Source organism: Acinetobacter sp. AC1-2 (assembly GCF_016124155.1).
Lineage (GTDB): Bacteria > Pseudomonadota > Gammaproteobacteria > Pseudomonadales > Moraxellaceae > Acinetobacter > Acinetobacter calcoaceticus.
In genome coordinates this window covers 115,343-230,685 of record NZ_JABFFO010000002.1, presented here as the reverse complement: position 1 = coordinate 230,685, position 115,343 = coordinate 115,343, and the positions used below count along the sequence as shown (strand labels likewise).

Below are 115,343 nucleotides of genomic sequence, written 5' to 3'. Positions count from 1 at the left end.
GAGTACACCAGCTTCAGCATCAATCACCAACATATCTCCCGTTTGCACTTTAGCAATCGGACCGTTCAGCAAAGCCTCTGGAGATAAATGAATCACTGCTGGAACTTTACCTGAAGCACCAGACATGCGGCCATCGGTGACTAATGCCACATGGAAACCTTGATCTTGTAAAACACCTAATACAGGGGTTAAACGGTGTAGTTCTGGCATACCATTCGCACGTGCGCCTTGGAAGCGAACAACAGCAATAAAGTCTCGGTGTAACTCGCCACGATCAAACGCTGCTTGTACTGCTTCTTGAGAATCAAACACAATTGCCGGAGCTTTAACTTTTCGATGTTCTGGAGCAACGGCAGAAATCTTGATGACGCCACGTCCTAAACGCCCTTGCATTAAACGTAAACCACCATCTGGTTGGAATGGCTCATCGAAACTACGCAGAACTTTGTCATCAAGGCTTTGAACCACGCCATCAACCCAAGTGAGCTTACCATCGATCAGTTTTGGTTCTTTGGTGTAATGGTATAAACCCTTACCTGCAACAGTAGTCACATCGTTATGTAGCAAACCAGCTTCAAGCAAATTACGAATGAGGAAGGCCACCCCACCCGCAGCCTGAAAATGGTTTACATCGGCTTTACCATTTGGATAAATTTTTGCGAGCAATGGAACAACGGCAGACAATTCATCAAAGTCATCCCAGTCAATCAAGATGCCAGCCGCGCGAGCAATCGCAATAAGATGCAAAGTGTGGTTAGTTGATCCACCAGTAGCGAGCAATGCCACAATGCCGTTTATAATTGCTTTTTCATCAACAACATGACCAATAGGCGTGTAGTTCCCGCGCTCAACGGTTAAGTCAAGTACACGAATCGCAGCTTCTGCGGTGAGTGCGTCACGCAATGGTGTGTGAGGATGAACAAATGCAGCACTTGGAAGGTGTAAACCCATCACTTCCATCAGCATTTGATTACTGTTAGCCGTACCGTAAAACGTACAGGTACCTTGTCCGTGATAGGCTGCTGACTCAGCTTCAAGCAAAGCATCGCGCCCAACTTCACCTGTTGCGAATTGTTGACGGATTTTGGCTTTATCGTCATTAGATAACCCACTTGTCATTGGGCCCGCAGGCACAAAAATGGTAGGTAAATAACCAAACTGCAAAGCACCAATTAACAACCCTGGCACAATCTTGTCGCAGACACCTAAACATAACGCTGCGTCAAACATGTTATGAGACAGTGCAATCGCAGTGCTCATTGCAATGGTTTCACGAGAGAACAATGATAGTTCCATGCCAGCATTACCTTGAGTAATACCGTCACACATCGCTGGTACACCGCCAGCAAATTGCGCTACACCACCATTTTCACGAGCGGCTGTTTTAATTAGATCTGGAAATGTTTTATAGGGTGCATGTGCCGAGAGCATTTCGTTATATGAAGATACAATGCCAATATTTGGCTCACGGCCTACTTTAATAATTAATTTTTCATTATCTTCCATGCTGGCAAAACCATGGGCCAGATTGGCACATGAGAGTGCACCACGAGCAGGAAATTTGCCTTGTGCATGTTCAATACGTTGTAAATATGCAGAACGAGTTTTTTGACTACGCGCAATTACGCGCTCGGTAACTTTTGCCAGTATGGGATTCGGCAAGTCCATGCAGGACGCTCCTGTACAACCGGATAAGCCGGGAAAAAATAAACCAAATGATATATTTTCTTATCATTTGAAAAAGGATGAATAATATTATTCAGGCGAAAAGCGACATGCAACCCCAGTCAATGCTGCTGTAATGACCTCAGCACAAGCCTTAGAGGCATAGTAAGCTTAGGTTTTAGACCAAAAACCTATTTAAAATCTCGATTATTTATGCTTAAACTAAACTTCAGAAATTATGGTAAAATTATTGTAATATCAATATTATGAAACACATTGAACAACATCTAGATAATAAGCTTTTCATACTATTTTTTAGTTCTAATAAGCCTATGTTTTATGCTTTATAATTCTCATTCCTACTATTAATTCTTACTTTCAATTACGTATATTATTTGTAATATATTTTTCAAATTTAATTAAAGAGACTTCTGCCTTCTTAAAAAAGAATCAATACCCAACATTTAAAAATGAAATTTGATTCAAGCTTACTTTTCATAAATGTATACAAAAAACTCGTTTGCATCCTTATAAAAAAACAAGGAATACAGTGATTAAGCTTTATACTGAACAAATATTAGTTACAAATAATTTGATGGTCGATAGTGCTTAAGTCTAATGGGCTAAAGTCTATCTTGGACAGAAAAACAACACATGTTAAAACATGACAACCAGTTCAACGTGTAGCCGAAAATAATACATTTTGAACAGGAAGTTAGGAAAACTATTTTAAATCAGGACGTGGGTATTTCAACGTGGCTACATCAGTATTAGTTATCAATTGCGGCTCTTCATCTATTAAATATGCTCTAGTTTCAGAACGTCGTGAAGATCGTATTTACGGTTTAGCAGAAAACTTGGGGGCAGCCGATGCTCGTATTAAGGGAGTGACTGTTGGTGGTGAACCACTTGAACTTGCTATCCCCTATGCTGACCATGCCAAAGCTTTAGAAACTTTACTTGCGCGTCTTGCCAACTACAAACCACAGGCAATCGGCCATCGTGTTGTACACGGCGGTAGTTTAACCAAAGCAGAATTACTCACCCCTGAAATTATTGAACGTATTCGTGCTGCGACGCCTTTAGCTCCTCTTCACAACCCAGCACATTTAATTGGTATTGACGCAACCGTACGCCTATTTCCTGAATTGCCTCAAGTTGCAGTATTCGACACCGCATTTCATCAAACCATGCCACCACATGCCTACCGTTATGCAATTCCTAAGTTCTTATATACCGAACATAACGTCCGTCGTTATGGCTTCCATGGTACAAGCCATGCCTATGTGTCTGACCGAGCAAGTGAACTTGCAGGCAATCTGAAAAAAGGTGGTTGGTTAACAGCACATCTAGGAAACGGCAGTTCAACTTGTGCAGTATGGAACGGACAAAGTGTTGATACCTCTATGGGCCTTACTCCACTTGAAGGTGTGGTGATGGGAACCCGTAGTGGTGATGTCGACCCAAGCTTACATAGCTTCCTTGCGAAAAACCTTGGTTGGGACCTTGCTAAAATTGATAAAGTTTTAAATAACGAAAGTGGCTTACTTGGCTTGTCGCAATTGTCTAATGACATGCGTACAGTCATTGAAGCAGCAGAAATTGGCAATGAAGATGCTTGCCTTGCAATTGAAGTGTTTAGTTATCGCCTTGCAAAATCACTTGCTGCCTTAAGCTGTGGTTTACCAACTTTAGACGGCCTCATTTTCACAGGTGGTATTGGTGAAAACTCGGCATATATTCGTGAAAAAACTTTAGCGTATTTACCTCATTTTGGTTTGCAGCTCGACAAAGATCAAAACAACAACTTAAAACGTGGCACTGAAGGCCGAATCGACAATGGAACAGGTCCGCAAATTTGGGTCATTCCTACAGATGAAGAAGGCCGCATTGCCAAAGAAACCCGTCAAGTTGTTGAAGCGGCAGGAACTACAGCATCTGTAGCGAGCCTTGCTTAATCAGATCTTAGCGAAAACTCGATATTCATTTATTTATAGGTTTATATGAATACAATTTTATTGATTCCTACAGGTGAAGGGGTTGGTTTAACCTCTGCCTGCCTAGGCATGATTTACGCACTTGATTGCAACGGGATTAAAGCAGGCTTTTTAAAACCATTTTCTCAAGAAGACCAAGAGCATCTTGATCGAACAACTTCATTATTCGGTCATTTATTTCAAGGTAAAACAGTTCAATCTATTTCGCATGAAAAATTAACTCAGCTTATTGCCGCTGGGGAAGTGGATGAATTACTTGAAGAAGCTGTGAGTCTACATCGCAGTGTTGCAGCAGACCATGATGTCATTATTGTGGAAGGCTTATTACCAAACGGACAAGACCACTTCGCAAGTGAACTTAACGCGAGTCTTGCACAAGCACTTGATGCAGAAGTCGTATTGGTCAGTACAGCAGATATTCAAAACCCTAAAAAAGCCGCAGAAAAAGTAGATGCTCATTTACGTCAGTTTGGCGGTGCAGCTTCAAATCGTACTGCGGGTGTACTCTTTATGCGTACCCGTGGATTAACCGAAGAAACAGCACAAATTCCTGTTGCGTTTGATCCATCGTTACGTCCGACTGAAGACATCGCAAAATTTACGACCGAATTGCAAAAATATAATCGCTATTTTGGTTCTAGCGATTTACCGATTATTGGTTTAGTTCCATTTAGTAATACGCTGAGCGTACCGAGAACCCTAGATATTGCGAATGTGATTGATGGGCAATGGGTACATCAAGGTGAAGCTAAAACACGCCGTATTTTGCATTCAAGTTTAATTGCGTCAAGTATTGAATATGAACTCAATAAATTTATTGCAGGCGAACTAATTATTAGTGCGTCTGAGCGTACAGACGTATTACTAGCAAGTAGTTTGGCGACCAGTAATGGTATTCCACTCGCTGGTTTGGTTCTTACTGAACGTGAAGCACCAGCTCCTGAGCTTTTAGAGTTTTGCCAAAATGCGATCAAGCAAGGCTTACCAATTTTACATACACGTCTCAATACATTAGAAACTGCTCAGCGTTTATCTGACTTTGGTAATGAAATTCCCGTCGATGATACTGAACGTGCGGAACAAGTGACTCGTTTTGTTTCAAGTCATATTGATGTCGAATGGCTTAAGCAGCACAGCAACAATGCAGCTACCCCTCGTCTGTCGCCATCGGCTTTCCGTCACGAACTGGTGCAAAAATCGATTGCAGCGAAAAAACGAATTGTACTACCTGAAGGCGATGAGCCACGCACCATTCAAGCTGCGGCAATTTGTCAGGCACGTGGCATTGCTGACTGTATTTTACTGGCAAAACCAGAGGCTGTTCAGGATGTTGCAAAAGCCCGTGGTATTGAATTACCAGCCGGATTAGCAATTGTTGATCCAGATAGCATTCGCGACCAATATGTAGCGCCAATGGTCGAGCTGCGTAAAGGTAAGCTCAACGAGCTTCAGGCCAAAGAACAACTTCAAGACACCGTAGTACTCGGTACGATGATGTTAGCTTTAGACGAAGTAGATGGCCTAGTTTCTGGCGCAGTACACACCACAGCAAATACGGTCCGCCCAGCATTCCAGCTCATCAAAACAGCGCCAGATTATTCACTGGTTTCATCCATCTTCTTCATGCTTTTACCAGATGAAGTTTATGTGTATGGCGACTGTGCGATTAATCCAGACCCGACAGCCGAACAACTGGCTGAAATTGCGATTCAGTCTGCTGACTCGGCTAAAGCTTTTGGAATTGATCCACGTATTGCCATGATCAGCTACTCAACTGGAACATCTGGCACAGGTGCTGATGTTGAGAAGGTACAACAAGCAACTCAAATTGCTCAGCAACGTCGTCCTGATTTACTTATTGATGGGCCACTTCAGTACGATGCAGCTTCAGTTGAAAGTGTTGGACGCCAAAAAGCACCAGACTCGCGAGTTGCAGGTCGTGCCAATGTATTTATTTTCCCAGATTTAAATACGGGTAACACCACGTACAAAGCAGTACAACGTGCTGCGAATGTTGTGAGCGTTGGACCAATGTTGCAAGGTCTAAACAAACCTGTAAATGACTTGTCTCGCGGAGCATTGGTAGATGACATCGTGTTTACCATTGCATTAACGGCAATTCAGGCTGAACAGCAAGCTGCTGCTAAATAATTAATAATTTGATCCGCTTCTACCTCTCGCCATTTGATGTCCGCTCAAATGGCTTTTTTTATTTTAATCGTTTCAAAATAAATAATTTTCCTATCTCTGACGTTTAAATGCGCTCTATATAGTCTTATGCGACTTTCGGTCAAAAGATCAACCAATCTCCCACAAAACTATCTTTTTGTCATATAATTTAGCCCGCTAGCTAACAGCCCGCTCAAGAGATTTTTTGGTATGACAACGATTATCAAACAAGATGACTTGATTACATCAATCAAGGACGCCCTACAGTTTATTTCGTACTATCACCCGCAAGACTTCATCCAAGCGATGAGTCGCGCTTATGATCGCGAAGAAAACCAAGCTGCAAAGGATGCAATTGCACAGATTTTAATTAACTCTCGCATGTGTGCGGAAGGTCATCGTCCAATTTGCCAAGATACTGGTATTGTTAACGTTTTCCTTGAAGTGGGCTTAGATGTTAAATTTGATTTAACAATGAGCTTAGACGATGCAGTGAATGAAGGTGTTCGCCAAGGTTACCTTGAAAATAGCAACGTTCTTCGTGCATCTGTACTTGCTGACCCTGCATTTGGTCGCAAAAACACAAAAGATAATACCCCTGCTGTAATTCACTACAAACTCGTTCCGGGTAACAAAGTAGATATTACTGTTGCTGCTAAAGGTGGCGGTTCAGAAAACAAATCTAAACTTGCGATGCTTAACCCATCTGACTCGATTGTTGATTGGGTACTTAAAACTGTACCAACAATGGGTGCAGGCTGGTGTCCTCCAGGTATGCTCGGTATTGGTATTGGTGGTACTGCTGAAAAAGCCATGATGCTTGCTAAAGAAGCGCTCATGGAAGAAATCAACATGGACGAATTACTTCGTCGTGGACCAGAAAACAAAATCGAAGAACTTCGTATCGAAATCTTTGAAAAAGTAAACGCACTTGGTATTGGTGCACAAGGTCTTGGCGGTTTAACAACTGTTCTTGATATTAAAATTAAAGATTACCCATGTCACGCTGCTGGTAAACCAGTAGGTATGATTCCTAACTGTGCTGCTACTCGTCATGCTCACTTCCAGCTTGATGGTTCAGGTGTAGCTCATATTCAGGCACCAAAACTTGAAGATTACCCATCTGTAACTTGGGATTCTTCAAAATCTAAACGTGTAAACCTTGATACCATTACTCAAGCAGAAATGGATTCTTGGAAACCAGGTGACACATTACTCCTTAGCGGAACAATGTACACAGGTCGTGACGCTGCGCACAAACGTATGGTTGAAATGATCGACAACGGTGAAGAATTACCAGTTGATCTTAAAGGTAAGTTTATTTACTACGTTGGCCCAGTTGATCCAGTGGGTGACGAAGTTGTTGGTCCTGCTGGTCCTACAACTGCAACACGTATGGATAAATTCACACGTAAAGTACTTGAGCATACTGGCTTGTTTGGCATGATCGGTAAGGCTGATCGTGGTCCTACAGCGATTGAAGCAATCAAAGACAACAAAGCAACTTACTTAATGGCAGTTGGTGGTGCAGCTTACCTTGTATCTAAAGCTGTTCGCGAAGCTGAAGTTGTTGCGTTTGCAGACTTAGGTATGGAAGCAATCTACAAATTCGTAGTTGAAGATATGCCTGTTTCTGTTGCGGTTGACGTAAACGGTACATCAATTCATGCAATTGCTCCAAAAATCTGGCAAGCGAAAATTGGGAAAATTCCAGTAGTCGATGCTGCAGCAGGCTAATCAAGAAAAGCACCGAATTCGGTGCTTTTTTTATACCTTCTTTTTTTATTTTAAAATCTGAAAAGAATTGTAACAATTACTTCTTCAATCTGTGCTATTAATAAATGCACTCTCTCGCCATATATTGAATATAGGTCATTTCATGACTATTCGCCCTATTCTTAAAAATCTTTCAATCAGCCTCTGCCTAAGCTGTATTACGACAAGCTTATTTGCCTCTCCTGCCAAATTAAGTTCAGTAAAAGAACTCATGCAAATGAGCCAAATTGATTACCTACTTAAAGAATCAATTAATGAATTAACGCCTTATTATGATCAACAGGCAGAACAGATCGTTAGTAATATCACGGGTATCAAAACTTTAGGTCCAAAAGAAAAAGAAGCTGCAAAAAAGCTCGGTTTACTATTGAAAGATTCAAGCAATCAACTCATCAGCAACCCAAAAACCACTCAAGCCTTACAAGATATTTATTTAAAGACATATTCTGAAGAAGAGATTCAAGCGAATCTTAAGTTTTTAAAAACCCCAGAAGGCCAATCGATTACACGTAAAAACGTGCAGATTATGGGGCAAATTTCAGAATATATGATGGAGTTAGGACAACAGACCTTTAATGACCCTAAAGCAAGGGATCATATGCAAGAAGAGATGCTTAAAATTATTGCGCCATTGATGAAAGATAAAGAAAAGTCTTAACTTTTCTTTATCTTTTTCAGGCCATTACCAAGTTAAAGGATTCCATAATTTAAAAGGCTTAATCAGATGTACATCTGATTTTTCATCATATTTGGCAGGTTTTAATTCTTGTGGTTTATGTCGAATCTTGCCTGAAGCATCTTCTGCTACAAAGTTGTAGCTTGAAGATTTCAACTCAGTAAAAGCAATTTCTCTACGGCCAATATTATCTTGCATTAACATAAATGGGCCAGTGTGTTCATCTCGGTCCATTTTATTTTCTTCATCATATTTCAAATAATAAGACGTTCCAGCTTCAACAGTTATATCCATATATTTTGGCTCTTGAAAATGAATACCCAATAAAGGGCGGCTCGCAGAAAGACGATAAGTTCCTGCTGGCAATTCAATCCAATAATAATGGTTATGTAGTAGGCTCGGAATTCGCTTGCCATTTACAAACAGGTTAATCGCAGCAATTTCCTGACGATTCCATTTTGTATCTGGTCGATAGAGATAAACAACAGCAGCTTGTGCGTTTTGTGGTTTGATCGGAACAAATGTCTGACCCAATTTTTGATTAACCCAACCACCTACCGCAAAACCACCTACGTGATATTGATCTAATAGTCCGGGTTCTTTTTCAACATCGACTTTAGGTAAGGTTGCAGTCAATTCACCCGTATTTTTTTCTAAATGAGATGAACTTTGACAGCCCACAAACAGTCCGGCACAGCACAAAGATACGATTAAATAACGCATGGCATCCCTCAAAGCGTTTTGTTTTTGATTTATTTTTTACACCGCAAAACTATGCGTATTTTGTATTTTTAAGATTAACACCACCCACATAAATTGAAAACAAAAAAAGCACGAATCACTCACGCGATTCATGCTTTTTAGATGAATGAAATCTATGCAGACTTCGAATCAATAACCTTTAAATCTGCCTTAGCAACACTTTCATGCGTTGCAGCTTCTTTAGGTTGACGCTCTGCTTGATAAACAGGTTCTGCTTCACCATTAATGACTGCTTCATTAATGATGACTGTTCCGACATCAGTACGACTTGGTAAATCATACATGGTTTCAAGCAGTACGTTCTCCATAATAGAGCGTAGACCACGCGCGCCTGTATTACGTTCAAGTGCTTTCTTCGCAATAGCGCGCAATGCAGAATCTTCAAAGATCAGATCAACATTTTCCATAGTGAAAAGATATTGATACTGGCGAGTTAATGCATTTTTTGGCTCAGTCAAAATTTGCATTAATGCTTCTTCATCCAACTCTTCAAGTGTAGCAATCACTGGTAAACGACCAATGAATTCTGGAATTAAACCAAATTTCACTAAGTCGGTTGGCTCAACCTGACGGAACAATTCAGCAAGTTTTTTGGTTTCATCTTTGTTTTTAACATCAGCTGTAAAACCAATACCGCCTTTCTCTTGACGCTGCTGTACAATTTTTTCCAAACCAGAAAATGCACCACCACAAATAAACAAGATATTCGAGGTGTCAATTTGGATAAACTCTTGCTGCGGATGCTTACGCCCACCTTGCGGAGGAATAGAAGCCACTGTACCTTCAATCATTTTTAACAATGCTTGTTGTACACCTTCACCTGAAACATCACGCGTAATTGACGGGTTTTCAGATTTACGAGTAATCTTGTCAATTTCATCAATATAGATAATGCCCTTCTGAGCTTTTTCTACATCGTAGTCCGCTTTTTGCAAAAGTTTTTGTACAATATTTTCAACATCTTCGCCCACATAACCAGCTTCGGTTAATGTCGTTGCATCTGCCATTGCAAATGGAACATCTAAAAGGCGAGCTAATGTTTGCGCAAGTAAAGTTTTACCCGAACCTGTAGGTCCAATAAGTAGAATGTTACTTTTAGCAATTTCTACTTCTTTAGACACATGGCCATTATGACCAACTTTTAGGCGTTTATAATGATTATAAACCGCAACAGATAACGTCTTTTTGGCAAGATCTTGACCAATCACATATTGATCAAGCGCAGCACGTATTTCATGTGGTTTTGGCAATGCCTTACTTGCCCAGTCCCCTGCTTCAACCTGTTGGCTGGTTTGTACAAGGTCTAAGCAGACATCCACACATTCATTACAAATATATGCGTCCTCACCTGCAATCAGTTTCCCGACTTCAGACTGCGTTTTACCGCAAAATGAACAATGTTTTTGTCCTTGAGGATGTTCGGACATATTCACTCCACAAATAGAATCTTAAATATTAGGGCAAGATGCACTGCATAAATAACTAAATGGAGATCTTTTTCAACATCTCAAGTTATTTACATCAGAAGGTCCTTATGGACGCTTACTTAACACCTGATCAACCAAACCATATTCTTTAGCAGACTGTGCTGTCATAAAGTTATCACGGTCAGTATCACGAGCAACGGTTTCGTAGTCTTGACCACTGTGCTCTGCCATTAAGCGGTTTAAACGTTCTTTAATAAATAGAATTTCACGCGCATGAATTTCAATATCCGATGCTTGACCGCGGAAACCACCCAATGGTTGATGAATCATGACACGGGCATTTTCTAGACAATAGCGTTTGCCTTTAGCACCAGCATTTAACAAGAATGCACCCATTGAAGCAGCTTGACCCATACAATATGTCACGACATCAGGTTTAATAAACTGCATCGTGTCATAAATAGCCATGCCCGCTGTCACAGAACCACCTGGAGAGTTGATATAAAGGTGGATATCTTTATCAGGGTTTTCAGCTTCTAAAAACAACATTTGGGCAACAATCAGATTTGCCATGTTGTCTTCAACTTCACCTGTTAAGAAAATGACGCGCTCACGTAAAAGTCGTGAATAAATATCAAAAGAACGTTCGCCGCGAGAAGATTGTTCAACCACAACAGGAACTAAAGCATTTTCAATTGTTGGAACATACATACGTTATTTATTCCTAAATTTTTTGTGACTTAACCTATGGCAACAATATGCGGGATAATTTCTCAAATTGCAAAAGGTTCGCACTGAAATATTATATTATTTATACCTAAGTACTTAATGTCGCACTCAAATTAACCACATAGTGAAAAACAAAAAAGGCGCCTAAAGCGCCTTTTTCTGACTTCTTAAAAGATTAGCCCATACGGCGAGCTTGTTGTTCTTTTAACAAATCATCATAAGATACTGGTTTGTCAGTCACTTTAGCAGCAGCTAAGATGTGATCAACAACTTGATCTTCTAATACAACTGCTTCGATTTGAGCACGTTGTTGAGCATCATTTTTGAAGTATTCAATCACTTCAGTTGGATCTTCGTAAGAAGAAGCCATGTCGTCAATGTAAGCATCAACGCGAGTTTGATCAACTTCAAGTTTAGCGTCAGCTAAAACTTTGCTCACCAATACGCCAAGCTTAACAGAACGCTCTGCTTGCTCTTTGAACAATTCGTCAGGAAGCATGCTCTTGTCAAAAGATTGCGCGCCTGCACCACCGAACTGTTGAGTGAATTGTTGAACCATTTGTTGACGTTGACGGTCAATTTCTTGAGCAACCATTGCAGTTGGAACTTCAACTTCGTTCGCAGCAACAAGTGCATCAAAAGCAGCTTGTTTAACTTGGTTACGTAAACCATTGCGAACTTCACGTTCCATATTCTTACGAACGTCAGCTTTTAACTTCTCAACGCCTTCTTCTTCAGTTACACCGAAGATTTTCAAGAATTCAGCATCAATTTCTGGAAGTTTTGATTTTTCAACTTGCTTCACAGTGATTTTGAACTGAGCTGCTTTACCAGCCAAGTTTTCAGCTTGGTAATCTTCTGGGAAAGTAACATCGATTACTTTCTCTTCGCCAGCTTTCATGCCAATGATGCCGTCTTCGAAGCCAGGAATCATACGACCTGAACCTAACACAAGTTTAAAGTCTTCAGCAGAACCGCCTTCAAACTTCTCACCATCGATAGTGCCTTCAAAGTCAAAAGTCACTTGCATGTCTTTTTTCGCCATGCCCTTGGTAACAGCCCAAGTTTGACGTTGTTTTTGCAAGTTTTCGATCATAGCGTCAACGTCAGCATCTTTAATTTCAGCTGTTTTACGTTCAACTTCTAAACCGTCAAATGCTTGTACTGTAACTTCTGGATAAACTTCTACAGTCGCTTCAAAAACTAAAGCATCTTCTTTATGTTCAACTTTATCAATGTTCGGCATTCCTACCGCATTGATTTTTTCTTGTTGAATTGCTTCAAAAACGCTATCACGAATGATGTCATTTACAACTTCTTGATAAATGCCCGCACCGTATTCGCGACGAACAACGTTTTCAGGTACTTTACCTGGACGGAAGCCGTTGATCTTCACAGTTTTGGCAGTGCGCTTCAAACGAGCTTCAAATTGCTCGTTAATACGGCTCGTCGGTACAGAAACATTTAAACGACGGGCAACGCCCGAAACCGCTTCAGTCGTTACTTGCATGGCTTCCTCGATAAAAATTAGTGAGTAGGAACAGTTTTTTTAAAAGTGCTGTATTATATGACAACTTTCAAGATATACAAAATTAACCGACCACTTCATTTAAGTGAAGGTCATTATTCTCGTAAATTTCACAGTAATTTTATGATTCTTTAAATATTTTTCATAAAGTCTTAAGTAAAACTAATTTTTTAGTTATTCTTCATAAATCTAAAATTACAATCAAAGTTAAAGTTTAATCGTTTTTACAAACAATTACTAAGAATCAGTAGATTAGCTGCATAAATGCACATTCAACCATTCAATTATTCATATTTTCTTCACAATTCAATTGGCAAATCCAATTAACACAAACTGTACATATAAATAAGAATTATTATTATTCGCATAACCTTTTAGTTTTAGAGTCCTGAAGTCATGTCTTTGATTAGAACACGTAAAAAAATTGTTTCTTCTGCGATAGCTTCTTCGCTATCAATGATTGCAACAACAGCCATGGCACAAGAAGCAATTTCACAATTACCAACGATTCATACTCAAGCGACTCAAGAAGAATCTTTAAAAGTAGACCAGTCTGCAAACTCTAAATTCGTGGCTCCCCTCAAAGACACGCCAAAATCGGTCTCTATTCTTTCTCAAAAATTAATTAAAGATACGAACTCTAATACCCTACTCGAAGCTTTACGTTATGAACCAGGCATTACTTTAGGTGCAGGTGAAGGCGGTACACCATTTACAGATATGCCTTACATTCGTGGTTATAGCGGACAGTCTTCTATTTATGTTGATGGTGTTCGCAATACAACGTCACAAAGCCGCGATATGTTTGCCATTGAACAAGTTGAAGTGATTAAGGGCTCTTCTTCTGCTCTTGGTGGCGGTGGTAGCGTTGGTGGAAGTATCAACTTAATCCCTAAAGTTGCTCATGAAGGTGACGTTTACCAAGGTAGTGTTCAAGGTGGTACTGACAACTATCGCCATATCCAACTTGATGCCAACAAAGACTTTGGTAACGGAATTGCTGGTCGTGTTGTTATCATGGGCCATGAAAATGAAAAAGCTGGTCAGAGTAACGGCGCTGAATATGCTCGTGCAGGTATTGCCTCAAGCCTTGCATTTGGCCTAGATACAGCAACTCGTGGAACACTTAGCTACTACTATTTACGCAGTAATGATGAACCAGATGCGGGTATTCCATTTAACAATGCAAACCCGACTACTCCTCCGGCTGGAGTTACTGTGACTCCTGGTAACGGTAAGCCTGTTGATGTAAAAGCGGGTACTTACTATGGCTGGAAAGCTCGTGACTTTGATAAACGTGAAAACCATATTGGTACGTTTAAATTAGAACATGACTTTAATGAAAATCTTACCTTGTCTAATGTAGCGACTTACAACAAATCTAAATCTGACTATGTTTACACCAATGCTGATGACTCGAAGGGTAACATTTACAGAGGTACAATCGCTCGCCGTGCTTTAAGCCGTATCTTAGATAGCGATGCTTATAGTGATCAACTTTCTTTGAGAGGTAAATTCAATACTGGTTCATTAAAACATTCTTTTAATGTCGGTACTGAATGGAGCTTCCAAGAAACTGACCAAGGCGTATATACCTTTACCAATGCTGCTGGTGAAACTACATCGACTATTTTAGACAGCAATATTCAAAACTGTACTTCAGCTGCTGCTGTAGCAAATGGCTGGTGTACGAGTTTAAATAATCCAGGAAACGGCGCATTCACAGATAAACGTGGATCTATTACAGCACAATCGACCACTCGTAGTCATAATGTAGGAGTCTACGCTTTAGACAGTATTGAATTTAATCCACAATGGTTACTTAACCTAGGTGTTCGTTGGGATAAATTTGAAACTGAGAAAAAATACAATAAGGATGTAGGTGGACGTACACCTCATAAAGCTGGTGATAAATTAGAAAGTGATACAGATTACTTCTCTTACCAAGCTGGTTTAGTTTTTAAACCAACAGAAGATGGTAGTATTTATTTAAGCTACGCAACGTCAGCGAACCCTGTAGGTGTGCTAGCTGAAGGTGATACAGGTTCAGATTCTATTAGCGACTCAGGGACCGCAAGTGCGAGTGCAAATGAACTAAAACCTGAAGAAGCTCGTACTTTTGAACTTGGAACAAAATGGGACCTGTTTAATAATCGTGCGAACTTAACAGCAGCAGTTTTCCGTACTGAGAAGCAAAATACTCGCATCCAAATCGACCCGAACACGACTACCAATGCAGGTAAAAGTAAAGTTGATGGATTTGAAATTAGTCTGAACGGGAAAATTACCGACAAATGGGATGTTTCTACAGGTTATAGCTATTTAGATAGTGAAATCACGGAAGCAGCTTACAACGCAGTTGCTCAAGAAGGTAAACCTCTTCCATTCGTAGCTAAAAACAGCGCGACTTTATGGTCTACTTACAGAGTAATGCCTCAATTAACTTTAGGAGCTGGTGTTGAATACCGCGATCAAGTTTTTGTGAACACGACTGCACCTAAATACTTGCCAACTTATACTATTTACAATGCGATGGCTAAATACGACGTTAACAAGAACGTAAATTTACAGCTTAATATTAATAATATTTCTGATAAGCGCTATTTCACGAGTGCACATGCAGCCCACTATGCATTTGAAGGTAATGGCCGTAACGCAGTGTTAGCAATTAACTTTAAGTACTAAGTTTAAATTCCATAATTTATTTATGGAATTAATTAAAGTTCATATAAGATAGCCTCATCACGAGGCTATTTTTTATAAATGAAATATCTATTTAAAGGTGTTTGCTGTGATTCATCATATCCCTAATGTTTTAAGCAAAGAGCAAGTTGCCGAGTTTCGTAAACTCATGAAAGAAGCGAATTGGGTGGGAGGGAAAGTTACTGCTGGCACTCTATCGGCTTCAGTTAAAAGAAATCAGCAACTCTCTGAACAAGATCCACTTACACATCATTTAAGTGATATTGTGATCAAAGCAATTTGGCAAAATCCTGTGTTTCAGGCCTCAGCCCTACCTCACAAAATTATTCCACCACTTTTTAATCGATATGATGAACATGAAAGCTTTGGCTTCCATGTAGATAACTCAATTCGTCTTATCCGTGGTACTTCTGAACAAATTCGTACCGATTTATCTTGTACATTATTTTTAAGTGAACCTGATGAATATGAAGGTGGTGATCTGGTTATTGAAGATACTTATGGTTATCACGAAGTCAAATTACCAGCAGGTGATGTCGTACTCTATCCCTCTACTAGCTTACATGAGGTAAGTAGTATTACATCAGGTACTCGATTTGCTTCTTTTTTCTGGGTTCAAAGTCTGGTGCGCGATGATAGTAAGCGACACCTTCTATTTAATTTAGATGAAAGTATCAGAGCACTACGTAAGACACACGGTGATAGTTATTCTGAAGTTATGAAACTCACCAACATTTACCACAACTTAATTCGCATGTGGTCAGAACTGTAACTACATTTATTTTTGCCTTATTGAGACGATGTAATCTTTTTTCCCTTAATAAGGCGAAATATCGAAAAATATTTCCCACAAATTAGAAAGTAGCGCAAAATTAGAAAATTATTTTCTAATTTCCGAGATTAAAATTATTATAAGAATTTTGCACAACGTGTAATCATTGTTTAGATGTGATATATCTAAATGATAAACATATTAGCAAACCACCAAACTTATTATTTCACGGTCTAGAGATGAAAACGAATTACTTGTTTGCCCAGCCTACTCAAGCAAGACATCATCTGCAACTCCTGATGCTGCGCCACGCGCGCGTATAAATATTTTGTCTGCTTTTTAAAGCAGCACTTCGAAATTACCTTTAATTTTTCTCAATTAGATACCATATATAACCGTAGAGACGTTGCCTTTTAAATATATTCAGAGCAACCGCGCTACGAGACAAGGAGTTTTCTCATGATGTTGGCTGACCCAAGCAAAAAATACCGCCGTATGTACCAACGAGTGGATTTACCAGATCGCCAATGGCCAAATAACGAAATTACAAAAGCGCCAATCTGGATGAGCACCGATTTACGTGACGGTAACCAAGCAATTTTTGAACCAATGGACATGGAACAAAAATTCAAAATGTTCAAAATGCTTGTAAAAATCGGTTTTAAGCATATTGAAATCGGCTTCCCTTCTGCATCTCAAATCGACTTCGATTTTACCCGTATGTTGATCGAAGAAAATCATATTCCTGATGACGTATACATTGAAGTTTTGGTTCAGGCACGTGATCATTTAATTGAACGTACTTTTGAGTCTTTAGCAGGTGCTAAACGTGCGATTGTGCATATTTATAACTCTAATTCTCCAACCTTCCGTCAAAAAGTGTTGAATGTAGATGTTAACGGCGCAAAACAATTAGCAATTAATGCTGCTCAAAAAGTTAAAGAATATGCGGCGCAGTATCCTCAAACTGACTGGATTTTCCAGTACAGTCCAGAGTGTTTCTCTGCAACAGAATTAGAAGTCGCTAAAGATGTCTGTGATGCCGTCACAGAAATCTGGGATGCACGTCCTGACCATAAAGTTATTTTAAACTTACCTGCGACTGTAGAAGTTTCTACGCCAAATGTTTATGCAGACCAAATTGAATGGATGCATCGTAATTTGGCACGTCGTGATGGCGTAATCATTTCTGTTCACTGCCACAATGACCGCGGCTGTGGTATTGCTGCATCAGAACTTGCAATTATGGCAGGTGCTGACCGTGTTGAAGGATGTGTGTTCGGTAACGGCGAACGTACAGGTAACGTTGACGTTGCAGCGATTGCATTGAACATGTATACCCAAGGTGTAGCGCCAGAGTTAGATTTCTCTAACATTAATGAAGTGATTGCAACGGTTGAAGAATGTACTGGTTTACCTGTACACCCTCGCCATCCATATGCAGGTGACTTAGTATTTACTGCATTCTCTGGTTCACATCAGGATGCAATCAAAAAAGGCTTCGAGTACCAGAAAAACGAAGAAATCTGGGATATGCCTTACTTGCCAATCGATCCGAAAGATTTGGGCCGCGACTACGATGCAGTTATTCGTGTAAACAGCCAGTCTGGTAAAGGCGGTATCGCTTACTTATTAGAAGCGAACTACAACGTTGTGTTGCCTCGCCGTTTACAAATCGAATTCAGTCAGGTTGTTCAACAATATGCTGATGATAATGGTACAGAAATTAATGCAAAAGAAATCTGGACCTTATTTAAAGACACTTATGTTGATGTGAAAAACCATCATTACACAGTCAAAAACTACAGATTATCTGACATTAATGGTACTCAAATCATCGAACTTGATGTTGATGTCGAAGGTGAAACACAACAACTTCGTGGTGAAGGTAACGGACCGATTTCTGCATTCTTAAATGCGCTTCAGTTACCAATTGACGTATTGAACTATGAAGAACGTAGTATCAGTTCAGGTGCAAATGCGAAGGCGTTAACCTTAATTGAACTTCAAGTCAAAGGTACAGGCAGAGGTTCATTTGGTGCAGGTGTTCATGACAATACAGTCACCTCATCAATTGAAGCAATTATTGCATGTACTAACCGTTTGATTGATCAAGGCGTTTTAAGTACAGATCAGGTTGTTGCCGCCGCTGTTTAATTAAAAAAAGACTTTGGAAAGGATACCTAGCTTGGTATCCTTTCTTTTTATTCCTGAAAGATTTAAAAGGCGAAATGTTCCCGTGTCTTTTCCAGCTGATTCAGTGGGGTTAGTCACTCCGCAAAAGTTCCAATTTGAAGAACCATTACATCTTGAATGTGACCGTGTTTTGCCACGTTTTGAATTAATGGTCGAAACTTACGGCACTTTAAATGCAGATAAATCAAATGCCATTTTAATCTGTCATGCCTTATCTGGACATCATCATGCAGCGGGTTATCACCATGAAGATGATAAAAAAGCTGGCTGGTGGGATAGTTGTATTGGCCCGGGTAAAGCAATCGACACGAATAAGTTTTTTGTAGTTTCGCTAAATAATATTGGTGGGTGTAATGGCTCAACTGGCCCAACATCACCAAATCCTGAAAATGATAATCGCCCTTATGGACCAGATTTCCCATTAGTTACAGTACGTGACTGGGTCAAAACGCAAGCCATGCTTTCTGACCGGTTGGGTGTAAATATTTGGTATGCCGTTATTGGTGGCTCTTTAGGGGGCATGCAGGCACTACAATGGTCGGTAGACTATCCTGACCGCTTACAAAAATGTGTCATCATTGCCAGTGCGCCAAAGCTTTCAGCACAAAATATTGCCTTTAATGAGGTTGCACGCCAGTCTATCTTGTCTGATCCAGACTTCCATCATGGTCGTTATTTGGAAAATGATAGCTATCCTAAGCGTGGCCTGATTTTGGCTCGCATGGTAGGTCATATCACCTATCTTTCCGAAGAAGCCATGAAACAAAAATTTGGTCGTGATTTAAAATCAGGCAAATTTATGTATGGTTTTGATGTCGAGTTTCAGGTCGAAAGCTACCTTCGTTACCAAGGCGAACAGTTTAGCCGTAACTTTGATGCCAATACTTATCTCATTATGACCAAAGCATTGGATTATTTTGATCCATCACGTGAATACAACCACTCGTTAACAGACGCGATGGGTAAAACAAAATGTCAGTTCCTGATCGTTTCTTTTACAACAGACTGGCGTTTTACACCAAGTCGCTCTCAAGAGATTGTTGATGCACTCATTACCAATCATAAGCCAGTAAGTTACCTCGATATTGATGCGGAACAAGGACATGACTCGTTCTTATTCCCGATTCCATTGTATGTAAAAACAATGCGCGCTTTCTTAGGCGGTGAAGAACTCTTAAAATCGACGTCACTGGAGGCAAGCTAATGCGTATTGATCAACAACTGGCAGAAAAGTGGATTAAACCAGGCTCAAGCGTACTCGACTTGGGGTGCGGTGATGGTGAATTACTCGCTCATATGAGCCAAAAGCATCAAATTCGTGCTTATGGCTTAGAAATTGATCAAGAAAAGATTGCAATTGCCGTCAGTCGCGGGTTAAATATTATTCAACAAGATTTGAATCTCGGTTTGAGCCGTTTTGCTGACCAGTCTTTTGACTATGTGGTTATGGCACAGGCTTTGCAAGCTGTAGATGCACCGGATGTTTTATTAAGAGACATGGTGCGTGTGGGTAAACAGGCAATTATTACTTTTCCAAACTTTGCGCATTGGAAGACTCGTTCTTTTCTTGCATTAAAAGGTATGATGCCTGTATCGGATGCTCTACCATATATGTGGTATAACACCCCCAATATTCATTTATGTACATTTAAAGATTTCGAAGCACTTTGTGCGGAAAATCAGATACAAATTATTAATCGACTCGCCGTCAATGGAAATCAGCAGGGAAGCCTGTTAAGCAAACATGTTCCTAATTTGTTTGGTGAAGTCGCTATTTATCGAGTGAGTGCACTATGAAAAAGACATTATTTAGCACACTATTTGCAGGACTGCTAAGTATGCAGGCTCATGCAGATTATATCGCCCAGCCACAATCGGTTGCGAGTCAGGCTGCACGCTTTTCAACAATGGGGGTTAATGACCTTCAGAAAGCTGCAAAAGCTGGTCAAGCAGGCGCACAATTTTACCTTGGTACACACTACCAATATGGTAAAGATGTAGAAAAAGATGAAAAGCAAGCTTTCACATGGTTTAAAGCAGCAGCTGATCAAGGTTTATCGCCAGCACAATTAAACGTAGGCCGTATGTATGCCGACGGTATTGGTGTTAGAAAAGATGAGTCAATGGCTCGTAAATACTTTGAGAAAGCAGCAAGCAATGGTGATAACCGTGCAAGCTATAACCTCGCGATGATGGAAGAGCAAAAGAAAAACTACGTAGGTGCTTACCAGTGGTATGAGCTTTCAACTCGTGATGGCATGCTCGACAATAAAGTAATTAGCCTATCAGAAGGTAAGAAAACTGCTCTTGCAGCTAACTTGACTCAAGAACAAATCCGTACAGCACGTGACCGTGCAGACAAATGGATTCAAGCACAATAATAACGGTTCATCCGTAAAAAAACCTTACTCGACTAAAACCACCTTGTATGCTCTACAAGGTGGTTTTAGTTTAGATCATGCCATTTTATATTCTATTTATTTCCCTCTATATCCCCTCTTAAAAAACACGTAACATAACTCACGTTCGATATTAGCTATAAAGTTTGGTTTTATTATGTCTACCCCACATTGGTTTGATCAGGGCAGTTTAGTTCTTGCCAGCAATAACAAAGGTAAAGTCGCAGAGTTTGAAAAACTTTTTGAACAGCTTAAATTACCTGTAGAAATTATTCCTCAAGGTCGCCTTAATATTCCTGATACAATTGAAGATGGTTTAAGCTTTATTGAAAATGCCATTATTAAAGCTCGTCATGCCTCTCAAATTTCAGGCAAACCTGCTATGGCTGACGACTCTGGTATTTGTGTTCCTGTATTAGGTGGCGCACCCGGTATTTACTCAGCACGCTATGCTGGAGAACATGGTGACGATGCTGCCAACAATGCAAAATTATTAAATGATCTTTTACCATTTCGTAAAAATGGTGAAGTGATTGAAGGTATGTTTGTGTGTGTACTTGCTTTAGTGACTCATGCAGAAGACCCTTTGCCACAAATTTTCCAAGGCATCTGGTACGGCGAAATTTTAGAAGCTGCACGTGGTGAAAATGGCTTTGGCTATGACCCACTGTTCTGGTTGCCTGAATTGCAAGTTTCTAGTGCTGAGCTGTCTAAAGAAGACAAAAATAAGATTAGTCATCGTGGACAAGCGATGCAGTTATTTAGAGAAAGCTTGCAGAAGTAAAACTTTATATAGCATTTATTTAGTTTAATTTTAAAGCCATTTGCCATCGTGCTAGGCGACATGGATGTCGCCACGTCACTGCCTTGCGCAGATTCCCAAAGCAGTGCTTCGGAAATCGCTCAGGATGTGTCGTCAGTTCGACAAATGGTTTTGTTACTTTTGACGAAACAAAAGTAAATATTGCCTATATACACAAAATAAGCATATAACCACTATTCAAAGGCAGTCTGATCTAATCATCTTACTTAGAAATAAAGATGCAAAAACACTGCATAAATGGCAATACACACACAACTCACAATCGTCCCTGAAGCAATATAAGCCGCGGATCTTCCTGTTCCTTGGTAATGTGTTTCTAGCGCTACAATATTGGCTGCTGGTGGCAGACAGAACATTAAAAACATCACTCCAATTTGCTGACTCATATTGGGAATTGGTAGAAATCTATAAGTAAGTCCACAAAGAATAATCCCACATACCACCTTAAAAGCTTGAGCTTTTGTACTGTAGATTAAGTCTTTTAAATGCACACGTGTACGGCGCAGCCACATTCCCAATACACACATCCCAGCAAAAGTCATTGCGAACTTGGCAACTTCATAAACCCAGTGTATGGCAGGATGTTCAATATGTTGAGCACCAAGAAGTCTAAGTAGAAGCGCAACGAATATTGAAATACATGGTGGAGAAGACAAAACTTTTTTTAATATATTGAGCTTACTTTGCGGTGCAGTCGTTACTGCTGTAACTGCCCATGCATTTCCGAACAGCGACATACCAATATATAACGCCACAATAGGCGCTGTAGCTTGGGGACCAAATAAAGCCATGGCAAAAGGAAAACCGAGCCACCCCATGTTGGTATAACTTGCACAAAGTGCTAATAATCTGTCTTTAAATAAAGCTAAATAAGCAAAGAAAATAAGAAATGCTGAACCAAAGCTAAAGAGCATTAAACTCAAACTACCCGGTTGATAAAATACCATGTTGTAAATAATAACAACGGGAATAAGTAAGCGTGCGAGCCAAGCTGAAAGGATAGGTTTTATCGTTTCTGAAAGAGAAGTCTGGGCAAGTAAAAGTCCAGTGATGAACGCCAATATTGGCAGTAATAACGCCACGTTTGCTCCTCTCACCCCTCAAAATCAGTTTGTTATCCTACACCTTTTCAAAATGAAATGTACTCTCCTTTTCAAGTAATTTAAGCTTCTCTTTTTAACCCTTTCTAAAATAAAAAAACCAAATACACCCTTTATAAAACTACCTTTTAGATTTTGACTAACGGCTATTGTCTTAAAAATGACATATAAATGTCACATTGTTGTCATGGCAACCTGTTGATATAAAGCGAACTGAAAAGAGGTATAAGATCATGGCCGGTTTATCTATTTGGCACGTCGTTATTTTTGCAATTGTCGTTATTTTATTATTCGGTACATCTAAATTAAAAAATATCGGTAAAGACGTAGGCGGTGCAGTAAAAGACTTTAAAAAATCAGTTCGTGAAGAAGACGAAACTGCTGCTCTTAATACTCCACGTACAATTGATGCCCAAGTCAAAACCCCTGACAGCACATCAGTGAAAAGCTAAAGGTTTTCCACCATGCTTGATGTAGGAATGACAGAGCTACTCTGTTTTGCAATTATTGCAATTTTAGTTTTAGGTCCGGATAAACTTCCAGAAGCTGCACGCTTTGCTGGTCGTTGGTATGTCCGTCTAAAACGTTATATTACCAATTTGCAAAATGAGATTGATCAAGAGTTGCGTCTTTCTGAATTTCGAAAAGAAATGCAAGAAGAACTCAACCGCATTGAAGCACTTGAACGTAAAGTACAGCAACAACTTGAAGAAATACAAAAACAGACTACTTCAGACAACTCAGAAAAAGCTGAGGTAGCTGAAACTATATCTCAATCTATAATGTACTCCCCTGTGTCGGGCCATTATGAAGTGCCCTTTCTTGCCAAATTTACACCTTTGGCATCTCAAAGCGACACTTTAGAAACACCCCCCGTTAAATTGAAGATTGCCGTATGAACCAACTGCCTTCAACGACTGTAAATACGCAAGAAAATTTAGACCAAATGCCAATCATGAACCATTTGGTCGTTTTAAGACGTCATTTATTTAGGATTGTCGGGGTAACATTATTTTTATTCTTTTGCTTATTGCCCTTTAGAAATAACACTTACCAATTATTATCTGAACCTTTAAGGCTGCAACTTCCAGCATCATCCTCAATGATTGCAACAGATGTAACTGCAACCTTTATGGCGCCTTTTAAGCTCAATTTATTTGTCGCGCTTGTGCTGGCAATGCCATTTATTCTTTATGAAATCTGGACTTTTGTCCGCCCAGCGTTATATCAAAAAGAACGTCATTTAGCACTGCCTTTACTCATCGGTAGTATTGTCTTGTTCTATGCCGGCGTTGCTTTTGCATATTACATTACACTTCCTGCAATTTTGCATTTCTTTATTAGTGTATCGCCTGAAACTGTTGCACCTATGACGGATATTAATAGCTATCTAAGCTTTTGCTTAAAGCTGTTTTTAGTTTTTGGTGTAACTTTTGAAATTCCAATCGCGACGCTTCTACTGATTTTAATAGGTGTGGTAAATACAAAAAGTCTTGCTGAAAAAAGACGTTTTATTATTGTGGGATGTTTTTTTGTAGCCATGTTCATTACCCCACCAGATGCAATTTCTATGGTGATGTTAGCCATTCCAATGTGGTTGCTTTTTGAACTTGGATTATTGTTCGGTAAAATTCTTGAGAAAAGAAAAGCTCAATCTGCTGAATAAAAAATCATGTTTTTAAAAAGCCTGAAATACAAATTTCAGGCTTTTCCATATAGACCACTTTTTAATCTACAAACCCATAAACTGTCTTCAAAGTGACTTAAAAGTGTAAGAAAAGTGTCATTTCTAGTCCATAGAATCAACTCAACAAATATACTCACAAAAGTTACGGATTTATTATGACAACTGCTTCTAACCACCCAACACGTCGCGATATTTTAAAATGGTTTACGGGGATTCCTTTTCTTCCATTAGGTGCGATGGCTACGGCAGCAACGTTAGCAGGATGTAACGATAGTAATGATGATTCAGATATCACTACTCCGTCAAAACCAATTAACTTTAAAAATGCAACGTTCACTTCAATGCCAGCTCCTTCTGCTGTAGCAGAGATGGCAACGACAGCATGTGCATCAAAGCTTGCGATTTCATGGGAAGATGGCAGTAAAACCGAATACCAACTCGCTTACAAACCATTCTTCTTAACAGGTACAGAAGTTCCTGATGGTAAAGGTGGAAAGATTATCGCGGGTGGTTATTACGATATTAATAATAAGCCAATTATCGATAAATCAGTTGCGGGTAAAGAGCGTCAGTTCTTCTCTGACTGTCCAGACGGTAGTTCTCTGATTAGCTTCAAACAAGCGACTGGCAAAGATTTCACAGATGCAGACAAGAAAGCATTAGGTGTAACTGGTAACCCAGTATTCCATGTAGTCCAGTTTGAATATTTATCGAAGGACCAAAATGGTGGTGATACTTACGGTAAATTATCATCTCCGATTGCTGTTCTTACTTTAGACCAAGACCCGAAAACTGGTCATTTGACTTTAATTAAATATCACAATGTAGATACTTCAAATGCGCATGGTTTATGGATTACTTGTGGTGCAAGCTTGTCACCATGGGGAACTCATTTATCGAGTGAAGAATATGAGCCAGATGCTTTCAACCAAAAGTTAGGTCAATCACTTTCAACACTTAAAGCATTCAGTAAAAATGTGTATGGTGATGAAAATGCGGCTAATCCATATAACTACGGTCATTTACCAGAAATTACTGTAAATGCAGATGGTACGGGTCACGTGACAAAGCACTACTGTTTAGGTCGTATTTCACACGAACTCGTACAAGTTTTTCCAGACAATCGTACAGTCTTGATGGGCGATGACTATACCAACGGCGGCCTCTTCATGTTCGTTGCAGATAAAGAGAAAGACTTATCTGCGGGTACACTCTACGTTGCAAAATATACAACAGTGCTTACAGATACAACGACTGGTCAGATCTCATGGATCAAGCTTGGTCATGCAACAAGTGTAGAGATTGAAAACCTAATCAAGAGCGGTATTAAAGGAACTGATATTTTTGAATCAGTTCTACAAATTGCTAAATATCCAAGCGATGCAACAACAGCAGAGAAAGATGCTATTGATGCAGGTGACAAAGGTAATCCTGAACAACAAGCTTTAGCAAAAGCTGCGAAAGATCGTTTAAAACTTCAACAAGCTGCTCAAAAAGCAGAATTGGAAGCACAAGGTTTCAAATTTACTTATTTGAGCAAAACTGGTGTTTATCTCAAGCTTAAAGATAACAGTGACAAAACTAAACTTGCCGCTGCTTTCCTTGAAACACACCGCTATGCTGCTTACGTCGGTGCTTCAATGGCATTGACTAAGAACGAAGGTACGACTGTAAATATTGCAGATAAACGAGCATATTCGGCTTTAGCTAACATTGTTGATTCAATGGTTGAAGGTGGTAGCGGTTATCTTGCTGAGCACAACGTTAAATTCCCGAAAATCACGGCTGGTGGTATTTTGGAGCATAAGCTTACAGGCGGCCAAAAAGACAGCTTAAATGTCGCAATCAATAGTGAATGGGTGCCTAGCCAATCTAGCCTTCTCATTAAAGGTAAAGATATTAGCTTTGACAGTTTAGGTAATACTGCTGACCCAGAGCAGATTGCTAGCCCTGATAACTTGAAGTTCTCTGAAAAGCTACGTACGTTATTTATTGGTGAAGACTCTGGTAACCATTTGAATAACTTCTTATGGGCTTACAATGTCGACACTAAACAGCTCATCCGTATCTTGTCTACACCAGCAGGTGCCGAATCGACTGGTCTACATGCGGTCGATGAAGTGAACGGTTGGACTTACATCATGAGTAACTTCCAACATCCTGGTGATGAATGGAACCGTTTCTACAAAGAAACTAACGGTGTTCGTACTGGTATCAGTGCAGATTTACTTGCGCAAATTGATACAGCAATTAATACAAACTACAGCAACAAATTTGCAGCAGCAGTTGGCTATATCACTGCCGACCCAATTGCTCCATCTGTTGTGAAGAAATAATTTCTTTCACCGAAATAAAAGAAACCTGCTTTGTGCAGGTTTCTTTTATTTTTGACTAAACGATCAAATATTTCACTAAGTTATCATCAAAACGTCAAAGCCACGTCATATTCACAACCTAAGCTAATGGAGACTTTTAGAACAATCTCTTTATTTACTTACTTAGGAATTTCCCATGACAGAGCTGACGCCATATCATGAAGACCAAGAATTGGATAATAATACTTCTGACAATATCCACTTTCGTGACATTTTAGAACAACATGTAAGTCGCCGTAGTTTAATTACTAAAGCAGCAAGCGGTGCCGTAGCTCTGACTTTAGCCTCTACTTTAACAGGCTGTAATGATAGTAATGATGACTCAGGTTCTAATAACGGTGGAATCCCGCCTGTAGACCCAAATAAAAGACCAGAAAAATTAACATTCACAGCTGTTGCGAAAAACCACAACGATATCGTGACTGTACCTGAAGGCTATGAAGCCAATGTCATTTACGCTTTAGGTGATTCAATCAACCCTGCGTTTGGGGACTGGGATGATAATAATATTCCATCAGGTCCAAGCTTCCAGTTCCGTTCTGGTGACTGCCATGACGGCATGCATTTCTTTGGTTTAAATACATCGACAAGCCGCTTTGATGAAAGTGTTTCAGCTGAAGGTTTGTTAGTGATGAATCACGAATATATTAATCAGACCTTCCTTCACTCTAAAGGCCCAACAAAAGTTGATGGATGTCGCCCTGAAGATGAAGTGATTCGTGAAACCAATGCACACGGCGTATCTGTCGTTCATATCAAAAAAGATGCAGCAACTCAAAAAGTAGAAATTGTTAAAAAATCAATTTTTAACCGACGTATTACAGCATCAACAGAGATGGTTTTTGCGGGTGCAGCAGCTGGTTCTAGCCTACTTGCAACTCGTTTCTCGCCTGCTGGCCGTCAAACTCGAGGCACACATAATAACTGCGGTAACGGTTATACGCCTTGGGGCACATACTTAACTACCGAAGAAAACTTTATTGGTTATTTCCAACGTTCAGGTAGCGATGAATATGCACGTACAGATGCAGAAAAAATTGCATTAAAACGTTACGGTTTAGGCGTTAAAAAAGATGAACTCTATCTTTATGAGAAAGATGAAAAAGGTGCGCCTAAAAAAGATAAAGATGGCAAGGTTATTTATTTAAAAGATAAAAATGGTGAGTTAATCCCTAACGTTGATGAACAAGGGCGACAAATTTATTTAGGCACAAGTTCGCGTTATGGCTGGGAAACGGCAATTGGTCAAGTTGAATCACAAGACTTATATGACCGTTGGAATGCTGATGTAAAAGCTGCACAGCCGACACAAGACTACCGCAATGGACCTAATACATTCGGCTGGATGGTCGAGATTGACCCGTTTGATGTTCGCCAAAATCCAGTTAAACGTACATCATTAGGTCGCTTTGCACATGAAGATAGTGCTTGCCGTGCCGTTGTAGGTCAACCATTAGCGTTTTATATGGGTGATGATTCTCGCGGTGAATATATCTATAAATTTGTCTCTACCGCTGTATGGGATGCCAAAGATGTAAACGGCGGATATACGGCCGGTGACAAATATATGAACGCGGGTAAATTGTATGTTGCCAAATTTAATAACGATGGTTCAGGTCAATGGATTGAACTTGCCTATGGCAAAAACGGCTTAAATGAAAGCAACACCACTTACCCATTCAAATCTCAAGCGGACGTTGTTACATTTGCACGTTTAGCTGGTGACTCAGTCGGTGCTACAAAAATGGACCGCCCAGAATGGTGTACGGTCAACCCAGTCAACGGCGAAATTTATGTAACCCTAACCAACAACTCGAACCGTGGTAAAGATTATGCAACTGATGCCGCTAACCCACGTAACTATACCGACCTTAAAGATGGAACAACCACCCAAAAAGGTAATGTGAACGGTCATATTATCCGTTTTAAAGAAACCGATGATAAAACGACTGCTGAAACCTTCAAATGGGATATCTATCTTTTTGGTGCAGAAGCATCTATGGCTTCAAACATTAACCTATCGGGTCTGACAGACAACAATGATTTGTCATCTCCAGACGGTATGTGGTTTGACTCACGCGGTGTGCTTTGGATTCAAACAGATGATGGTGCTTACACCGATGTAACCAACTGTATGATGCTTGCTGCGTTACCGGGCCAGATTGGTGATGGCGCTACTGCAACCACTTCAAATGGCCAACAAACGCTAGTCGGTGCTAAAGTTACAGACTCAACATTACGCCGTTTCTTGGTTGGACCAAAGCAGTGTGAAATTACAGGCATTGCCATGACACCAGACCACAAAGCTATTTTTATTAATGTTCAACATCCCGGTGAAGATTCTAAGAGTTATGCCACACCAGACAGTAACTGGCCTGCAACTCAAAAAGATCCAAGCAATAAAACTGCACGTCCACGTTCAGCAACTGTTGTGATTACCCGTAAAGATGGCGGTGTGATCGCAGGCTAATTCGTAGAAGATTAAAAATGCCGATCAATTGACCGGCATTTTTATTGCTATCGATTTAAGAGAACCTGCTGCTGAACAAGTTGACCGCTGTGTTCACCCTGTTGAGTCTTTTCCAACCAAAGCCATTCATTATTGGTCATTCTTAGAAAGTTCGAACAGCGTGTTCCATACACGGGACTTTGAATAAAGGTGGATGATAATAACTCTTCCATTTCTGCTTGAATGCCAGTATTGGGTAATAAAGCAGTTGTGACTTTACGCTCATCTTCCAGAATATCCCACGCTGCATGTTGCAATGTTAATTCTTCTGTCTCGTGTTGAAGCATAGGCAAAAATTCTTGCGTAAACCGTGTTCGTAAATGTCTGGTTTTTTCCCAATGATCAGACATGAGGCCATTAGAAACCACATAGACTCCATTGGCTAATACTTGAGGAGCTTCACCACGGTTACTCATATAGACAGCCTGATCAGCATTGCCCATAAACAAGTTAAAGCCAGCAAAATTTTGTTGTTGCTGTTCTAATTGTTGTGCAAAACGAATAGGTAATAAATCAGATTCTAAAAAAGCCTGAACTAAATGCCCCCGAGAAGTTTCATAAGTTTTTTGGTCTCGCCCATCACGAAAATTGGTCAAAACAGCCCATCGGCCTTGAGGCGTAACCCCCATCCAAGTACCACCGGACTGTAAGTCCTGCCCTGCAACAATTGGCGTATGTTCCCACTGATGCAACAAAGCTGTGGGGCGATGATAAAACTCGTCTCGATTTGACATAAGACACAAGGGCAGATCATCCAGAACATGCCATGCTAAAGCCACAATACACATTAATTCTTGTTCCCTATCTTTACACATTGAATGTACAACATTTTTCACATCATTCCGCTACAATCTGTCAAAACGTAAGATCAAGGAGCAGCAATGCTGACCTATCCTAATATCGATCCGGTCGCAATACACTTAGGACCTCTTCAAGTCCATTGGTATGGACTCATGTATTTATTAGCATTTTTATGTGCTTGGGGGCTTGCTTCCTACCGTGCCAAACAGCGTGATGGCTGGACATCGGACATGGTTTCCGATCTGGTATTTTACGGTGCTCTAGGTGTCGTTCTGGGCGGTCGTGTCGGCTATGTCCTTTTCTATGAGTTTGATAAATTCCTCGAAAATCCAATCTGGCTATTTCAAGTCTGGACAGGCGGTATGAGCTTCCATGGCGGCTTTTTAGGCGTCATGATTGCTATGCTATTTTGGTGTAAAAAATACCAAAAAACATGGTTTCAAACCCTCGACTTTATTGCCCCTTGTGTACCGACTGGTTTAATGTTCGGACGCATTGGTAACTTTATTGGTGGAGAGTTATATGGTCGTGCGGTAACTGACCCAAATTATCCATTTGGTATGATTTTCCCGACAGATCCGTTACACCTGGTTCGCCATCCATCACAAATCTATCAAGCGCTTTGTGAAGGTTTAATTCTATTCATTATCTTGTGGTGGTTTAGTTCAAAACCGCGTCCACGTATGGCTGTTTCTGCTCTATTTTTAATGGGATATGGCGTTGCCCGCTTTGTTATGGAATTCTTCCGTCAGCCTGATGCCGACCAAGGTTTTATTCTGTTTGGCTGGATGACGAAAGGACAGATTCTAACAATTCCAATGTTGCTGATTGGCCTTTGGATGATGTGGTATGCCTATCAAAAGAAAATTTACGACTGGGGTCCACAAAAGAATAGTTAATATCTAAATTAGAGGAGTTTCGGCTCCTCTTTTCTTTTTTATGCTACAGTTTTTACTCTCCCAAAATGAAGATATACCATGCTGGAATTCTGGTTTAACACGCAAGTCCCAACATTTAAAAAACTAGTGATTTTAATTATTACGCTGCTTATTTGTATTGCGCTATATCAATACCAACCGCTGCCTTTAGATACGATTCTGATGTTTACTGGAACTGGGGTAATTTTTTTAATCTGCCGTTACTTTAAATTGCACTTTGCTCAAAAAAATCCGACCGGTTTACTTTATCGTCTGCTGACTTGGGTGCCTATCGCGCTTTTATTCGCACTGATTTTTGTTAAGGCCTTACCTAACTTACTAATCTGGGGCGTTCAGGGAATCGCTTTTATGGCACTTGCAGCTTTTATTTTTTCACCTCAATCGCTTTTTAATAAATAGGTTTAGTTTTCATGTTGGCTTATTGGTACAACGCTCCGCGCCATATCAAACTCATCTTCATTGTTGCCGTTTGTGTGGCAGTTTACGTAGCTAATCAAGTTCAGCCCTTGCCTCCTATTCATACTGTACTCGGCCTTATTTTCGGTTTTGGTTTACATGTTGGACATTACTTAAATACCAAAATTTCAAATAACAAATCATATAAATCGAGCTTTAGACTTTTAAGCAGCATCTATCCTATTTTTATCGTTATTATTTTGATGTATCTGCTTCCTGATCAGCATAAATGGATTCTTGCGATACAAGCTTTAGGCTTTGTACTGGTTGGCTTTTTTCTTGTTTCGATTTATCAAAATCGCGCCAAGCGATTTGACTAATTACATTCATTGAAATGCTATAGAACCATTTTTAGATTTTCATCTTGAGCTACAACGGGTATCATCTTCAGTGGTTCATGATGAAGCAGCTCTATTGCGTAATTATTTATCGTTGAGCTATCTCCCCCTTTATTTTATGGAATTAATCCGAACTCGAGAGTGTTATGCGTGCATATTTAGACCTTCTACAACATATCCTTGATAATGGCGGTGACAAAGGCGACCGTACAGGCACAGGAACCCGTTCTGTATTTGGTCATCAAATGCGTTTTGATCTCTCTAAAGGTTTTCCTTTACTCACCACAAAAAAAGTTCACTTCCGTTCTATTGTGATTGAGTTACTTTGGTTTTTAAAAGGCGACACCAACGTCCAATATCTAAAAGACAATAAAGTATCGATTTGGGATGAATGGGCTACAGCAGAACAAACTGCCCGTTTTGGCCGCCCAGAACATGAACTTGGACCGGTATATGGTCATCAATGGCGTAATTTCGGCGCAACCAAAAATGCCGATGGTACTTATAACCAAGATGGTTTTGACCAAATTAAATGGTTAATTAATGAAATCAAAACCAATCCGAATTCACGCCGTTTAATTATTTCAGGCTGGAATCCAAATGAAGCTGGACAAGTGGCTTTACCACCTTGCCACACACTTTTTCAATTTTTCGTACAAGATAACAAATTGTCATGCCAGCTTTATCAACGTAGTGCAGACGTGTTTTTAGGCGTGCCTTTTAACATTGCCAGTTATGCTCTACTCACCCATATGATTGCTCAAGTGTGCGGTTTAGGAGTCGGTGACTTTGTTTGGACAGGCGGTGATACGCATCTTTATGTCAATCATTTTGAACAAGCACAACTTCAATTGACACGTGAACCTTTACCACTATGCCAATTGAAACTGAATCCAGAAGTAAAAGACTTATTTGATTTCAAATTTGAAGATGTTGAAATTGTAGGTTATGAGTCGCATCCTGCTATTAAAGCACCAGTTGCAGTATAACGACGACTCAAATTTCATTAGATTACGGTTTAGAGAATAAGATTATGGCATGGCAAAATGTAGAAGTTGTTCACGTTGTGGCAATGGACAAAAACCACTGTATTGGTAAAGGCAATGCGTTGCCATGGCATATTTCTGCCGACTTAAAGCATTTTAAAGAAATCACACAAGGCGGCGTGGTCGTGATGGGCCGTAAAACCCTTGAGTCTATGGGGCGTGCGCTACCAAACCGTGTGAACTGGGTCATTACCCGTGACATTAACTGGCAATTTGACGGTGTTAAAGTTGCTTATTCAATTGAAGATGCTTTAAACGCAGCTTTAGAAGATGTGAAAAATACTGAAAAGCAGGCATTGTTCATTATTGGTGGCGGTGAGATATTTAAGCAAACTTTGTCAATTGCAGACCGTCTTGAACTCACTCATGTTGACTTAGATGTGCAAGGTGATGCACATTATCCAACAATACCGAGTGAATTTCATAAAACTGCGAGTGAACAGCAAGTTGATGAAAAATCAGGAACTTCATTCGAGTTTGCTACTTATAAAAAATAATTCTATGGATGCCTATGCACAATATCGGAACACGTGAATTTATTACTGCCCTACTTTTGGGGCTATTACATAGTCTATTCACGCTGTTTATTGTGCTCTCTAGCATTTGGGTATGTGTAGCGCTCTGGGTTCAACAACCTTTTGGCTGGTTAGGCAGCCGCATACTTATTGGTATCTGGATTGCTTTTGCACTCAGTATGGCTGGCTTATATGTGGAAGGCCATATTATTAGCCGCCGTACAGACATCCTGATCTATCTTCTCGCGTTTGCTTGCTCTCTCGTTTGGTATTTTTCGATTACTGCACGCCAAGACCGCGACTGGAACCCTGAAGTTGCCAATATGCTGAGCTACGAAAAGCATGGCGATGTGATTACCCTGCATAATGTTCGTAACTTCAACTGGCATCCCGATGGAACCTATGATGTTCGCTGGGAAACTCGAACTTTTGATCTTAACCAGTTGAATGGCATAAACATCATTGCCTCTTACTGGATGGGACCACAAATTGCCCATACATTGGTCAGCTTTGAATTTACCAATCAACAACCTTTAGTCTTCTCAATCGAGATTCGTAAAGAAAAAACCGAAGAGTTTTCGGCAATCGGTGGTTTTTTTAGAAAATATGAACTTAGCTTAATTGCTTCTGATGAAAAAGATATTGTCTATACGCGTAGTAACATCCGCAAAGAGCAAGTTTATAATTTTCCTATCAACATGCCACGTCGCGAGCAAAAGGCTTTATTTTTAGAATATCTAAAGAAATCCGATGAGCTTCGTGCAGAACCAAAGTGGTACAACACCCTCACCAGTAACTGTACCACTCTAATTTTTGATATGGTTCAAGCGATTAATCCCTATCAACTTCCTAAAGATTATCGCCTAATCGCTTCAGGTTACTTACCTAATTATTTATATGATCTTAAAGCACTTAATCAAACTATCAGTTTAAAACAGTGGTATCAAATTGCACACATCAACCCACGTACTGAAAATTTTGAACAGCTTTCAGATCAGAGTAGCGAACATTTCTCTCAAATCGTTCGACAAGGTTTACCAAAACCGAAATAAGTAATGCACTTTTCTTTACTTTTTTATACATGCTTTACTTTGTATTTTAAATACATAACCCCTATTGTAATAGGCAGGAAATAGAGGAAAAAACAATGCAACAGGCCTTATTTGGCGGCGGCTGCTTTTGGTGCGTCGAAGCCGTTTTTTTACAAATTCGTGGTGTAGAAAAAGTAACTAGTGGTTATGCGGGTGGGCATACAACTCATCCAACTTATGAGCAAGTCTGCCAAGGAGATACTCAGCATGCTGAAGTTATCTTAGTAGATTTTGATGAAGAGCAAGTAACATACTCCCAGTTACTCGATGTATTCTTCGCGACTCATGATCCAACGACTTTAAATCGCCAAGGTAATGATATCGGCACGCAATACCGCTCTGTTATTTACTATTATAATGAAGAGCAAAAGCAGGCAGCAGAACATACGATTCAAACTCTAAAAGATGATGATCTTGATATTGTGACTGAGTTGTCTCCTGTCCCGACGTTCTATCCAGCCGAAGAATATCACCAGAATTACTATGCAAAGAATCCTTCACAAGGTTATTGCAACTTTGCGATTCCACCTAAGTTGCTCAAACTATATAGTAAATTCCAGCATCTTATGAAAGATCAATAAATTAGAGCAATAAAAAAGCAACCGATTTGGTTGCTTTTTTATTAGGTAAACTAAATTTTAGTTTTCACTGACAAAGGCAATATCGCTCAGTCCGGCTTCACTTGCGCGAGACATTACCTGTGCAACAGTATCGTACTTCGACTCTTTATCAGCACGAAGTTGAACTGTTGGTTTAACATCACCTTGACCCGCTTCTTGAAAACGTTTTTGAAGCTCATCTAGGCTAATTACTTGAGTATCCCAAGCCACTTCACCATTTGCATTAATACTAATCGTAATTGCTTTTGGTGGTGGATCAATAATTTCAGCAGTTGTTTTAGGAAGCGTTAATGGAATCGATGGGTTGGCAACTGTTGCTGTGACCAAAAAGATGATCATTAACACCAACATAATGTCGATTAGCGGAATGAGGTTCATCTCATTTATGCCACTATCGTGGTCTTCACCCAATTGAAAAGCCATTAAGCTTGACCTCCAACATAACTTTGCTGTGCAGTTTTAACATCAGACTTTACAGTAGAATCTTGCTGCAACATCGTGTCAATTAACAAACTGTGTGCTTGATCTTGTAAATCATGAGCAAGACCACGGTTAGCACGTACACAAATGTTATAAGCCAATACCGCAGGAATCGCAACTGCAAGACCAAGACCCGTCATAATAAGCGCTTCACCTACTGGTGTAGCCACTTGAGCCAAACCTGCTTGTCCACTTTTACCTACTGCAACAAGTGCGTGGAAAATACCCCATACCGTACCAAATAAACCAACGAATGGTGCAATTGAAGCAATTGTTCCTAAAACAGAAATACCTTTCTCAGCATTGACTTTTTCAGCAGAAATTTGACGAAGTAGTGCCTGCTCTGCAACCGCTTTACGTTGCTCAAAACTTAATGGTTGTAACTTTGCTTTTAGCGAAGTAATAGCCTGAGAAAGTTGAGTATAAGCTTGTTGCTTTAATTGGCGAGTCCCCATCAAACGTAAGATGAAAACTGTCCAGGTAGCAATCGACATTGCCAATAAGATGAAATACAGGGTTTTACTCACTGCATCTGCATGTTGCCAATAGATTGAAAAGTTCATATGAACTCCTGATTAAGGTTAGCCGTTGGGACTCAAAGTTATTTAAGGAACGAAATCAAATGGTTGCTCTGGACCTTTAATTGGATAAGCAACCCCGTTTTCCGTATAAGGTTTAAACTTCGCACTTTTTACAGCACGTAAAATCTTTGCCTCTACAACAGGAGGACAGTTACTACGCAAGAAGCGAACATCAGTCACTCGACCTTTCTCATCCGCATCTATAGAAACGTTTGCAGAACAAGCTTTATTATCTAATTCTTTCGTTGTTATAGATACCTTCGGTGAACGACTCCACTGTACACCCGAACCACCAATTGAAACTCGTTTCGGTGATGGATCTGGAGCAGGTTGAGCTTTAGGTGCTTCTTGTACCACTGGTTTTGGGGTTTCATCTACTTTTTTAACAACAGTTGTCGTCGTTGTCAGCACTTTGGTTTCAACTTTAGGTTCTGTCTTTACTGTTTCTTTTGGTGTCTCAGCCTTTTTCACCTGTTGAATTTTTTCCACTTTTTTTGGTGGTGTTACAGGTTTTTCAACAATTTTAACTTCTTTTACCTCTTTCTTAGGTTCCGGTTTTTTTGGCGGTTCCTTTGGTTTAGGAGGTAAAGGTTTTGGCTGATCTTGAATTTTTACAAAACGTACCTGTAAAGGTTTTTTCTCGATTGGCTTTAATTCAGCAGGCTTAATATGGCTAACTGCCCATAAGACCCCGACATGACCAATTGCAACTGCAATTAGTGCTGTGATGACTTTCTTTTTCATCGGATTGGGAGCGTTTAAGGCTGCGGAAGATTGACTCATAAGAATCTAATTACCTAATGGACGATGACTTCAGATTTCTATTTATAGAAACGATTTCAAACATCGGATAGAACAATAAAGTGCCACAATAATAAATGAGAAGTGTTTTCATTTGCAACTATTTTTTGAGAAAAACATTTACTCTCTATCAGGGATTGTTACCAGTTGAGTATCTTTGCTTTAGTTTTCTCATAGTTACATCAATAGATACCTCCTGTTCACAATTTGTTTAGTCAAACTTAAAATAGTTTAGCTATTTGCACCACGAACAGATCTAATCCTACGATAAACCTACTTATTATTGATATGTTATATCATTTCAAATTAATTTTAAATATAAAAAAACACGCAAGAAGCGTGCTTTTTTATAATAAGCATTATTTAAAAAACAACAGTCTTATTACCATCAACAATAATACGATCTTCTAAATGCCACTTCACTGCACGAGCCAATACATTACGCTCTACATCTTCACCTAACTCACGTAATTGCTCAACATTATAATTATGGCTCACACGTTCAACGTCTTGTTCAATAATTGGGCCTTGATCAAGGTCAGCAGTCACATAGTGAGCTGTCGCACCAATCAACTTCACACCTTTTTCATAAGCTTGCTTATACGGGTTAGCACCCACAAAAGCTGGCAAGAAAGAATGGTGAATATTGATGATTTTCATTTCCCATTTCGCAACAAAATCTTCGCTTAAAATCTGCATGTAACGTGCAAGAACTAATAAATCATTGCCTTGCATCATTTCATCAATTTGCGCATAAGCTTCAGCTTTATTGTCTTTAGTAACTTTAATTACAGAAAATGGAATACCGAAGTTTTCGACAGATTCACGTAAATCTTCATGATTTGAAATGACATGAGTAATTTCACAAGGTAACGAACCGCGTGCATGACGCCATAACAACTCAAGCAATGCATGGTCAACTTTAGAAACTAAAATACCAACTTTTTTAACATCGCCTACGAAAGCAAGACGCCATTGCATGCTATAACGCTCCGCAACGTTCGCAGCAAAAGTTTGAATTAATGCATCTTTACGCGACTGTAAATGATCAAGTTCAAATTCAACACGCATGAAATAACGTCCGCCCTGAGCTTCCGTCGCATACTGATCAAGCGCGGTAATGTTTGCACCTTGATGATACAAAAAGCTCGATACCGCTTGTACGATCCCTGGCTTGTCTTCACAAGTAATCAGTAAACGGGCTGTATTGGCAGTGGTCATATTCATTTGGTTAATATCACTTAATTGAGATAAATTTTTTAATAGGCCGAGTATTCTAGCGCCCTAAATAAACAAGCACAACTATTCGTCTTTTAAGGACGATAAGCTAGCAAATAGATCTGAAGGTCCAAGAGATTCAAGCAACTGTTCATAAGTTGCTCGGCTTTCACCCATAAGATAAGGGCCTTCAAGGAAAACCATTTGGCGTAATGCTTGCCAAACCCATTTTTCTTCTAAATGGTTATTGTCACTAATATGACCAGACATATACAAAAAGTTTGTCCAGTTTGTTAATACAATCCAGAGGTTAATAATGAGTGCTTCAATTTCCGATGGCGTCATTTTCATAAGACCTGCATCTACAAAGGCTTGATAAATTCTTTGCCCCTGCTGCATGACCTGCCCCGCAAAACGTGGATAAATCTTTTTAAAGTCTTCGTTACTTTCAACTAAATGATAAACATCGCGATGAATAAAACGGTAACTCCATAACTGGCCACTTAGCACTTGAAAATAGTTGATTTTATCATTAGTCGTTAATGGTCTATCGTCAGGTAAAGAAAGTACTTCCAAAGTCTCGGCCTGATACTGATACATCAATTCCTTAATGATTTCATGCTTGTTCCGGAAATGATAATACAAGTTTCCGGGACTGATACCTAACTCCGCAGCAATATGATTGGTTGTAACCGACCGTTCACCTCGCTCGTTAAAAAGCTGCAAACTGATTTGTAAAATCCGGTCTTTTGTCTTCAGAGCTTTAGGTTGAGACATTTTAATAACCTTTAATAATTCAAATGGTTAAGACTTGAACACATAAACTGACTTGACTATTTAGAGTATTTACTCTAAAAAATAAACATATCAATGTATTTGGTAAGTACCGATGAACAGTCAAACAAAAACAAATCCAGAGACTCAGCTTCCTTATGATGTTAAGCATTTACATGACTTGCTTGAACATCAAAAGCTTGCTTATTTACGTCATCCGGTACCCACTGCTAAAGAGCGTATTGATCGTTTAGCTCGTCTTAAAAGAGTCTTGGTAAAATATCAAGATCAGATTGCCGACGCAATTAACCTTGATTATGGCAATCGTGCAGTTATGGAAACAAAAATTGGTGAATTACTCACCAGTTTGGAACAAATCAAATATTATAGTAAACATCTGACAGCGTGGATGAAACCTTCAAAACGCCATATCAGTGTATTACATCAACCAGCAAAAGGTTGGGTACAATATCAACCTATGGGTGTAATTGGTATTATTACACCATGGAATTACCCATTACTGCTTTCAGTTGGACCATTAATCTGTGCACTGGCAGCGGGCAACCATGCCATGATCAAGATTTCTAGTGCCTCTCCAAATTTTGGGCGAGTCCTTGAAAGTGTATTAGCAGAAGCCTTTCCACAAGAATTAGTTGCTGTAGTAAATGGTGGTGGCGTTATTTCAGATGCTTTTAGTCATTTGCCTTTTGACAAAATGATTTTCACAGGCTCAACTTCTGTTGGTAAAACAGTGATGGCAGCCGCAGCTCAAAACCTAGTTCCAGTGATTCTTGAGTTAGGCGGAAAATCTCCTGCACTTGTGCATGCATCTATGGATATGAAAGATGTGGCTCAACGTATTGCTGTAGGTAAATTATGGAATGCAGGACAAACTTGTGTTGCACCTGACCATATTTTCTTGCCACGTGGAAAAACTGCTGAGTTCATAGAAAACTTTAAATTGATTGTGGCTGGTATGTATCCACACTTCCGCAATAATCAAGATTACACATCTATTATTAATGACAAGCAATACAACCGTATTCAGGGCTACCTTGAAAATGCCCGCGATCAAGGTGCTCGTATTGTTGAAATTAATCCACAAAATGAAATTTTAGATGATGTCCGTAAAATTGCACCGACTTTAGTTACAGGCGTAACGACTGCAATGGACATTATGCAAAATGAAATTTTTGGTCCCGTTCTACCAATTTTAGAATATGACCAAATAGAAGAAGTCATCGAATTTATTAATAGTCGTCCACGTCCTTTAGCCATGTATTATTTTGACTATGATCAAGCGCGCGCTGATTATGTTGCACAGCACACCCACTCAGGACATTTCGGAATCAACATGGTCATTACCCATGTGGCTCAGGATGATTTGCCCTTTGGAGGGATTGGGGCATCAGGTATGGGTAAATATCACGGACCAGAGGGCTTTTTTAGCCTTTCTCATGAACGTTCGGTGATGTCAAATCCAAAACTTTATAGTCTTAAATACATTCTTCCACCGTTCAATAAGCCCATTCATCGTTTCATTTCGAAAACCTTGTTGCGCTAACTGATCAAGGCATGATCTGTTATACTAAATCATGCCTCGTTTTTACCAATTCCGCTTGTCTTTTAATCGTATTTTTGGTATAAAACGCCCCTTGAATGAATTCATCCGTTTACATTTAGTATGACTGGCCACAGATTTGCTGTTGGCTGAATCAATGGAGTTACACCATGTCTAAGGTTTGCCAAGTTACCGGCAAGCGTCCAGTCGTTGGTAACAACGTCTCACACGCCAACAACAAAACCAAGCGCCGGTTCGAGCCGAACCTGCACCACCACCGTTTCTGGTTAGAAAGCGAAAAACGTTTTGTACGTCTTCGTTTAACCACTAAAGGTATGCGTATTATTGACAAATTGGGTATCGAAAAGGTTGTTGCAGACCTTCGTGCTCAAGGTCAAAAGATCTAAGGAGTCTGAACAATGCGTGATAAGATTCGTCTCGTTTCTACAGCTGGTACAGGTTATTTCTATACCACGACTAAAAACAAACGTACTATGCCGGAAAAAATGGAAATCAAAAAATTTGATCCAAAAATCCGTCAACACGTGATTTTCAAAGAAGCTAAAATCAAATAATTTTAGCCTCGAAAAAAACGACTTCACAATGAGGTCGTTTTTTTTTGCATTTTTTTTATACCTGGCTTTTTTTTGTTAAACTTTCCACATATTTCGCCTTGGCATTTTTTATGCTTGTCTTTAGCCTAACTCACGTAAAAGGAGTTTTTAGTGCCGCATGACGTAGATTTAATTGTTTTACTTGCTGTTGGTTTCGGTGTTGCCCTCTTCTTTGGTTATCTTGCAGCCCGGTTACGACTTCCCCCTCTTATCGGCTATTTAATTGCCGGAATTATTATTAGCCCAAATACACCTGGCATAGAAGCTGATATGCATCTTGCTAACCAGCTTGCAGAACTCGGGGTCATGTTCCTGATGTTTGGTGTAGGGATGCACTTTTCATTAAATGACTTGCTGCTGGTTCGACGTATTGCTGTGCCAGGCGCGATTTTACAAATTGCGGTCGCCACTCTATTAGGAGTTGGCGTATCCATGCTATGGGGATGGAGCTTTGGTTCTGCACTCGTTTTTGGTTTAAGTCTGTCATGTGCGAGTACCGTTGTATTATTAAAAGCTCTAGGAGATCGGGGTCTTTTAGATTCAGTCAACGGTAAAATTGCTGTGGGCTGGCTGTTAGTCGAAGATTTGGTGATGGTACTTGTTTTAGTACTCCTTCCAGCTACAGCAGTTTTACTCGGCGGGAAAGCACCAGAAGGTGCAGATGGTAATATCTGGTTAACCCTTGGGCTCACTTTATTAAAAGTAGTTGGCTTTATTGCCTTTATGCTGATTGTAGGTAAACGTGTTGTTCCTATTATCATGCAGTTTGTTGCTCGTTTAGGTTCAAGAGAGTTATTCACCCTCACCGTTGTTGCAGCCGCTGTTTCTATTGCCTATGGATCTTATGCCATTTTTGGGGTTTCCATGGCACTAGGCGCATTCTTTGCAGGAATGGTAGTTAAAGAATCAGACTTCAGCCACCGCGCAGAAGAAGAAACACTTCCATTACGTGAAATTTTCTCAATTCTGTTTTTTGTCTCTGTGGGGATGCTGTTTGACCCAAGTATTCTTGTAGAACGTCCACTACATATTTTGGCCGTTATCGCCATTATTATGGTGGGGAAAACAATAGCGGCAATGGCTTTGGTTTTATTCTTTCGTTACCCCATCAATACAGCCCTTACAGTTGGCGCGAGTTTGGCCCAAATTGGTGAGTTCTCATTTATTTTAGCAACTCTCGGTGTCTCATTAGGTTTATTAACTTTAGAAGCACAAAACCTAATTCTAGCTGGTGCTTTATTTTCAATTACGCTGAACTCTTTTATATTCTCTGCAATTGAACCAGTACAACGCTGGATTCGTGAGCGCTCTCACTTAGCTCGTCTTCTTGAACGTAGTGGTGACCCATTAGCAATGTTACCTGATGAAGTTGATCAAGCTTATTTACGCGATCAGGTCGTCATTGTGGGATACGGCGGTGTCGGACGACGTATCACTGAAAATTTAATTAATGAAAATATTAAAGTCGTTATTGCCGAAGAGAATCGTGAAATCGTAGAAAAACTGCGTAACTCGAATATTGCAGCAGTCAGTGGGGTTGCAACTGAGCCCAGTGTTTTAATTCAAGCACATATCATGCATGCACGGCTCTTGGTGATTTCACCTATGGATATTCTAGATATTCACCGTATTGTGGCGATTGCTAAGCAATTAAACCCTCAAATTCAGGTGTTAATTTGCGCAGAAAGTAAAGAAGAAGCGGCTATCATTCGAGATGAGAATATTGGTGAAGTGTTCTATGCTAAAGAGGAAATGGCAAAGAATATGAGCCATCATATAGTAAATCAGATCGAGCTTGCCCATCAGTCAACTATTCATTGACTGATATAAAAAGCGTACTCAAGAGTACGCTTTTTATTAGCTCAAGAATTTAGGCTGTTCGTCTACTACCTCAGCCTGCCACTCATTTACCTGCTTCTCAAGCAGTCCAAACAATGCAGCCTGAATCATATGTTGGGCAACCACAGGTGTTTGTTCACCTAAGATTGCTTTTACTTCATCGCTAAATTGAATTTTGACCAAGGGTTCATTCTCAGAACCGGCATTACGCAAGGCAAGTTCACCACCTTCGAGTTGGACTAATTCCAACACTGCTTCTTGATTTCCAAATAACTCTTTCAATTGCTGTATAGACATATACTTCCTCCATGTTTCAACATGGTGGCAAAGCACCCTTGCACTTTGCATCTCTTGTCTTATTTATATAGGCACATCCACACTAAATTTCAAGCACTAGGACAGTTTAATTTTAGAACTCGACCATTTCATTACGAAAACCATCAATTAAATGGGTTAATTCTCGATGCCATTCACGCAAAATTTTGACATCAGGCAACCAAGATTGAGGACCTTGAGTTACTTTGATAATCAGGTTAGACGATGTCTCTTCTTCAGGGGTCGGCTCTTTTGGTTCCGGCGCATATTGGCACATACGATAAGCTCGCTTTAACTCAGCAACAAAACCATCTTTTGCCAATTGCTGCAAAACAGAGACTTCAGGAGAAACCTGCCCTTTTGCCGCCATATGTTCCTCAATAGATTTTAAGGTAGGTTGTAAATCATTTAAACGATAATAACGTACCAATTCTTGCAAGAAAGCTAACATTGCACCATGTAGGTGGAATACAGCTGCTTCACGGTGAGCTTGTATCTGCTGCACATGATCGGTCTGTTCAGCCTGTTGACACGCTAAGCGCGCAAAATAGAGCTTCTGATTGGTACGATCGGCATGATAACGAGCAACACGTGACATAACTAAACTTTCCTGTTTTTAAATCGCCATTTCAACGGCTATTCTTAGCTTAACGGCTCCATTGATAAAATCAACGTTATTTATGGTAAATCCAGCTCAACTTGATAAATTTTACGTTTAGCTAAAGTTTTTAATGGCTGCCTTATAGGACGAACATTACTTAAAACCCAAGCAAAATATCCCTCACTCCAAGCAGTTGCACATGCGGGCTCAATTTCATCATTTCGCCAAGCATGAATAGAGTCGATATCAACCAAAGCGACAGCAACTCCCTGTTCTTCAACAGTATCTTTGACCAAAAAAATTTTGGTTCTCGACAATTAATAGATCTTTGATTGGCAGTTTTGTAGGTACCCATGAACGCACTTCAAGTGTTTTTATACCTTCAGCGATACGAGTACCATTTGGCGCGACAATCGAAAGAGCTAAAAACTGTCTTTTCACACTGAAGACTTATTCTTCAGCTGCTTTAACGCGAATTCCATTGCCTTTAACTTTAAGCAGGTTTAAGCCTTTAATTGCCTTAATTGCTTCACGTGGGTTAGGCATTTCAACAAAACCAAAACCTTTCGATTTACCTGTGTCTTTATCAGTAACAAGAACACACGTTTCAACTTTACCAAATGCTTTGAATAACTCTAAAATTTCAGTTTCACTCACAGCACGATCTAAATTACGAACTAATATCTTCATTTTCTAACCTTAATTGGCAATAAAAGGGAGCAGCCAATATATTTAAGTAATCACAGTGTCTTATACAGTAGTTTAATCCAGATCGATACCAAAACCTAAATTTACTGCAGGTGAACGGTTCCATTGCTTTTTAGCAAATGGCTGAGGTACTTGCCTATGAATCTTTGCCTGAACCAAATGTGCAGGAAGATCATTTAGGAAATAACTTTCGATTTTACGACCTTGCTCATCGTAATTGTCTTCTGACCATGTATTGAGGTTTTGCTTGGTCAAAATTAATTCATTTTCTGCACGTGTTAATGCAACATACAATACGCGGCGCTCTTCTTCGACATCATCAAAATCACCCTGCGCCCTTGCATAAGGATATTGATTTGGTGATACATGAGGTACATAACAGACTTTCTGTTCAGCACCTTTAGCTGAATGAATCGTAATTAAAGTCACTAAATCCTGATCAGCTGCTTTTTCAATTTCAGAAACTGAAATAGGTTCAAGCACATATTCTTCAAGAAACTCTCCTAAAGATGCGTGTTTACGAGCAAGCTGCTTGACCAAATCAAAGTCTTTCAAACGGCGTGACCAATCTTTAGTTTTATAATTTTGCTCTAGTTGTTCACCTAAAGCATCGAGTGCTAAGCCAATACTTGCTTCAACATGCTGCTGCAATACATCTAACTGTTTTAAAATTAAAATAGCCTGTAAAGGAACTTTGCCATGACGTTCTAGACGATTGCAGCGCTCCTCAACATCAGCAATTCCCATCAGATCTTGAGCGAGCTTACTTGCTCCAACATCACCAATACCATCCCACAAAGTTAAGAAACGCATCCACGCCAAATCATCGTGAGGATTACTCACAATACGTAGCAGGCTAAGCACGTCTTTTACATGGGCAGACTCAAGAAGTTTTACACCACCAATAAAACGGTAAGGTAGTTCAGCAGCAATAAAAGCCCCTTCCAGATATCGTGCACTATAGCCAGAACGCACTAAAATCATATGGTCGTGCCAGCTTGCACCTTGCTGATGTCGCGTTATTAAATCCTGTGCAATCCAGTTTGCTTCTTCATACTCATTACCAAATAGGTGTAGCTGAGGCTTTTGGCCTTGACCACGATGAGCTTGCAGCTGTTTTTGATAATCAATTGGGCTATTTGCTAATAACCAGTTTGATAAATCTAAAATTTCTTGGGTCGAACGGTAATTTAAATCCAGTGTATGAATGACTGCGTCAGGTATCCGCTCTTTAAAAGAATGGATATTTTCAAAGTCCGCACCACGAAAACCATAAATCGACTGGGCATCATCGCCAACACAAAACAGCTTAACTTTACCAATAAGTGGCTGCAATAAAGCCCACTGCAAAGGATTAGTATCTTGCATTTCATCAACCAGCAGTGCCTGACAAAAACCTGCAACCCAGTTGGTGAGTGCTTCAGAATTTTGCAAATGGACAGCTACAATTGAGAGAATATCGTCATAATCTAAAAAATTACGTTCTCTTTTACGCTGCTCATAGGTTTTCATCAAATCTGCAATTTGAGTCTTATGCTCATAGGCTTCTGGAAGCTGTTTGATTAATGCTTCAGAAAGTTTTGTTTGAGTATTTCGGGCATAAGAATATAAATCACACAGCTCTGCGGCTTTAGGTAAGACGTTATCTTTGTCTTTGCCTCTTAATAAGCGAAACATGAGCAACTGATCATCACGATCAATAATACTAAATTGATTTAAGCCAAAAGCTTGTGGATTACGGCGCAGTAAATACATACAAAAAGTATGAAAAGTTGAAGCTCTCAGACCCTTTGCCTGTGCTCCGACGTGCTGTTCTACTCTTGCAACAATTTCACTCGCAGCACGTCGAGTAAACGTTAAAATCTGAATTTGGTTCGCTGGTAAGCCTTGATCAATTAAATAGGCTGCGCGCGCAACAATCGTTTTAGTCTTGCCACAACCAGCACCCGCCAAAACTAAACAGTTCTGCGCAGACGTTGTTGCTGCTTTTTTTTGCTGAGCATTTAGTTCATTAATTAATTTTGCAAGACTCATAACACATATCGCTAACACACCAAGGCATAGTTTAACAGAGCCCAGCAAAGATGGGTCTGCCTGTCCTAAAAACAAAAAGAGCACTTAAAGTGCTCTTTGAGTCGATATTATTTTTTAAGATACTGTTTCTGAACTAGATGGAAGATGTTTGATGGCTGAAGCTAGACCAAGGAAATTAATTCCCTGAAATAAGATATCAACAGCAAGGAACATTCCCAGCACCCAAAAAGGTGAATCTTTAGAAACCAAAATTAAAATCCCAGTAAATAGGGTGAGCAGTCCTGAAAACAAGGTCCAGCCCCATCCTGTAATAGGCTTAAGTAAAATTGCATTTATAGTACGTATAGCACCAGCAATGATAAGCGCTATAGATAATAGGCTTGTCAAAACCACAGCTGTAGTGACTGGAGTAGAAAAAGCGTAATAGCCAGCCATGAGATAAAGCACACCAAACAGTGCCCATAACCATCGGCTTGCGCCTTTAAAAACACTCATAGCCGCGACGAGATGTAACACACCGCCGACCATCATAAGTATTCCAAATAAAAAAACGACAGAAAAAGTCGCAAATGGCAATGAACTAAATAAAATCAGACCAAAACCAATAAGCACAAAGCCTAATATCAAATACCATTTACGGTCAGCATGTAACTGATTACGTACCAAATCATTACCTACAGTTTTCATCATGGCTACTCTTATTATCAGGTATTAGAATTTCATCTACCTAACAATAGTGATGTACTTCACACTTTTTGTCTGTATAAAATCTGCATCGTTTCTTAACAATTGATGTGGATAAAGCAGTATTTATCCACAGTTTTATTTCACCCAGCCAATTTCTCGGGCAGTAGGTAAACCGATGATCGTTTCTTGTAAATTATTGGGCATTTTACTACTCTGCTCAGATAAGGCAGTGCGTCCTCCCATAATTTCAGCTTGATTTTGCGGATAAAGAGGAATTTTTTCTGGTTGAGCAAAACCTAGGGGATAAATCGGCTGTCCTGTTTTTAAATCATATTTGTCCTGTGCTCCAAAGCCATGTAATAACTCATGAACGATGACGACTTGATTTTGTGAAGCTTGTGTTTTGGTCGCAAATAAATTAACACTACCAATACGACCTTTTTCTAAAGCAGTCGAATGGATCAAGACTTTCTGATAATTTGGATCATAATAATTTAAGTAAAGTTTGAGTGAGGCTCCACTATCCTCGGGTTGTTGTTGTCGCCATGCATAGAAACGAAACTTTAAGCTCCACCACATAACATGCAAGATATTGGCATTTTCAGGAACCTCTGGTGGTCGTTGCTGTAACTGTTGTCCTAAACGAATTACAAAGTTTCCTGTTTGCCCACGATAATGCTGTGACCATTCATCTAGATAGTTTTTAAGTGCCCAAAAATCTTCGTTTTTCAATTGATTAGTATAGGTCTGTGTTGTCTGTAAACCATCAGCATTCACTGGATGTAGAACGACTACAACTGTGTGATTCCAGTCTTGATTTTGATCTCGCCATGCCTGAACAGCAACAATCAATAAAATAATTAATAAGCATAAGACCCGAATGTTTTTCCACATTCTTATTCCCCGTAAAATTAAAATTTTCTTTTATTGTTTTAGATATAAAAAATGCTAGCTGAGCTAGCATTTTTTATATTGGGCTTGTTTAACCCTCAACCCATTTACCATCTTGATAAATCAGGCTCCATTTGGTTTGTTTACCCTCTGGTGTTTCCGAGCCTACATATTGTGATTGATTCTTACGACTGAATTTCACAACTGCTGGATTACCTTCTGGGTCTACATCTGGTGCTTGCAAAATAAATTGATATTTCGGATCAAGTTGAGCTGCAACACTACGTAACTCTGCTACTTTTGGTGCGCGTGTTTCACGAATTTTCGGGAATTTACTCGCTGCCAAGAATAAACCTGCTGCGCCATCACGTAACACAAAGAAGTCATCATGTTTCGCTGAACGTAGGTGTTCCATCTTGATCGGTTCTACACGTGGAGGTGCAGGTTGACCACTCTTCAAGACTTTACGTGTATTGTCACAACTGGTACAAGCGAAATATGGACCAAAACGACCCGTCTTAAGCTGCATTTCACCATCACATTTGTCACATGGGATCGTTGGGCCATCATAACCCTTGATCTTGAACTCACCTTCTTCAAGCTCAAAACCATCACAGTCCGGGTTGTTACCACATACGTGCAGTTTACGACCACCATCAATCACATAGCTGTCCATGGCAGTGCCACATTTCTCACAGCGATGCTTAGACATCAAGTCCGCGGTTTCAGCACCATCATCATCAGATAGCGCAGCCAAAGACTCAACAGGTGTTAAGTTCAGTGTACCTTTACAACGTTCTTTAGGCGGCAAGTTATAGCCAGAACACCCTAGGAATACACCAGTTGTACCCGTACGAATCTGCATTGGACGTGAGCATTCAGGGCAATGTACTGCTGGTACTTCAACCGGTTGGTTACGGCGCATTCCCTGCTCGCCCTGAGCATTAGTTAAACGTTTCTTAAAGTCGCCATAGAAAGTGTCTAGCAACTCTTTCCAGTTACGCTCACCTGTTGCAACTTTATCAAGCTGACCTTCGAGATCTGCCGTAAAGGCATAATTCATCAGGTTATTAAAACTTTCATCCAGACGATCCGTCACAATTTCACCCATTTTTTCGGCGAAAAGACGACGGTTTTCTAACTTAACGTAACCACGTTCTTGAATGGTAGAAATAATAGCTGCATAGGTCGAAGGACGGCCAATACTACGTTTTTCAAGCTCTTTAACTAAAGATGCTTCAGTAAAACGTGCAGGTGGTTTAGTAAAGTGCTGACTTGGATCTAACTTTTCTAATTTTAAAATTTCGCCTACTTTAATAGCAGGTAAAATAATATCGTCATCTGACTTATTCGCGCCACGTACTTTAGTGAAGCCTTCAAATACAAGCGTACGGCCTTTCGCCTTTAACTCAACATTCGCTGCTTCAACAATCAAAGTAGAAGATAAATATTCTGCTGGTGTCATTTGACACGCAACAAACTGACGCCAGATCAAATCATATAGGCGTTGAGCATCACGTTCTACACCCGCAAGTTGATCGCCAGTAAGCGCAACATTTGACGGACGAATCGCTTCATGGGCTTCTTGAGCACCCGCTTTGTTACCATAGCGATTTGGCTTTGCTGGTATATATTTTTCACCATATTGGCTTTCAATATGTGCACGTACCATGCTTACTGCATCATCACTCAAGAAAGTTGAGTCAGTACGCATGTAGGTAATAAAACCTGCCTCATACAAGCGCTGCGCCAGCATCATGGTTTTCTTTACAGAAAAGCCTAAACGCGTACTTGCAGCTTGCTGTAACGTTGAGGTGATATAAGGTGCACTTGGATTGACCTTAGTCGGTTTATCTTCACGCTGTGCAACTTTATATTCAGCACCTTTTAAAACATCTAATAAAGCATCAGTTTCAGCTTTATTTTTCAGTTTAAGGGTTTTACCAGCCTGTCTAAATGCTTCAAGACGAATATCATCTTTTTTGGACTGAGTATCTGCAAAAACTTGCCAATATTCTTCTGGAATAAACGCACGAATTTCACGCTCACGCTCTACAACCAGTTTCACTGCTACTGACTGCACACGTCCGGCAGATAAACCACGGGCAATTTTTTCCCAAAGTAATGGTGAAACCATAAAGCCCACTACACGGTCTAAGAAACGGCGTGCTTGCTGAGCATTCACACGATTTAGATCTAGACGTGTTGGCTGTTTAAATGCTTCTTGAATGGCATTTTTGGTAATTTCGTTGAACACCACGCGGTGATAACGACTGTCATCACCACCGATAACTTCTCTTAGGTGCCAAGCAATCGCTTCCCCTTCTCTATCCAAGTCCGTTGCGAGATAGATTGCATCGGCATCTTTGGCGAGTTTTTTGAGTTCAGCAACAACATTTTCTTTACCTGGCAGAACTTCGTAATGAGCTTCCCAACCATGTTCAGGATCAACCCCCATACGATTAACTAAAGCCTGACTAGCTTTTTGTTCTTTTTCGGCTTCGGTGAGTTTAGTCCGGGCAGCCGGCTTTTTCTCTGTTGATTTACTGCCGCCTGTTGGCAAGTCACGTACGTGACCTACAGAAGACTTTACAATGAATTGCGAACCCAAATATTTATTGATGGTTTTCGCTTTGGCAGGCGACTCCACAATCACTAAGGCACGTTTAGGTGCAGCAGGTGCAGTAGATGCTGTGCTTTGAGATGCAGAGCGCGAGGTATTCGCCATATAAAATGTTATTCCTATACCAATAAATTTAAAAATCAGGCTTTAGCCAAGGCCAACAGATAAGCCTTCATCTCATCTAATTGTGTTGCTCTTAGGTCCGATTCCTCATCCCAATAAAGCCCTACACAGTTTGCCTGCATATCAATAGCATAAATCCCTTTTAATGCAATGGGAGAATCATTAAATTTCTCATCACCCTGAATTACTTTTAACTTGCCGTCTATAACGCGAGCACGCATTAAAGATAAACGGGCATCAGGAATCAATACACTATAATAAGCAACCATGCTGGCACGTTTTTCAGTGGCCATTGGGACATGTGTCCATTCAGGTGCAACAATTACACGTGGATGTAACCCTATTTTACGGGCTTTATCTCGCATAATACCAAGTGCCTTTTCACGTGGGCTCACTCTTAAACCAAAAATGGAGCCTAGTACGAAAAGAACAATGATAACGGTAACCCAAATTCCCATATTGTCCATAGCAAAACCTATTAATCTCTTTTATTAGAGTTGCATAAGCTGACCAGAAAACGCAAGTTACATCATAAAAATAATGCCCGATAAAATCGCAAGGCCCAAAATATCGGTATTTCAAGGTGCAAATTGCCGTGAGATTATTTAAATATGTTTAAGGGTTCTGATCGCTCGCAACCAATGCCAATTTACCAAACTGATCAAGATGGGCATCTCCCCATAATTTTAAAGCAAACAAAATTTGCTCTAGACTCCGCCCTAAATCAGTTAGAGAGTACTCAACCTTAGGCGGAACTTGAGGATAAACTTCCCGATGGATAATTCCGTCTTGTTCTAACTCACGTAACTGATTTGTCAGCATTCTTTGGGTAATGCTTGGAACACGCTTTCGGATTTCATTAAACCTTAAGGTGCCTTCATTAAACAAATGCCAAAGAATGACGCATTTCCACTTTCCGTCAATCAAACTAATGGCTGCCTCAACTGAACAACCTGGAGAGCAATCAAAACTTGAATGTCGTGCTTTTGCCATTTTACAGTATCCTTTTTGACACTATGAGCGTTATTTGTCTGTAGTCACCAAATTTAAGCTTACGTTATGATCAAACTGCCAACAAGAGGAATTATTATGAAAGCTGTGGCATATCAAAAAGCAGGTCCCATTACCTCACCAGAGGCACTCGTTGATGTTGAACTCGACACTCCCGTTGCAGAGGGCCATGATCTACTTGTTCGTGTTCAGGCAATTTCTTTGAATCCGGTAGATACTAAAATTCGCAACAATGTAAATGCAGAGAATAATCAATGGAAAACTCTTGGTTGGGATGCGGTAGGTGTCGTTGAAGCAATTGGAGATCAAGTTTCACAATTTAAAATCGGAGATGAAGTCTGGTATGCAGGTGCACTCAATCGCCAAGGCAGTAATAGTGAGTTGCAGTTGGTTGATGAACGCATTGTGGGTCATAAACCAAAAACCTTAGAACCAAGAGAAGCAGCGGCCCTTCCTTTAACCGCAATCACGGCGTGGGAAATGCTATTTGATCGGTTACAAGTACCAAAGGTTGCCCCAGAAAATACATCCATATTAGTGATTGGTGGGGCTGGCGGTGTTGGTTCAATCACAATTCAACTACTCAAGCAACTGACTAACCTAACGATTATTGCAACAGCTTCACGAGCAGAAACTAAAGAGTGGGTTAAGCAACTCGGTGCTGATTATGTACTAGATCATAGTCAACCTTTAACAACACAAATCAAGCAATTAGGTTTAAATGCACCTTTATATGTGTTTTCGACCACTCAAACAGATCGACATTTATCAGACATCGTAGAATTGATTGCACCACAAGGTCATTTTGGCTTAATTGATGATCCAGCACAGTTAGATATTAAACCTTTTAAATCTAAGTCTGTATCAGTGCACTGGGAGTTTATGTTCACTCGTTCTATGTATCAAACCCAAGACATGGTTAAACAAAGTGAGTTACTTAGTGAGGTTGCCGAACTTGTTGACGCAGGTAAAATCAAGACGACTGTTTCGCAAGTTTTAAGCCCAATTAATGCTCAAAACCTAAAACTGGCTCACCAACAAATTGAAAGTGGTACGACAAAAGGGAAAATTGTATTGCATGGTTTTTAAGCAAAATTAATAAATATCCCCTAATAAAATGGCAAGTATTGAACTTGCCATTTTATTAATAGTGAGGAGGTTTATTGGTTAATGGGTCAAAAGCGGCAATACCTTCTGATAAATCCGATGATTCCATACGTTGATAAAGAAATTGCATTTGTTTTTTTAAATCAGCTATTTCTTGGGTCTGAATAGCGAGTTGTTGATTTAATTCTTCAACTAAATCATCCAAAAATGTAATTCGCACTTGCAAATCTTCAATGGGTGCGGACAATGACGCTTGATCATCATGATATGGTGGTTTAGTCATTTAAATCCTCATTTGAGATTCTGGAAAACATTATGGCCTATATTACCCTAAGGGATGTCCAACTTGCTTTTGGCGGACCTGCCTTGCTCGATGGCGCGAACTTTAATCTAGAGCGTGGCGAACGAGTCTGTTTAATTGGTCGTAATGGTGAAGGTAAGTCTACTTTACTTAAACTGATCGAGGGAAGCCTATTACCAGATTCTGGTGAAGTTTCCATTCAAAATGGTCTAACTGTTTCAATGTTAGCCCAAGACGTTCCAATGGACTCTGGCAAAGTAGCTGACATTGTGGCAGATGGTGCAGGAGAAGCTTCTGAAGTCCTCAGAGCTTATCATGAGGCGACTGACGCTTGTATGCTAGGGGATATGGAAGCCTGTGACCGTATGGGCAACCTACAGCATAAGCTAGACCAACTAGACGGTTGGGCACTCGAAAATAAAGTAAATGCTCTTCTAAGCAAAATGGGTCTCGATCCAAATGCCGACTTAGCAGACTTATCTGGTGGACGTAAACGCCGTGTTTTATTAGCTCGCGCTCTTTTGACACAACCAGATGTATTACTTTTAGACGAACCAACGAACCATTTAGATGTTGAAAGTATTGAATGGTTAGAAAAATTTTTACTAGATCAAAATAATTTAACGCTTCTGTTTATCTCGCATGACCGTTCTTTTGTAGATAGCATTGCAACTCGAATTGTGGAACTCGATCGAGGCATTCTACGAGGTTATGAGGGCAATTATTCACGCTATTTAGAGCTCAAAGCTCAGCAAATGGAAGCAGAAGAAAAACAGAATGCTTTATTTGATAAAAAATTAGCTGAAGAAGAAGCTTGGATTCGCCAAGGTATTAAGGCACGTCGTACGCGTAATGAAGGCCGTGTTCGTGCTTTAAAAGATTTACGAGAAGAATCTAAAGCACGTCGCTCACAACAAGGCAAAGTGAGTATGGCAACTCAAGATGCAAATCGCTCGGGTAAATTAGTATTTGATATCGAACATTTAAGCGTAGCTTACGATGACAATTTACTGATCAAAGATTTCTCTACCCTTGTTATGCGTGGTGATCGTATTGGCTTAGTCGGCGATAACGGCGTTGGTAAAACGACATTGATTAAAGCCATTTTAGGTGAACTCGAACACGGCGGTTCAGTTAAAACAGGTACACAGTTAGAAGTTGCCTATTTTGACCAGTTACGTAATGCCTTAGACCTTGAAAAAACAGTCATGGCAAACGTTTCAGAAGGCTCTGACTTCGTTGATGTAAATGGCAACCGTCGTCACATCTACAGCTATTTACAAGACTTCTTATTTTCACCTGAACGTGCCCGTACTCCAGTAAAAGCACTTTCTGGTGGTGAACGAAATCGTATCTTACTGGCTAAATTACTACTCAAACCATCCAATCTAATTGTAATGGATGAACCAACCAATGACTTGGATATGGTGACTCTTGAGCTACTTGAAGAAATGTTATCTGATTATAAAGGTACGTTGCTTCTCATTAGCCATGACCGTGCATTTATGGATAACGTAGTAACATCTACATGGGTATTTGATGGTAAAGGTAATATTGCTGAGTACATCGGTGGCTACCAAGACTATTTGCAACAACGTCCAGATGACAAAGTAGTAGATCAGAAATCTGACGTTAAAAAAGCTCAGGCAAAAGCTGAAGCAGACAAAGCCGCAGCCCAAAGTAATGTTAAAAAGGTCAAACTGAGTTATAAAGATCAGCGTGAACTTGAACAATTACCCGCTGAAATTGAAAACTTAGAAAAGGAACAAGCAGAACTTTCTGAGAAACTTGCAGATGGTTCATGGTTTGTTAAAGATGCTGACGCAGCAACAAAAGCAAGCCAACGTCTTACAGAAATTGACGAGTTATTACTTGAAAAATTGGAACGTTGGGACGTGCTTGAACAAATGAGTAAAGGAAACTAATCAGCTTTACTTTGCTAAAAAGAACGTAAAAAGAGTCTCCTTAAATTAAGGGGGCTCTTTTTTATATTGCGAATATTAAGCTTTTTTAAAATCAAAGCTTCTATATCACATTCCTATAATGGATTATATCTTCGCTATTTTTAGTATTTTAAAATAGCCTTGTGCTTGAATATAAGACTTATAAAAATAATTATGTTATATGTATATGCATAATAATATTGGAGTGATTTCGCATGCTGGAGCTTTCTCAAATTTTGGCATTTGGACTAATTTGTTTGGCGATGGTACTCACTCCTGGCCCCAATATGATTTACCTGATTTCCCGCTCAATTTGCCAAGGGAAAACGGCAGGATTTATCTCTTTAGGCGGGGTAGCTGCAGGTTTTATCTTTTATATGCTTTGCGCATCTTTTGGTATTACGGCGTTAATTGTTGCTGTTCCCTACGCCTATGACACTATTCGTATTGCGGGTGCAATTTATTTACTCTGGCTTGCATGGAAAGCATTACGCCCAAATGCCTCCCCTATTTTTAATGTAAAAGATTTATCAGTAGACTCCCCAGCTAAACTCTTTTTAATGGGTTTTGCCACAAACTTGCTTAATCCTAAAATCGCGATTATGTATTTATCTTTACTGCCGCAGTTTATTCACCCACAACAAGGCAGTATTTTATGGCAATCAATCCAACTTGGTACGATTCAAATTTTTGTAAGCGTTTCAGTAAATGCTCTTATTGTACTTTCCGCAGGTAGCATTGCACTTTTTCTACAAGAAAAGCCTCTTTGGGCAAATATACAACGCTGGCTCATGGGAACTGTATTAGCCGGACTCGCTGTTAAAATTCTTTTAGAAAATCGCCGATAACCCAGCCTTTTTATTTCAAAATCTCTTAACACTCAATTGAACAGTGTATTACGACGATAAATTCAGTTCGTGATACACTTTTGCCAGTTTTAATTTTTTGAAATCTTTATATCGTTATGAGCCAAAAGCAGTCTTATACGCCCGGTGAATTTCAATGGTCCTTTTTATTGCCTAAATATTGGGGTGTTTGGATTGCTATTGTTTTTTTAATGCTTTTGGCTATTTTACCATGGGCCATACAATGGCGTCTGGCGCATAGCGTAGCTCATCTGGCTTGGAAATATCTAAAATCACGCCGTAAAACAACTATTCGTAATTTAGAAGTCTGCTTTCCTGAATGGTCTGCCGATAAAGTTCAGCAACAAGCTCAACAAGTTTTTGTCGATATGATGCTTGGGGTGTTTGAAACCTTAAATGCATGGTACAACCCGCGCTGGTTTAAAAACCGATTCACCATTGAAGGTTTAGAACACATTACCAATGCCCAAGCTCAAGGCAAAGGTGTTTTATTACTGGGGACTCATAGCACGCTTCTTGATGCAGGCGGCTATCTTTGTGCTCAATATTTTGAACCTGATGTTGTCTATCGCCCTCAAAATAATCCATTACTCGATATGCTTATTTATCGTTGCCGTGGCACGATTTATAAAGCACAAATCGATCATGATGATATGCGTGGTTTAATTCGTCACCTTAAAGATGGTGATGCAATTTGGTATAGTCCCGATCAAGACTTTGGTTTAAAACAAGGCATTATGGCACCTTTCTTTGGTGTACCAGCTGCCACAGTCACTGCACACCGCCGCTTATTAAAAATCTCAAAAGCAGTCGCCGTGCCTTTATATTTCTACCGTCATGGGGATATTAAGAACCCGAAATATCATGTTCTGATTGAACCTGCCGTCGACAATATGCCAAGTGATGATGAAGTTGATGATGCAACACGCGTCAATAAAATTATTGAAAATCAGCTTCGAATCGCACCGACTCAATATATGTGGTTCCACCGCCGCTTTAAAACACGTCCTGAAGGATATGAAGAAATCTATTAAGATAAAGCTGTAATAATTTTAAATTGATAGTAGGCACTGCCTCAATTTAAAGTGAAATTCAAATACTATCGAATAGGCAGACCTTACTTTTTAGGGATAAAAAGCAAGCAAAAATCCTTTGTTCCGCTAATGTTACTTCCTTGTAACACAGCGAAACAGCGACATCCATGTCGCTATCACGATAGTAAATTCCAGATATAGATTTATTATTTGAGATGACGATGTATCTATGAATCATCCATCTTCTATGAACGTATAAGGCAAAAAAACAATGAAAGTGATGCAACTTCTCCCAGAACTCAACAGCGGTGGCGTAGAACGCGGCACACTTGAAATCGCACGTGCGCTTGTTGCACAAGGACATCAGTCTTTAGTTGTATCCAACGGTGGGCGTTTAGTCTCACAACTCGAAGCTGAAGGTTCTACTCACTTAACACTACCGATTCATAAAAAGTCACTTTCAAGCTTGTGGCAGATCCGGCCTTTACGCCAGCTTATTGAACAGCATCAACCCGACATTGTTCATGTACGCTCTCGTGTACCAGCATGGTTAACTCATTTTGCTTTAAGAAAAATACCTGCGAACAAACGCCCTCACCTCATTAGCACGGTGCATGGCTTTTATTCAGTCAATCGTTATAGTGCGATTATGACTCAAGCCGAGAAAGTTATTGCTGTTTCTGATAGCGTGGTCAAATACATCACTGACCATTATAAAAATTGCCCACCACAAGATATTGTGCGGATTTATCGAGGGATTGACCCAGCTGCTTTTCCGCATAACTATCACCCTCCAGCACAATGGTTTAATAAAGTTTTTAATGACTTTCCTAAACTCGAAAATAAATTTTTACTTTGCTTACCTGGCCGTATTACACGTTTAAAAGGCCATGAAAGCTTAATTGAACTGATGCAACAGCTTCAGTCGCAATATCCACAACTACATGCGGTTGTTGTCGGCGGTGCTGACACAAAAAAACAAGCCTATTTAAGTGAGTTGCAAAACAACATCCAAAGCAAAGGACTCGCAGATAAAATTACCTTCGTAGGACATCGCTCAGATATACGTGAATGGCTCGCTTTTAGCGATATTGTGCTCTCTCTATCCAATCAGGCAGAAACATTTGGCAGAACAGCCTTAGAAGCGCTCTCAGTAGGTACGCCAGTCATTGGCTGGAACCGTGGAGGTGTTGCCGAGATTTTATCTAATGTGTATCCACAAGGTCTTGTTGAAGTAGGAAATGAAAAGGTTTTAGTGGAAACTGTGGAACAGCATATTGAACAGCCTCAAGTCGTTGCCCCTGTTACCATGTTTAGCTTGAAAGACATGTGTGATCAGACACTGGCACTATATGAATCTATACTGAAATAACCTCATAAAAAAACCCGCGATCAACGCGGGTTTTTACTACAATAACAAGGCAGATTATTTATAAGTTGCCTCATAAGCTGCTGCTTTCTCGCTGTCGTATTGTTTTTCCCATTTACTAATCACAAGTACTGCAAGTGCATTACCTACAACGTTCAATGCGGTACGCGCCATATCCATGATACGGTCAACACCAGCAATAAATGCTAAGCCTTCAAGTGGAATACCAACTGTATGTAACGTAGCTAATAACACCACGAATGATACACCAGGAACACCAGCAATACCTTTAGAAGTAATCATTAAGGTTACAACTAAAAGAACTTGTTGACCAATTGACATGTCAATACCATAAAGCTGCGCAATAAAGATAGCTGCAATACTTTGGTAAAGTGTTGAACCGTCAAGGTTAAATGAATAACCCGTTGGAATTACAAAACTAGAAATTGCTTTTGGTGCACCGTAGTCTTCCATTTTTTGCATAATACGCGGTAGAACAGTTTCCGAGCTCGCTGTTGAGTAAGCTAAGATCAGTTCATCTTTCAATATTTTCATTAGAATAAGGATATTGATACCGAATATTTTTGCAGTGATTCCTAAAACCACAAAAGCAAAGAATAAGATAGCTACGTAAACTAATACCACTAATTTAGCTAATGGAATTAATGATGCGAAACCGAAGTTCGCAACAGTTACAGCGATCAAACCAAACACACCAAATGGTGCATATTTCATAATGATGTGTGTCACACGGAACATTGTTTCTGACACAGCATGAAATACGCTTAACAATGGATCTTTGGTCTTCTCTGGCAATGAAGATAAACCAATACCAAATAACACGGCGAAGAAAATCACTGGCAACATTTCGCCATGTGCCATCGAGTTAATAATATTGGTTGGAATCATTGACAAAACTGTCTGTACCAAACCATGCGATTGAGAACCAACTTCTTGAGCTGTACTCTTATATTGAGAAATATCGGTTTGAACCAGTTGAGACATATCAATGCCTGAACCAGGATGGAAGATATTTGCCGCAACCAAACCAACTAAAATGGCAATCGTGGTAATAATTTCAAAATAGAGAATGGTTTTAAAACCAAGACGCCCTAAACTTTTCGTACTACCAACACCTGCAATACCTAAAATTAAGGTAGAGAAAACGATTGGAATAACAATCATTTTGATCAGGCTAATAAAGATCTTACCCATTGGCGTAAGAACATTATTCACAATACTATCTTTGATTTCAGGCTGGTTATGTAAAACAGCCCCTACAACTATCCCTAGGACTAAAGCAATTAAAATTTGCCAAGCAAGGCTAAATTTAAAATTCTTCATAAGACAATCCTTATGCACCGCAAAGTATCAAATATGAGAGGGAGAAGACCACTAACTAAGAGTGAAACCTCAATATGTACAATAATTTCCAAACAGAAATTTAAATGCACAAACAAATCACAACTCGCCGATCCGGCGAAATAAACAACAATGCCTGTTGACGATCCAACATGTCAACGATCGGCACATTCTATTGAGATTTGCCAATTAAACAACCCCAATTTATATCTAAATAGATCAAAGCCTATATTTATTCATCAATAATCTATAAAAACAAAAACTTATCAAAAAAAAATTTTGTATCTATTTTCATTGAAAATTGCTCAGATATATTCAGATATATAAAGAACTTATGAACTATTACCTATAGTTAAATAGCTTTTTAAATTAAGATTAACTTAACAATATTTCTTGTATTTGCAATGAATTAAATAAGGTATATATATAATATTAACCCGAGTTCTGCGTCCTGCAAAACTCGGGTAAATGAGGTTGTGCTTTCAGGTTAATCGTTATTTTTATCGTTTCCGTTCCAACATCTAATCCGTGATGCTATTCCATATCAGCTTTGTGTATCCTTACGTGGGATCGTCCATTCCCGTTTCCGTGTGCCGATGAATGTAGAATAAGGTTTTTATAACCCCCTGCCTATTCGCCCTAGACTCAAATCTTTGTACGATATTGCTTACATCAATTTTTATATTCTTTTTATTTATAAGGCTGCGCAATTTTATCACTCACAATTTTTTCTTCTTTTTCAGCCTTTGCAATACCTTCTTGTATGGCACTTTGGGCCTCTTCATCATCATTTTGAGTTTGCTCCAATTCCTCTTGAACTTGTTCAAACACCCGACCAGTCTGCAAAACGACATATACAGGAAAATGATCCGATCCAATATGTGGCAACCGTTTCATTTTGACCAGACCAAAATCGGTACTATGAAAAATATGGTCTAAAGACCAACGTAGTAATGGATAATCTGCATGGAAGGTATTAATGAAATGTCGACCAACCCGTGGATCAAGTAGCCCGCTAATACGTTGAAATAAACGTGTAGTACGTGACCATGCTACATCGTTTAAATCCCCCATCACAATACAGCTTTCATCTAAGTCTTTAATCTGATCTCCAACAATTAAAAGCTCTGCATCACGTAAAGTCGAATCTTTCGCCTCGGTTGGACTCGGTGGCTTAGGATGCAAACAATAGAGTTGAACTGGCATACCAGATCGTAAAGTCACCGTGGTATGAATAGAAGGAGTTTCATCACTTAAAATAAATTTCACTTCCGTATTTGATAAAGGTAAACGGCTATATAAATGCATTCCGTATAAATTATCTAAAGGCACTGGAACGCGATAAGGATAATCTTCTTCAATTTCTTTTAAAGCATTTTCCCACGTCTTATCACTTTCCAGTGTAAGCAACAAATCTGGTTTTAATTGAGTGATCTGCTCAAGAAGTAAATGATACTTATCATTAGGGGTTAGAACATTCGATACAATTAATGAAATTTGCTTTTGCGGGTCTAACTGAGATGATCTCACCTGTTTAACCTGTTTTTTCCAGAGCAAGGTATAAGGCAAAACCATTTTAAGCTGATACGCTATGGCAGCGATGAGCACAGCAAGCAATATTTCACGCCATAGATTCCATTCGGTCGGCCAAAACAACATCCCGACAAAGGCTAATAATCCAACAAATAGAATCTGCAAACGCGGGAAATCGGCGCCCCGAAACCACCACTCATCACGAGGAATAAGTGACCAGAAACTTAACCAAATCACTAGACCAGTTAGAACTTCGATATAAATCATTGAATTTTCTCTTTTAAGATGATTTGGTTTTTAAAGTTTTTGTCATCTTTATCAATTTTGTATGTAACATAAACAAGATATTCTACTCAATAAACATGGTGTTTTGTTTCTGTAACGCTTGCAGTTGTGGACACTTTTGATACACTCAACTCCCCCTAACAATTTTAACGCACCGAGGCAAAATGACATGAAAGTAGGTCTGGTCGGTTGGCGCGGGATGGTCGGTTCCGTCCTTATGCAACGTATGGTTGAAGAGAATGATTTTGCTCATATTGAGCCATTTTATTTCTCTACCAGTAATGCAGGTGGTGAAGCTCCTTCATTTGGTGGTAAGACTGCCCCAGCACTTATGGAAGCTACAGACATTAATAGTCTGAAGCAAATGGATGTCATTATTACCTGTCAAGGTGGTGACTATACGTCTGAAGTTTTCCCACAGTTAAAAGCAACTGGCTGGAATGGCTACTGGATTGATGCAGCCTCAACTTTACGTATGTCAGATGATGCAATCATCGTTCTTGACCCAGTAAACCTTAACGTTATCAAAGATGGTTTGGCTAACGGCACTAAAACTTTCGTAGGCGGTAACTGTACTGTATCGCTTATGTTGATGGGTTTAGGTTCACTTTTCCAAAACAATTTGGTGGAGTGGATGACTGCTATGACTTATCAAGCAGCATCAGGCGCTGGCGCACAAAACATGCGTGAGCTAATTACTGGTATGGGCTACTTATATAACAATACCAAAACGTTGCTAGATGATCCTAAATCTGCAATTTTGGATATTGACCGTCAAGTTGCCGAGTTACAACGTGGCGAAGGTTTCCCATCTGCTAACTTTGGCGTGCCATTAGCTGGATCGTTGATTCCTTATATTGATAAACAGCTTGAAAGCGGTCAGTCAAAAGAAGAGTGGAAAGGTCAAGTTGAAACCAACAAGATCTTGGGTAATTCACAAATTGTTCCTATCGATGGTCACTGTGTCCGTATTGGAGCGATGCGTTGTCATTCTCAAGCATTGACTATCAAGTTGAAAAAAGATGTCCCACTTGATGAAATCGAAGATATGATTCGCACTTCAAACCAATGGGCAAAAGTTGTACCAAACACTCGTGAAGCGTCTATGACTGACCTTACACCTGTTGCTGTAACTGGTACTTTAACTGTACCTGTCGGCCGTTTGCGTAAACTTAACATGGGTAAAGAATATTTAGGCGCATTCACAGTAGGCGATCAGTTACTTTGGGGTGCTGCTGAACCTTTACGTCGTATGTTACGTATCTTAGTAGAATACAAAAGCTCATAATTTGGTCTGAATTATTCAGTCAAAACAAAAAGCCGATCACATTAGATCGGCTTTTTCGTAACTGGTTTGTGAAAAATTTACAATTTATTTACATTTCATTATTGTATAATTTTGAACGACTTTACGACTTATTAGGTCATGGATTGAGATGACTGTTTATAACAAATTAAAAATTGCCATTTTCACCATTATGTCTTCGCCATCTATTTATGCGATTACATTAGACCCTATACAAATTCAGTCCGCACCCGGCGATTTGTTATATGCAGAAATGAACTTCCAGCAAGCTGATCCCAATTCTACTTTGCAAGTCAGTTTAGCAACCCCCGAAGATTTAAGTGCTTTGGGTGTGACTCATCAACCTCCGGGAAATCTTAATTTTTATACACGACAAAATGGTCAAGGCTCTGGGGTTATTGTCATTACCTCATCCCGTCCTGTTATTGATCCCGAGCTCAATATTGTTGTAAAAATCAGTGAAGGTTCTGCAACTCGTTTACAGCATATCAAAACTGTAATTAAGCCTTCTGCTATAAAAAAGACCGAAAATAACGAAAGTACTTTATCGCCTCAGCTTATTGTGAATGAAAAAGATATTGCTTTAAATCTGCCGGAAAGTACCCGATATACTTCATCTGCTCCTGCCCTAGCTACCACTAACTCGAATAGTGAACAAAACCTGAATATCAAGTCTGGGACTGTCCCAACGATAAATACAAATTCATCTGCGCCACTTAGCGAAAACTCTTCGGCTCAACAAGTTGTAACAAGCACTATTCCTGATCAGGCAGCAACAAAAAATCAAATTACATCTGCTATTAAGAAGTCAGATGCAAATAATTCGCCAAAAACACCAGTTAAAAAGTTAGCAGTACAAAAGAAATCTGTTCCATCCAAAAATCTCAGTCAAAATGCTGCAAAGAAACAAACAATAAGTCCATCTAGAGGACCAGTAACTTCAGGTAAATATGTAGTACAACACAATGAGTCTCTATGGAGCATTGCTAATCGTATTGCAGCGAAAACCAAACAGCCAGTTGCGAAAGTCATGCACGATATCCAAAAACAAAACCAGCATGCTTTTATCCAAGGTGATGTAAACCGTTTACGTCAGGGAATCGCTCTAAAACTCGCCCATACTCCTGTCTCTAAAACTCAGCAAAATAAATCAAAAACAGAAATAACGCATACTGCAAAATCACCTTCTGGCAAAGCTAAATACCGTTTGCAACAAGCAGAAATGAGTATCGTGGCTGAAAACAGCCAAAATTCTACACATGGAAGTGCTAAAAAGAGCACACAACAAAGTCAAAACAATACTGAGTTAGCAGTAAAAGTTATGACAAAAAGAGAAAAAAACGTTACATTACAAAGGAATGTAACCAAATTAAATCAAACTTTACGGTTAAAAGACCAACGTATTCAACTTTTGAATGCGCGTTTGGCAGAGTTACAACAGCAGTTACAAGCACAGCAAAACACTCACAAGCAAAAACATTAAGTTAAAACCAGAGTTAGCTCGCTTTATATTGCAAATATTTATTTTTTAAGGGGAAAGTAATGTTATATGTGATTCCGTTCATCATATTGCTCGTGGTCGCTGTTATTTTTAAAAAACGCGAGAATAGCCAGAAGCAAGAGGCCACCTCCCCTAAAACGGTAAATAAAAAAACCAATAAAAAAGCAAACTCTAAATCGAGTAAAAACTCGCGTGAAAAAAGTAAAGTAAATGTGGTAGAAGAAACTCTTCCACCTATTCCACAAAGTAGTCCTCTTCCAGAAGCTGTACGTCAAAAAATTAAACAGCTCATTCAAGAAAAGCAATATTCAGCCGCTGAAGCTCAGGTAAATCAGGCGCTAAAAAAAGATAATACTCAACATGAGCTTTATTTATTATTGCTTGAAGTTCATATTGCACAGAAAGATGAATTTGCCATAACACAACTGATTAGTCATATTCGAAGTCTGGCATTACATGAAATAGTGACTCAAGCTGAAACTAGACAAAAAGAATATGAGTCATCAAGACAACCTGATGCTATCGATTTCCCTCAAGCTCAAACACACGAAGAGCCAAAAAATACACCAGACACAACAGCTCAGTTTGACCAGTTAACAACAAGTTCTTCTGAAGCTTCTTTTGATGACTTGCAGAAAGACTATACACCTGTAAAGCAAGAACCTGCTGTTGAAGTTGAGCCTCTGGAATTTAATTTCTCATTTGAGCAAAAAACAACAGAAGTCGACTCTGCTAAACCTGAAGATAAAATTAGCACTGAAACAGCCAGTGAAACAAATGACTTAAATACTTTAGAGTTTTCATTTGATTTAGAGTCTATCCCAAATAAAGCAGAAAAGTCTCTTGAGACTACCGCTGAATTGACTGTTGAAACAATCAAAGTTGATACAACCGCTACGCCAGACATTGATCTTGATTTTAGTAATTTTTCAATAGACAAAGAGTCTGATGCACAAAGCAATAACTCTCAAGAAATCGTCTTAGAAGAAAATATTCAAACTCAGCCATTATCAGTTGAAACCCTTGAGTTTTCTTTAAATCCTATAGAGTCTGAAGATAATCAACCGAATTTAAATGAATCAGAACTTAGCCTTGAAAACAACGACCCACTTGTTCAGGCTTTTCCAGAATTAAAACAGTTAGATGAAAATGAACTTGACTTAAAACTTGCAGAGCAATACATCAAGTTAGGTGCTTACCCAGCAGCGCACGCCTTGTTGGCAGGTAATGAGCAAAAATTCAACACAGAGCAACAACAACGTGCGAAAAATCTACTAAATCGCATAGCTTCTTAAGGCTGATCGTTTTACCATAAGCAGTCAAAGATGACTGCTTTTGTGCCTGAAAAAGATGAAAAAAATAGCCTTATTTTATATGGGTGGTACTTTTGGCTGTGTAGGTGAACCTTTAGCGCCTATGCCATATGACCAATTCTTACCCCAACTTGAAAAAGTTATACCACCTCACTTAACGGTCGACTGTTTTGCTGCCCCAAATATTGTAGATAGCAGTGCTTGTACAGCGCCCGACTGGCTACGTCTTATTCAACGCATACAACAACTACAACTTGAAGGCTATCAGCACTTCGTCGTTATTCATGGTACAGATACTCTCAGTTATGCTGCAGCGACTCTAGCTCGTTTTCTAGGCCAGAGCTGCCATATAGTTATTACTGGCAGTCAATATCCTCTCCTGAATATTCAAGGAAATGATACCCGTGAGTTTACCGATGCAATTGATAATCTATATCTTGCATTAGAGCAGGCGATTAGCTTACCTGTGGGTACTTACCTTGCGTTTCATCATCAAGTATTTCATGCTCAAACTGTGTTAAAGACACATACGACTGAACTTGATGCTTTTTCTGGTCTTAAAGCTGAGTCTGAATTTACACCTCAGCAAAACGGGCTGATTGTCCAAGATACGCAAATCGAACGTGCAGCATCTTTTCAAATTTTTAATTGGATGATGCAACCTATCGCGACCACTCAGCTCGTTCAACAATTACGAAATTTACTGCCAGCCCCACCTCAATTTTTAGTATTGCAAGGTTTTGGTACTGGAAACATAGCTGTTAATCAGGAACTACTCGCAACATTAGATGAGCTCTATACACATGGCTGCGTTCCGATTCTTACGACTCAAGTTACGTTTGGTGGTATTGATCAACGCTATGCAATTAGTGAGTGGACGAAAACTGCAAAAATTGTCATTAGTGATGCACATAGTCATGCAGATCTCTATGCAAAAGCACTTCAAATCTATTTAAAATACTCAACCCCAAAACAATGGTTCAGCCATTGGAACGAAAATTTGCATTAAATAGAGGTAAAGCCATGCAACGTTATGCAGTCGGTATTGAATTTAGCGGAGTTCAATATCGAGGTTGGCAAACACAACAGCCAGGCGTTGCCAGCGTACAAGAAACCATTGAACGTGTGCTTAGCAAAGTCGCAAATGAACCTATAGCACTTCATGGTGCTGGTCGTACCGATGCAGGAGTACATGCGACAAATATGGTGGCACACTTCGATACGCATGCCATTCGCCCAGAAACAGGGTGGTTAAGAGGCGCAAACAGCCAGCTACCTAAAGATATCTCCATTCAGTGGATTAAACTGATGGATGAAAGTTTTCATGCCCGTTTTAAAGCGACTGCTCGACGTTACCGCTATATTATATATAACACTCCTCATCGCCCTGCACTATTGCATAAACAGGTTACTCACATTTACCAACAGTTAGATGTGAAAAAGATGATTGAAGCAGCTAGTAAATTTGAAGGTACTCATAACTTTGAAAGCTTCCGTGCAGCGGCCTGCCAATCAAATCAGCCTGTTCGACATGTAAAACATTGCCGTTTATTTGAACATGGACGTTATTTGGTTTTAGATATTCAGGCAGATGGTTTTTTACACCATATGGTGCGTAATATTGTTGGGTGTTTACTCGAAATTGGTCAAGGTATGTATGAAATTGATCATATCGATGCAATGTTTGCTGCACAGGATCGTAAGGCAGCAGGAGTCACTGCCCCGCCAGATGGTCTTTATTTTATTCAGTGTAATTATCCTGAGCAGTTTGATCTGCCTCAGCCGCCACTTGGACCACATTGGCTAAACTTACCTGAGTAAGCTTAGCCTGTTCTACATATACTTATTTAGCGATGCTGTTTACGTTTCCGATATTCAACCGGTGTCTCATTTGTCCAACGCTTAAATGCGCGGTAGAAAGTACTTGGTTCCGAGAAGCCTGTTAAATACACAATACGTTCAACACTCTCATTGGTATTGGCCAAAAGTTTTTTAGCTAATCGGCAACGATAGTCAGAAAGTATTTGCTGAAAACTGGTATTCGCCTCACTTAGCTGAGTACGTAAGCGACGTGGGGTAATATTCAACTGAGCAGCAACCGTTTCTAAGGTTGTTTCTCCACTTTCCAGCGTTGAACCAATTGCTCTACGAACTTCACCCACTAGATCATAACGCGCTAATTCTTGTAGTTTTTCAATCGCAAGCTGCTCATGCAATTGCAATAATTCAGGCTCTGCTTGCCAAAGCTGAAAATCTAGAATAGCGGGATCAAAATATAAACGTGTTTCTTTTTGACCTAAACTAACCGGACAGCCATATACGCGGAAATATTCATCCTCAGCTGCTCCTTCGCTGAAGTTAAAATCGATAAAGATCGGATGAAATTGCCCTTCGGTAATAAATTTAAAAAATCTAAGGATGCCCGAAATTGCACATTCAGAGAAATGCCGATTAACAAGATTATCAGCACCGATCTGCTCGCCATTGGTTAAATAACAGCGCCCTTCTTCAATCACTAGTTTTGCATCAAAGGCATCACTAATGAGTCGCTGATAAGCTAAAGCCCGCTTTAGGCCCTCACCAAAAGTTTCACTACTAATAAATAGATGTTCAATGACCTGACCACGATATAAAGGCAAATGTTCGCCCAAATGCAGTCCGATATCTGGATCTTTACTGACTTCCTGAGCGGCAGTCCAAAAGGCATACTGTGCACTTAACGGTGTACGTGCATTCGTATCAACCTGATTTAAAGCAACTCCCGCTTTGGTTAATATTTCTTCTGTTGGCAATCCCGCACGACGAATCGCTTGATAGCCAAAGCGTAATACAACTGATGCATCTGTTAGCTGACCCACGCAGTGCCCTTCCATGTAGATACTTCATTGATATTTAGGGCCGTTGACTTTTACGCAATTAACAGTCCCTAATAACTATGATTTTAGATTAGCGTTGATTGACCAAACTGACAACAGAATTACACTTCTTTTGTGAAAAAAATTACATCTTTTTTTATTAGTCATACTTTAACCAGATGCTTGAGTAGAAGTATGTCTATCTTGTTTTTTTTAAATAAATTGACTATAATTTGCGCCTTTCCAATTTGATCATCAGGTAGGCTATGGCCAATAAAGAGGAACTCATTGAGTTCGAAGGCGTTGTCACCGAAACGCTTCCTAATACGATGTTCCGTGTACGTCTTGAAAACGGTCACGAAGTTATTGCACACATTTCTGGTAAAATGCGTAAACACTATATTCGTATTCTTACTGGCGACAGTGTAAAAGTCGAAATGACTCCATATGACCTCACTAAAGGTCGTATCACGTACCGTGCTCGCTAATTAGTGAATGCAAAAAAGCCACTTCATGATGTGGCTTTTTTATTGCGTTGTTTATTCACTTAAGCGACTAGTTTTACATCCCACCGTTTGGCATTCACGCAATCTTTCTTGCAGCCAATGGTTTCTTTCCTGCGTTGTCTGTAAACGGCATTGCACGTCTACGCTATTTCTATTTGAATCTGTACACTCAGCATCACGTTGACGTATCCATGCGAGCTGAGATTTCTTAAGAATATTTTTTTGCGCGGTATTTAACTTTACTCGCAATGCTTGATAATTCTTATTCAGATCTACATCAGCACTCGCATAGATTTTATTTGTACAGTAAATATCATCATAAGTATTGCGGGCACTATCACAGTTATCTGCATAGACGACAGTCATTCCTAAACTGCATAAAAATGCAAAAGCTATTTTTCTCATCGTATTTTCCCTTAGTTTTCTACAAAATTATTATTAGAACGGTTTGAATGTAAGGATAAGTCTAAAGGTAAGTTCACCTTCCATTTATCATAATCTTCCTTTTTTACTTTACAAGCATTCAAATCCAACCTATTGTTCTTTAATAATAAATATAATTTTTTATTGAGATAAAAATGAATATACACACCCGATGTAAAATTGGCCTACTTTGTTTGATCATGATGAATGTGAACGGTTGTACTAGCCATCCACGCCAATCTATAGATTTACAAGAGTATTTAAAGAGCTTTCTAGGCAAATCTTCTGCAACCATTCGACAAGACATCAATCTACGTAGTCTTGGTTTTCAAGTCGCTAATGCTCCACAGAAAACACCCAATCAACTCATCTATACGATTTTACGCCCATTAAACATCCCAATTCCGATGGTGACTAATGTCGATATGAGAGGTAATTCTGTCGCTATACAGTCAGGTAATCTGGGTGGCAATTCTTACGATGTGAATTTCAACTGCAAAGTTATTTTTCAGCTTAAAAATGATATTGCCGAGTCTATTCAATATGAAGGTAAAGCCTGCTAAAACATAGGCATAAAAAAACGCAGCGTTGAGCTGCGTTTTTTATAAGAAACTTTTAAGCAAGAGCAGCTACAACTGCCTCACCCATCTCGGCTGTACCAACTTTTGTCATACCTTCAGACATAATATCTGCTGTACGTAAGCCTTGATCAAGTACTTGACCTACAGCATCTTCAATTGCTTTTGCAGCAGCTTCTTCACGGAATGTATAACGAAGCATCATTGCAACAGAAAGAATAGTTGCTAATGGATTGGCAACATTTTGACCCGCAATGTCAGGTGCAGAACCATGGCAAGGCTCATACATACCTTTGCCATTTTCATCTAAAGAAGCTGATGGCAACATGCCGATTGAGCCTGTAAGCATTGCAGCTTCATCAGATAAGATATCGCCAAACAAGTTACCAGTTACGATCACGTCAAACTGTTTTGGCGCACGTACAAGCTGCATTGCAGCATTATCTACATACATATGTGAAAGCTGAATGTTTGAATAACTCGCTTGCTGCAAATCAGTAACTGTTTGCTTCCAAAGTTCTGTTACTTCTAAAACGTTCGCTTTATCGACTGAACAGACTTTACCACCACGTAAACCTGCAAGTTCAAAAGCAACTTTTGCAATGCGCTTAATTTCACTTTCAGAATAAACGTCAGTGTTATAGCCTTGTTTTTCGCCGTTTTCGAGTTCACGAATACCACGTGGCTGACCGAAATAAATACCGCCAGTAAGCTCACGAACAATCAGAATATCTAAACCAGCAACAATTTCAGGTTTTAAGCTAGAAGCATCTGCCAATTGCGGATATAAAATCGCTGGGCGTAAGTTAGCAAACAAGTTGAGTTCACTACGAATTTTTAAAAGCCCACGTTCAGGACGGATAGAACGCTCAATCGCATCCCATTTTGGTCCGCCTACTGCACCCAGTAAAATTGCATCAGCTTTTTTTGCCTGTTCACTCGTTACAGCTGGATACGGTTCGCCATGTGCATCAATTGCCGCACCACCCAATAGGCCATGTTCCCAAGTCAACGATAAATTAAATTTTTCATTTACTGTATTTAATACTTTTTCTGCTGCCCCAACAATTTCAGGACCAATACCATCACCAGCTAAAATTAAAATCTGTTTAGACATGAACTTTTTCCATTTTCCAAAAAACAAGCAGTGTTATGACGACCGCGGTGTTAGTTTTTTCTGTTCAAGGAACTCGCCTAGCCCTGTTGTTACATCAAATGGTCGACAAAAACGGCGAATAACACGCTCATCTTGCTCTAAGTCGACACATAATGGATCTGGTACAGAAACATTCAGCAAACTACCCGAACGGTTAGTTTTGTCTCGGTACATTTTAAATGTATAGCGATGGTTGGCATTAAACTGGTGAATCACATGGATTGTTTCGGCCCGATCTGGAGAAATCGGATAAAAACGGATCACCACTTCATATTGTTTCGCAGGCACAGATAAATATAAACTGTTGGTTTGCCCGAGCACTGAACCGTGCAACCGTACAATTCCTTGATGAATTGCCTGATTACTAATTCGTCGTGTTTGCGCATCCACTACAGTAATATCATTGAGTCGTTCAAATTCACAACTCTTCGCGCCCGAACAATATATTGCTGCATTCTGCCCCAAATTTTCTTGTTCAGCCTGCTTAATACGGACAGTATCCACTACATTGTACGTGCTCTGACAAGCACTGAGTGTTATTGCGCACAGGCTCAACAAAAAGCTATGAGTAACGTTCCTCTTCATTGTTCAAGCCCAATCCTCATCTAGTGCATAATTTTAAGGTGTTTTTATGCTTTAGCATGTTAGCAAGAGTTTGAACACTACGCCATGGCTATGTTTAAAATGTACCAAAAGGTTAATTTAACTCTTGGAATACCCAAGGACGAACCTGTTTAGTTTTTTCTTCATAAGCGCGAATTGCATCCGCATTTTGAAGCGTTAAACCAATATCATCCAAGCCATTTAACAAGCAATGCTTGCGAAATGGGTCAACTTCAAATTTAAAAGCTTCACCTGTTGGGGTACGCACTTCTTGAGCCGCTAAATCAATTGTTAATTGATATCCTTCATTGGCAGCGCATTCTTTAAATAACTGATCGACAATTTCTTCTGACAAAATGACAGGTAACATGCCATTTTTGAAACAGTTATTAAAGAAAATATCAGCAAAACTTGGAGCAATAACAGTACGGAAACCGTATTCATTCAATGCCCAAGGTGCATGCTCACGACTTGAACCACAACCAAAGTTAGTACGAGCAATTAAAACATTTGCCCCTTGATAACGTGGTTGATTCAAAACGAAATCCGGATTTTTTGGACGAACTGAATTATCTTGTCCCGGATAACCTTCATCTAAATAACGAAGTTCATCAAATAAGTTATCACCAAAACCAGTACGTTTGATTGATTTCAAAAACTGTTTTGGAATAATTAAATCTGTATCAACATTGGCACGATCTAATGGTGCAACGATACCTTGTTCAACTGTATAAGCTTTCATGGTTTGCTCCAGACCGAATTAAAATGAACGAACATCAACAAAGTGACCTGCGATTGCAGCAGCCGCCGCCATTGCTGGGCTCACCAAGTGAGTGCGACCACCATTGCCTTGACGACCTTCAAAGTTACGGTTAGACGTCGATGCACAGTGTTCACCTGGTTGTAATTTATCTGCATTCATTGCTAAACACATTGAACAACCCGGTTCACGCCATTCAAAACCTGCTTCCAAGAAGATTTTATCTAAGCCTTCTTTCTCTGCCTGTTGTTTAACTAAACCTGAACCCGGAACAATCATGGCTTGCTTAATGCTAGAGGCTACTTTACGGCCTTTAACCACCTCAGCCGCAGCACGGATATCTTCAATACGAGAATTAGTGCAAGAACCAATAAAGACACGGTCAAGTTGAATATCAGCTAATGCCTGACCTGCATTTAAGCCCATATATTGATAAGCACGCGTCCAGTCATTACGTTGAACATCATCTTTAGCTTGTTCTAAAGTTGGTACAGCCTCTGTTACCGGAATAACCATCTCAGGTGAAGTTCCCCAAGACACTTGTGGTTCGATCTCTGCACCATTTAATTCAACTACAGCATCAAAGGTAGCATCTTCATCTGAATGCAAAGTGTCCCAGTAAGCAACTGCTTGTTCCCATTGCTCGCCTTTTGGTGCATAGCTGCGGCCTTTCACGTATTCAACGGTTTTGTCATCGACAGCAACCATGCCTACACGAGCACCTGCTTCAATCGCCATGTTACATACCGTCATACGTCCTTCAATCGACATATCACGGAAAACTTGGCCACCGAACTCAATTGCATAGCCTGTACCACCAGCAGTACCAATTTTAGCAATAATTGCCAACACCACATCTTTTGGTGTCACACCTTTACCTAACACGCCATCTACACGGATTAACATATTTTTAGATTTTTTCTGAATCAAACATTGTGTTGCTAACACATGTTCAACTTCAGAAGTTCCAATACCATGTGCCAAACAACCAAAAGCACCGTGTGTTGCTGTATGTGAATCACCACACACCACAGTCATGCCCGGTAAAGTTAAGCCTTGTTCTGGGCCAACGACATGCACAATACCCTGACGGATATCATTAATATTAAATTCAACAATATTAAAGGCTTTACAATTGTCATCTAAGGTTTGAACCTGAATACGAGACGTATCATCTTCAATACCCGCGATGCCTTGCTCACGTTCCTTTTTAGATGTTGGAACGTTATGGTCTGGTGTAGCAACGTTCGCACTTAAACGCCATGGTTGACGACCCGCAAGTTGCAAACCTTCAAATGCTTGTGGACTAGTCACTTCATGCAATAAATGACGGTCAATATAAAGTAAACATGAGCCATCATCACGCTGTGAAACAACGTGGTCATCCCACAATTTGTCATATAAAGTTTTGCCTGCCATGTCGTCTTGCTCCATTGGACTGGGTAATTCTAATCTTTCTTCGATTATAGCCAGAGTTTCACATAAATCTAATTTATCATTTTTATAAATTAGAAAACTTTTTGGAATTAATCATAATCCCTTCTATACACATCAAATTTAATAAATCGTTTTTGTTAATGATTATCATTTGCATAATCAATTTTTAATCTTATACTCTCATCTCTATACTAAAAATATCTAAAGTGGCTAAAGAGAATGATCATGGCTAATATTCAAAAATTCGTTGTAAATAATCAACGTACCTTAAAGAAAACCTTCAGCTATTACATTATGCATATTAGCGTAGCGATGATAGTTGCATACTTTGTAACAGGTAATATCTGGATGGCTTTAACTTTAAGTATGCTTGAGCCAACCGTACAAGCATTTGCTTTTTTCTTTCATGAAAAAGTATGGGCAGCTAAAGACCGCCGCATTTCAGCCTTAGCTGAGAAAGAGACAACGGCTTAGGCTAAGATTAGTGCGGTAATTCATAACTTTCTAACTCGTTTTGCTGCAAGCATGATACGATTTTGGCTTGGCAACTTTAGCCCCTCGATTTTTCTATTCCAAGTTGAGTTGTATTATGAATCTTGCAGCCTTTGAAGCTTTTGTAAAAGTTATGGAAACAGGGTCTATCTCTGTGGCAGCAGATCAATTATTTATTACTCAACCTGCTGTAACCAAACGGATTCACAGTCTAGAAGAATATTTTGGTGTCAAACTATTTGAGTCCGCAGGCCGAGGCGTTCAAGCAACTCATGCCGCTCATTCATTGTTACCCAAAGTTAAAAACTGGCTAAATGAGCTTGGAGATATCCATCACACCCTAAGCCATGAGCAAAATCAGGTACAAGGTCGTTTAAAAATTGGAACCAGTCACCACATTGGTTTGCATCATTTACCCGCGCCCCTTAAACACTTTGTTCAGCAATTTCCTCAGGTCACCTTAGATGTGCATTTTGTTGACTCAGAGCAGGCGCATGAAAAAGTGCTTGCCGGTGATTTAGAGTTAGCATTTTTAACACTTCCCCCTTCAGGTGATGAGCGCCTTAACTACATTACCATCTGGAATGATCCTTTAGTTTTTGTTGCTGCCCCTTTTCATCCACTGGCACAAAAAAAGAATCTGACCTTACAAGATTTAATTGAATATCCGAGCTTGTTACCCGCTGCACAAACTTACACTGCTCAAATCACTTTAGCAGAGTTTGAAAAACAAGGGCTTAAACCTAAAATCACCATGAGTAATAACCCGCTTGAGTCTATTCGTATGCTGGTATCTATTGGTTTAGGTTGGTCAGTTTTACCAAAAACTCTATTGAATCAGGATATGCAGCAGCTTGATTTAGATGTAAAAATGAATCGCCAATTAGGCATGGTATGGCATCCTGCGCGCACTCAATCCAGAGCTATGCAGGAACTGATTAAAATGATGCAAGAGTAGTTGAATTATTAGCGACTATATTTTTTAAAAAGGATGTAAACCAGAACAGCAAAAGGTAATAGTAAAAATAGGATGCCCCAACCAAAGAAAATAGCGGCAAAGATAATACCGAGTAAAGTACCTGAAAATAATAAAAAAATAATGTAAATGAAGAGCTCACCAATGAGTGTGATGAAACCGTCAATCAGTTGCCCACCAAATTCTTCAAGAAGATTACCTCTACGGGTCTTCTTTTCTTCGGTCTCATTCTGATTATCCATCATATCCTCCACATCATAACGACCGATTTAAATCGCCCTTACTCTCAATGCAGCAAAAGCGATTTAAATATAAAGCTCTTTTCAAGTTGATAAAAAACTCTCATTTGATGCGCATAATTTAATTTATCAAAGCTGCAATAGGCTTCGAATTTGTTGCACCATTTGGTTTTCATCAAGCATATGATGTGGAATGGTCATCGTTAAGAGTTGATCTGATCGAAAATGACGGTCAACTTCAAGCATAACGTGAGTTTGTTTAGGTTCAGCAACGAAAGAGACTTCAACCTCATTAAACCCACTAAACATATGTGAAGAGACAAATTCAAGCTCTTGGTAACAACCAATTGTTGATCTAAAGTTTCGTGCAGTAAGTTGACCTTTTTCTACATCAACTGTTGATAAAATAAAGCTACATCGCTGCATGGCCTGTAAAAACATTTGCATAGCGGGAGTTGGCAGCACTTTTAAATAATCACGATCAGTTGCATCTAATCCCCAATCAACATCCATATGAGTTTGAATCCAAACACGTGTACCATTTCTTCGACAAGCGACTTCGGTAATCGGTGTCTCAAATGGTAATTGAATACTGAAAGGGAAAGAATGAGCTTGATGTGCTGGCAATAGAAAACGAGAATTTACTAACCACTCTTGTAAGACCAAAGGTTGATTAAACTCATGGTCACCAGATTCAACTTCTGCCATTGTCATCAACTTCAAATAAAGACCATTAATCTCTTTATCAGATGATCCCCCCTTGAAGCTAATTTCCCCATGCAGTGTCTCGCCTGCTTGCAAGTTTGGATTGTGTAAAACGGTTTCTACCGTTACACCTTGAAGACCCAAACCAGACATAATTTTATTAAACATTTTTTCTCTAACCTTTCAAATTATTTCATGTCATTTGTAGCAGCATACTTATTCTTAAAGTGCATCATCTCCAGCGAGCGGAATCTTACCCTCTGCAACTGCATTCATAAATTGCTGATAGTCATTTAAATTGCGCTCTGCATACTCCTCTGCATACCTTTGCAATACTTCTACGATCGTACTGCCCTCTCCAATATATCCCATAAGTACATCAGCATTTCCAGACTTAGCATGGGCATGAGCTAAAGCCAAACCACAACTTTCAGCATACTCATTGAAATACTCATCATCCATATCACTAAGATCAACCGAGATTTTCATATCACGTAACTGACGTACATGAAAATGCTGATTGGGGGTTGAAGAGAATCCAAGGAAGATGTCACTGGCAGCTTGCATAAGTTGCTGGCCATGTATCACGCGCTCGCCTTCATGTTTTGCTTTTTCTACAAATAACGGACTAAGAATCGATGGATTCGCTTCTTTCATTTGTAAAATTAACGGTTCCCGATCTGCATCCTGAAATAATGCAATCGCGGATCGTGTACCAACACTTCCGACACCAACCACTTTCAAAGCCACATCGGTCCGTTGATAACGATCAAAAAGTACTTGGCGATCATATTTCAAAGAATCACGATATTGCTGAAAGAAGGCATCAACATCTTTACTGAATGGTTCATCTGCCTTTGGATGCCATAATAATGGCGCATCATCCACAAAATGGCGAGATCCCGTATCTTGATCTTGCTGTGTGAGCTTCGGTAAAACAGAATATGCATTTCTCTTTTGTGCTGAATCAAGATGCTTCGCGCGTTTCTTTCTCAGTTTTCGGCATTCAGTGTTTTCTAATAAGGTACTGGCATCAACTTTTTCATACCAAACTTGTAGAGGCGAAAGTTTCGTATTTTCTAATAAGTGCTGACGATAACTATTCAACATCGTTTTAATTGCTTTTAAACCCACTTTATCTGCAAGATCAATATCACGAGCAGCAATCACAAAACTGGTAGCTAAACGCTTTAAATCCCATTCAAATGGGGCAACCAAAGTCTCATCAAAATCATTGATTCCAAACAATAGATTACGCTCAGGGCTAGCAAACCCACCAAAATTACTTAAATGACAATCGCCACAAATCTGTTGAAATAAACCTGAGTTCATCTGCTCCCAAGCTTGATCAAACAGCATCAAAGAAGGCATACCTCGATAAAATGTAAAGGGTGAAACGCTCATTCGTTTTGCACGAATTGGTTTGAGCTGCTCTAAACGCCCTTGGTTACTCCAATCATAGATTGTTAAAGCAGTTATACCTTTTGGTCGCTCAGAAAGCTCTGACAGCTGTTCTCTCGGAACTTTTTTACGTTGAGCCTTACCTAATTTGAAGCCTTCGCTTTTATTAAGTAATTTCCCCTGATAGCTATGACGTGTTAAATCAATACTTTCATCATTCCAAAGTTGTTTGGGTAATTTAATTTGTGCTGTTTTTGGCATTATTCTCTCATTTTTAAATTAGAATTTTTTATATTCTTAAACCTTTACCAAGATAAAATTTATTTTTTATTAGACATATTCATATCTACTTTTGGAACAAGATTTATAGAAAATATTCAAAAAATGATTTTTAAATATAATTAATTAAGAGTTGGAAGACCTCAAAGCTTTGCAAGCTACTCTTCCAACTCCACAATCTTAAATCGACCAGTCTTGAATTTCCCAGCTATTTTCTTGAGCCAGCTTTTCAAGGCGATCATCAGGATTTACTGCAATTGCATGGGTCGCATATTCAAGCAAAAAGCGATCGTTGATTGAGTCTGAATATGCCCAAGATTCAGATACACTGCGTCCAGCCAACCAGTCGTCGAGACGTGCAAGTTTACCTTTTTGATAACATGCCAAACCCGCAACTTTACCTGTGTATTTCCCATCCGCAACTTCAGCATTGGTTGCCAAAATTTCGGTAATACCAAATTCACGGAAAATAGGCGCAGTAATAAAATCACTTGTTGCCGTAATACCCACAATTGTATGACCTAAATCTTGATGCTTTTTGATTGCATCAAAACCTTTTGGACGCATTTGTGGACGAATAACTTTTTGCATGAACAATTGGTGAAGCTCAGTTAAGTAGTTATTGTCGTGCTTTGTTAAAAATCCAAAGACAAATTCATTATAAGCATAGGGGTCAAGTTGCCCTGCTTTGTAATCTTCATAAAATTTATCATTCATCTGACGATGATGAACCGCATCAACCAAACCTTCATTGACTAAAAATTCACCCCACGAGTGGTCTGAATCGGTATTTAACAAGGTATGGTCTAAATCAAACAACGCCAGTTTCATGAAAATTCTCGTTTAAACTGAAATTTAAGAAAAAAAATGTAAATCTATCTCCGCTAGTCGATAGAAATTCGTTAAGATCGTAGCAATTTAAACATTTTACTTTGATCTTTTCGAGCTGGACATAAAAAAGTGTTTGTCCCCGCGATTAAAGTCAACGATATAGACAATATTTAGGTAGCCAAATGATCGATTCAGAAGGTTTCCGACCGAATGTCGGGATCATTTTGGCAAACGATGATGGACAGGTTTTATGGGCAAAGCGCATTGGTCACAATGCTTGGCAATTTCCACAAGGAGGCATTCAGTTTGGAGAAACCCCTGAACAGGCACTTTTTCGAGAACTGAGAGAAGAAATCGGCTTATTGCCCGAACATGTCCAGATTATTGCGCAAACCAAAGGATGGCTGCGTTATCGTTTGCCACATAGGTACATTCGGTCAGACTCTGACCCCGTATGTATCGGACAGAAACAAAAATGGTTTTTACTGAAATTGACTGCGCATGCAAGAAATATTCAGTTAGACCTCTCTGACCCACCCGAATTCGATGAATGGCAGTGGGTTAGCTATTGGTATCCTCTTGGACAAGTGGTGAACTTCAAGCGTGATGTTTATCGCAAAGCCATGGTGGAGTTGTGTACACAGTTGCCGATGCAACAATTACCCTAAAAATCATTTATCTAGCAAATGATTTTTATTGAAAGTGCTGTTATAAATACATTCATAGTCTAAAAAAATACTGGAGTATACATCCATGTCAAACATGCAACTCGACACTCTACGGCGCATTGTCCAAGAAGTTAATGCGTCCGTCAGTTTGCATGAATCATTAGACACCATGGTCAATCAGGTTGCTGAGGCCATGAAAGTGGATGTTTGCTCTATTTATTTACTCGATGAACGCAATCAGCGCTATGTATTGATGGCCTCTAAAGGCTTAAATCCAGAATCTGTGGGTCATGTTTCACTACAACTCGGTGAAGGCTTGGTCGGTCTGGTCGGGCAACGTGAAGAAATAGTTAACCTTGACAATGCACCAAAACATGAGCGTTTCATGTATTTACCTGAAACAGGTGAAGAAATTTACAACTCATTCCTCGGCGTACCTGTCATGTATCGCCGTAAGGTTATGGGTGTTTTGGTTGTACAAAACAAACTTCCTCAAGATTTTAGCGAAGCAGCCGAGTCATTTTTAGTTACTCTGTGTGCCCAGCTTTCTGGTGTTATTGCCCACGCTCACGCGGTTGGAAATATTGACGTATTTCGTAAACCAAGTAATGGCCCTGCCTATAAAACCTTTCAAGGTGCTTCAGGTGCAGGCGGTGTTGCTTTAGGTCGCGCTATTATTTTATATCCACCTGCCGATTTGGGTTCAGTACCTGACCGTGAAGCTGAAGATATTAGTCATGAACTTCGACTTTTAGATCAAGCCATTTCATCAGTTCGTTCAGAGATTCGCTCTCTGGATGAAAAAATGCATGATTCGTTAATGGCAGAAGAACGCGCTTTATTTAGTGTTTTCTTAAGAATGCTAGATGAAAATGCATTGCCAGCAGAAATTAAAGAACTCATTCGTGACGGACATTGGGCACAAGGTGCTGTGCGCCGTGTCATTGAAAAGCACACTGCCCTATTTGCACAAATGGAAGATGACTATCTTCGTGAGCGAGTTTCTGATCTTAAAGATTTAGGCCGACGTATTTTAGCCTCGTTGCAAGAAGAAGATTCTAGCCACCGTGAGCTCAGTCCAGACAGTATTTTAATTGGTGAAGAAATTAGTACTGCGGCACTAGTTGAACTTCCTGTAGATAATATTGCTGCCATTGTTACCTCAGAAGGTGCAGCAAATTCACATATGGTGATTGTGGCTCGAGCACTAGGAATTCCAACTGTGGTTGGTGTCACTGAGCTGCCAGTTAACACACTTGATGATGCAGAAATGATTGTGGATGCCTATCAAGGCCGTATTTTTGTAAATCCTCCACGGCGTTTACGCCAACGTTACAAAGAAATTCAAAAAGAAGATGAGCAAATCGCAAAAGATCTCAAACAATACGAGACAAGAGAAGCGATTACTCCAGATGGTGTATCTGTTCCACTTTACGTAAACACAGGCCTTATGATTGATGTGGTTCGCGGTGTACAACGCGGTGCTCAAGGTGTAGGTCTATACCGAAGTGAAATTCCATTCATGTTACGGGAACGTTTCCCAGGTGAAGAAGAACAACGTGCAATCTATCGTCAACAATTGAGTCACTTTGCCAACAAACCTGTGGTAATGCGAACTCTGGATATTGGTGCCGATAAAGACCTCCCTTATTTCAGTATTGAAGAAGAAAACTCGGCATTAGGATGGCGTGGTATTCGTTTCACGCTCGATCATCCCGAGATTTTTTCGTCACAAATTCGCGCAATGCTCAAAGCAAGTATTGGTTTAAATAATTTGCATATTTTATTGCCAATGGTCACTACAGTAAGTGAAGTCGAAGAAGTACTTTATTTACTTGAGCGTGACTGGATGGCGGTGCAAGAAGAAGAGCAAGTTAAAATTACCAAGCCAAAAATTGGAATTATGGTTGAGGTACCAAGCGTACTACTACAAATTGATGAGTTTGCTGAACTTGTCGATTTCTTCTCGGTCGGTTCAAATGACTTAACTCAATATTTACTTGCAGTTGACCGTAATAATCCACATGTGGCAAACGTTTACTCGCACTTCCACCCATCCGTTCTACGTGCTTTAACTCGCTTAGTTAAAGAATGTCATGAATATAAAAAACCTATTAGTATTTGTGGTGAAATGGCAGGTGATCCATTATCGGCAATTTTGCTCATGGCGATGGGCTTTAACACCCTTTCAATGAGTTCGAGTAACATTTTGCGAGTACGAAAAGCAATTTGTCATGTACCTATGACAGATGCACAAAAACTACTTGATGATGTCATGAAAATGAATAATCCACTCATTGTGAAAAGCTGGCTTGAGTACTACTTTAAAACTCACGGTTTAGCAGATATGGTCAAATCAAATCGAATCGTAAATGTTTAATATATAAACAATAAAGGAGAGCAATGCTCTCCTTTATTTATTTTAGATAGCTTCTACGATTACTGACTATAAAAATTTCTTTTCACTCTCAGTTCTGCCCTATTTTTTAAATTAAACAAAAATACAATCGGTTTTTCAAATCAATATTGCCAGTTTAATCCATTTGAAAAATAAGACTTCTACTTCTAGTATATTTAAAGAGCGTTATTAAAAGATCTTACGTTGTTCCAACAATTGAAGAGGTAATTCTATGCATCATTATTTACAGCCTTCAGCTTATTTTTCCTCTTGTTTTTTCACCTTCATACAGTAAATTGGAGGAATAACAATTAAAGGAATCTGATGCATTATTAAATAAAAAATAATGAGCTAACATCTCAGTGAAAAGAATTTTTAAACGGTTTCTCTCACCATTTGTTCACTCATTTCTTTATTTGATAAACATGAGTTTTTAACCCAGAAGTCCAGGAAAATGAGCCCTAATACTTTATCAAGAGCTCAATAATTATTACCCAGAGAGAATATAACCATGTCAGACGAATCAAAATGTCCTTTTTCAGGTCATAACTCAAAACCGGAAGCAACGGTCGGTGGTGGTACGCCTAGTTTACATTGGTGGCCAAAACAATTACGCGTTGACTTGCTCAACCAACATTCAGAACGTTCTAATCCACTTGGTAAGGATTTTGATTACCGCGAAGAATTTAAAAAAATTGACTACTACGCACTCAAAGCTGATATCAAAAATGTGTTAACCGATTCCCAAGATTGGTGGCCAGCCGATTGGGGAAATTATACAGGCTTATTTATTCGTTTAGCATGGCATGCCGCTGGTACATATCGTATGGGCGATGGCCGTGGTGGTGCTGGTCGCGGCCAACAACGTTTTGCACCATTAAATAGTTGGCCTGACAATGCGAGCTTAGATAAAGCACGCCGCTTGCTATGGCCAGTTAAACAAAAATACGGTCAAAAAATATCGTGGGCAGATTTATTTATTCTTGCGGGTAACATTGCGCTTGAGTCTTCTGGCTTCCGTACCTTTGGTTTTGGTGCGGGTCGTGAAGATGTTTGGGAACCAGACAACGATGTAAACTGGGGCGATGAAAAAGAATGGTTAGCTCATCGTAACTCTGAAGCATTGGAAGGCAGCAATCTAGCTGCAACTGAAATGGGTCTAATTTATGTGAACCCTGAAGGTCCACAAGCCAGTGGTGACCCTAAATCGGCTGCACCATTTATTCGTGCGACTTTCGGCAACATGGCAATGGATGATGAAGAAATTGTTGCATTGATTGCTGGCGGTCATACCTTAGGTAAAACTCACGGTGCTGGCTCTGCTGACCATGTTCAGGCTGATCCGGAAGGAGCACCAATTGAACAAATGGGCTTTGGCTGGTCAAATAGCTTTGGCACAGGTGTTGGTAAAGACGCGATCACTTCTGGCTTAGAAGTTATTTGGTCGCAAACTCCAACACAATGGAGCAATTACTTCTTTGAAAACCTATTCAAATACGAGTGGGTACAAGAACGTTCACCTGCTGGTGCAATTCAATGGGTAGCAGCAGATGCTGAAGCGATCATCCCAGATCCATTCGACCCATCAATTAAACGTAAGCCAACAATGCTCACTACAGATTTGACCTTACGTTTTGATCCTGAGTTTGAAAAGATCTCTCGTCGCTTCCATAACGACCCACAAGCTTTCGCCAATGCTTTTGCCCGTGCATGGTTTAAATTAACTCACCGCGATATGGGTCCAAAAGCACGTTATTTAGGTCCAGAAATTCCTGCTGAAGACTTAATTTGGCAAGATCCATTACCGACTGCCAGCGCTATACCATCTTCTGCTAGCATTGCTGATGCTAAAGCAAAAATTGTTGCGCTGGGACTATCTGCTGGAGAGTTGGTTTCTCTTGGTTGGGCTTCAGCCTCAACTTTCCGTGGTGGAGACAAACGCGGTGGTGCAAACGGCGCCCGCATTGCTTTATCGCCACAACGTGATTGGGAAGTAAACCAAAAAGCGGTTGAGACTTTAACTAAAATTGAAGAAATCAAAGCATCAACTCAATTGTCATTAGCTGATTTAATTGTTCTCGCAGGTAACGTTGGTGTAGAGCAAGCTGCTCAGGCGGCAGGTTTCAATATTAGCATTCCATTTGCCCCTGGTCGTGTTGATGCACTACAAAGTCAAACTGATGTTGAATCTTTGCAATTACTCCTCGGCCTTGCTGATGGTTTTAGAAATTGGAAAAAAGAGGGAGTTAATGCAGCAACTGAAGCATTATTAATTGATAAAGCACAGCAACTAACTTTGACTGCACCAGAGTTAACTGCATTGGTTGGTGGGTTACGCGTACTAGGTACCAACTGGGATGGTTCACAACACGGCGTATTCACTCAGCAAGTTGGTGTACTCAGCACAGACTTCTTCACGAACCTACTCGACATGTCTACGGTGTGGGCACCTGTTGACTCATCAAACGAAGTATTTGAAGGCAAAGACCGTAAAACAGGTGCAGTAAAATTTACTGCAACACGTAATGACTTAGTCTTTGGTTCAAATTCAATCTTGCGTGCCTTAGCAGAAGTTTATGCTCAGGCAGATGGTAAAGAAAAATTTGTTCAAGACTTTGTAGCTGCATGGACTAAAGTCATGAATCTTGACCGTTTTGACTTAGCTTAATTTAGGTCAAAATAATAAAAAGCCAGTTCAATTTGAACTGGCTTTTTAAATTTAAATATAAAATTATCTAGGAGTTACACAGTTAATTTATGCCCTTCACGAATGCAATAAAAAGGATTAGCAAGCTTCGATGAAGCTTTGATCGCTTGTCCTAAAGCATGTTCTGGATCTTCCCGACCTTCATCAGTCAACTGGAAAGTCCGATAATGAATCGCAACAGAACGATGGGCCTGTAAATCAAAGTGTGCATGTAGTGCATCTTGTGGATTCATGTGGACATAGCTCATCAAGGCACGTGGCTCATAAGCACCTATTGGAAGCAAGGCAACACGCGGCGCCCCATAACGTGCATGTATTTGTTTGAAATGCCCTGCATAACCAGTGTCCCCTGCAAAGAAACAATGACCTGTTTTAGCAACAACCGAAAAGCCTCCCCAGAGTGCTTTATTTTGGTCACGTAGACCACGGCCCGATCCATGCTGTGCAGGTGTATAGATTATTCTTAATTCATGATAGGGAATTTCTTGCCACCAATCCATCTCAATCACATGAAATTCTTTTGGTAGATAAAAACCATTCCCCAATCCCGTATAAATCGGCATTGCAAATTTTTTATGCAACCAATCGAGTGTAGCCAAATCCATATGGTCATAGTGATTATGGCTGAGTAAAACACCATGAATAGTCGGTAATTGCTCTAACGCAAAACCCGCAGGGCATACACGGCGTGGTCCACGACCATGTAAAGGGCTTGCATAATCACACCATACTGGGTCAGTAATAAAGTTATAAGGTCCGATCTGAATTAATACTGTAGCATGCCCAACAAACCAAACTTGCCAATCATCCAAATCTGCATGTGGTCGATTTTGAGGTAAAGCCACAGCTGTATTTATGCGGGTTTCATATTCACTTTGAATATCAACATTCCATGTATAAGACTCACGAGTAGCTAACCAACGTAATAACTCTTTTGAGCCTCTAGCCGGTAATTTAGGTTGTTGGTTATAAAAACGTGTATCTGATTCATGCCCTGACTCGGGATGATAAAAAGGAGGTTTTATCCATGTATGCGTCCAACAGGACTGAGTCGGCAATTGATATGTTAATGTCGGCTTGTCTTTCATGGGCTTTTCTATGCTTTAGCATCGGCAGAATGGATGTGTTCAGGTTTCTATCTTAACAATTAAAACAAATTAAGCTATGGCACTTACACTTATTTATCATATAAATATCCTTTTTATTGTGGTCACAGCCAACATAAGTTGAATTAGCTTGCCATAAAAAATACATAGATGTGTTGGGTTTATGCGTCGATAATTACCATTCTTATTAAGAGCACTTGTATAACATAACAATCATAAGTCACGTGAAGTTGTCAGAGAATTGCCCTGTTTTGCCTTGGTAGGCCTTACTTTTCTAATTTAAAATGTTTTGACAATTTATAGAACAAAATATTTAGTAACACTTAAAGCTGATTCATTCTGACAGAATTCATATTTTATAATATTAATTTATTCCTCTTCATTTTTGCATAATATGAGAATTACTCATATTAATATTTAAAACATTTAAATATTTCTTTGATTAAGTAAAATAATGTATTTAATTTCTAATAATTAATATATTTTATGAATTATTAAAATCCAGCTTCCCATATTAAATACTTAATGAAAATTTAAATTCCATTTATTTTATAAATACCTAAAGTATCTTCACGCTATATCCCTTTATGCTTTATACTTCACATAAATCATAGTAAGACATTTTTTGGATTAGTCTTATGGAACTACGCCACCTCCGATATTTCATTACCGTTGCTGAAGAATTAAATTTTAGTAAAGCCGCTCTTAAACTTTTTACCGCACAACCCTCCCTTAGCCAACAGATTAAAGATTTAGAAGAAGATGTTGGTGTACGACTTTTAAATCGCACTAAACGTAAAGTTGAGTTAACCGAAGAAGGCGTAGTATTTTTAGAACATGCTCGCCTCACCCTTGCTCAAGCTGAAAAAGCAGTTGCTCTGGCAAGACAGGTTTCTAAGGCTAAACAGCAACTGTTGCGTATCGGTTTTGTCCCCATTGCAGAAATGAAAATTTTCCCTTACGTTCTTCCTAATCTGCGATTACAACACCCCGATCTCATCATTGAACTATCTAACCTAAACAATACTGAACAGCTTAAAGCCTTAAAAAAGGGTGAGTTGGACATTACCTTTACCCGAGAAAATACAGATAGTGATGATATCCAAAGCCAATTTGTTTTGACTGAACCCTTGATTTTTTTACTTCCTAAAAATCATCCACTTACTCAATATGACCGAATTCCTGTCCATGCCTTACAAGGCGTTGATTTTATTATTCCTGCTGCCGAGCAGTCACAAACATTACATAACACTATTCTAGACTTTGCCAAAACTCACAATATTGACCTCAATATTGTTCAAAAAGCAGATAGCATGTTGTTTAATATTAACTCTCTTGGTTCTGGATTAGGTTGTACTATTTTACCTGCCTACGTGGCACCTTTAGGAATCAAAAATACGGTAGTCCGCCCGCTTGATATCGAGTTACCAACACTGGATTTATTCGTAAATTACCGTAAAAACTCACAGTCTTTAGGCGTCCAAAAATTCATTGACCAACTCACGAAAGTATTTCATCTGGATAAAAACTTAACTCACACTTAATCAGAAAAGCTATATTTTATTTTTAAGTAGATGATTAATAAGAACACCTTTATAAAAAGTATAAGTAAATATTATTTTTATTTATTTTATACTTTTTATAAACATTTTAGCCCATGGTTTTGTTCTATTTTACCTACTCAGTAAAAATAGATACCTCTTAAATATAATTGAAAATCTTGGAATAAAATCCATATAAAACTGTATATTATTTTCACCATTTAATAAAAAATAATATATTTACCATGTGGTAAAAGGAGATTAGGAAAAATGGTTGCAGTATTTCAACATCTTGGACGTAGTGTACTAAACCGCCCTCACTTCTTTATTGCTTTATTCATGGGACTTATTACAGCAAGTATTCTGACATGGTTAACTTCATGGAAATGGTCAACTATTTTATTAGTTAGTTGGAATGCTTCTGTTAGCGTATATCTATTATATATTTTGCAACTTATGAAAAGTTGCGATCATTCAAAAATGCAACAGCAAGCAAAAAAACAAGATGAAAGCAAATGGGTCATTATGCTGATTGTTTTATTGGCCTTAGGCATGTGTTTAGTTGCTATTCTAATCCAACTCTCACAGCTTCCTTCTGAGAGTTCTGCAAAGCTAGGGCATGTAGCTTTAGCTTTACTAACAATTGTTTCTGCATGGCTGTTTATGCATAGCGTTTTTGCCCTACATTACGCACATGATTTCTATATGGCTTTGTCTAGAAATGAAGAAAATGGCGGTTTAGATTTCCCTGGAACAGAACATCCTACTTACCCTGATTTTTTATACTTTAGCTATATTATTGGTACCTCTGCTCAAACTGCTGATGTTTCAATTACCACAAAACATATGCGGCTTTTAAACCTATTTCACGCCGTGTTGTCATTTGGTTTTAACACCACAATTTTAGCGATTTGTATTAACGTTGCTGCTGGCTTTCTTACCAACTAAAACTTTTATTTCGAAAATAAAAAAGTCACCCAAATGGGTGACTCTTAATGGTATAGGTTTACACCAATGTACCCATACTGCTTTGCTTTAAGCCTTCGCGTTGTTTGATGGTCTCAAGATAACGAGTAATGGCAGGATGGGATTCAATCGCCCCCATTTTTAATTGCCATAAGAGCATTGCTCCAACACTTACATCTGCCGCGGTAAATTGTTCACCACATACATACGGATTTGCTTCACTCAAGCCTTGCACTAAAGCTTGATAAGCATCGTTATAATCACCATAGCCAACAAACATTTTTTGCTCAGGTGATACCTCTATTCCGAGGGCTTTATCAACGCCTGCAGCTTCCCATGGACCTGCCATCACAAATAACCAGCGATAGTACAAACCACGTTTAGGATCATCTAATGCCGGAGCCAACCCCTTGTCGAAAAATTTATCAGCCAGATAAGCACAGATCGCGCCTAGCTCATAAATCACGACATCGCCATCCACCAATACGGGCACTTTTCCAAAAGGGTTAATTTTTAAATATTCTGGTGATTTCATTTCGGTCTTGTATGCAACTTCAATACGTTCACACTCAACACCTAATTCAGCTAAAAGCCAGTCGATCACAACACCACGCGACTCTTTGTTAGTATAAAGTTTAAGGCTCATTTTTATGGCTCCTTGTTTATCGTGGATCCTAGTCTACAAAACCTCTTTGTCAATTTTTGTCAGTAGTCTGCGATTCTTGTGCCCACCACTGCTGAAATAGTTGTTGCTTAAATGAGGGGTATAATTCTTGGCTTAAACTTAGCTGTTGAATACGATCGAGTCGAAAATGTCGAAAATCCTGCCTGAGTTCACACCATGCAGCCAATACAATTTTGTCATTAAAATATCCCAAGGCAAAAGGCCATAAGGTTCGAACACTACTTCGTTGCTGCTCATCATGATAATGCATCGAGATTTTGACTTGCTGCCGAATGGCTAAACGCACCTGTTCGACTCGATTTTCATCTACAGGCAGCCATGTATTAAACGCTCTTAAAGTCGTTTGCTGTAATAAATATTGCCGATGTTCAGGTAAAACAGAATTCAATTTAGCTAATACTGATGTAGATGCCGATTGTAATGATTGATCTGGCACACTCTTCAACCAATACAATGCCAAAAAAATAGCTTCAACTTCATTTTCATTGAGCGTCATTGGTGGTAATACAATATCTTCTTTAAGCTGAAAACCGATACCTGCCGATGCCTCAATTTCTACGCCCTGCTCACGTAAGCTATCAATATCCCGATAGATACTTCGCACACTAATTCCCATACGCTCAGCGAGAACTTGCGCAGTGACTGGGTAACGGGCTTCACGGAGTTGTTGTAAAAGATTTAATAGGCGAATAGAACGACTCATATCTCTCTTCTTATTGTTTTATTTAACTTTAGTTCAGGGGGAATCAATTCCCCCTTTTTGTATTATTCTAAATTAAGCCAGATCTATTGTAGGTAACTGAGCATAACCTTTTAAAAAGTTATGAAGTTCCTGAACATCCTTGGCAATCGTTAAAGGCTGGAATTGTTGCAGCACTTCAATCGAATGAACTCCATAACCAACACCAATTCGTGGCATGTCTAACCGCTGAGCCATCTCAAGGTCATAGCTACTATCACCAATCATTACAGCACGCTCAACACTCACCCCAGTGACTGTTAATATTTCTTGCAACATGAGTGGATCTGGCTTCGATCGGGTTTCATTGGCTGCTCGAGTCACATCAAAAAGATGAGTACTTTGTGTTTTTGCGATTACACGATCTAACCCACGACGGTTTTTACCCGTGGCGACTGCAAGTTTTAAACCTTGAGCTTTTAAATCATGTAAGAGCTCTGCGATACCATCGAACCATGCGTCATTTGTAGAGTTCGCAATATAGTGATCACCATACGCTTTTAAAATTGAATCATGTAACTCAGGTGCTTCTGGGAATAAGGTTTGCATGACTTCAGGCAAGCCTAAACCAATAATACTTTTTGCTGCTTCATCTGTTAAAGGTAATTCATGCTGCTCTGCCGCATGCTGCAAGCTAGCAACGATTTGCCCAACAGAGTTATATAAAGTTCCATCCCAGTCAAAAATAACTAATTCGGTTTTTAGACTCATTTTGCCACTCTCAAAGCCTTTAATAACTGGGTCATATCTTCTGGTAACGGTGCTTCAATCGGTGGATAACCCGGAATATCTAAACGCATCGCATGTAAGCATAGACGACGTGCTTCAGGGCCAGTGTACGCTGTAGTGTGCCCATATTTATCATCGCCAATCAACGGGTGGCCAATGCTTAAACCATGCACACGGATCTGATGAGTACGGCCTGACAAAGGTGATGCATGGATTAATGTTGCATTTTTAAAGCGCTCTGCTACAACCCATTCGGTTTTACTTGGTTTACCATCTTTAGTCACACGTACACGACGCTCACCATTTGCCAACTCATATCGCAATAAAGGCGCATCAATCAGTTGTTTATCTAGGCTCACTTGACCTTTAACAATCGCAGCATAGGTCTTACGAATTTTATGCTCACGCAACATATCTTGTAGTAGTTTTAAAGTGCTACGTTTTTTACTAATCATGACCAGACCTGAAGTATCACGGTCAATACGATGAATAAGTTCTAAATATTTTTTGCCAGTCGCTGCGCGTAATGCCTCAATCAAACCATATGCCATACCACTGCCACCATGGACAGCAATACCTGACGGCTTATTAACAACTAATAGGCCTTCATCTTCATAGACGATACGGCTTAATAAGCTTTGTGCTACATTGTCACTAACAGGAGCGGTTGTTTCATCTTTTTGTTCATAACGAATTGGAGCAACACGAATCTGATCGCCAATCTCAAGTTTAGTCTCAGCTTTAACACGTTTTTTATTTACTCGAACCTGACTTTCACGAATCAAACGATAAATACGACTTTTAGGTACACCTTTTAAACGCGAGAACAGGAAATTATCAATTCGCTGTCCTGCTTGATGTTCATCCACCTCAAACCAAGTGACACTTTGCCATTGCTGTGTAGAATTCATACTAATATTTAAACCTGAAATTTTGCTAAATTTGATTAATAAATGACCGTTTAGCTTAGTTTTTTCACAAGAAATCTAAGCTTAGCCCATAGGCAGATGCTGCAAGGTTTGATATAGTCAGCGCACGGATACCGCCGTAAGTGAACATCTAATAGGGAATTTCCCTGATTGAAACCTCAATCAAAATGATGCTTTCACCATCAGCTCGGATAGGTCCTAAAGAATTATGCCGACGCCGAAGGCTTATTATATCGGCAAAATGACAAACTGTTGCGTTTAATTCAGTTTGTTCAAAAAAATATGTTACCAACTCTAGTTGGTTATGGAACGTAAACTGATACACATCAGACAAATCGCTCCTTAATGTTGCCTTCAGGCTAAAGCGTTGATGCATTGGAACTGCCGAAAGCACCGATACGATGAACATTCCGTATCAAACTTCTAAAAAGAAGTCACTTCGCGCTCAATGACAGTGAAAGTCATTAACCAATGTACCGCTCACCCGCCAGTGAAGCACTAAGGAAGTCCGATTTAAAGGTTGAAGCAGTATTGCCTACATCACAGACGAGAATCGAAGTTCAGGCTAAATGTAGCCGGTAACAGATGACTCAGACCACAAATATTTTGAGATCTGGGAAATGATCCGTCATGTTCGATGTTCGTTCAGAACCTTTAAATTTGTGCGATATGTTTGTGTGGGTCACTATTAGGTGTCACACCCATGAAACGTATGTTGATTAATGCAACTCACGCAGAAGAAGTCCGCGTTGCACTTATCACTGGTAATCGTCTTTACGATTTTGATTTAGAAAATCGTACCCGAGAACAGAAAAAATCCAATATCTATAAAGGCCATGTAACCCGCGTAGAACCTTCTTTAGAAGCTGTGTTTGTTGAATATGGCGCAGGCCGTCAAGGCTTCTTGTCTATGCGTGAAATTGCGAACAGCTATTTCCAAGCAGACCCGCGACAAACTTCAAACATTCGTGAACTCATCACTGAAGGTACTGAATTACTTGTTCAGGTTGAAAAAGAAGAACGTGGTAACAAAGGCGCAGCCCTTTCTACATTCATTTCACTTGCAGGACGTTATTTGGTTCTTATGCCAAACAACCCGAAAGGCGGTGGTATTAGCCGTCAAATTTCAGGTTCTGTACGTGAAGAATTAAAAGAAATTTTAGCTTCTTTAAATTTACCTCGCGGCATGAGTGTTATTGTGCGTACCGCAGGTATTGGCCGTACTCAAGAAGAATTACAGTTAGATTTACAGCATTTGCTTGACCTTTGGGCACAAATCCAAGGCACAGCAAGTTCTGGTCCGTCTCCAATGCTTGTTCACCAAGAAGCTGGTGTAGTAACTCGTGCTATCCGCGATTACTTACGTGATGACGTTGCAGAAATTTTAATTGATAGCGAACAAGCCTATAACGAAGCTTATAACTTTGTTAAAGCAGTAATGCCTCGTCAATTAGACAAACTTAAAACTTATACTTTAAACGAGCCATTGTTTGCTCATTTTGGTATTGAAAGCCAAATTCAAACTGCTTACGAGCGTGAAGTAAAACTTCCTTCTGGTGGTTCAATCGTAATTGACCAGACCGAAGCTTTAGTTTCAATCGACATTAACTCTGCGAAATCGACTCGTGGACATGACGTTGAAGAAACTGCGCTTAATACAAACCTAGAAGCAGCAGAAGAAATTGCTCGCCAACTTCGTCTTCGTGACATTGGCGGTTTAGTTGTGATCGACTTTATTGACATGACTAAAGAACGCAACCAACGCATGGTTGAAGCAAAACTTCGTGAAGCAACACAAAGCGACCGTGCGCGCATCCAGTTTGGCCAATTATCTCGTTTTGGCTTAATGGAAATGAGCCGTCAACGCTTACGTCCATCACTTGAAGAAGCAACTGGATATGTTTGCCCACGCTGTCATGGCACAGGTATGGTCCGTGACTTACGCTCACTTTCGCTTTCAATTATGCGTAAAGTAGAAGAAATTGCACTTCGTGAACGTCATGGTGAAGTACAAGTAGAAGTTCCTGTTGAAATTGCAGCGTTCTTACTCAATGAAAAACGCCATAGCCTTGTTTATTTAGAACAAACTTCTAGTGTTCGTGTGACTATTTTACCTCACCCACACTTAGAAACACCTCATTATGAAATTCAGTACAATCCAGATGGATTTGCACCATCTAGCTATGAACGTACTGAAGCAACTCGTTCAAGTGAGAAAGAGTTAGGTTATGAATCTTCTGAATGGCATTTAGAAGAAGCAGATCATGGCCATACTCATGCAGCTCCTGCTGCAAACAACACAGCCGGTCAAAAGAAAGTAAATCAACCAGCCCAACCTTCTGCTGCTCAACCAAGCACTCAAAAAGCAGCGAGCCCTTGTGCATGGTTAGAGAACCTTTTTGTTCAAAAACAAGCTAAAACTGTTGACCAATCTCGTTCGGCACAGAACGCTGCTGCGTCAATTGAACAAATGGTGAATACTGGCGCTGTAAGCCGTGGCCAGTTTGGACAAGTCGTAGTACCAGCAGTTGCTGAGGTTGTTTCGGCGCCATCTAACAATGCTTATATTTCGCAATCTCCTGCTAAACAGGAAGTTCGAGAGAATGTTGAAAAAGACGAGAAAGTACAACAACGTCCAAACAACAAAAAACGTAAGCACAAAGAGCAACGTGAGCAACATCACCATACTCAAGAGCCACAACAACAGCAGCAACAACCACAACAGGTTCATGAAGAAGTTGTACAGTTATCACGTCAAGAACAACGTGAGTTAAAACGTCAACAAAAACGTCCGCACCCTGATCAGCCACATCCACAACATCAAAATGATGGACAACAAACTGAAAATGCCGTGCCGCGTCGTGACCGTAATAATCAACAACGTCCAAACCGTCCAAATCGCCACCGCGATCCAAGCGTATTAAATGAAAATCAAAATGCGCCGGCACCAGTAGTTGTTGATGAGAAACAAATTAAGGTTGATTTGATTGATGCTCCAAAGCATGAAGTCATGAATACAGCCTTAGTGATCAATGTTGATCAGGCACAAAGCGAAATTATCGCTTTAACTCCTGAGCAGCCTGTTAAACGTACTGAAACAGCACCTGTTGTTGAAGTCGTTCAAGAGTCGGCTCCAGCACCTGTTGCTGTTGTAGAAGAGACGGTAACTGCTGAAGCAGAAGAAACTCCTCCTCCTCCAGCACACAACAAAAATCAACCGCAAATTCAACGTGCGAGTAATGATCCTCGTATGCGTCGCCGTGAACAACGCAACGCAAAACGTGCTAAAGCTGCGGTACCGTCTATTGCCCCATCGCAAATTCCAACTTTGGCGCAATACACAATTGGTAGCTTGATTCGTCATGTTTATGGTGAAGACTGCACAGTATTGATTGAACAGTTTGGTTTAGTTCCAACGTTTAATCGTGCATTGCTAAAATTTGCAGAACAGTACGCAAGTACTCTAGTAACAGAAGTCGCGTCTGATGCTGAAGACAAAAAGCCTGTTACTCGTGATGCAGAGCTTCCAAGCAACAAACCATCACAAGAAGCAGAGCCTGCGCCTGTACTTGCATTGACGCCACAAAAAGAGTCGACACCACGTGTTGCTAATGATCCACGTGAACGTCGTCGTTTAGCAAAACTTGCTGCTGAACAAGCTTTTGAGCAAGTTAAACAACAACACTCTGCACCAGAAGAAGCTGCTGCTGTAGCTCCAGTTGTTGAAGAAACTGTTGTTGCTCCTGTTGCTGAAACGCAAGCACCTGTTGAGTCAAAACAACAACCGCTTGAGCTTGATCAGGTGACTGAAGTAGTGCAAAGTGAAACAAACGCAGAAGAAGCACCAGCGACAACGGTGATTGAAGCTCCGGCTGTGAAACAACCGAGAGCAAAAGCCAAAGCAGCCACTGAACAAGCTGTAGCACCAGTAGAAGCTAATGCAGAGGCTGAATCAGAAGATTCTAAGGCTGATCTGGACAAACCAAATCGCCCTCCTCGTCGTCCTCGTGGTCGTCCACCAAAGAAAGCAAATCCTGTAGCTGAGTAAATCATTTGCTCAATTGCAGCTAATTTAAACAAACCTAGTCATTTCGATGACTAGGTTTTTTTTGTTATTTTTAACCAATTAGGTTGATTGCACTAGAAGAAAAGTTTTAAAAGCATGGTGAACCATGAAAAATACTGTACTTTTGCCAACGCAACCTTTTTTGGATTGATCGAAAAATAAATAGGATTGATATGAGCCAGACAACACAGACCGATATCATTACGCTTGGTGATGTTGCAACAAGACTTCCTAGCTTCATCCCCAAAGTACCCCATATCCTGAATGGTCTTAAACAGGCTTACTTAAGAACAGCAAATACACCAACGGGATTAGGTGTAGCTTTTGAAAAAGCTGTTAAGCGAAATCCGCAAGGTATTGCATTATTATTTGAAGATCAAAGTTACTCATATGAAGCTTTAAACGAATGGGCTAACCAGATTTCTCATTACTATCTCTCTCTCGGCGCACGTAAAGGTGACGTGATTGCCGTAATGGTTGAGAACCGTTCTGAACTTATTGCCACGATTGTAGGCTTAGCTAAAATTGGGGTAACTATTGCGCTTGTTAATACCTCTCAAGTCGGTAAAGTCCTCGCTCATAGTATCAATCTTGTCAAACCAATTGCCGTCATTGCAGGTGAAGAAGTTCGAGCGGTAATTGACGAAATTCGTCAGGACCTGAATGTTCCTAAAGACCGTTTCCATTGGTTTGCAGATCAGGCTACACGTCAAGATGCAGGAACAGCACCTCAAGGTTATGCCAATCTTGCAATAGAAATTGATCAATTTCCAAAATTTAACCCATCGACTACGCAATCTGTTCATGGAAATGATGGCCTGTTTTATATTTATACCTCAGGCACTACAGGCTTACCAAAGGCTGTTATTTTCAAGCACAGTCGCTGGACGCTCGCATATGGTACTTATGGTCACATTTTAAACCTTGGTCCAGATGATGTGATGTATGTAACCTTACCGCTTTACCATGCAACAGGTGTGGTAGTTTGCTGGTGTGGGGTGATTGCGGGAAGTTCTACCCTTGCAATTCGACGTAAATATTCAACCAGTGCGTTCTGGAAAGATGTTCAGAAATTTAATGCCTCTGCAATTGGATATGTAGGAGAGCTTTGCCGCTACTTAATGGATGCTCCTACTACAGAAATTGACCGTGCTCACCGCGTAACCAAAATGATCGGTAATGGCATGCGTCCAAACATCTGGGATAAGTTCAAACAACGTTTTGGTGTCCAAGAAGTTCTTGAGCTTTATGCATCAAGTGAAGGCAATGTCGGGTTTAGTAATATTTTTAACTTTGACAACACAGTGGGCTTCTCCCCTACGCCATACGCGATTATTGAGTTTGATAAAGAGAAAAATGAACCTGTACGCGATAAAAATGGTTGGTGTAAAAAAGTTAAAGCAGGTGAAATCGGTTTGCTGGTTGGTAAAATTACCAGTCGCTCGCCTTTTGACGGCTATACAGACCCAGAAAAGAATAAATCTGTGATTATGAAAGATGTCTTTAAAAAAGGTGATTCATATTTCAACACAGGTGACCTTGTTCGTAATATTGGTTTCCGTCATGCCCAGTTTGTTGACCGTTTAGGGGATACTTTCCGCTGGAAAGGCGAAAATGTATCTACGACTGAAGTTGAGAACATGGTTTGTGAATACGACAAGATCGCTGAAGCAGTGGTCTATGGTGTAGAAATTCCAAATACCAATGGTCGTGCTGGTATGGCAGCAATCACACTTGCTGATGGGGCCGAGTTAAATGAGTCTGATTTAACAGAAATGGTGACGATATTTAAAAAATGCCTACCGGCTTACGCAGTACCCGTGTTTTTACGTGTGCAGGCTAAAGTTGAAACAACAGGTACTTTTAAATATCAAAAGAATAAATTGAAGGAAGATTCGTTTAATCCAGGCAAAACTTCTGAACGTTTACTCGCTTTATTACCTGGTGCGAACAGTTATTGTGATGTCACAACTGAAATTTTTGACAACATTCAGGCATATAAATACCGTTTTTAGTTCATTTTTTAGCTAAACAAGAGGAAATCGTGCTTTTTATAAGCAATCATGCAAATGTTTTTGAATTACCTCTTGTGTTAGTTGAATAACTTGCTAAAATACGCGACATCAAAACAAAGGTGGTGTTAGAAAACTTTTAGTTATCTTGCACTTCACATTCAAACAGTGTTTGAATGTTTGTTCAGGGTCGTTAGCTCAGCTGGTAGAGCAGCGGACTTTTAATCCGTTGGTCCCGCGTTCGAATCGCGGACGACCCACCACTTATCTGTTTTGAACCTATTTGGGTCGTTAGCTCAGCTGGTAGAGCAGCGGACTTTTAATCCGTTGGTCCCGCGTTCGAATCGCGGACGACCCACCAAATTCTAAAAAGCCTCTCACTGCGAGAGGCTTTTTTTATTGTTATCTTATTTTAATTTCATGACTAAAAGATGACGATGCATTTCTTATATAAGACGTCTTTAACCCAGTTCATAAAGATTTCTAAACGTTTAGGAATATAACTTCGGTTCGGATACAAAATATTGAGAGGCAAAGATTGAGCAGTGTGTGCACTTAGCACTTCAATCAGGGTTCCTTGCTCAATTTTGTCCTGAACATCATAGTATGGAAGTTGAATAATCCCCAAGCCAGCATAAGCCGCTGCAACATAGGCTTCTGTATTATTTACACTTAAAGCACTATCGACCATCACAGTTCCATCTTGATATAAAAATACGCCCTGTTTTTCCCCTACCGCTCCTGCGTAGTTAATGAGTTTGTGCTGAGATAGATCTTCTAATTGTTCAGGAATACCGTATTGTTCTAAATAATGGGGACTTGCACAGTTCACCATAATCAAGTTGCCAACGAACTTCGCGATCAAACTACTATTCTCTAGCTGCCCCACCCGAACAACACAATCAATCCCTTTCTCGATCAAGTCAGTGATGTCATCAGAGCTATTTAGTTGTAAATGGATATCTGGATAGCGGCTATAAAAATCGGGAAGTTCTGGAATAATCACTTGATGCAGGATTCGGCTGGGCATTGAAACTTTTAGTGCGCCACGGTAATGCTGCTTTTGTGTCTGTATAAGTTGTTCTAATTGCTCATAATCAAATAATAGATTTTGACATTCGGGTAATATTCTTTGCCCATCTTGCGTAAGACTTACTTTACGGGTGGTTCTATGAAATAACCGAACACCATAGTGAGTTTCAAGTTGTTGAATTGCACTGGTCACTGTCGAGCGAGGTAAATCGAGCTGATTTGCTACTTCACTAAAGCTTTGTCGTTTAGCAACTTCTGTAAAAATAAAAAACTGCTGCAATCGATCCATTTAATTGTTCGTATTTTCTGAATAGTTAAACCAAGCTAGCATAATTGATCAAAAATTACCGCCAATCTAGACTAAAAATACATTAGAACAAGTCATCATAGGAACAATCATCATGGCAACTCATACTCTTAAAGATAAAGTTGTACTGATTACAGGCGGTGCAAAAAACTTAGGCGGACTCATTAGCCGTAAATTTGCAGAACAAGGTGCAAAAATTGCAATTCACTACAATAGTTCGGAAACTCAGGCAGATGCAGAGCAGACGCTCGCAGATGTAACAGCTTTAGGCGTAGATGCCGTTTTAATTCAGGCAGACTTAACGCATATTGATAATATCGAAAAGCTCTTCTTAGACACTAAACAGCATTTTGGTGGAATTGATATTGCTATTAATACGGTTGGTAAGGTTTTGAAAAAATCCTTCTTGGAAACCACAGAACAAGAGTTTGATATTATGAGCGATATCAACTCAAAAATTGCCTATTTCTTTATTCAATCGGCTGGTCGGCATTTAAATGACGGCGGAAAAATCTGCTCAATCGTTACTTCGCTTCTTGCAGCTTACACTGGGCTGTACTCAACCTATGAAGGCTTAAAAGCGCCTGTTGAGCATTACACCCGCGCTGCATCAAAAGAATTTGGAGACCGTCAGATTTCTGTGACTGCTGTTGCGCCTGGACCTATGGATACACCGTTCTTTTATGGTCAGGAATCTGCCGAAGCAGTCGCTTACCATAAATCGGCTTCAGCTTTAGGTGGTCTTACCAAAATTGAAGATATTGAGCCATTAGTTCGCTTTTTGGTGACCGATGGTTGGTGGATTACTGGTCAAACTATTTTTGCAAATGGTGGTTATACCACTCGCTAAAATCAAAAAAGCCGCATCTGATGATGCGGCTTTTACTTTGCTTCATTATAAAAATTCTTCTAGCACTGAGTTTAAGAAAATATGGCCTTGCTCTGTACAGGCTAAACGGGAAACATCATCTACCAGTAGTTTTCTAGCTCGTAGCGACGTTAGCACATCATTTAAACTTTCCAAACTTAAACCTGTACGCTGTTCATATAACTCAGCTTTGACACCATCATTTAAACGCAAAGCATTCATCATAAACTCGAATGGTAGCTCTTCTGCCTCAATCTTTTTCATTTGCAAATGTTCAGCTGGAACCTTGGCTAAATAGTCTTTCGGCAAACGCGTCTTTTGGAAACGATACACTCCATCTGGTCGTGTAACTTTGCCATGTGCACCTGCGCCAATCGCAAGATAATCACCAAATTCCCAATAATTTAAGTTGTGTGTTGAAGGCAGCTCTTTACGCCATGCCGAAACTTCATAGTTTATAAAACCATTTGCCTTAAGATATGCCTCACCCTGCTCTTGAATGTCTTCAAGCATTTCATCTTGCGGTAAAACGGGTTGAGTACGGAAGAAAACGGTATTCGGTTCAATGGTGAGTTGATACCAACTAATATGTGTTGCGCCACTTTCTACAGCTAACTGTAGATCGTAAAGCGCCTGTTCTAGCGTTTGCTCAGGCAAACCATGCATTAAGTCGACATTAACTCGCTTAAAGCCAGCTTGCTTTGCTTGTTGAATCGCTTCAATTGCATTATTTGCAGAATGAATACGTCCAAGCTTTTGCAAATGATCAGTATCAAAGCTCTGGACACCAATAGACAAACGGTTAATGCCTGCCTCTAAATACCCTGCAAATGGGTCATGCTCTACCGTTCCTGGATTTGCCTCTAAAGTAATTTCACAGCCATCTTCAAACTTAAGCAATGACTTAAGCTCTGCAAATAGCCACACATAACCCTGTGCCGAAATCAGTGAAGGTGTTCCACCACCAATAAATACACTGTGAATCGAACGCCCTTGTGCCATCTCTAGTTGAGTTTCAAAGTCAGCTACCAACGCTTTTAAATAGGTTTGCTCGAGTTCTGAAGAAAGTGCACCATCGGGTACGGCATGCGAGTTGAAGTCACAATATGGACATTTACGCACGCACCAAGGCATGTGGATATATAAAGACAAAGGGATAGAAGCAGGATTTAATACAGCCAAGGAGCAAGCCCAATTTACACAATATTTCTATTTTAACATGACTGCATCAATGGGCTTATGAAAACATACCTTAATTGCTTTAGACTAAATTTAAACATTCTTAGATACTGATAAAAATGATGAAATTTTCTAGCCAATTTTTCCTATTTTTACCCTTAGCTCTGGGAATCGGTATTGCCATGGCTTTTCAAACTGCCATCAATGCACAATTGAGAGAACAATTACACACCCCCTTACAAGCAGCCCTCTTATCCTTTCTTGTAGGGACTATTGTTTTAGCAATCATGGTTTTCTTCCAAAGTGCTGAAAAGCCAACTTTAAATGAAATATCAAATATTCCATGGATTCTATGGACAGGAGGATTTCTTGGGGTTTATGCAATTAGCATGAGCATTTATACTGCACCTAAACTTGGTTTTTTAACCTTTTCAGGTTTAGTCATTTTTGGGCAAATAGTTATTTCTATGTTACTTGATCATTTTGGTTGGTTGGGCACAGAAAAGACACCTGTTACATGGCAACGGTTTCTTGGTGGAGTCATCATCTTTGTCGGTGTGGTACTCACTTTGCAGCGTTAGCTTCATTTTTATATTTATAAAGAGTACCTTTTGTGTCGAATGTCACATCTTTTCGGTCTGAACTAAAACAACTCTTCCACTTAATGCTACCGATTTTAATTACCCAGTTTGCTCAAGCAGGCTTTGGGTTAATTGACACTATTATGGCTGGGCATTTATCTGCAACCGATTTAGCAGCAATTGCTGTAGGGGTCGGTTTATGGGTTCCAATCATGCTCCTGTTCAGCGGCATTATGATTGCAACTACACCCTTGGTAGCTGAAGCAAAAGGCGCAAGAAATACAGAGCAGATCCCTGTCGTTGTTCGTCAGTCATTGTGGGTTGCCGTCATTTTAGGTGTACTGGCAATGCTCATTTTGCAGCTTATGCCGTTTTTCTTGCATGTATTCGGTGTACCAGAGAGTTTACGACCTAAAGCAAGTCTATTCTTGCATGCAATTGGTTTGGGTATGCCAGCTGTGACCATGTACGCAGCGCTACGTGGCTATTCAGAAGCATTAGGCCATCCACGCCCTGTCACAGCTATTAGCATGTTAGCTTTAGTTGTATTGATCCCTCTTAACATGATTTTTATGCATGGATTAGGACCAATACCTGCTTTGGGTAGCGCGGGCTGTGGTTTCGCAACATCCATTTTACAGTGGCTCATGCTGATTACTTTAGCTGGCTATATTTATAAAGCCTCAGCTTATCGAAACACGTCTATTTTTAGCCGATTTGATAAAATTAATATGGCTTTGGTTAAAAGAATTTTACAGCTTGGTCTACCAATCGGTTTAGCTGTTTTCTTTGAGATTAGTATTTTTAGTACAGGTGCATTGGTCCTTAGCCCACTGGGTGAAGTGTTTATTGCTGCACACCAAGTCGCAATTTCCGTTACCTCTGTGCTGTTTATGATTCCGCTTTCACTAGCCATTGCCTTAACCATCCGTGTCGGTACTTATTATGGTGAAAAGAACTGGGCTGCAATGTATCAGGTACAAAAGATTGGTCTCAGCACAGCAATATTTTTTGCCATATTAACCATGACTTTTATTGCTCTAGGCCGTGAACAAATTATCTCGATTTATACTCAAGACTTAACCGTAGCTCCTGTTGCGATGTATTTACTCTGGTTTGCAATGGCATATCAGTTGATGGATGCGTTACAAGTAAGTGCCGCAGGCTGTTTAAGAGGTATGCAAGATACTCAAGCGCCGATGTGGATTACTTTAATGGCTTATTGGGTGATTGCTTTTCCAATCGGTCTTTATTTAGCTCGCTATACCCATTGGGGAGTAGCTGGTGTGTGGCTAGGCTTAATTATTGGTTTAAGCATTGCCTGTGTCTTATTACTTTCGCGGTTGTACATCAACACCAAACGCTTAAGCCAAACCTAATAAAAAGAGCCGATAAAATATCGGCTCTTTTTCACTACGCTGACTTTGCCCGTGGGCTTGCTCCAATTTGCCAGACAAAAGGCAAATCAGTACGGTTCACTTCCCAATCACCAATCACTTTTTCTTTATAGATAAGTGGATTATGTGAAGACACTGTTCGCGCATTACGCCAGAAACGGTCGAGTTGTTTGACCTGACTACTTGCCGATGCGCCTAAAGCATTAAATAACTGGCTGGTTAAATCCAGTACCAAGTTAGAAATCACCACCTGCCCTTGTGCGGACTCAAGCTCAGCATCTACATTAAACTGATGTTCTTTCACCTCTAACTCACTAAAGTGACTTTCATAAGCCTTTTGTAATGCCTCCGCCGTTTTTAAGGTAATTGCCTGACTTGCGTAGGCTTGAGCAGAAGCTTTACCCACCACTTGTAAAACTTGTGGATCATGTCGAACCAGATCACCATTACCATGACTAAAAATACGTTTTCGCTCACGAATTTCTTGGCTAAAAGTTTCTACAGCTGCCTGTGCAATCCCAGTTAAGGTTGCAAGGTGTACGACCTGATAAAAAGCGGTTTGATATTTAAAACGTTGGTCAAATGGAATGAGGTGCGAGGCTGGCAAATGAACCTGATGTACTTTTAAGGTGCCACTACCCGTTGTCTTTTGACCAAAACCATCCCAATCATCAATCACACTTACCCCTGTTTCATGGCGATAAATAGCAGCAATTACATGGCGGTCATTCACTTCATCATAAGCAAATAGGTCTATCCAGTCTGCAAAGATACTTCCAGTTGAATAATACTTTTCACCATTCACCACTAAGTTGCCCGAAGCATCTTTGGTTACTCGTGTAACGACGCCACCTATCTGTACATTTCCAACTTCGGTCCATGCGTTCCCGACCAAATCACCTTGTACAAAACGCTGAAACCAAACTTCCTGCGAATGCTCTTTATGGGCAACTAAACGGTCTTCAACAAAAGCGAAGTGTCCACGCAAAGCTTGTACAATATTCGAGTCTGCTTGTGCTAACTCTGCTAAAAGCTGGAAAAGTTGCGGTAATGACACCCCATCTCCACCATATTTAACAGGTACACGTACCGCACCTAATTTCAGTTCTTTTAACCACTGAATCGGTTCAAAAGGTAAGATTCGTTCTTTTTCTCGTTGAATTGCGCCTTGTGCAATTTTTTCAAAAACTGGACGAAATCTGCTTGCTACCTTTTCATAATCAGCGCCTACGGACAGTTCTTCTAATTCAATTTGGGTAATCGTCATCTTTATTCTCCTAATCTTATTTTTTCTTCAATTTAACTCCATGCATGACGGGGCGGATGGACGCCATTGAGGTAATAATTACCGACAATGTGATATTTCCAGCGCACCGGATCATGTAAGGTATGGGTACGTGCATTACGCCAATGGCGATCCAGATTAAGCTCAGATAAAGTGGAACGCGTTCCCGACAATTCAAAAAGCTTATTGGCAGCTAAAATTGCAACTTCTGTGGTGAGTACTTTTGCTTCGGCAACCAGTAAGGTGGCTTGGTTTACATGTTCTTCAGTCGTGTCTGCAATTGCCTGATCAATCGCATCTCCTGCCAAATCCAATACGGCTTCTGCTGCACGCAGTTTTATTTTTAAATCGCCAATGTTTGCAATCGTGTAAGGATCATCACTGGCTTTTTCCAAACCTGAGTCGACCCATGCGCGGCTATGATTTTTGACATAGTGAATTGTTTCTTCAATTGCACCACGTGCAATACCGGCATCGACAGCAGCTTGAATAAACTGTGAAATTGCTCCCGCTGGTGTTGGTCGCTCGAAAGCCTGATAAATCGGAACTAAATACTCTTCACGTACTGGAACCTGATTAAGTTCAACAGTGCCACTGGCCGTAGTTCTTTGCCCAAAACCAGACCAGTCATTAATAATATTCACCCCTGACGTTTCCCGAGGGACTAGTGCTGCATAAGGCTGCCCTTGTTCATTCACCGCGACAATCGGAATCCAATGTGCTAGTAAGGCACCAGTTGCAAAGAATTTCTTGCCATTAATTTCATAACCATACTCAGTCTTTCGTAATGTTGTAGTGAGGTCAGCAACCGTTTTGCTGTGTTTTTCCGAAAAGGCATTTCCAAAACGGATTCCTCTCAACACTAAATTAAAGAAGAACTGTTGTTGTTCTGGGCCCGCATCAAGACGTAAATGTTCAACAAAAGCCAAATGATTTTGAGGAAGCTGCGCAAGGGATGGATCAACACTCGCAATTGTTTTGATGACCTCAGCCAAGGTTCGATATTTGACTTGTGCACCGCCAAACTGCTTAGGAACTGTAATGGCCCATAAGCCACTTTGTGAGAACTGTTGAATTTCATTTAAGGGTAAACGGCGCTCTCTGTCTCGCTCTGATGCCTCTTGTGCAAACTCTTGGGCAAGTTGTTTTGCAACCTCAATTGCCTCTTCATCGGAGCGAATAATATGCGCATCTTTCGACTGCTCAAATACAGATAAAGGAACCGCTTGAGATCGTCCATGGGCCGAATTTAAACTTGTCATCGCTTTTGTTATCTCTATATTTATTTAACCTGTCATTCACATTAGCACTAAAAAAATAGAGACTTTATAGATATTAAAGCTTTGTTTATGAAATGGATTTTCACAAGCTTTTCATATTTTTTACTATAAAAATAACATTTTGTTTTTCGAAAATTTTCTTACATGAGATAAACAATTTCGTATAGGCTTTTTAAGCTTTGTCACCTATGATCAAAACTAGGCAATATTATGTTGTAGTCAATGAGGTATCGAAGATATGGCAAAGAATGCAAGTTCACCAGGCAAACGTTTTATGAAACTTGCAGGAATGACCGCGAGCATTGCAACGAAAACCGTTTCTAACTCGATTCGAAACTTGACCGCAGATGAAGAGCAAAAGCTGGCTTCAAAAACCAAATTATTTCAGGATATTGGTTTGCAAATTGCCGACACCTTAGGAGAAATGAAAGGTGCCGTCATGAAAGTCGGGCAAATTGCTTCGCAATATAAAGATATCTTCCCACCCGAAGTCGCTAAAGCAATTTCAAAGTTACAACGCCAAGCCCCAGCCATGCCTTTTGCCGCGATTCAACAGCAAATTGAACGAGAGCTTGGAAAACCGCTTAATGTAGCTTTTAAATCTTTTGATAGTGAACCTTTTGCTGCTGCATCGATTGGGCAAGTTCACAAAGCTACTCTGCCTAGTGGCGAACAAGTCGTGGTTAAAGTGCAATATCCGGGTGTTGATGAAGCCTGTGAAAGTGACTTAAAACAAGTACGTTTAGCCCTTCGCTTAATGGGTGTACTTAAAATTGATAAAAAGTTGCAGGATCAGCTTTTTGCAGAAATTCAGGATAGCCTTTCAGCAGAGCTCAATTATGAAATTGAAGCTCAAAATCTTGAGGTCTTTAAAACATTCCATAGCCAGTTAGATGACAAAATTATCATTCCAACTGTTTATAAAGATTACTCTTCTAGACGTATTTTGACCCTAAGCCTCGAACAAGGTGACAGTATTGAAACTGCAAGTTCTTGGCCGCTCGAAATTCGAAATACAATTGGAAACCGCCTAATACGTGCTTTAGGTCAGGAAATGTTCTTTTTAAAACGTTTTCACTGTGACCCTCACCCTGGAAATTTCGCTTTCCGCCAAGATGGTAGTGTAATTATTTATGACTATGGCAGTGTTAAAACACTTTCAAATGAAATCGTTCAGCACTTCAAGCGTTTAGTGAATGCAGCTCGCCATGAAAATATTGATCTGATTGAAACAGAGCTACTCGAACTACACTCCCTTACTGAAAAAGGCAAGTTCCCAAGTGATCTGTATAAGCTATGGATTGAAGTGTTATTACGCCCGCTTAATACCACTTATGATTTTGCCGAGAACTCATCACATCATGATGGCATGTTACTTGTGAAAAAATCTTTGAAATATTGGGATGTCTTTAAACCTTCACCAGATACGCTGATGGTCAATAGAACCATTTCAGGACACTACTGGAACCTGATTCACTTAAAAGTACATGACAATCTCAGTGATTTATTTGAAGAACTGGTCCCGCCATCTAGCTAATTAAATTTTAAGTCAGTGTGACCTTTAGGGGGTACATTGACTTTTTAATTGTTATGTTATAACATTTCTTTAATCAAAAATAATTTAGGACAATCTCTCATGCGTAAAGATATTCATCCTGCTTATCAACAAGTGTTATTTCATGATACCAATGCAGATGTGTACTTCTTAATTGGCAGTACTCTCCAGACGAAACAAACTAAAGAATATCAAGGTCAAGTCTATCCTTATGTCACCCTTGATATCTCAAGTGCATCACACCCTTTCTACACAGGTGAAGTACGTCAAGCAAGTAACGAAGGCCGTGTTGCAAGCTTTAATAAACGTTTCGCTCGCTTTAATCGTAAGAGTTAATCTTACGTTAAGGTTTGATCAATACACTTAAATCATTGGAAGCCTAAGACTATCTCCTCCACTTAGGCTTCTTTTTTTATGTCCGTTTTTTCGATCTTTTTATGTTGTGTATAAAAGAGAACTTATCCACAACTTATGTAAAAACTATTCTTATTTTTCTACAACTCATCATTTTTTTGTATTCGCCAAGCTTTCAAAGCTTCTATTCGATGCTATGCTTAAACCCTCATTTGATAGGAAGTTTAAGATAATGGCACAAGAGTTACTTGCCCAATTACAAGCAGGCACAGCAAAATTTTCAGACGTTTTAGCTCATATTGAAGCACGCTACCAACATACTCCAACAGCTTTTCAAAATGGTGCACAGCATAACGCTGCTACTGAAAATCAAGGCAGTGCAAAAGTTTTCTCTTTTGCCAAATTACAAGATTTAGACCAAGCACAAACTTTAAGTTTATTTGCAGAACACTATGCATCTGTATTGGCTACACCAGAGGGAACTGATCACCAAAATATCCGTCAATTTATGCAAAATGGTTGGGATGGTGTGAAGTTTGAAGGTCAGGCTTTAGCTGAAAAAGCTTAATCATTTTTTTTAGCACAGCCTCAAATTATGAGATTTTCTAAAGCCTATTAATAGGCAATGCCTCACTTTTGAGGGCAAAAGTGACAAAACCCTTTGTCTCGCTGATGCTACATCCATGTAGCACAGCGAAACGACGGCCTCCATGCCGTCTGTCACGATAGCAAATGACTAATTATTAATTAAACTATTTGATTAATCTCTTATATTCGATACTCGGGAAGTCATCAACAGCCTGACTCAAATCAGCCATATAATGTTTTTGCGAAATATTTGATAATTGTAAACAGATAACAGGTTCTGTTGATGAAAATGGTTTTGCCTACTTTTGCCAAAACAAAAGTAGGTCGAGCCGAAGGCTAATCCAGACATAAAACCTTATTGAAAAGACTCCACAGTAAACATTTAACTGAAACAAATACTCAGTTTCCAGCTACCCAATAATAAGTCGCTAACCCCAAACACGTAAAAATTAATGACCCAATTAAATGAATAGAAATCCCCAACATCGCCATTCCCAATTTACCACTTTGCAACAACGTGACGATCTCAATTGAGAACGTTGAAAAGGTGGTTAAAGCACCACAAAAACCAGTAATCACAAAAAGTTTATAGTTTGGACTTAAATCACTATGGGCAAAGTAGGCAATCGCAAAACCAATAATAAACCCACCTACTAAATTAACGGTGACAGTACCCAGTGGAATTTGAGGATAGATCGGATTAAGTTTTAAGCCTAGAAACCAACGTAACCACGCCCCTAGAACGGAACCTAAAGCAATTGAAAGTAGAGAATAATACATAGGACCACCCCTTTAGATAGACGCTAAAAGAGTAAAAAAGCATGAAGGTAAATGTGACATGGCGTACTCCAAAAATAAGCAAAGTACGCAATAACCTACGTACCCAGCGATATAAATACATGAGGGTAACGTAGGCATCATTAGCCAATACGGCGGTTTTGCAAGGGAAGAATGCCATCTCCCTATTTTGATTATATTAGTCCATCTAAAAGTTGATTGAAATATACTTTTTTAAATCATGGACGTTCAGCATACTGCGGCAAATCATCCAGAATACAGTCCCACTCTGCTTTTGAAGCAGCAAAAAGATGTAATGTCGGTTTTTGATCTAATAGTGTATCCAGAGTACCAATTCTTAAACGATATAGTTCAGGCTGTCCATCACGCGAGCTAATCAAAGGTGAACCACATTCACTACAGAACCAACGATACACACCTTCCACAGCAAATTTTTTGACTAATTCTTCGCCTTGTGTAATTTTAAAATCTGCACTTTTAATAGGAGCATTCGTGGCAAATGCTGTGCCATTGGCTTTTCGGCATCGTTGGCAGTGACATTGAATAATATCTCCGATATCGCCTTTAATTTCATAGCGAATACCTTGGCATAAACAACTTCCCTGATAGACTGGTGATGCTTGAGACATGTGATCGCAACTCCGACTATTATTGATCGCTCAAAAATAACACTTTTCACCTATCAAACATAGCGCCAAATGAAGCACTTATCGCTCCAAGAATGAACGCACACCCTCTCCCGCGGCTCGCCCTGTGGCAAAGCATGCTGTAAGCAAATAACCACCTGTAGGTGCATCCCAATCTAGCATTTCACCGCAGCAAAACACCCCTGATATTTCTTTGAGATTTAAACTTTCGGACAGTGCTTCTTGCTTAATGCCTCCTGCACAACTAATCGCTTCTTCAATGGGTCTAAAGCCATCCAACTTGATTTGAAGCGCTTTGATTTGCTGAGCCATAGCGTCTGGTTGGCTCCATAGCGCTTTATCAACCACTTCTCTGATTAAGTTAATTTTGGCTGTATCTAATCCTGCTTTACGCCAGATATTGGTCAGAGATTGTTTCTTACCACCCTGTAATTTTTTAACTAACTGTGACAACTCTACATCAGGCAATAAATCTAAAAATAGATTTAAGCTTTTCCCTTGTTTTTGCTGTTCTCGTAAGGCACGTCCGAGTTTATAAATAACCCCACCTTCTAAACCATAGTGAGTAATCACAATATCACCATGTGTAATTTGGCTAGGATCGACCCATGCATGGACGCGTTTTAAGGGCTCACCAAAACAACTTTCCATAAAAGTAGACCAAACATGCAACACCCCTGCATTGCTTGGCTGGAAAGGCTCAATACTAGATTGATGAATCCATTGCTGCCATGCACCGTCACTACCTAATTGTGACCATGACATAGCCCCACATGCCAATACCACAGCATTATATTGCTGGGTAAAAGTTTCAGTGTTTTGATTATTCTGATTTTGCAAAGTCACTGTTGTACCTTGCAAATCAAGACAATGATGACGATAAAAGAATTTAACTTGCTGCTCTGCCAAGCGTTTTAGCCAAGCACGTAATAGAGGTGCAGCTTTCATTTCGACAGGAAAAATACGACCAGAGCTTCCCACATAAGACTCAATTCCAAGACTTTTCATCCAGTCTTGAATCCAGACGGCATCCCACTTTTCAATCCAAGGTTTTAGCCATTCTGAACGGTCGTAACGCTCAATAAACTGTGCTAATGGTTCAGCGTGTGAGATATTTAACCCTGTTTTACCCGCCATAAGAAACTTACGCGCAGCAGATGGCTTTTGCTCATACACATCAATATCATAAGCATATTGGCTTAATACTTCAGCAGCCATAAGACCTGCTGGGCCTGCCCCAATAATAGCAACCCGCTTATTCGCCATGTGTTTGCCCTTGCAGCGGTGCAAACTCATCAAAACGTGTGCTGTAGCCTTCTGGCTTGGTCATAATGAGTTGCTGACAAAGCTCTCCACGTTCCAAATACTTAATTTCAAAATGAGTACGTGCAGAGGTTTGGGCAATTTTTTCTTTTTGATAAGGCAGCTTCCACACATGAATTAACTGCTGTTCTGCTTCTTCAATATATTCAGGAATATTACTTGCCAATGTAATGGTTCCACCTGTTTGCAGGCGTGAGATTAAGAACTCAAAAAATGGCATATTCAACCAACGCTGTGCCGGATTATGTGGTTCTGGATTTGGATAGAGAATAAATAAATGTTCAACTTGAGCAGGGTGTAGAGCGTGTACAACCCAAGGTAAAGCATCTGCATGTACAGGTACCAAATTATCTCTTGGTTCCAAACCATGCTGTTTTTGCATTGCCAAGAATTTTTCTCGGGTTCGTTCAATTGCATATAACGTATGCTGCGGCTGTTGCCCGCTAAAGAGCAAAGCATGTTTACCCTTGCCAGCACCAATTTCAACACAAATCGGTGTATTTTCAATTGGGGTAAAATCACGAGGCGCTTGCATACGTTGTGCTTGAAATTGACGAATCGGCATAATCACATCAAACTAAATAAAAATCGGCATAAGTCTAACAAGTCACCTGACTTTTGCCTAATCTATTTCTCTTCACTTTGAGGATATCGCTATATGCCACGTACATTTCCCTGCCCACGTTGTGGTGGACCAAGTGTTTGGGAAGGTAATGAGTTTCGTCCGTTTTGCTCAGAACGCTGTAAATTAATTGATTTAGGCGCTTGGGCAAACGATGAATATAAATTGCCTACCCAAGATGCTCCTCAGCAAAACAAGGGTAGTCAAAATGAAGATGATTATGAGGATTAACCTGCTTTACCAGCGACAAACGGGTTAAATTGTTTTTCATAGCCAATGGTACTCATCGGACCATGTCCAGAAATAAACTGAGTATCATCTGGCAAACTAAAACATTCACGTTTAATCGATTCAATTAACTGATCATGATTGCCACGCGGGAAGTCTGTTCGTCCAATCGAACCTTTAAACAGAACATCGCCTGTCCAAAGTAAGCCATGATTTTTATTATAGAAAACAACATGTCCTGGTGTATGCCCTGGTGCAAAGCGCACCTCAAACTCATCTTCACCAAGTTTTAGCACTTCGCCACCCTCAAGCCATTGATCGACTTTAACAGGCTGCGGAATTGGGAAACCATACCGTGCTGAAACTTCCTGAATCATGTCTAACCAGAATTGATCTTCTTTATGTGGACCAATAACAGGAACGCTCCATTCTTTAGCAAGCTCACCCACCGCTCCTGCATGGTCTAAATGCCCATGAGTCAGCCACAGGGCCTTCACTTTTAAACCTAAGGCTTCTACTTCTTTTTTCAAAACAGCAGCGTCACCACCAGCATCAATCAAAACTGCTTCTTTCGTTTCACTGTCCCAAACAAGGGAACAATTTTGAGCAAATGCAGTAACTGGAACAATTTTGACTTGCAGCATAAAAACCTCTGGCTAAAACACAATTAACGGTGGGCTAAGGTATAAGTAAGGGCATCAAGATTAGCCTGAACTAAACCTGCAAGCAAATCAATATGAGCCTGATCGCTATTTAAAGCCGGAATATAAGCATAGCTTCCACCGCCTGCTTGTTGAAATAGTTCAGCATTTTGAATCGCTAATTCTTCAAGCGTTTCTAGACAATCGGCAGAAAAAGCTGGACTTAACACCTGAACAGACTTAACACCTTGCTGCACCCAATCTTGTAGCAGCTGGTCGGTATAAGGTTTCACCCATTCTTGTTTTCCAAAACGCGACTGGAAGCTAATTGCCCATTCATCATCATTTAAATGTAAGACTTCGGCCACCAGCTTTGCTGTGATGCGACAACGGTCTGCATAAGGGTCACCTTTGTCTGCATATGGCTGTGGAATTCCATGAAATGACATCAATAGTTTTTCAGGTTTGCCATGCTGCTCTTGGTAAGCTAAAACGCTTTCTGCCAATGCCTGAATAAACATTGGATGCTGATAATAGTCTTTAATAATCGTCAGCCCGGGCAAATTCCGCTGTTTAGGAATCCAATTGGCAAACGCGTCGTATAACGGCGCTGTAGATGTTGCGGAATACTGAGGAAACAAAGGCAATAAAATGACATGCTCTTGCGGATTAGTTGCTAGTTTTTCTAAAACTGCATCAATCCCCGGATTTCCATAAGTCATTGCAGGTAAAACAGTTAAATCAAACTGTTTATTTTCACGCTCTAAATAAGCCTGCACACGTTGAGTTTGCTCAAACACAATTTCACGCATTGGCGAATCTGCGGACCATACCGAAGCATACGCATGCGCCACTCTTTTCGGGCGAAAAGGCAAAACAAACAGATTTAAAATTATCCACCAGATCAGTTTCGGTATTTCAATCACGCGTGAATCAGATAAAAACTGTTTTAAAAAACGGCGCACCGCAGGCACAGTCGCCTCATCTGGTGTGCCTAAATTCGCTAAAATGACAGTAACTTTCGGTTTTTGTTCAAACGACATGTGTAAATGCCTTTCAGTTCATCTTATGACACTAATGTAACAGTTTTCATTGTCATATATAAATTGAATCGCTCTAAGCTTTTAATCGAACGCCCCGATGATTCCATTTATAGCTCAGCAATATCTTTTGAGCTTTAGTAGTTAGTTTCCATAAGCCATATGATTGTTCAGTTTGAGTTGGAACAATCCAGCCTTGGGATTGCATTTGATTTTTAATTTGGAACAGTGCCTTATGATTAATCTGCGCACAGGCAACCGCATGCGCACGAGGTAATTCCTGACGAGCATCCTCTAAGCCAGCCTGATTTAAATATTCATTCAGACAAATTCCAAAATTCTCTTCTGGCACCGCTGTTTCAAAACGCTTTGCCAGCACGCTTAACAATTGAGACCACGTCATTTGCCTCTGTCGTTTAAGCTCTTTAAAGTTGCCATCCTGAAATGCTTGAATCTGATATTCAAATGCAAAAATATCTTGTGGTGCAACTTCGTTTAACTGTGTAGATGGCTCGGTTAGTCGCTGTTCTAACTGTAAAATTTTACTTCTTAATAGCTTAATTTCGTCTTCTAACTGATGAGCTTGATGTGCAGGAACCCAGCCTTGTCCCCCATATTGCTCAACCATTAAAGGGATATTTAAACGGACAGCCAACTCCAGTTCACGTGGGGTTTTAAAGTAAAAAATATGCTCTGCTTCGTGTAATAATTTTTTTCTAAATGCGAGAAATTTATCTTTAAGTTGTGGATGGATTTCTTGTAAATCTATTTCACGGTTTTCTGGCTGTTCATGCATGAAAACAATAATAGGTTTCGCCTGACTTAACGCATATTCATATTCTAAAGACAGATAACTCACACCAGAAATCGCTTGTTCTCCATACTGGCTGCCTAAAAGTAGGATTACATAATCACATTCATCAATCTGTCGACGTGCAAGTGTAGTGGTTAAAGGTGTTCGATGCTCTAATCCCCAAGCAAAGAAACCCATCCCCACCAAAGTTTGAGACAAAACCATTCGCTCTGACTGCATATCGCGGCCAGACGTTGAAATAAAAATCTGATAGCGTGTATCGAGCATAACAATACCCTTTCGCTCCATGACCTGTACTTGACTTAATATCAGCCAAGATCATGAACCGCCCCAAATAAAATAATAAATCTAAAAAACACTACTTTCTAAACGATGCAAAAAAACTAGTTCAGATTATGAAGTGTCCAAGTTAACTCTTGTGGAATCATATGTTGTAAAACAGGTTGCAGTGCCTCAGCATTATTTCCACTGACATAACATTCAATACGTGCAACATTCTGACCTATTTGGTCACATAATAACGCATTTTTTATTAAAATACGGGCTGTTTGTCGGGCTACTGCTAATCCCGAATCGACCAGTGTGAATTGGTTATCAAAAAGATGATGAATTGCTTCATTTAAGAAAGGATAATGAGTACAACCGAGCACTAAATAGTCTGCACCTTGCTCAGCGGCAGGCTGTAAAACCTCTTTTAATGCGTTTAAACATGCCTCTCCCATTTGCTGCCCTGTTTCCACACAAGGAACAAGTTCGAGGTTGGTTAAAGTCATCACTTTAACACCTGCTGGAACAGCAAACTTTTCAACAACATCTTTAATGAGTTGTCCTCGAAAAGTAGCAGGTGTCGCCAACACGGCAACCACTTTAGAGCGTGTTTGCAATACGGCAGGTTTTAATGCTGGAACTAACCCAACAATTGGGAAGTGTTCACCATAATGCTCGCGTAAATGGTCAAGACTAAATGCTGAGGCGGTATTGCATGCTACAACCGCAATTTTGCAACCCTGACGGTATAACCAGTCAACAGCACGCGCCGTGAGTTCCCTAATTTCGTCATCGGAACGTGGGCCATAAGGAACGTAGGCAGTATCGGCATAATACACAATACGTTCGTTTGGCAAATATCTGGCAATTT

The 115,343-nt window shown here is 39.9% G+C and carries 105 protein-coding genes, 2 tRNA genes, 3 pseudogenes and 1 riboswitch (2 of these 111 running past the window's edge); of the genes and pseudogenes, 58 read left to right on the top strand and 52 right to left on the bottom strand.

Features of this window, described 5'->3' with window-relative positions:
• Positions 1-1,668, bottom strand: the 5' portion of a protein-coding gene (edd, locus tag HL290_RS11265) for a phosphogluconate dehydratase (protein WP_198496498.1). It extends 180 nt beyond the left edge of the window; 1,668 of the gene's 1,848 nt are visible here — the first part of the coding sequence; the start codon lies at positions 1,666-1,668; the stop codon falls past the left edge of the window.
• 651 nt (positions 1,669-2,319) lie between these two features.
• Here edd and HL290_RS11260 point away from each other — a divergent pair.
• From HL290_RS11260 to HL290_RS11240, 5 genes and pseudogenes are all read left to right on the top strand, one after another.
• Positions 2,320-2,439 (top strand): annotated as a pseudogene (locus HL290_RS11260) (hypothetical protein).
• Positions 2,421-3,623: an acetate/propionate family kinase gene (locus HL290_RS11255; protein WP_017391295.1), complete on the top strand. Its 1,203-nt coding sequence runs from the start codon at positions 2,421-2,423 to the stop codon at positions 3,621-3,623. Before HL290_RS11260 ends, HL290_RS11255 begins: the two are co-directional and overlap by 19 nt.
• 45 nt (positions 3,624-3,668) lie before the next feature.
• On the top strand, positions 3,669-5,813 hold the full coding sequence (gene pta / locus HL290_RS11250; RefSeq protein ID WP_017391296.1) for a phosphate acetyltransferase: 2,145 nt from the start codon (positions 3,669-3,671) through the stop codon (positions 5,811-5,813).
• A 228-nt stretch (positions 5,814-6,041) separates the two neighbouring features.
• Entirely contained in the window at positions 6,042-7,568 is a 1,527-nt protein-coding gene (locus HL290_RS11245; protein ID WP_004641080.1) for a fumarate hydratase, read from the top strand.
• Positions 7,569-7,710: 142 nt separating this feature from the next.
• Complete coding sequence (locus HL290_RS11240) at positions 7,711-8,265, top strand: DUF2059 domain-containing protein (RefSeq protein ID WP_056482926.1); 555 nt, start codon at positions 7,711-7,713, stop codon at positions 8,263-8,265.
• A gap of 24 nt (positions 8,266-8,289) precedes the next feature.
• On the opposite strand, the gene HL290_RS11235 is transcribed toward HL290_RS11240, so the two are convergent.
• From HL290_RS11235 to tig, 4 genes are all read right to left on the bottom strand, one after another.
• Positions 8,290-9,006, bottom strand: coding sequence for a DUF2846 domain-containing protein (locus tag HL290_RS11235; protein WP_004641075.1), 717 nt, complete (start codon positions 9,004-9,006; stop codon positions 8,290-8,292).
• A gap of 152 nt (positions 9,007-9,158) precedes the next feature.
• Positions 9,159-10,472 (bottom strand): ATP-dependent Clp protease ATP-binding subunit ClpX, encoded by a 1,314-nt coding sequence (gene clpX / locus HL290_RS11230; RefSeq protein WP_004641074.1) that lies wholly within the window; start codon positions 10,470-10,472, stop codon positions 9,159-9,161.
• A gap of 105 nt (positions 10,473-10,577) precedes the next feature.
• A complete protein-coding gene (clpP, locus tag HL290_RS11225; protein WP_003654845.1) occupies positions 10,578-11,183 on the bottom strand; it encodes an ATP-dependent Clp endopeptidase proteolytic subunit ClpP in 606 nt (201 codons plus the stop codon).
• Positions 11,184-11,376: 193 nt separating this feature from the next.
• Positions 11,377-12,711 (bottom strand): trigger factor, encoded by a 1,335-nt coding sequence (tig, locus tag HL290_RS11220; RefSeq protein WP_003654844.1) that lies wholly within the window; start codon positions 12,709-12,711, stop codon positions 11,377-11,379.
• A gap of 414 nt (positions 12,712-13,125) precedes the next feature.
• Between tig and HL290_RS11215 the strand changes: the two genes are divergently transcribed.
• The 7 genes from HL290_RS11215 (at position 13,126) to rdgB (ending at position 21,583) form a co-directional block, all read left to right on the top strand.
• Complete coding sequence (locus tag HL290_RS11215; protein ID WP_198496497.1) at positions 13,126-15,414, top strand: TonB-dependent receptor; 2,289 nt, start codon at positions 13,126-13,128, stop codon at positions 15,412-15,414.
• Positions 15,415-15,520: 106 nt separating this feature from the next.
• Positions 15,521-16,204, top strand: a complete 684-nt coding sequence (locus tag HL290_RS11210; protein WP_198496496.1) for a Fe2+-dependent dioxygenase — start codon at positions 15,521-15,523, stop codon at positions 16,202-16,204.
• A 459-nt stretch (positions 16,205-16,663) separates the two neighbouring features.
• Complete coding sequence (gene leuA, locus HL290_RS11205) at positions 16,664-18,361, top strand: 2-isopropylmalate synthase (protein WP_004641067.1); 1,698 nt, start codon at positions 16,664-16,666, stop codon at positions 18,359-18,361.
• Between the two features lie 82 nt (positions 18,362-18,443).
• On the top strand, positions 18,444-19,604 hold the full coding sequence (gene metX / locus HL290_RS11200) for a homoserine O-succinyltransferase MetX (RefSeq protein WP_004641065.1): 1,161 nt from the start codon (positions 18,444-18,446) through the stop codon (positions 19,602-19,604).
• On the top strand, positions 19,604-20,197 hold the full coding sequence (gene metW / locus HL290_RS11195) for a methionine biosynthesis protein MetW (RefSeq protein WP_001217230.1): 594 nt from the start codon (positions 19,604-19,606) through the stop codon (positions 20,195-20,197). Before metX ends, metW begins: the two co-directional genes overlap by 1 nt.
• Positions 20,194-20,781 carry a tetratricopeptide repeat protein gene (locus HL290_RS11190; RefSeq protein WP_016801941.1) on the top strand — a complete coding sequence of 196 codons (588 nt, stop codon included), beginning with the start codon at positions 20,194-20,196 and terminating at the stop codon, positions 20,779-20,781. The genes metW and HL290_RS11190 overlap by 4 nt, the downstream gene beginning before the upstream one ends.
• 175 nt (positions 20,782-20,956) lie before the next feature.
• Complete coding sequence (gene rdgB, locus HL290_RS11185; RefSeq protein WP_198496495.1) at positions 20,957-21,583, top strand: RdgB/HAM1 family non-canonical purine NTP pyrophosphatase; 627 nt, start codon at positions 20,957-20,959, stop codon at positions 21,581-21,583.
• A gap of 245 nt (positions 21,584-21,828) precedes the next feature.
• On the opposite strand, the gene HL290_RS11180 is transcribed toward rdgB, so the two are convergent.
• A complete protein-coding gene (locus tag HL290_RS11180) occupies positions 21,829-22,704 on the bottom strand; it encodes an AEC family transporter (protein WP_198496494.1) in 876 nt (291 codons plus the stop codon).
• 251 nt (positions 22,705-22,955) lie between these two features.
• Between HL290_RS11180 and HL290_RS11175 the strand changes: the two genes are divergently transcribed.
• From HL290_RS11175 to HL290_RS11155, 5 genes are all read left to right on the top strand, one after another.
• Positions 22,956-23,174, top strand: a complete 219-nt coding sequence (locus tag HL290_RS11175; protein WP_004794775.1) for a Sec-independent protein translocase subunit TatA — start codon at positions 22,956-22,958, stop codon at positions 23,172-23,174.
• Positions 23,175-23,186: 12 nt separating this feature from the next.
• Complete coding sequence (gene tatB / locus HL290_RS11170; protein WP_198079045.1) at positions 23,187-23,621, top strand: Sec-independent protein translocase protein TatB; 435 nt, start codon at positions 23,187-23,189, stop codon at positions 23,619-23,621.
• The gene (tatC, locus tag HL290_RS11165) at positions 23,618-24,388 is read left to right on the top strand and encodes a twin-arginine translocase subunit TatC (RefSeq protein WP_004794778.1); all 771 of its coding nucleotides are present in this window, start codon (positions 23,618-23,620) and stop codon (positions 24,386-24,388) included. The genes tatB and tatC overlap by 4 nt, the downstream gene beginning before the upstream one ends.
• 176 nt (positions 24,389-24,564) lie before the next feature.
• The gene (locus tag HL290_RS11160; protein WP_198496493.1) at positions 24,565-26,745 is read left to right on the top strand and encodes a PhoX family protein; all 2,181 of its coding nucleotides are present in this window, start codon (positions 24,565-24,567) and stop codon (positions 26,743-26,745) included.
• Positions 26,746-26,920: 175 nt separating this feature from the next.
• Complete coding sequence (locus tag HL290_RS11155) at positions 26,921-29,254, top strand: PhoX family protein (protein WP_198496492.1); 2,334 nt, start codon at positions 26,921-26,923, stop codon at positions 29,252-29,254.
• 47 nt (positions 29,255-29,301) lie between these two features.
• Here HL290_RS11155 and HL290_RS11150 read toward each other — a convergent pair whose 3' ends face one another.
• Positions 29,302-30,081 (bottom strand): NRDE family protein, encoded by a 780-nt coding sequence (locus HL290_RS11150; protein WP_198496565.1) that lies wholly within the window; start codon positions 30,079-30,081, stop codon positions 29,302-29,304.
• 93 nt (positions 30,082-30,174) lie between these two features.
• Here HL290_RS11150 and lgt point away from each other — a divergent pair, with 93 nt between their 5' ends.
• From lgt to msrA, 7 genes and pseudogenes are all read left to right on the top strand, one after another.
• The gene (gene lgt / locus HL290_RS11145; RefSeq protein WP_017388422.1) at positions 30,175-30,993 is read left to right on the top strand and encodes a prolipoprotein diacylglyceryl transferase; all 819 of its coding nucleotides are present in this window, start codon (positions 30,175-30,177) and stop codon (positions 30,991-30,993) included.
• 78 nt (positions 30,994-31,071) lie between these two features.
• Positions 31,072-31,431: a hypothetical protein gene (locus HL290_RS11140; RefSeq protein ID WP_045126252.1), complete on the top strand. Its 360-nt coding sequence runs from the start codon at positions 31,072-31,074 to the stop codon at positions 31,429-31,431.
• Between the two features lie 11 nt (positions 31,432-31,442).
• Positions 31,443-31,812 (top strand): annotated as a pseudogene (locus HL290_RS11135) (hypothetical protein); the annotation flags it as partial.
• A gap of 160 nt (positions 31,813-31,972) precedes the next feature.
• A complete protein-coding gene (gene thyA, locus HL290_RS11130; protein WP_003654809.1) occupies positions 31,973-32,815 on the top strand; it encodes a thymidylate synthase in 843 nt (280 codons plus the stop codon).
• A gap of 44 nt (positions 32,816-32,859) precedes the next feature.
• Entirely contained in the window at positions 32,860-33,369 is a 510-nt protein-coding gene (locus tag HL290_RS11125; protein ID WP_003654807.1) for a dihydrofolate reductase, read from the top strand.
• A gap of 14 nt (positions 33,370-33,383) precedes the next feature.
• Positions 33,384-34,439, top strand: a complete 1,056-nt coding sequence (locus HL290_RS11120) for a DUF4105 domain-containing protein (protein WP_132070912.1) — start codon at positions 33,384-33,386, stop codon at positions 34,437-34,439.
• A 95-nt stretch (positions 34,440-34,534) separates the two neighbouring features.
• Positions 34,535-35,059 (top strand): peptide-methionine (S)-S-oxide reductase MsrA, encoded by a 525-nt coding sequence (gene msrA / locus HL290_RS11115; protein ID WP_003654802.1) that lies wholly within the window; start codon positions 34,535-34,537, stop codon positions 35,057-35,059.
• A 57-nt stretch (positions 35,060-35,116) separates the two neighbouring features.
• Here msrA and HL290_RS11110 read toward each other — a convergent pair whose 3' ends face one another.
• The 5 genes from HL290_RS11110 to HL290_RS11090 all read right to left on the bottom strand — a co-directional run bounded on the left by HL290_RS11110 (position 35,117) and on the right by HL290_RS11090 (position 38,955).
• Entirely contained in the window at positions 35,117-35,521 is a 405-nt protein-coding gene (locus tag HL290_RS11110; RefSeq protein ID WP_003654800.1) for an ExbD/TolR family protein, read from the bottom strand.
• A complete protein-coding gene (locus HL290_RS11105; protein WP_003654797.1) occupies positions 35,521-36,141 on the bottom strand; it encodes a MotA/TolQ/ExbB proton channel family protein in 621 nt (206 codons plus the stop codon). The genes HL290_RS11110 and HL290_RS11105 overlap by 1 nt, the downstream gene beginning before the upstream one ends.
• A 42-nt stretch (positions 36,142-36,183) precedes the next feature.
• Positions 36,184-36,942, bottom strand: coding sequence for an energy transducer TonB (locus HL290_RS11100; RefSeq protein ID WP_198496491.1), 759 nt, complete (start codon positions 36,940-36,942; stop codon positions 36,184-36,186).
• 381 nt (positions 36,943-37,323) lie between these two features.
• Positions 37,324-38,187, bottom strand: coding sequence for a formyltetrahydrofolate deformylase (gene purU, locus HL290_RS11095; protein WP_016139339.1), 864 nt, complete (start codon positions 38,185-38,187; stop codon positions 37,324-37,326).
• 75 nt (positions 38,188-38,262) lie between these two features.
• A complete protein-coding gene (locus HL290_RS11090; RefSeq protein ID WP_004641034.1) occupies positions 38,263-38,955 on the bottom strand; it encodes a TetR/AcrR family transcriptional regulator in 693 nt (230 codons plus the stop codon).
• Between the two features lie 112 nt (positions 38,956-39,067).
• Here HL290_RS11090 and HL290_RS11085 point away from each other — a divergent pair, with 112 nt between their 5' ends.
• From HL290_RS11085 to HL290_RS11070, 4 genes are all read left to right on the top strand, one after another.
• The gene (locus HL290_RS11085; RefSeq protein WP_017391314.1) at positions 39,068-40,516 is read left to right on the top strand and encodes a coniferyl aldehyde dehydrogenase; all 1,449 of its coding nucleotides are present in this window, start codon (positions 39,068-39,070) and stop codon (positions 40,514-40,516) included.
• Between the two features lie 167 nt (positions 40,517-40,683).
• Positions 40,684-40,920, top strand: a complete 237-nt coding sequence (gene rpmB / locus HL290_RS11080) for a 50S ribosomal protein L28 (protein ID WP_000048256.1) — start codon at positions 40,684-40,686, stop codon at positions 40,918-40,920.
• Positions 40,921-40,932: 12 nt separating this feature from the next.
• Positions 40,933-41,088, top strand: a complete 156-nt coding sequence (rpmG, locus tag HL290_RS11075) for a 50S ribosomal protein L33 (RefSeq protein WP_003654787.1) — start codon at positions 40,933-40,935, stop codon at positions 41,086-41,088.
• A 150-nt stretch (positions 41,089-41,238) separates the two neighbouring features.
• Positions 41,239-42,948: a cation:proton antiporter gene (locus HL290_RS11070; RefSeq protein WP_198496490.1), complete on the top strand. Its 1,710-nt coding sequence runs from the start codon at positions 41,239-41,241 to the stop codon at positions 42,946-42,948.
• 36 nt (positions 42,949-42,984) lie between these two features.
• Here HL290_RS11070 and HL290_RS11065 read toward each other — a convergent pair whose 3' ends face one another.
• The 10 genes and pseudogenes from HL290_RS11065 to HL290_RS11020 form a co-directional block, all read right to left on the bottom strand.
• Positions 42,985-43,263: a hypothetical protein gene (locus HL290_RS11065; protein WP_003654767.1), complete on the bottom strand. Its 279-nt coding sequence runs from the start codon at positions 43,261-43,263 to the stop codon at positions 42,985-42,987.
• A 112-nt stretch (positions 43,264-43,375) separates the two neighbouring features.
• On the bottom strand, positions 43,376-43,879 hold the full coding sequence (locus HL290_RS11060) for a DUF6586 family protein (protein WP_003654765.1): 504 nt from the start codon (positions 43,877-43,879) through the stop codon (positions 43,376-43,378).
• A gap of 80 nt (positions 43,880-43,959) precedes the next feature.
• A pseudogene (locus tag HL290_RS11055) lies at positions 43,960-44,323 on the bottom strand (ASCH domain-containing protein).
• Between the two features lie 9 nt (positions 44,324-44,332).
• On the bottom strand, positions 44,333-44,572 hold the full coding sequence (locus tag HL290_RS11050; protein WP_003654760.1) for an RNA recognition motif domain-containing protein: 240 nt from the start codon (positions 44,570-44,572) through the stop codon (positions 44,333-44,335).
• A gap of 72 nt (positions 44,573-44,644) precedes the next feature.
• Positions 44,645-46,624, bottom strand: coding sequence for an ATP-dependent helicase (locus HL290_RS11045; RefSeq protein WP_151743519.1), 1,980 nt, complete (start codon positions 46,622-46,624; stop codon positions 44,645-44,647).
• 114 nt (positions 46,625-46,738) lie between these two features.
• On the bottom strand, positions 46,739-47,311 hold the full coding sequence (locus HL290_RS11040) for an HdeD family acid-resistance protein (RefSeq protein ID WP_003654755.1): 573 nt from the start codon (positions 47,309-47,311) through the stop codon (positions 46,739-46,741).
• A 135-nt stretch (positions 47,312-47,446) separates the two neighbouring features.
• Positions 47,447-48,205, bottom strand: a complete 759-nt coding sequence (locus tag HL290_RS11035) for a hypothetical protein (protein ID WP_198496489.1) — start codon at positions 48,203-48,205, stop codon at positions 47,447-47,449.
• Positions 48,206-48,293: 88 nt separating this feature from the next.
• Positions 48,294-50,930 (bottom strand): type I DNA topoisomerase, encoded by a 2,637-nt coding sequence (topA, locus tag HL290_RS11030; protein WP_003654752.1) that lies wholly within the window; start codon positions 50,928-50,930, stop codon positions 48,294-48,296.
• A 35-nt stretch (positions 50,931-50,965) separates the two neighbouring features.
• Positions 50,966-51,415, bottom strand: coding sequence for a hypothetical protein (locus tag HL290_RS11025; protein WP_003654749.1), 450 nt, complete (start codon positions 51,413-51,415; stop codon positions 50,966-50,968).
• 148 nt (positions 51,416-51,563) lie between these two features.
• Positions 51,564-51,941 carry a winged helix-turn-helix transcriptional regulator gene (locus HL290_RS11020; RefSeq protein ID WP_005044935.1) on the bottom strand — a complete coding sequence of 126 codons (378 nt, stop codon included), beginning with the start codon at positions 51,939-51,941 and terminating at the stop codon, positions 51,564-51,566.
• A 96-nt stretch (positions 51,942-52,037) separates the two neighbouring features.
• On the opposite strand from HL290_RS11020, the gene HL290_RS11015 reads away from it, so the two are divergent.
• Positions 52,038-53,048 (top strand): zinc-binding alcohol dehydrogenase family protein, encoded by a 1,011-nt coding sequence (locus HL290_RS11015; RefSeq protein ID WP_198496488.1) that lies wholly within the window; start codon positions 52,038-52,040, stop codon positions 53,046-53,048.
• Positions 53,049-53,103: 55 nt separating this feature from the next.
• Here the strand turns inward: HL290_RS11015 and HL290_RS11010 are convergent, their stop codons facing one another.
• Positions 53,104-53,349 carry a SlyX family protein gene (locus HL290_RS11010; RefSeq protein ID WP_003654743.1) on the bottom strand — a complete coding sequence of 82 codons (246 nt, stop codon included), beginning with the start codon at positions 53,347-53,349 and terminating at the stop codon, positions 53,104-53,106.
• Between the two features lie 32 nt (positions 53,350-53,381).
• Here HL290_RS11010 and abc-f point away from each other — a divergent pair, with 32 nt between their 5' ends.
• From abc-f to HL290_RS10990, 4 genes are all read left to right on the top strand, one after another.
• Complete coding sequence (gene abc-f / locus HL290_RS11005; RefSeq protein WP_198496487.1) at positions 53,382-55,292, top strand: ribosomal protection-like ABC-F family protein; 1,911 nt, start codon at positions 53,382-53,384, stop codon at positions 55,290-55,292.
• 233 nt (positions 55,293-55,525) lie between these two features.
• Positions 55,526-56,158 carry a LysE family translocator gene (locus tag HL290_RS11000; RefSeq protein ID WP_003654740.1) on the top strand — a complete coding sequence of 211 codons (633 nt, stop codon included), beginning with the start codon at positions 55,526-55,528 and terminating at the stop codon, positions 56,156-56,158.
• Positions 56,159-56,274: 116 nt separating this feature from the next.
• Positions 56,275-57,210, top strand: a complete 936-nt coding sequence (locus tag HL290_RS10995) for a lauroyl acyltransferase (RefSeq protein ID WP_198496486.1) — start codon at positions 56,275-56,277, stop codon at positions 57,208-57,210.
• A 271-nt stretch (positions 57,211-57,481) separates the two neighbouring features.
• Entirely contained in the window at positions 57,482-58,582 is a 1,101-nt protein-coding gene (locus tag HL290_RS10990; protein WP_198496485.1) for a glycosyltransferase family 4 protein, read from the top strand.
• 54 nt (positions 58,583-58,636) lie between these two features.
• Here HL290_RS10990 and gltP read toward each other — a convergent pair whose 3' ends face one another.
• A complete protein-coding gene (gltP, locus tag HL290_RS10985) occupies positions 58,637-59,923 on the bottom strand; it encodes a glutamate/aspartate:proton symporter GltP (protein WP_132070931.1) in 1,287 nt (428 codons plus the stop codon).
• A gap of 708 nt (positions 59,924-60,631) precedes the next feature.
• On the bottom strand, positions 60,632-61,741 hold the full coding sequence (locus HL290_RS10980; RefSeq protein WP_198496484.1) for an endonuclease/exonuclease/phosphatase family protein: 1,110 nt from the start codon (positions 61,739-61,741) through the stop codon (positions 60,632-60,634).
• A 187-nt stretch (positions 61,742-61,928) separates the two neighbouring features.
• Between HL290_RS10980 and asd the strand changes: the two genes are divergently transcribed.
• The 5 genes from asd to truA all read left to right on the top strand — a co-directional run bounded on the left by asd (position 61,929) and on the right by truA (position 67,700).
• Positions 61,929-63,047 (top strand): aspartate-semialdehyde dehydrogenase, encoded by a 1,119-nt coding sequence (gene asd, locus HL290_RS10975; protein ID WP_003654731.1) that lies wholly within the window; start codon positions 61,929-61,931, stop codon positions 63,045-63,047.
• 148 nt (positions 63,048-63,195) lie between these two features.
• Positions 63,196-64,548 (top strand): FimV family protein, encoded by a 1,353-nt coding sequence (locus HL290_RS10970; protein WP_198496483.1) that lies wholly within the window; start codon positions 63,196-63,198, stop codon positions 64,546-64,548.
• 59 nt (positions 64,549-64,607) lie between these two features.
• On the top strand, positions 64,608-65,861 hold the full coding sequence (locus HL290_RS10965; protein WP_198496482.1) for a hypothetical protein: 1,254 nt from the start codon (positions 64,608-64,610) through the stop codon (positions 65,859-65,861).
• Positions 65,862-65,916: 55 nt separating this feature from the next.
• Positions 65,917-66,888, top strand: coding sequence for an asparaginase (locus HL290_RS10960; RefSeq protein WP_198496481.1), 972 nt, complete (start codon positions 65,917-65,919; stop codon positions 66,886-66,888).
• 14 nt (positions 66,889-66,902) lie between these two features.
• The gene (gene truA, locus HL290_RS10955) at positions 66,903-67,700 is read left to right on the top strand and encodes a tRNA pseudouridine(38-40) synthase TruA (protein ID WP_056483204.1); all 798 of its coding nucleotides are present in this window, start codon (positions 66,903-66,905) and stop codon (positions 67,698-67,700) included.
• Positions 67,701-67,726: 26 nt separating this feature from the next.
• On the opposite strand, the gene HL290_RS10950 is transcribed toward truA, so the two are convergent.
• Positions 67,727-68,737, bottom strand: a complete 1,011-nt coding sequence (locus tag HL290_RS10950; protein ID WP_151743532.1) for an AraC family transcriptional regulator — start codon at positions 68,735-68,737, stop codon at positions 67,727-67,729.
• A 263-nt stretch (positions 68,738-69,000) separates the two neighbouring features.
• Here HL290_RS10950 and infA point away from each other — a divergent pair, with 263 nt between their 5' ends.
• Positions 69,001-69,222, top strand: a complete 222-nt coding sequence (gene infA / locus HL290_RS10945) for a translation initiation factor IF-1 (protein ID WP_001284370.1) — start codon at positions 69,001-69,003, stop codon at positions 69,220-69,222.
• Between the two features lie 51 nt (positions 69,223-69,273).
• On the opposite strand, the gene HL290_RS10940 is transcribed toward infA, so the two are convergent.
• Positions 69,274-69,645 carry a lysozyme inhibitor LprI family protein gene (locus HL290_RS10940; RefSeq protein WP_003654719.1) on the bottom strand — a complete coding sequence of 124 codons (372 nt, stop codon included), beginning with the start codon at positions 69,643-69,645 and terminating at the stop codon, positions 69,274-69,276.
• A 173-nt stretch (positions 69,646-69,818) separates the two neighbouring features.
• On the opposite strand from HL290_RS10940, the gene HL290_RS10935 reads away from it, so the two are divergent.
• Positions 69,819-70,226, top strand: a complete 408-nt coding sequence (locus tag HL290_RS10935; protein ID WP_198496480.1) for a hypothetical protein — start codon at positions 69,819-69,821, stop codon at positions 70,224-70,226.
• 52 nt (positions 70,227-70,278) lie between these two features.
• On the opposite strand, the gene leuB is transcribed toward HL290_RS10935, so the two are convergent.
• The 4 genes from leuB to leuC all read right to left on the bottom strand — a co-directional run bounded on the left by leuB (position 70,279) and on the right by leuC (position 74,179).
• Complete coding sequence (leuB, locus tag HL290_RS10930) at positions 70,279-71,358, bottom strand: 3-isopropylmalate dehydrogenase (RefSeq protein WP_004640985.1); 1,080 nt, start codon at positions 71,356-71,358, stop codon at positions 70,279-70,281.
• Between the two features lie 33 nt (positions 71,359-71,391).
• A complete protein-coding gene (locus HL290_RS10925; RefSeq protein ID WP_003654712.1) occupies positions 71,392-71,982 on the bottom strand; it encodes a hypothetical protein in 591 nt (196 codons plus the stop codon).
• Positions 71,983-72,094: 112 nt separating this feature from the next.
• Positions 72,095-72,742 carry a 3-isopropylmalate dehydratase small subunit gene (gene leuD, locus HL290_RS10920; RefSeq protein ID WP_003654711.1) on the bottom strand — a complete coding sequence of 216 codons (648 nt, stop codon included), beginning with the start codon at positions 72,740-72,742 and terminating at the stop codon, positions 72,095-72,097.
• Positions 72,743-72,760: 18 nt separating this feature from the next.
• Positions 72,761-74,179: a 3-isopropylmalate dehydratase large subunit gene (gene leuC / locus HL290_RS10915; RefSeq protein WP_005037045.1), complete on the bottom strand. Its 1,419-nt coding sequence runs from the start codon at positions 74,177-74,179 to the stop codon at positions 72,761-72,763.
• A 237-nt stretch (positions 74,180-74,416) separates the two neighbouring features.
• Between leuC and HL290_RS10910 the strand changes: the two genes are divergently transcribed.
• Positions 74,417-74,671: a DUF2061 domain-containing protein gene (locus HL290_RS10910; protein WP_003654707.1), complete on the top strand. Its 255-nt coding sequence runs from the start codon at positions 74,417-74,419 to the stop codon at positions 74,669-74,671.
• Between the two features lie 115 nt (positions 74,672-74,786).
• Positions 74,787-75,647: a LysR family transcriptional regulator gene (locus HL290_RS10905; RefSeq protein ID WP_004640979.1), complete on the top strand. Its 861-nt coding sequence runs from the start codon at positions 74,787-74,789 to the stop codon at positions 75,645-75,647.
• Positions 75,648-75,655: 8 nt separating this feature from the next.
• Here HL290_RS10905 and HL290_RS10900 read toward each other — a convergent pair whose 3' ends face one another.
• From HL290_RS10900 to HL290_RS10885, 4 genes are all read right to left on the bottom strand, one after another.
• Positions 75,656-75,907 carry a hypothetical protein gene (locus HL290_RS10900; protein WP_004640977.1) on the bottom strand — a complete coding sequence of 84 codons (252 nt, stop codon included), beginning with the start codon at positions 75,905-75,907 and terminating at the stop codon, positions 75,656-75,658.
• Between the two features lie 126 nt (positions 75,908-76,033).
• On the bottom strand, positions 76,034-76,777 hold the full coding sequence (locus HL290_RS10895; protein ID WP_004640976.1) for a sporulation protein: 744 nt from the start codon (positions 76,775-76,777) through the stop codon (positions 76,034-76,036).
• A gap of 54 nt (positions 76,778-76,831) precedes the next feature.
• On the bottom strand, positions 76,832-78,271 hold the full coding sequence (locus tag HL290_RS10890) for a DUF2252 domain-containing protein (RefSeq protein ID WP_198496479.1): 1,440 nt from the start codon (positions 78,269-78,271) through the stop codon (positions 76,832-76,834).
• 198 nt (positions 78,272-78,469) lie between these two features.
• Positions 78,470-79,120, bottom strand: a complete 651-nt coding sequence (locus tag HL290_RS10885) for an HAD family hydrolase (RefSeq protein ID WP_004640973.1) — start codon at positions 79,118-79,120, stop codon at positions 78,470-78,472.
• Between the two features lie 182 nt (positions 79,121-79,302).
• Here HL290_RS10885 and HL290_RS10880 point away from each other — a divergent pair, with 182 nt between their 5' ends.
• From HL290_RS10880 to katG, 3 genes are all read left to right on the top strand, one after another.
• Positions 79,303-79,788 (top strand): RNA pyrophosphohydrolase, encoded by a 486-nt coding sequence (locus HL290_RS10880; protein WP_003654696.1) that lies wholly within the window; start codon positions 79,303-79,305, stop codon positions 79,786-79,788.
• 85 nt (positions 79,789-79,873) lie between these two features.
• Entirely contained in the window at positions 79,874-82,168 is a 2,295-nt protein-coding gene (ptsP, locus tag HL290_RS10875) for a phosphoenolpyruvate--protein phosphotransferase (RefSeq protein ID WP_004640970.1), read from the top strand.
• 529 nt (positions 82,169-82,697) lie between these two features.
• Positions 82,698-84,854 (top strand): catalase/peroxidase HPI, encoded by a 2,157-nt coding sequence (gene katG, locus HL290_RS10870; RefSeq protein WP_198496478.1) that lies wholly within the window; start codon positions 82,698-82,700, stop codon positions 84,852-84,854.
• Between the two features lie 74 nt (positions 84,855-84,928).
• On the opposite strand, the gene HL290_RS10865 is transcribed toward katG, so the two are convergent.
• Positions 84,929-85,981, bottom strand: coding sequence for an MBL fold metallo-hydrolase (locus HL290_RS10865; protein ID WP_045126235.1), 1,053 nt, complete (start codon positions 85,979-85,981; stop codon positions 84,929-84,931).
• A 656-nt stretch (positions 85,982-86,637) separates the two neighbouring features.
• On the opposite strand from HL290_RS10865, the gene hcaR reads away from it, so the two are divergent.
• Both hcaR and HL290_RS10855 read left to right on the top strand, forming a co-directional pair.
• Positions 86,638-87,543 (top strand): DNA-binding transcriptional regulator HcaR, encoded by a 906-nt coding sequence (gene hcaR, locus HL290_RS10860; RefSeq protein ID WP_003654692.1) that lies wholly within the window; start codon positions 86,638-86,640, stop codon positions 87,541-87,543.
• Between the two features lie 267 nt (positions 87,544-87,810).
• The gene (locus HL290_RS10855; RefSeq protein WP_151743540.1) at positions 87,811-88,488 is read left to right on the top strand and encodes a DUF1345 domain-containing protein; all 678 of its coding nucleotides are present in this window, start codon (positions 87,811-87,813) and stop codon (positions 88,486-88,488) included.
• 58 nt (positions 88,489-88,546) lie between these two features.
• On the opposite strand, the gene HL290_RS10850 is transcribed toward HL290_RS10855, so the two are convergent.
• The 4 genes from HL290_RS10850 to HL290_RS10835 form a co-directional block, all read right to left on the bottom strand.
• Positions 88,547-89,152 (bottom strand): glutathione S-transferase family protein, encoded by a 606-nt coding sequence (locus HL290_RS10850; protein ID WP_198496477.1) that lies wholly within the window; start codon positions 89,150-89,152, stop codon positions 88,547-88,549.
• A gap of 49 nt (positions 89,153-89,201) precedes the next feature.
• On the bottom strand, positions 89,202-89,894 hold the full coding sequence (locus HL290_RS10845) for a helix-turn-helix transcriptional regulator (protein WP_003654689.1): 693 nt from the start codon (positions 89,892-89,894) through the stop codon (positions 89,202-89,204).
• Between the two features lie 72 nt (positions 89,895-89,966).
• Positions 89,967-90,641, bottom strand: coding sequence for an HAD-IA family hydrolase (locus HL290_RS10840; protein ID WP_198496476.1), 675 nt, complete (start codon positions 90,639-90,641; stop codon positions 89,967-89,969).
• Complete coding sequence (locus HL290_RS10835) at positions 90,638-91,570, bottom strand: RluA family pseudouridine synthase (RefSeq protein ID WP_003654686.1); 933 nt, start codon at positions 91,568-91,570, stop codon at positions 90,638-90,640. Before HL290_RS10835 ends, HL290_RS10840 begins: the two co-directional genes overlap by 4 nt.
• Before the next feature lie 721 nt (positions 91,571-92,291).
• On the opposite strand from HL290_RS10835, the gene HL290_RS10830 reads away from it, so the two are divergent.
• From HL290_RS10830 to HL290_RS10815, 4 genes are all read left to right on the top strand, one after another.
• Positions 92,292-95,636 carry an Rne/Rng family ribonuclease gene (locus HL290_RS10830; protein ID WP_198496475.1) on the top strand — a complete coding sequence of 1,115 codons (3,345 nt, stop codon included), beginning with the start codon at positions 92,292-92,294 and terminating at the stop codon, positions 95,634-95,636.
• 191 nt (positions 95,637-95,827) lie between these two features.
• A complete protein-coding gene (locus HL290_RS10825; protein ID WP_198079076.1) occupies positions 95,828-97,669 on the top strand; it encodes a long-chain-acyl-CoA synthetase in 1,842 nt (613 codons plus the stop codon).
• Between the two features lie 184 nt (positions 97,670-97,853).
• Positions 97,854-97,929, top strand: a tRNA-Lys gene (locus tag HL290_RS10820).
• 22 nt (positions 97,930-97,951) lie between these two features.
• Positions 97,952-98,027 (top strand) — tRNA-Lys (locus HL290_RS10815).
• A 63-nt stretch (positions 98,028-98,090) separates the two neighbouring features.
• Here the strand turns inward: HL290_RS10815 and HL290_RS10810 are convergent.
• Entirely contained in the window at positions 98,091-98,987 is an 897-nt protein-coding gene (locus HL290_RS10810) for a LysR family transcriptional regulator (protein WP_198496474.1), read from the bottom strand.
• A 112-nt stretch (positions 98,988-99,099) separates the two neighbouring features.
• Between HL290_RS10810 and HL290_RS10805 the strand changes: the two genes are divergently transcribed.
• Positions 99,100-99,855, top strand: a complete 756-nt coding sequence (locus HL290_RS10805; protein WP_198496473.1) for an SDR family oxidoreductase — start codon at positions 99,100-99,102, stop codon at positions 99,853-99,855.
• A gap of 45 nt (positions 99,856-99,900) precedes the next feature.
• On the opposite strand, the gene hemW is transcribed toward HL290_RS10805, so the two are convergent.
• Positions 99,901-101,055, bottom strand: coding sequence for a radical SAM family heme chaperone HemW (gene hemW, locus HL290_RS10800; protein WP_198496472.1), 1,155 nt, complete (start codon positions 101,053-101,055; stop codon positions 99,901-99,903).
• A 116-nt stretch (positions 101,056-101,171) separates the two neighbouring features.
• On the opposite strand from hemW, the gene HL290_RS10795 reads away from it, so the two are divergent.
• A complete protein-coding gene (locus tag HL290_RS10795; RefSeq protein WP_198496471.1) occupies positions 101,172-101,633 on the top strand; it encodes a DMT family transporter in 462 nt (153 codons plus the stop codon).
• Positions 101,634-101,665: 32 nt separating this feature from the next.
• A complete protein-coding gene (gene abeM, locus HL290_RS10790) occupies positions 101,666-103,012 on the top strand; it encodes a multidrug efflux MATE transporter AbeM (protein WP_198496470.1) in 1,347 nt (448 codons plus the stop codon).
• 34 nt (positions 103,013-103,046) lie between these two features.
• Here abeM and HL290_RS10785 read toward each other — a convergent pair whose 3' ends face one another.
• Both HL290_RS10785 and HL290_RS10780 read right to left on the bottom strand, forming a co-directional pair.
• Positions 103,047-104,297: an acyl-CoA dehydrogenase family protein gene (locus tag HL290_RS10785; protein ID WP_198496469.1), complete on the bottom strand. Its 1,251-nt coding sequence runs from the start codon at positions 104,295-104,297 to the stop codon at positions 103,047-103,049.
• A 32-nt stretch (positions 104,298-104,329) separates the two neighbouring features.
• Entirely contained in the window at positions 104,330-105,577 is a 1,248-nt protein-coding gene (locus HL290_RS10780; RefSeq protein WP_198496468.1) for an SfnB family sulfur acquisition oxidoreductase, read from the bottom strand.
• Positions 105,578-105,833: 256 nt separating this feature from the next.
• On the opposite strand from HL290_RS10780, the gene HL290_RS10775 reads away from it, so the two are divergent.
• The 3 genes from HL290_RS10775 to HL290_RS10765 all read left to right on the top strand — a co-directional run bounded on the left by HL290_RS10775 (position 105,834) and on the right by HL290_RS10765 (position 108,072).
• Positions 105,834-107,132 (top strand): ABC1 kinase family protein, encoded by a 1,299-nt coding sequence (locus tag HL290_RS10775; RefSeq protein ID WP_005045018.1) that lies wholly within the window; start codon positions 105,834-105,836, stop codon positions 107,130-107,132.
• 99 nt (positions 107,133-107,231) lie between these two features.
• Positions 107,232-107,486, top strand: a complete 255-nt coding sequence (locus tag HL290_RS10770) for a type B 50S ribosomal protein L31 (RefSeq protein ID WP_003654672.1) — start codon at positions 107,232-107,234, stop codon at positions 107,484-107,486.
• A gap of 250 nt (positions 107,487-107,736) precedes the next feature.
• Positions 107,737-108,072, top strand: coding sequence for a HopJ type III effector protein (locus HL290_RS10765; protein WP_198496467.1), 336 nt, complete (start codon positions 107,737-107,739; stop codon positions 108,070-108,072).
• Positions 108,073-108,491: 419 nt separating this feature from the next.
• Here the strand turns inward: HL290_RS10765 and crcB are convergent, their stop codons facing one another.
• The 4 genes from crcB to HL290_RS10745 form a co-directional block, all read right to left on the bottom strand.
• The gene (crcB, locus tag HL290_RS10760; RefSeq protein ID WP_003654670.1) at positions 108,492-108,872 is read right to left on the bottom strand and encodes a fluoride efflux transporter CrcB; all 381 of its coding nucleotides are present in this window, start codon (positions 108,870-108,872) and stop codon (positions 108,492-108,494) included.
• Between the two features lie 124 nt (positions 108,873-108,996).
• Positions 108,997-109,063, bottom strand: a riboswitch (Fluoride riboswitch).
• Positions 109,064-109,108: 45 nt separating this feature from the next.
• The gene (locus tag HL290_RS10755; protein WP_198496466.1) at positions 109,109-109,519 is read right to left on the bottom strand and encodes a GFA family protein; all 411 of its coding nucleotides are present in this window, start codon (positions 109,517-109,519) and stop codon (positions 109,109-109,111) included.
• A 78-nt stretch (positions 109,520-109,597) separates the two neighbouring features.
• Positions 109,598-110,803, bottom strand: a complete 1,206-nt coding sequence (locus HL290_RS10750; RefSeq protein WP_198496465.1) for a TIGR03862 family flavoprotein — start codon at positions 110,801-110,803, stop codon at positions 109,598-109,600.
• Entirely contained in the window at positions 110,793-111,431 is a 639-nt protein-coding gene (locus HL290_RS10745; protein WP_198496464.1) for an SAM-dependent methyltransferase, read from the bottom strand. Before HL290_RS10745 ends, HL290_RS10750 begins: the two co-directional genes overlap by 11 nt.
• A gap of 87 nt (positions 111,432-111,518) precedes the next feature.
• Here HL290_RS10745 and HL290_RS10740 point away from each other — a divergent pair, with 87 nt between their 5' ends.
• Entirely contained in the window at positions 111,519-111,713 is a 195-nt protein-coding gene (locus HL290_RS10740) for a DNA gyrase inhibitor YacG (RefSeq protein WP_003654666.1), read from the top strand.
• Here the strand turns inward: HL290_RS10740 and HL290_RS10735 are convergent.
• The 4 genes from HL290_RS10735 to murI form a co-directional block, all read right to left on the bottom strand.
• On the bottom strand, positions 111,710-112,354 hold the full coding sequence (locus tag HL290_RS10735) for an MBL fold metallo-hydrolase (RefSeq protein WP_005045031.1): 645 nt from the start codon (positions 112,352-112,354) through the stop codon (positions 111,710-111,712). The two genes, HL290_RS10740 and HL290_RS10735, sit on opposite strands and share 4 nt — an antisense overlap.
• A 23-nt stretch (positions 112,355-112,377) precedes the next feature.
• On the bottom strand, positions 112,378-113,394 hold the full coding sequence (hemH, locus tag HL290_RS10730) for a ferrochelatase (protein WP_198496463.1): 1,017 nt from the start codon (positions 113,392-113,394) through the stop codon (positions 112,378-112,380).
• Between the two features lie 73 nt (positions 113,395-113,467).
• Positions 113,468-114,472, bottom strand: a complete 1,005-nt coding sequence (locus tag HL290_RS10725) for a DUF4062 domain-containing protein (protein ID WP_198496462.1) — start codon at positions 114,470-114,472, stop codon at positions 113,468-113,470.
• A gap of 116 nt (positions 114,473-114,588) precedes the next feature.
• On the bottom strand, positions 114,589-115,343 hold the 3' portion of the coding sequence (gene murI / locus HL290_RS10720) for a glutamate racemase (protein WP_017391348.1). The gene runs 112 nt beyond the window's last position; the window shows 755 of its 867 coding nt (coding positions 113-867); its start codon lies off the right edge, out of view — the gene reads right to left on this strand; it ends in the stop codon at positions 114,589-114,591.

Excerpts from the sequence above, each read along its gene's own strand:
- HL290_RS10855 (WP_151743540.1), top strand. The coding sequence starts at position 87,811 with ATGGTTGCAGTATTTCAACATCTTGGACGTAGTGTACTAAACCGCCCT.
- thyA (WP_003654809.1), top strand. The coding sequence starts at position 31,973 with ATGCGTGCATATTTAGACCTTCTACAACATATCCTTGATAATGGCGGT.
- HL290_RS11100 (WP_198496491.1), bottom strand. The coding sequence starts at position 36,942 with ATGAGTCAATCTTCCGCAGCCTTAAACGCTCCCAATCCGATGAAAAAG.
- HL290_RS10965 (WP_198496482.1), top strand. The coding sequence starts at position 64,608 with ATGTTATATGTGATTCCGTTCATCATATTGCTCGTGGTCGCTGTTATT.
- msrA (WP_003654802.1), top strand. The coding sequence starts at position 34,535 with ATGCAACAGGCCTTATTTGGCGGCGGCTGCTTTTGGTGCGTCGAAGCC.
- HL290_RS10750 (WP_198496465.1), bottom strand. The coding sequence starts at position 110,803 with ATGGCGAATAAGCGGGTTGCTATTATTGGGGCAGGCCCAGCAGGTCTT.
- HL290_RS11120 (WP_132070912.1), top strand. The coding sequence starts at position 33,384 with ATGCACAATATCGGAACACGTGAATTTATTACTGCCCTACTTTTGGGG.
- HL290_RS10770 (WP_003654672.1), top strand. The coding sequence starts at position 107,232 with ATGCGTAAAGATATTCATCCTGCTTATCAACAAGTGTTATTTCATGAT.
- truA (WP_056483204.1), top strand. The coding sequence starts at position 66,903 with ATGCAACGTTATGCAGTCGGTATTGAATTTAGCGGAGTTCAATATCGA.
- HL290_RS10865 (WP_045126235.1), bottom strand. The coding sequence starts at position 85,981 with ATGAAAGACAAGCCGACATTAACATATCAATTGCCGACTCAGTCCTGT.
- HL290_RS11020 (WP_005044935.1), bottom strand. The coding sequence starts at position 51,941 with ATGGCAAAAGCACGACATTCAAGTTTTGATTGCTCTCCAGGTTGTTCA.
- asd (WP_003654731.1), top strand. The coding sequence starts at position 61,929 with ATGAAAGTAGGTCTGGTCGGTTGGCGCGGGATGGTCGGTTCCGTCCTT.
- HL290_RS11215 (WP_198496497.1), top strand. The coding sequence starts at position 13,126 with ATGTCTTTGATTAGAACACGTAAAAAAATTGTTTCTTCTGCGATAGCT.
- pta (WP_017391296.1), top strand. The coding sequence starts at position 3,669 with ATGAATACAATTTTATTGATTCCTACAGGTGAAGGGGTTGGTTTAACC.
- metW (WP_001217230.1), top strand. The coding sequence starts at position 19,604 with ATGCGTATTGATCAACAACTGGCAGAAAAGTGGATTAAACCAGGCTCA.
- rpmB (WP_000048256.1), top strand. The coding sequence starts at position 40,684 with ATGTCTAAGGTTTGCCAAGTTACCGGCAAGCGTCCAGTCGTTGGTAAC.
- HL290_RS11175 (WP_004794775.1), top strand. The coding sequence starts at position 22,956 with ATGGCCGGTTTATCTATTTGGCACGTCGTTATTTTTGCAATTGTCGTT.
- HL290_RS10830 (WP_198496475.1), top strand. The coding sequence starts at position 92,292 with ATGAAACGTATGTTGATTAATGCAACTCACGCAGAAGAAGTCCGCGTT.
- HL290_RS11060 (WP_003654765.1), bottom strand. The coding sequence starts at position 43,879 with ATGTCACGTGTTGCTCGTTATCATGCCGATCGTACCAATCAGAAGCTC.
- abc-f (WP_198496487.1), top strand. The coding sequence starts at position 53,382 with ATGGCCTATATTACCCTAAGGGATGTCCAACTTGCTTTTGGCGGACCT.
- HL290_RS10885 (WP_004640973.1), bottom strand. The coding sequence starts at position 79,120 with ATGAAACTGGCGTTGTTTGATTTAGACCATACCTTGTTAAATACCGAT.
- HL290_RS10880 (WP_003654696.1), top strand. The coding sequence starts at position 79,303 with ATGATCGATTCAGAAGGTTTCCGACCGAATGTCGGGATCATTTTGGCA.
- HL290_RS11040 (WP_003654755.1), bottom strand. The coding sequence starts at position 47,311 with ATGAAAACTGTAGGTAATGATTTGGTACGTAATCAGTTACATGCTGAC.
- rpmG (WP_003654787.1), top strand. The coding sequence starts at position 40,933 with ATGCGTGATAAGATTCGTCTCGTTTCTACAGCTGGTACAGGTTATTTC.
- HL290_RS11010 (WP_003654743.1), bottom strand. The coding sequence starts at position 53,349 with ATGACTAAACCACCATATCATGATGATCAAGCGTCATTGTCCGCACCC.
- tatB (WP_198079045.1), top strand. The coding sequence starts at position 23,187 with ATGCTTGATGTAGGAATGACAGAGCTACTCTGTTTTGCAATTATTGCA.
- HL290_RS11035 (WP_198496489.1), bottom strand. The coding sequence starts at position 48,205 with ATGTGGAAAAACATTCGGGTCTTATGCTTATTAATTATTTTATTGATT.
- gltP (WP_132070931.1), bottom strand. The coding sequence starts at position 59,923 with ATGAAGAATTTTAAATTTAGCCTTGCTTGGCAAATTTTAATTGCTTTA.
- HL290_RS11000 (WP_003654740.1), top strand. The coding sequence starts at position 55,526 with ATGCTGGAGCTTTCTCAAATTTTGGCATTTGGACTAATTTGTTTGGCG.
- rdgB (WP_198496495.1), top strand. The coding sequence starts at position 20,957 with ATGTCTACCCCACATTGGTTTGATCAGGGCAGTTTAGTTCTTGCCAGC.
- infA (WP_001284370.1), top strand. The coding sequence starts at position 69,001 with ATGGCCAATAAAGAGGAACTCATTGAGTTCGAAGGCGTTGTCACCGAA.
- tig (WP_003654844.1), bottom strand. The coding sequence starts at position 12,711 with ATGCAAGTAACGACTGAAGCGGTTTCGGGCGTTGCCCGTCGTTTAAAT.
- hemH (WP_198496463.1), bottom strand. The coding sequence starts at position 113,394 with ATGTCGTTTGAACAAAAACCGAAAGTTACTGTCATTTTAGCGAATTTA.
- hcaR (WP_003654692.1), top strand. The coding sequence starts at position 86,638 with ATGGAACTACGCCACCTCCGATATTTCATTACCGTTGCTGAAGAATTA.
- HL290_RS11125 (WP_003654807.1), top strand. The coding sequence starts at position 32,860 with ATGGCATGGCAAAATGTAGAAGTTGTTCACGTTGTGGCAATGGACAAA.
- HL290_RS10990 (WP_198496485.1), top strand. The coding sequence starts at position 57,482 with ATGAAAGTGATGCAACTTCTCCCAGAACTCAACAGCGGTGGCGTAGAA.
- HL290_RS11240 (WP_056482926.1), top strand. The coding sequence starts at position 7,711 with ATGACTATTCGCCCTATTCTTAAAAATCTTTCAATCAGCCTCTGCCTA.
- HL290_RS10810 (WP_198496474.1), bottom strand. The coding sequence starts at position 98,987 with ATGGATCGATTGCAGCAGTTTTTTATTTTTACAGAAGTTGCTAAACGA.
- HL290_RS10775 (WP_005045018.1), top strand. The coding sequence starts at position 105,834 with ATGGCAAAGAATGCAAGTTCACCAGGCAAACGTTTTATGAAACTTGCA.
- HL290_RS10940 (WP_003654719.1), bottom strand. The coding sequence starts at position 69,645 with ATGAGAAAAATAGCTTTTGCATTTTTATGCAGTTTAGGAATGACTGTC.
- tatC (WP_004794778.1), top strand. The coding sequence starts at position 23,618 with ATGAACCAACTGCCTTCAACGACTGTAAATACGCAAGAAAATTTAGAC.
- topA (WP_003654752.1), bottom strand. The coding sequence starts at position 50,930 with ATGGCGAATACCTCGCGCTCTGCATCTCAAAGCACAGCATCTACTGCA.
- ptsP (WP_004640970.1), top strand. The coding sequence starts at position 79,874 with ATGTCAAACATGCAACTCGACACTCTACGGCGCATTGTCCAAGAAGTT.
- HL290_RS11190 (WP_016801941.1), top strand. The coding sequence starts at position 20,194 with ATGAAAAAGACATTATTTAGCACACTATTTGCAGGACTGCTAAGTATG.
- HL290_RS10805 (WP_198496473.1), top strand. The coding sequence starts at position 99,100 with ATGGCAACTCATACTCTTAAAGATAAAGTTGTACTGATTACAGGCGGT.
- HL290_RS10795 (WP_198496471.1), top strand. The coding sequence starts at position 101,172 with ATGATGAAATTTTCTAGCCAATTTTTCCTATTTTTACCCTTAGCTCTG.
- HL290_RS10835 (WP_003654686.1), bottom strand. The coding sequence starts at position 91,570 with ATGAATTCTACACAGCAATGGCAAAGTGTCACTTGGTTTGAGGTGGAT.
- HL290_RS10995 (WP_198496486.1), top strand. The coding sequence starts at position 56,275 with ATGAGCCAAAAGCAGTCTTATACGCCCGGTGAATTTCAATGGTCCTTT.
- purU (WP_016139339.1), bottom strand. The coding sequence starts at position 38,187 with ATGAATATGACCACTGCCAATACAGCCCGTTTACTGATTACTTGTGAA.
- HL290_RS11025 (WP_003654749.1), bottom strand. The coding sequence starts at position 51,415 with ATGGACAATATGGGAATTTGGGTTACCGTTATCATTGTTCTTTTCGTA.
- HL290_RS11085 (WP_017391314.1), top strand. The coding sequence starts at position 39,068 with ATGAACAGTCAAACAAAAACAAATCCAGAGACTCAGCTTCCTTATGAT.
- HL290_RS10925 (WP_003654712.1), bottom strand. The coding sequence starts at position 71,982 with ATGAAGAGGAACGTTACTCATAGCTTTTTGTTGAGCCTGTGCGCAATA.
- clpX (WP_004641074.1), bottom strand. The coding sequence starts at position 10,472 with ATGTCCGAACATCCTCAAGGACAAAAACATTGTTCATTTTGCGGTAAA.
- HL290_RS10740 (WP_003654666.1), top strand. The coding sequence starts at position 111,519 with ATGCCACGTACATTTCCCTGCCCACGTTGTGGTGGACCAAGTGTTTGG.
- HL290_RS11110 (WP_003654800.1), bottom strand. The coding sequence starts at position 35,521 with ATGGCTTTTCAATTGGGTGAAGACCACGATAGTGGCATAAATGAGATG.
- HL290_RS10780 (WP_198496468.1), bottom strand. The coding sequence starts at position 105,577 with ATGACAAGTTTAAATTCGGCCCATGGACGATCTCAAGCGGTTCCTTTA.
- HL290_RS10970 (WP_198496483.1), top strand. The coding sequence starts at position 63,196 with ATGACTGTTTATAACAAATTAAAAATTGCCATTTTCACCATTATGTCT.
- HL290_RS11065 (WP_003654767.1), bottom strand. The coding sequence starts at position 43,263 with ATGTCTATACAGCAATTGAAAGAGTTATTTGGAAATCAAGAAGCAGTG.
- HL290_RS11140 (WP_045126252.1), top strand. The coding sequence starts at position 31,072 with ATGCTGGAATTCTGGTTTAACACGCAAGTCCCAACATTTAAAAAACTA.
- HL290_RS11015 (WP_198496488.1), top strand. The coding sequence starts at position 52,038 with ATGAAAGCTGTGGCATATCAAAAAGCAGGTCCCATTACCTCACCAGAG.
- lgt (WP_017388422.1), top strand. The coding sequence starts at position 30,175 with ATGCTGACCTATCCTAATATCGATCCGGTCGCAATACACTTAGGACCT.
- HL290_RS10825 (WP_198079076.1), top strand. The coding sequence starts at position 95,828 with ATGAGCCAGACAACACAGACCGATATCATTACGCTTGGTGATGTTGCA.
- HL290_RS11050 (WP_003654760.1), bottom strand. The coding sequence starts at position 44,572 with ATGAAGATATTAGTTCGTAATTTAGATCGTGCTGTGAGTGAAACTGAA.
- HL290_RS10910 (WP_003654707.1), top strand. The coding sequence starts at position 74,417 with ATGATCATGGCTAATATTCAAAAATTCGTTGTAAATAATCAACGTACC.
- leuA (WP_004641067.1), top strand. The coding sequence starts at position 16,664 with ATGATGTTGGCTGACCCAAGCAAAAAATACCGCCGTATGTACCAACGA.
- HL290_RS11160 (WP_198496493.1), top strand. The coding sequence starts at position 24,565 with ATGACAACTGCTTCTAACCACCCAACACGTCGCGATATTTTAAAATGG.
- clpP (WP_003654845.1), bottom strand. The coding sequence starts at position 11,183 with ATGTATGTTCCAACAATTGAAAATGCTTTAGTTCCTGTTGTGGTTGAA.
- HL290_RS11045 (WP_151743519.1), bottom strand. The coding sequence starts at position 46,624 with ATGAGTCTTGCAAAATTAATTAATGAACTAAATGCTCAGCAAAAAAAA.
- HL290_RS10725 (WP_198496462.1), bottom strand. The coding sequence starts at position 114,472 with ATGCTCGATACACGCTATCAGATTTTTATTTCAACGTCTGGCCGCGAT.
- HL290_RS10980 (WP_198496484.1), bottom strand. The coding sequence starts at position 61,741 with ATGATTTATATCGAAGTTCTAACTGGTCTAGTGATTTGGTTAAGTTTC.
- leuB (WP_004640985.1), bottom strand. The coding sequence starts at position 71,358 with ATGTCTAAACAGATTTTAATTTTAGCTGGTGATGGTATTGGTCCTGAA.
- HL290_RS11090 (WP_004641034.1), bottom strand. The coding sequence starts at position 38,955 with ATGTCTCAACCTAAAGCTCTGAAGACAAAAGACCGGATTTTACAAATC.
- HL290_RS10900 (WP_004640977.1), bottom strand. The coding sequence starts at position 75,907 with ATGGATAATCAGAATGAGACCGAAGAAAAGAAGACCCGTAGAGGTAAT.
- HL290_RS10935 (WP_198496480.1), top strand. The coding sequence starts at position 69,819 with ATGAATATACACACCCGATGTAAAATTGGCCTACTTTGTTTGATCATG.
- katG (WP_198496478.1), top strand. The coding sequence starts at position 82,698 with ATGTCAGACGAATCAAAATGTCCTTTTTCAGGTCATAACTCAAAACCG.
- HL290_RS10845 (WP_003654689.1), bottom strand. The coding sequence starts at position 89,894 with ATGAGTCGTTCTATTCGCCTATTAAATCTTTTACAACAACTCCGTGAA.
- HL290_RS10895 (WP_004640976.1), bottom strand. The coding sequence starts at position 76,777 with ATGTTTAATAAAATTATGTCTGGTTTGGGTCTTCAAGGTGTAACGGTA.
- HL290_RS11245 (WP_004641080.1), top strand. The coding sequence starts at position 6,042 with ATGACAACGATTATCAAACAAGATGACTTGATTACATCAATCAAGGAC.
- HL290_RS11235 (WP_004641075.1), bottom strand. The coding sequence starts at position 9,006 with ATGCGTTATTTAATCGTATCTTTGTGCTGTGCCGGACTGTTTGTGGGC.
- HL290_RS10765 (WP_198496467.1), top strand. The coding sequence starts at position 107,737 with ATGGCACAAGAGTTACTTGCCCAATTACAAGCAGGCACAGCAAAATTT.
- HL290_RS10755 (WP_198496466.1), bottom strand. The coding sequence starts at position 109,519 with ATGTCTCAAGCATCACCAGTCTATCAGGGAAGTTGTTTATGCCAAGGT.
- leuC (WP_005037045.1), bottom strand. The coding sequence starts at position 74,179 with ATGGCAGGCAAAACTTTATATGACAAATTGTGGGATGACCACGTTGTT.
- crcB (WP_003654670.1), bottom strand. The coding sequence starts at position 108,872 with ATGTATTATTCTCTACTTTCAATTGCTTTAGGTTCCGTTCTAGGGGCG.
- HL290_RS10735 (WP_005045031.1), bottom strand. The coding sequence starts at position 112,354 with ATGCTGCAAGTCAAAATTGTTCCAGTTACTGCATTTGCTCAAAATTGT.
- HL290_RS10890 (WP_198496479.1), bottom strand. The coding sequence starts at position 78,271 with ATGCCAAAAACAGCACAAATTAAATTACCCAAACAACTTTGGAATGAT.
- HL290_RS10905 (WP_004640979.1), top strand. The coding sequence starts at position 74,787 with ATGAATCTTGCAGCCTTTGAAGCTTTTGTAAAAGTTATGGAAACAGGG.
- leuD (WP_003654711.1), bottom strand. The coding sequence starts at position 72,742 with ATGAAAGCTTATACAGTTGAACAAGGTATCGTTGCACCATTAGATCGT.
- HL290_RS10785 (WP_198496469.1), bottom strand. The coding sequence starts at position 104,297 with ATGACGATTACCCAAATTGAATTAGAAGAACTGTCCGTAGGCGCTGAT.
- HL290_RS11105 (WP_003654797.1), bottom strand. The coding sequence starts at position 36,141 with ATGAACTTTTCAATCTATTGGCAACATGCAGATGCAGTGAGTAAAACC.
- HL290_RS11155 (WP_198496492.1), top strand. The coding sequence starts at position 26,921 with ATGACAGAGCTGACGCCATATCATGAAGACCAAGAATTGGATAATAAT.
- HL290_RS10960 (WP_198496481.1), top strand. The coding sequence starts at position 65,917 with ATGAAAAAAATAGCCTTATTTTATATGGGTGGTACTTTTGGCTGTGTA.
- HL290_RS10850 (WP_198496477.1), bottom strand. The coding sequence starts at position 89,152 with ATGAGCCTTAAACTTTATACTAACAAAGAGTCGCGTGGTGTTGTGATC.
- HL290_RS11150 (WP_198496565.1), bottom strand. The coding sequence starts at position 30,081 with ATGTGTATTGTGGCTTTAGCATGGCATGTTCTGGATGATCTGCCCTTG.
- HL290_RS10840 (WP_198496476.1), bottom strand. The coding sequence starts at position 90,641 with ATGAGTCTAAAAACCGAATTAGTTATTTTTGACTGGGATGGAACTTTA.